This is a genomic window from Klebsiella oxytoca NBRC 105695 (genome assembly GCF_001598695.1).
Taxonomy (GTDB): Bacteria; Pseudomonadota; Gammaproteobacteria; order Enterobacterales; family Enterobacteriaceae; genus Klebsiella; species Klebsiella oxytoca.
On record NZ_BCZK01000008.1, the window covers coordinates 1 to 115,343 of the forward strand.

The window sequence follows — 115,343 nt, forward strand, 5'->3', positions numbered from 1 at the left end:
ATTACGCTTTCCTCTTTCAGAGTCAACCCTGTTTTTCAGGATTTTTTCTCTTCAACCAACCGGCTGTTTGTGTGAAGTGATTCACATCTGCCGTGTCAGTGGGAGCGCATTATAGGGAGCTGCCGGGATATAGCAACCCTAAAAATACAAAAAACTTATCAAGCGCTCATAATTTAAACTTTTCACGACTAACCTTTGCTACGAAAAACCGTAAGAACCCAGGCACCACAAGGCCTGCAGCGCATTTTAGCCAAAAATGAGATTTTGCAAAAAACGGCGTTACCCACTTCAGGTTTTCCCTCTTTTATGGTGCCGTTAGTTCAGATGATGAATTAAGCATCAGCCTTGACCCATGACAAAGCGGCTTGAGGGTGCATATTTCTATAATCAGGACCGTTTCTTCTTATTGGTATAAACCTATGGCTTATCAACTCAACATTAACTGGCCCGAGTTTTTAGAAAAGTACTGGCAAAAGCAGCCGGTGGTATTAAAGAAGGCTTTCGCGAATTTCGTCGATCCGATTACCCCGGATGAACTGGCCGGGCTGGCCATGGAACCGGAAGTCGATAGTCGACTGGTGAGCCTTAAGAATGGTCAATGGCAGGCCAGCAACGGGCCGTTTGAACATTTTGATGGCCTGGGCGAAACCGGCTGGTCGCTATTGGCTCAGGCGGTAAACCACTGGCACATGCCCGCCGCTGAGCTGGTGCGCCCTTTCCGCGTACTGCCGGACTGGCGTTTAGACGACCTGATGATCTCCTTTTCCGTTCCGGGCGGCGGCGTGGGCCCGCACATCGACCAGTACGATGTCTTTATTATTCAGGGCATGGGTAGCCGCCGCTGGCGCGTGGGCGATAAGCTGCCGATGCGTCAGTTCTGCCCGCATCCCGCGCTGCTGCACGTCGACCCGTTCCCGCCGATTATTGATGAGGATCTGGAGCCCGGCGATATTCTGTACATTCCGCCGGGATTCCCGCACGACGGAATCACTCACGAAACGGCGCTGAACTACTCCGTTGGCTTCCGCGGGCCAAACGGCCGCGATTTGATCAGCAGCTTTGCCGATTACGCGCTGGAAAACGATCTCGGCGGCGAGCACTACAGCGATCCGGATTTAACCTGCCGTGAACATCCGGGCCGGGTTGAAGAGTATGAACTGGAACGTCTGCGCGGCATGATGATCGAGATGATTAGCCAGCCGGAAGATTTCCGCCAGTGGTTTGGACGTTTTGCTACCACGCCGCGCCACGAGCTGGATATTGCGCCAGCTGAACCGCCTTATGCAGAAGAAGAGATTGTCGACGCACTGGAGGGAGGCGAAATGCTGACTCGCCTGAGCGGCCTGCGGGTACTGCACATCGGCGATAGCTTCTTTGTGAATAGTGAACAGCTTGAGCCAACCGAACCTGCGGCACTGGACGCGCTTTGCCGCTATACCCTGCTGGGTAAAGATGAGTTAGGTGAGGCCGCACTGCGCAATCCGGCCTTTATCGCCGAGCTGACCCGTTTGATTAACCAGGGCTATTGGTTCTTCGACGAATAGCCCTTCATCATCTGTTCATATAAAGAAGGCGCGAATAGCGCCTTCTTCTTTTATATCACTACGACGTTATTTTCCGAGCAGCGTCTCATACTGCGCCTGGAACTGCGGCGCGTTCCATGAACCATCAAACAGGGTGTAAGTAATATATCCTTTGTTGAGCCAGCCCGAGTCATTATCCCCTTCCGCCGGTTTTATCGCTTCCGGATTCATCGTCTGTTTTGCAGTGCCGTCCGCCAGCAGTTCATAACCAATCTGCGGCGCGGGGAACTGTTCATTCTCAATATAATGAACGCCCTTAATTTCAGCCGACGGCAGCGGCGGATAGTTAATGCTCAAACCGGACCCTTGCGGCAAAATCGGGCTTCCCGGTTTATGCGCGGCGTTAAGTTTATCAACCAGCGAGACAACGTAATCCACCGAGTCAGGCCAGTACTTATGCGTGCTCGGCCATTTGTTCTTCATCTCTTCTTCCGTGAATCGGTAGCCAATACTGGCGGCAATCGCCGGGAAGCCATAGCGAATGGCGCGGGCTGCAGCGCTAACGGTACCGGAGTTAACCTGCGCCATACCGGTATTGGGGCCGTCGTTAACGCCCGAGATCACCAGATCCGGCGGCGCGTCTTTCAGCACGCCCCACAGGCCGAAATCCAGCGCGTCGGCGGGCGTTCCCGGGAAGCAGTAGCGTTTGTCAGCGGCTTTTTTGACATCAAAGACCTTACCCGTCTTAAAGGTGATTGCCGACCCGATCCCGCTCTGATTCGTTGCCGGCGCCACCATCCAGACGTCATATCCTTTGGCCGCCAATTTTTCCTGCAGCGATGTGGTTCCCACAGACTGGCAGCCATCGTCGTTAACCAACAGTATTTTCAGCGGTTTTTCAGCAGCCTGTACGCCAGCGGCAGATAACGCCAGAATGGCGGCAGTCAGAATTTTCGTTCTCATCATCACTCCTTGTTAGGTAGCAGAGGTATTTATCAGGCGCAAAAAAAAACCTAAGACTCCTGCCGCACGCCAAATTGGCGGACAGGAGTCTTAGGTTTTGCCTGTGGTCAGTAACAATCCCAGAGTGAAGCGAAAATAACGCCAGTGCGCGGCAGAGTCCAGAGCGGACATCATTATTTTGTGACGGAGATCAATCCCCAATAATTATTTAAGTCAAAAACTGCCAATTATTCTGAAAATTAAACTTAAGATACATCTCAACCAGCAAAATTACCTTCATGAAGACGATCACATTTATTGACAATAACAATAAATAGAGGGTGTCTTTTTGCATAATTAGTGCTAACGTCGCCACTGTTGGATTGTTACTGTCAAGAACAGGCGAAACCTACGTCATAGAGTTCGAGCGAACATAGCTTTATTTATGCTTCGCGTCGAATATCTGACGTAGGTTTTTTTTTGCTTATAAAAAGACCATTCAGGTGGAGCGTTATATGAAGAAGTGGCTTATAGCATTAATGATAGCGGCAGGTGCGGCAACCTGCTCGGCAGCGGAAGTTAAAAACGACGATGGCGTGAATATCTATTTCGCTCGTCACGGCAAAACGCTGCTGAATACGTTTGACCGCGTACAGGGTTGGGCTGACTCCCCGCTTACTGAAGACGGCATTCGCGTCGCACGTTATCTCGGCGAGGGACTAAAAGGCATTCCATTTGATAGCTTCTATTCCAGCGATGCCGGACGTCAGCGTGAAACCATGCAGGTGATACTTAAGCAAGCCGGAGTAAGTGATTACAAACTTACTGAGCTAAGCGGCCTGCGGGAAGCCTTCTTCGGCGGTTTTGAAGGCGGCTATAACAAAGATATGGCCGACGCCGGCGCCAAACAGCTGGGGCTTAAAGATGGCGCTGCGCTGTTCAGCCAAATGAAAGCGGGCACCCTGGCCGTTGATACCAACCAGAATGCGCTGGCTGCAGCCGATCCCAAAGGCATGGCGGAAAACTATCAGCAGGTAAAAACCCGCACCCAGGCAGCGCTGCATACCATCGTTGAAAACGCGCAGGCCCGGGGCGATAAAAACGTGCTGGCGATTTCATCCGGTACCGCAATGCAGATCATGATTTCCGACTTAACGGACGATAACGCGAAAAACAAACCGCTTGCCAATGCCGCGGTGGTTAAAATTGTTTATAAAGACGGCAAATATACCGTTCCTGAAATCGGCACTATGAAATATGTCGAAGCCGGAAAACAGGCTCTCGATAAAAAATAATACCCACGCTTAATTATTTATTACGGCAGACTTCAGGCGAAAACACCTCGCCTGGATCGCTGCGTCCCTACTCTGGGGTTTATTATGAAAATCAATACTACAACAGTCGCCATTATGCTGCTGGCTATTCCCGCCAGCGCCTGGTCAGCTTCGACCACTAACAGCCTGAAGGAGCGCGATTATATCGATACCGTGCTCGACGATCCGTTATTCAGCCAGTCTCATCTGAATTTATCCTTTAAAAACTACTGGAAATATCTTAAGGAAGAAGAGACCGAGCCGAAGAAAGTCCATAATGCCTGGGGTCAGGGCGTCGCCGTCGATTATCAGTCCGGCTATTTTGCCGATATTATTGGCTTTGATGCCACATACTACGGGGCGGTAAAGCTCGGCGCCAGCGATTACTTTAACTCCCGCGGCGTACTCTATAACAACGGCAGCGGAAATAACAAAAGCAACGCTGAAGGCTTTTCCAAATTTGGTCAACGCAATATCAAGCTGCAGTATCGCCTGGCGGACACTCATCTGAACGCCCGCTGGGGCTGGCAGACGATGAAAAACTTTGGCGTCATCTCCAACTCGACCCGCCTCTCTCCGACCACCTACCTGGGCTGGACCGGCGCGGTGAACTACGGTCCCTTCACGCTGCGCGGCGCGTACATCGAAAGCGCGATGGATCGTAACTCGCCGGATAAGAAACGCTTCCAGACCAACAGCGGACAGTACATTAACCATATCGCCAGCGGCGATATTCTGTGGCAAAGCGAGCACCTGAACATGCAGTACGGCTATGGTGAAAGCGACAACTATCTGCGCCGCCATATTCTGTTTACCAATATTAAGCCGATAAAAGCGCTGAACATCGGTACTCAGGTCTACGCCACTCACGCGCTGGACGAGTATAAAGCGATGCCGGCAAATAAGCGTGACTTTGACGATGATGCCTGGCACATCGCCATGGATGTGAAGTGGCAGGCGGACAACTGGAGCACCAAGTGGGGTCTGGGCTATACCGATGCGAATAAGGCCAATGAAGTGGGCTTCTACCCGCGCCATATGAGTAAAAACTCGCGCGGGACCTTTATCTCAATGGCTTACGCCGGCAACGACTATATGCGCGACGGTGAACTGGTTCTCTCTAATATGTCGGACTATAACCTGACGCCGGAGCTGGCTATCGGTCTCGCCGGCAACATCGCCCAGTTTAACTACCGCGGCAACCACGTCCGTACCGGGGAAATTAACGCCTTCAGCCGCTGGGTGCCGACGCACCCGAGACTGAAAAATCTCACCGTCTGGGCGATGTTCGGGCCGGGCTGGTCCTATAAGATGAATGGCAAAACGCCGGTGCTTACCGACGGCCATTACAGCCGGGCCAACTCGCTCTCTTCGGAAGTGATTATCGAATATAAATTTAATCTGTTCTGATACGCCCGCCCCGCCGGTCATGGCGGGGCAACCCTCCCCGGCTACTTCTTCACCTCATTAAGCTCATCGTTATAGCTTTCCCGCGTCACGCAGACGCACAGGATGGTAATTAGCGCCATGCAGGCGAGAAACAGCGAGATGGGCCACGATGCGCCACCGGACCACACCAGCAGTAAGGTACCGATCATCGGCGTTAAGCCGCCGACGATATTCGCCAACTGGAAGCCGAGCGACACGCCGGTGTAGCGCACGCTGGTGTCAAAAAGCTCCGAAAAGAAGGCGGGCTGGACGCTGAACATCATGCCCAGCCCCACGGAATAGCAGAAGGTGGTGGCGAACATAAACATCTTCACCGAGCCGGAGTCGATCATCCAGAACAGCGGGAAGGCAAAGATCAGCGTGATCGCGGCGCCGGCCAGATAGACCGGTCGGCGGCCAATTTTATCGGACAGCCAGCCGAAGAAAGGAAAGGTAAAAATGCCGACAAAACTGGCCAGCAGCAGCCCGTTCAGCGCCGTTTCGCGAGTAAAGCTGAGTTCCCGGGTCACGTAGGACATAAAGAACGCCACCGTCAGCCAGCCCAGAACAATCTCCCCCATGCGCATACCCATCGCCAGGAATACCGCTTTACGGTGATGTTTGAGCACGGTGAGAACAGGAAACTTCTGCTCGGCCGCTTTCGGCGCGTTCTGCTGCTGCTTCTGATTCTCCTGAAACACCGGCGTCTCCTCGATCCTTGAGCGGATAAACATCCCGACAAACAGCAGCGCGATGCTTAACAGGAAAGGCACGCGCCAGCCCCAGGACATCAGGTCATCCTCCGGCAGCATCACCACCAGCGCAAAAACGCCGGTGGCGATAAACAGGCCAAGCACGTTGCCCAACTGAACAAAAGTGCCGAAAAAGCCCCGGCGATGGCGCGGCGCATACTCGGTGATCAACGTCGTCGCCCCGCCCCATTCGCCGCCGATGGCAAAGCCCTGGCAGAGGCGCAAAAAGATAAGTATCAACGGCGCTGCGTTGCCTATGGTGTCGTAGCTGGGGATTAACCCTATGAAAAACGTCGAAATCCCCATAATCATCAGCGACAGAACCAGCGATTTCTTGCGGCCGATCTTATCGCCATAGTGACCAAATACGATGGCACCGATGGGCCGGCTAACGAAGGTAATCGACAGCGTCAGGAAGGATACCAGCAGCGCCATCAGCGGCGAGAGGTTAGGAAAAAACAGCGACGGAAACACCAGCGCGGCGGCGGTGCCGTAGATAAAAAAGTCATAGAACTCAATCGTTGTGCCAGAAAGACCGGAGCCCAGCACGGTGAGCAGCTTTCTTCTTTCATGGGTTTGTTGCGATGTTTGTTCATTTTTTGCAGGGGCAATGGCGGGCGAGGTAAGCAGGGTCATCATTAAATCCTCTGTCCTGAATCATTATTGTTTAGTCGGGCAGCGCCTGGCTAACATCGTTGGCGAGGGAAAATCACCAACAAGCTAACTCGAATTAGCTAATTATAACAAGATACAGAAATTCACAACGTAAATGCTAAAAGAGTGTGACCAGGATCGGTTAAATTTTAACACTCCTGTCAATCACCCCAGACAAAATGCTCAAACGGAAAAATAAATAATTCAATAATTTCAATTCATTAAATATCAAACCTGAATTTACCGTCCTCGCTGCGCTTCCCGCCCGCCTTTCTGCACGCCTTTAAACCGCCTCAGCAAACTTTCCTCGTCACTTCACCCCACCTTTTAAAATAATGTTTTTAAAATTAATTAGTTAAAAATTTCACATTGATAGCCATCACAAATCCCCGGCAAAGGGTTTGTCCCTGTCTTTTTTTTATCCTAATTTGCTAATTCGAGTTAGCCATAGAAATCAGTCTGCCTGAAGCGGCTGATGCGGCGCTAATCCCTGCGCAGAACGATCAACGATAACTAAGCGACCTACCCCCTACAGGAGAAATTCACATGTTGAATTTAACGTTACCCGCCGAAGCCGGGCTTATTACCCCGCAGCCAGGCGAAGTCTTGATGGTCACCAATGCGGATCTCCGCGAACCGGCTAACGTCACCTGCTGGCCCACGCAGAAGCTGTTTGAACAGCGTCTGGAAACGGCGCTGGAAACATTAGGCTACCGCCTGCGCCGCGCCCATCCGGTCAACGAACGCCGCGGCCACGGGTTTATCAGCAGCCAGAAAGAGGGTAGCGAGCTGTTCGCCGGGATCGATCCGGATGCGCCGATTATTGTCCTGCTTACCGCCTGGCAATACTCCCATCACCTTGCGCCTTCGCTGGTACATCATCGCGGCCCTATTTTGCTGCTCGCCAATTTTGACGGCACCTGGCCGGGCCTCGTCGGCATGCTCTGTATGGCAGGCTGCCTCACCAGCCTGGAGCGCAACTACTCGCGGCTGTGGTCGGAAACCTTCGCCGACGAGGCGTTTATTCGCGGCCTGGACACCTGGCTGCGCGACGGCCATCTCAGCCATAAGCTCGGCTATCTGCATCCGGTTGCGCCCAGCGCGCCGCTGCTGGCCAGCGAAGCCGGACAGATTGGCGTGAAGGTTGGGCAGTCGATCCTCAAACACAAGGCCATTGTCGGCCTGTTCGATACCTTCTGTATGGGGATGATCAACGGCGTGTTCCCGCAAAAAGCGATGATCGACGTAGGGATGCCGGTGGAGTCGCTGTCGCAATCGGCGCTGCTGGTTGAAATGAACAAAGTGCCGACCGACCTGCGCGAAGCCTGTCTCGACTGGTATGAGACCCGCGGCATGCGCTTCCGGTTCGGCGCCGACGGGACGAAGGATCTGACCCGGGAGCAGGTGCTGGAACAGTGCGCGATGATGATCGCCATGGCGCGCTTCGTGAAGCGCTTCGGCCTGACGGCGGTGGGCGTGCAGTATCAGCAGGGGCTCAAAGACAGCTGCGCCGCCTCGGATTTTGCCGAAGGCGCCATCGGCAACGCGGAACGTTTCCCGATCCCTGATGAGAACGGCGAGATCGTCTGTCCGGACGCGCCGATCCCCTGCATCAACGAGGTGGATATGGGCAGCGCCATCCCACAGGTGATGCTGGCGAAGCTGCTCGGCGCACTGGGCATGGCGAGCGAAACCACCCTTCACGATATCCGCTGGGGTAGCGAATACAACGGCACGTTCTACTGGGATCTGGAGATCTCCGGCGCGGTGCCGTTCGCCCATCTGAAGGGCGGGATAGCCGGGGCCACCGGCTATCGCCAGCCGGCGATGTTCTTCCCCTACGGCGGCTCGACCATTGCCGGTCAGGGCAAAGCCGGACGCTTTATCTGGGCACGAGCGCATTACGAAGGTACCCAGGTGATCCTGCATATCGGCACCGGCACCGCCGTCGAACTGCCGCATGACGAATTCGAACGCCGCCGCCGGGCAACCAACTACGAGTGGCCATTACTCAACGCCGTTCTCGACGGGGTTTCGCGCGACGATTTAATGGCGGGCCACCAGAGCAACCATCTCAGTCTGGCTTATGTAGAAGAGGAGGTATTATCCGAAGTGCTGAACGCCTTTATTGCCCAGGCGCTGACGCAAAATATGAAAGTCTTTATCGCAGGCGATGCGCATTTATTAATGAAATAACAACTGATTCGCTTATGTAATTTTTACGTTGTTAGCGATCCTGGCAAACATCCGCTTCATTCGTCTCTTTATCGCCCATAAAGAGCGGATTAACGCGCATCTGTCCGGGCGGGCCCTCCGCCTGCCCGGATAAGAGAGGATTATATGTATCAGCAGCAACATATTGAATTTATTATCCAGAAGGCAAAGAAACGGCTCGATCAGCAGGAGGCCCCCGGCTGCACCAAAGCGGGATGGCTAATGATCACCGCATTATTAATTGAGTCATGGGATATTTATTCCATGGCGTTTATTTTATTCGCCCTGAAAGATATTTATGAGCCCAGCAGCTGGCTGCTTGGTTTTACCGCCGCCGGCACCCAGCTTGGCGCGGTGGTCGGCGCGCTGCTCGGCGGCTGGCTGACCGATAAGCTCGGACGGCGTAAAATTTTCCTCTGGTCGATGATCCTGTTCGCGATCTTCGCCGTTCTTCAGGGCCTGGCGCCCAATATGTACTGGCTGGCGATTATTCGCTGCCTCGCCGGGATCCCGGTGGGCGCGGACGTGGCTAACGGCTTTACCTACATCATGGAGGTGATGCCGAAGGGCAAGCGCGAAGTGATGGCTAACCGCTGGCAGTTTATGTTCGCGCTGGGGATTATCGCCGCCATTCTGCTGGTCACCACGCTGGTGACGCTTGATGTTCACCCGGATATGATCTGGCGCATCGTGCTGGCGGTCCCGGCGATCCCGGCCTGCCTGCTGCTGTTTATGCGTCGGGAGCTGCCGGAGACGCCGGCGTGGTTCGTCGAACGCGGCCGCTTTATCGAAGCGAAACAAGCCTCCCGTGACTATTACGGCGAACAGGATGGCCGTCTGCTGGACGACATTCTGCCCAACGAAAACGTCACCATCGCCGACCCGACGCTCAAAGAGACGCTGCACGATCTGTTCCGTCGTCCCTTTACCCGCCGCACCACCCTGTTCGGCTGGTTCTCCTGCGCCGTACAGTCGTTTGAAAACTACGCCTTCTCCTTCTTCCTGCCGCTGATCCTCGTCACCATCGGGATTTCCGGGCAGATCCAGAATAACCTCGCCCTGCTGGCGGTGAACTGTATCGCCGCGCTCTCGGCGTTTGTCGGCCCGCTGCTGTTGCCGAAGCTCGGGCATAAGGGGCTGAGCAAATACGGCTTCCTGCTGGTCACCATCGGCATCTCAATTTCGGCGTGGGGCGTCTACAGCAGCAGCTTTGGTTTTATCATTTTCGGCGCGGCGCTGATGCTGTGGGGCCATTACTGGGATTCCGAAAGCGGCATGACGGTGATCTCGCTGGTGGCAAAACCGCGCTATCGCGGCGTGGCCTCCGGCATCGGCTATACCATCGTCAAGGTCACCGCCTTCGTCACCACCCTGGTCTTCCCGGCCCTGTTTGAAGCGGTCGGCGTACCGGTCGCCTCAATGATTATCGCGATCGCGCCGTTCTGCGCCTTCCTCGCCTCGATCTTCCTGCTGCCGGAAGTCTTCGGTCATGCGGTGGGCGACGAGAACGATCGAGAACATGATGCCAGCCCGGCAATCGCCCTGGAGGGGCATGAATCCCCGGCCTCCAAACATTAACCGCCCGGGCCGCAGGGGCGGCCCCCGCTGAACCCATAAAGGAAGGAATCAGATGAACAGCACAAAAATGCCCGTGATTGAAAATATCGAACTGATGACCGCCCGCGTTCCGCTGCCGGAAGGCCCGTGGGGAGATCAAATTCACCACGTCACCGATATCGAAGTGGCGATAGTTGACGTCTACGGTTCTAACGGCCACGTCGGCACCGGCTTTAGCCACACTTCCGGCTGGTGCGGGAAAACCATCTCTGCGTTGATTGCCGAGATTATCCCTGACGTTATTGGCCAGCCGCTCTCCCCGCGCGGCCTGTGGCATCGCTCGTATAAACACGTACACGACGTCGGCGGCGCGGGCGTCACCACCCATGCCCTGGCGGCGCTGGATATTGCCTACTGGGATCTGTTAGGTAAAACCCTCAACGCGCCGATTATCGACATTCTTGGCCGCGTGCGCGATCGCGTTCCGCTGTACGGCAGCGGCATCAACCTACATCTGTCCATTGAGGAAGTGATCGACCAGGTCAAGCGCTGGAAAAGCACCGGCTATCTGGCGGCGAAAGTGAAAGTGGGCAAACCGACGCTGGAAGAGGACGTGGAGCGGCTGCGTAAGATTCAGGAGGCGGTGCCGGGCTTCCCGCTGGCGGTGGACGCCAACCAGGGCTGGAACTTCCCGCAGGCGCTGCGCGCGTTCAAGCTGTTCGAACCGCTTAACCTGCTGTGGATTGAGGAGCCGCTGCCCTCCGACGATATCGCCGGCCACCTGCGGCTGCGCGAGCGCAGCGCCACGCCCATCGCGCTGGGAGAAAACGTCTATAACTTAAATCAGTTTACGCAGTACATCGAGAGCGGCAGCGCGGATTACATCCAGGCGGATCTCGGCCGCGTCGGCGGGATCACCGGCTATCTGGATATCGCCGCCGTCGCCCGCGCGCACAACCTGCCGATGACGCCGCATTTTGTCATGGAGCTCAGCGCCAGCCTGCTGGCTACGGTGCCGAATATCTCATACGCCGAGATGACCGACGGCGGGCGCTGGAAAGATCTGCGCATCATCGCCGAAGCGGGCGAAGAGGTGGACGGCTACTACGTACCGAGCGAACGGCCGGGCCACGGCATTATTCTCGATCGTGATTACCTCGCAACCCACAAAATCTAACCACGCAGTGAGGGGAAAGGACAATGGAAGACACGTTATTCTCGGTTAAAGACAAGGTCATCATTGTGACCGGCGGCCTTGGACAGCTGGGGGCGCAGTACGTGAAGACGTTACACGAACGCGGCGCGAAAGTGGCGGCGCTGGCCACCCGCGTCGATGCCGCGCGCGTCGACCGCGTGCTGGGGGCGATTAAGGACTCCGACCGCCTGCTGTGCGCGGAAGTGAATATTACCGATAAAGCCAGCATTAACCGGGTGCTGGACAGCATTGAAGCGAAGTGGGGCGTGCCGGATGGCCTGGTCAACAACGCGGGCGTCGACACCCAGCCCAGCGCGCCGCCGGAAGTCTCCGGGCCGTTTGAGGAGTTCCCGGAAGAGGTGTTCCGCGAGGTGGTGGAAGTGAACCTGGTCGGCACCTTCCTGATGACCCAGCAGGTCGGCAAACGCATGAAGCAGGCCGGCAAAGGCGGCTCGATCATCAACGTCGGTTCGATCTACGGCGTGGTCTCTCCGGTGCAGGATATCTACAGCTACAAAAAAGAGGACACCGGCATTCCGTTCGTCAAACCGGTGGCCTATTCGGCGGCAAAGTCCGGGCTGTATAACTTTACCCGCTACTGCGCCACCTACTGGGGGCGCGACGGCATTCGCGTCAATACCCTGACCCTCTCCGGCGTCGAGCGCAGCGATCAGGACCCGCGCTTTCAGAAAAACTACACCCACCGTATTCCCATCGGGCGGATGGCGAAAGCCCACGAGTACAACGGCGCGGTGGTGTTTTTGCTCTCCGACGCCTCGGTCTATATGACCGGTTCCAACGTGGTGGTGGATGGAGGCTGGACCGCATGGTAAGCGATAAATGGCAGCGTTTTCGCGGCATTATCTCCGCGGTGGTGACGCCGATGCACGCCGATGAGTCGGTGAACTACGCGGCGCTGGACGCGCTCGCCCGCGCCCAGCTGGCGCGCGGGGTTGAAGGCTTTTACTGCTGCGGCTCCTCCGGGGAGGGACCGTTGCTGCGTTTCGATGAGCGCAGGCAGGTGCTGGCGACGCTGGTGCAGTCGGCGGGCGGTCAGGTGCCGGTGATCGCCCACGTCGGGACGCCACGCACCCGGGACGCCGTCGAGCTGGCGAAGCACGCCGAGCAGGACGGCGCCAGCGCGGTGTCGCTGGTGCCGCCCTACTACTACAAATATAGCCGCGAGGAGATTATCGCCTACTACCGTCGGGTGCTGGACGCCATTTCGATTCCGGTGATTTTGTATAATATTCCGCAGTTTACCGGCGTCGAGCTGGATGCCCAGAGCGCCGACGCGCTGCTCGGCGAAGAGCAGGTTCTGGGGGTGAAGCATACTTCGCATAACCTCTATTCGCTGGAACGCATGATCGCCCGCTACCCGGAGAAAGTCTTTTTTAACGGTTTCGATGAGATCTTCCTTTCCAGCCTCGCGGCGGGCGCGACGGCCACGGTTGGCACCACGGTTAACCTGCAGCCGGAGCTGTTTCTCGCCCTGCGCAGCGCTTTCCAGCAGGGCGACATCGCCCGGGCGCAGCGCCTGCAGCAGCAGATCAACGAGGTGGTGGAGCAGCTGGTCGCGCGCGGCGTGTTCCAGTCGGCGAAATATCTTGCCGCGAAAGAGACCGTCGATACCGGCCCCACCCGCGAGCCGTTTGTGGCGCTGACTGCGGCGCAGAAAGGCGAGCTGGATGACCTCTATCTGCGCTTACGGAGGTATATCGCCGATGCCGGACAATGACGCGTTCTGTCCCCAGGTCCGTCTGAACGATAGCGTTGTATGCCAGCAGGTCGCGCAGTTTTTACAGGAGACGGAAAGCGATGCGCGAACCCGGGGGCTGGCGGTGGCGGTTGTCGGGCCGGAGGGCGAGCTCATCGCCTTTGGCGCGCACGCTCGCTGCCCGCCGCTACCGCGCCAGCTGGCGCAGCGCAAGGCCTGGAGCGCCCTGCGCTTTCGCCGTCCGACGGCAACGCTGGCGCAAGAGGTCAGCTCCGGTACCCTGCAGCTGGCGGTATTTAACGACCCGCAGCTGCTGGCGATGCCGGGCGGCGAGCCGGTGATCGTCGACGGGCTGGCCATTGGCGGCGTCGGGATCAGCGGCCTGCCGCCAGAGCTGGACGCCGGGCTGGCGGCGCGGTTTGTTCAGCGATTGACTTGATGAGGGATCGTTAAGGGTTCCCGGATTGCGGCGCCCGCGCCTTATCCGGGCTACCTGCGCGCGCAGGATGCGGTATTTGTAGCCCCGGCCAGCATAGCGCAGCCGGGGATTGACGTGTTCACACAAGCCGTGTCATTTACTGGCTCCGCTGCTTCTCCACCGACAGCGGACGATGAATCAGGGTCATCGGCACGGTGATCTTCACATCGGCATTTTCCCCCTGCAGCTTCTGCTGCATCAGATGAAACGCGTGCTGCGCCCAGGCGTCCTCATCCTGGCGCATCGACCACACCGCGTTCGGCAGAAATCCCAGCATCTGGTGTTCATCGAAGGTGCCGATGGGAATATCCGACGGAATAAAGCCGTAGGTTTCCCGCAGCGCGCTCAGCGTCCCTTCCAGAATGGGCAGGGAGGAGGCGATAAACGCCTTCGGCGGCTCGCGGTGCTGACGGAGAAAATCGAGCATCAGCTGTTTGCCCTCTTCCTGACGGTTATGGCTGGCGGACAATATCCACTCCTTGCCGGCGGGCAGCTCGCTCAGGTAGCCCTGCAGACGACGCTGGATCGACGGCTGCTGGGTATCCCCGGCGATAAAAAAAATCGGCGAGACGTCCACCGCCTGGGTCATCGCCTGCACCAGCTTTTTGCTGCCATTGTAGTTATCGCTCACCACCAGCGACACGTCGCTCTCGCCAAAATCGCGGTCGAGCAGCACCAGCGGCCGCTTGCGCGCTACCTTCTGGTGATGCAGCTGCGTTTCCCGGGTAGAGGGCACCACGAAGAGCCCGTCAACGTTGCGCGCCAGCAGTCCTTCAACCAGACTGTTTTCATGCTCGCTGTCGCTGTAAGTGCAGGCAATCATTAGCTGATACCCCGCCTGACGGCAGCAGGCTTCGAGCTTTTCCGCCAGGGTGGAGAAAAACAGGTTGGATAAACGCGGGATCACCAGCCCTAAGGTCTCGGTTTTATTGAGCTTCAGGCTGCGGGCGATATGGTTAACGACCAGCCCGTTCTCGGCGATGTAATCATTAATACGCTGCTGCGTTTTGGCGCTGATGCGATACTGCTCAGCTTTGCCACCCAGCACCAGGCGCACGGTGGTAATCGAAATTTCCAGCGCCCTGGCGACTTGCTCAACGGTTTTGGCCATAAACTCATTTTCCATAACGAACAGAACGGCTTAATCATAAACTAATTCGAGTTAGCAATACATTAGCCGCGCTGTTATTTTGAACAAGGCGTCAGTTTTCTGCCGCCTCTGCCGCTCTCGATCGCGATCCTGCTACGCTGGCGATCGTTAAGATCCTTCTCCGCCCTCTCTGTCGACGTGTGTGCCGGGAGAGATTCTGGCCGTGCTATTTCACTTTACCGGTTTAACCTCGGTCACCCAGGTGGGGAGATCCCATGTCCCGCCGAGGCGAAGATAGCGGCACATCCCGGTGGTCGCTTCACGGCTTTTGCGGAACGTTGTGCCATCCCAGAGCCAGCTTGCCGTCCCCCAGCAATCGCCGAGCCCTCGCCCTTTCTGGCTCATAAAAATCTCGCCGTCACCATACTCAGAACCGGAGACCGTGATAAGCGTCGGATTGCCCTCAAGTTTGCTATCCACAACCCAATAGCCATATCCCTCGTTATAGGCCGCCCGCCAGCACAAGGCCGAAATCAGAGAATGGGCGTGATCCAGCGGCGTCAGGCTAATGGTTTCAGGCTTCTCGCCCTCCTCAGGCTGGAGGCGATCGCACCAATCATCGTTCTTTAGCGTGGCCAGAAGCTTCGGCTTGAGCACCGCCAGCTCAGGCGCGGTTAACGCTCTCTCCTGCGCTTTCTCAGGCATGACCCGGTGAATAACCGGGGCGGGAATCGCTGCCCGGACGCTATTTTCCGGCCTGTCGCCTTTTTTGGTCAATGCCCCTGGCGTGCCGATTCGCCCCTGAACATCGTCCATTTTCAGCAGTACCGCGTAAGCGCCTTCGCCGGAAAGCACGAACGGCGCCTCCGCGCCTGTAAATTCGACCTTCCCGCTGCCTTTGATAGCGTTAACGATCGCCCGGGCCTGTTTCTCCGACAGCGGCCAGCTCTCTTTTACGGGCTTCACATCGCCTGCCGGCTGGCCGTTGATCCACAGCGTCAGTTTGCCCGGCAGAACGTCGCCGTCGGTCACCTCCGCCAGCATCAGCTCTCCCGAGACGGCAGTGCCCGCTCCGGCCTGGCGGGTCAGCAGCACCGAACCTCCGCTTCCTTCTTCAGCGCTGTATCCCGCCGCCCGGCAGGTCAGCGTGTATCACACACCACTTCCCAGTCTTTGTGGCTGAATGAAACGCCTGTTTCCGCCAGCGCAGGGAGACTAAGTATGGCCAGTGCCAGCACGCCTCTCCTGCGTTCCTTTTTCATAACTTATCTCCTTAATCGGTCATCCGCGTAGTCTGAGTAATCCTCCTCGCAGAGAGAAGCGTTTTCCCCTGCCGCGACATTTTTTCAGACAACGACATGGATGCCGCACCGCTTTACGCTTCGCTGGACATATTCCCGCCCGTTCAGCCCGGCTGAAAATAGCGGGCAGCGAGTCTGATTACCTCATTCAACATCATTTCTGAGATCACAAAATAACATCCGCCGTGATGTTAAATCATCTTGTGATATTCCGCGCGGCTGCGACCGGCTAACTCTTTTTACGCTCTCACTTCATCTTTGCGATTCATAGGTGAATTCCGCTCTGATTATTCAGGGGGTTCTTTTATGCATCGATTCATCTTCTCTGTGACGTCATCAACAACATGAAGCTATTCAGAATATTCAGCGTATTGCCGTCGTTATTTTTTGCCGCCGCGTGCGTTGCCGGGTTATCCCACGTAGATAATTGTGAAGTGGGCTGCCCGACCGGTGGAAGCGACCAGACGCTGGTTCGCGAAGCCTATACGCTCAACAACAACAGCCACCGCAAATTCGCCAATTGGGTGGCGTATAAAATCACCAAAGCCAGCCTGGCCAGCGGGCGTTCGCGCAGCTGGAAGCGCGATCCGGATTTACCCGCTGCGGATACTCTCGCCCCCGCGGCATACAAAGGGGCCAGCGCAGCATTGGCGGTCGATCGCGGGCATCAGGCGCCGCTCGCCGGGCTGGGCGCCAGCGCAGACTGGCAGGCGTTAAACTATCTTTCCAATATCACCCCGCAGGCCTCCGCCCTGAATCAGGGGGCGTGGGCGCGGCTGGAGGATAAGGAGCGCGCCCTCGCCGAGCGCAGCGACGTGGCGGCGGTGTGGTCCGTTACCGGGCCGCTGTTCGAACGGCATATCGCCACCCTGCCCGCCGCGCCCGAGGTGGAGCTTCCCAGCGGCTACTGGAAGATTATTTTTATCGGCTCCAGTCCGGATAAGGGCGAATACGCGGCGTTTTTGCTGGATCAGGCGACGCCCAAAAGCGCCAGTTTTTGTGATTATCAAGTGACGGTGGAGGAGATTGAGCGGCGGACTCATCCGGCGCTCTCGTTCTGGTCCGCCCTGCCGGCAGGTATCGCTCGCCGCCTGAAGTCCCGGAAGGGTACGCTGGCAAAAGAGATGGGGTGCCCGTAATTGGGCACGGGCATCCTGTTGCGTGCATTATCTCGCTTTTATTTTTTGAATCTGCTTTACGGTTATTTCAGCAATATCAGGAAAGTCATTTTCCACAGGCGCTAATTAATAGCATCATGCATTCTGTTAATTCTTAATTTGCGGTTAAAGGCGTTTATTATGTCCGATTAAAGTCTGGACTTTATTTTTATTACTGGTTAGGTTTACAGGTGTTATTTAGCGCGGTGCGAATGTGTTGGCGCACACCCGCACCGCTGATCACAATTACTATTTACCAGGAATAGCAACCATGACTAATGCTGATTGTATTGTAGATTCGTTTGATCCAGAAGTGTCGCCGAAAAATAAGCGTCAGTTGACGGTGAGTTATGTGAGACGTTTGCCAGATCGTCGTCTTGTTCCGGCGCTGATCATGAAGGGCGAGTGGCTGGCGGCGGCAGGGTTTTCGACCGGCACCCGGGTGGAGGTGCGGGTGATGGAGGGCTGTATTGTGCTGACGGCGGTTGAGCCGGAACCGGAGCTGGAAGCCGCGATGCGTAGTGTGGAGAAGCTGTCGGCCAGGAAGCAGAAGCAGGTCAGAGAGTTTATCGGGGTGATTGGGGGACGGGGTTGAGGGGGCAGGATTGCGGTGACAGACAGGATTTTAATGCCATGCTCTATATCGCCACTCCGGACCTGTACTCATCCATCAAATCCGTACAACGTTCCTTTTAGATAACGGATAAATACCTGTTAATACGACTGAATGAGGAAACCATCATGGAGACTTACCGATTACATCGCGGCAGGCTTATCGACCATATCCAGCTTGTGGTAAATGATTTCGAGGCCAGCAAAGCGTTTTATACAGCCGTGCTGGCGGTCCTTGAGATCCCTGTCGTGAATACCTACGATGATTATTTTTGGGCTGATGAGCTTGTTGTTTCATCCATTAATAGCCCCGGTTCCACAGGTAAGCCGACAGGACGGCATCACCTGGCTTTCCAGGCCAGGGATCGTGAGACGGTGGATGCTTTTTACCAAGCGGCGCTGGCACACGGCGGCAGTGATAACGGCGCCCCCGGTGAGCGAACTTATCACCCGGGGTACTACGCGGCCTTTGTACTCGATCCCGATGGTAACAATATCGAAGCGGTTTACCATGGCGAGGGGGAACGCAGTGCGGCATCGGTGGAGATTGGCTTCAGTCTTTAAGTATAACGGCCTCCGGGCAGGGGCCGTATTGGGCGGTTGGCATTAAGTCAGACCAGGAATTAGCCATATCGAAGCCCTCATAATAATGAGGGCTACATAAAATAAATTCAGTGTTGTAAATTCATTGCGTATTCATTTTATAAAGGAATAACGATGGGAGCTATTAACGAGATAGATATTGCAAAGCTGGTTTTGCTACCCGCGATTTTATATGTGGCTAAAAAGATCATCGACTGGGCGGGAAAAGTGATGTCCAGCCCGCAAACGAAGCGAAAAATTCGCTTTGAAAAGGTACCTATTGAAACCAAAATAGAGGTGCTGAATAAAATCGCTGAGATAGCGAACGCTGACATACCCGACACCAAACTCTCGAGGACGCATCAGACCGTACAAATAAAGTTTTTGTATGAGCAGATCGGGATTACCCTCCCTGTCTGGCACGCCCATCAGTTGATCGCGTTTATCGCTGATAAAAATATCGGCTCATATGATGTACGATTAATAAGTTTCCTTAAAAACCCATCCTTATATCGTTGTGAAGAAAATCATTTTTCTGTAGATGCTAAAAAAATTAAAACTTTTCACCTCGTTAGCGGGGGTTTCTGGCTATTTTCAATAGTTATTTTCGCTTGCGCCTGGTGGACGACAATACAATCGTTACTGGCCAGCGGGGGCGTAAATTCAGCTATCGCATTTTCACTGTTTTACTTTATTTCCGCTATTGTGGTCACTGGCTTTATCTTGAGCCAGGTTGGAGAAACCTGGCAAAGCGCCAGATTCGCCAGGCTGTTTGAAAGGTGGTGTGAGGATGAAGCGCGGGTGGATAGTGGGGAGAGTGCTGTGCTAGCCGCATCGGGGCCAGAAGAACAGATGCCTCAACAGGAGCTTTTCAAATGATGAAATGCAGATACAAAAAAGTATTTTAGTGGTCTGATTGGGGGATTTGGTGCGAAGGCCGGACTCGAATTTCACACCCAATAGACTGATATAAATGTAGTTTATAAGCAGGAATAATTATTTATACCCGCACTTGTACCCACAAGTTAAAATCCGTATAAAAAATAGACATCGCGAGTGGGTATAAAGCCATACCAGTAGAACACCGATATGGCTATCAAAGCAAGATTCAAGCAGGAAGGAAAGTTTTCTTCAGAGGCACTAAAAGTTTGGTCTCGATATCGACTTGCTCGTAGTTCTCAATAAGCGCACGGACGAGATCGTCTAGCGTCCAGAGCGTCAGAGGTATCGTCGAACGATCAGCTTCATATCGAGCATCTTTTGTAAAACCACCGGTACTGACATAAAGCCCGCGGTCATCTTTATGGCGACCACCGATAAAGCTGCGTATCTGTTGGCTTCCCATCTGTTCCCTGCGATGCTTTACCTCAACGATAATACGCGGATTTTCAAAACCGAATCCATCAGGTGAAGCAATGATATCTTTACCCCGATCGGCTCCTGCAGGTGAAACCTGCGTTTTATAGCCCATACTGCGTAAAACTCCGGCAACCAGATTTTGCATCTCATCCCAATCAAGAGAGTTGATGCGGTCTTTGATACCCTCAAACGCCAGCATTTCCATATCGCGCAGCGGATCAGAAACGACCTCATCTTCATCTATCACAATTGGATTCTGAGTAATTACATCTGCAGTGGGTTTCTTATCCTGTAAAAGCTCTTCTAGCGCATATTCTGGAAGCTGGAAAACTGTCAGCGTAGAACCCAATGTGTTTTTGGTAGCAACAGACAGTCTATCGCGGTCGATTTCTTGAGTATTCCATTTAACCTGCCGAGCGATTCCCATCCCCTCATCCACCCATTCAGGATGATATTGGAAGTCTGAAGTGACTTTGCCTAGCAAATAAGTACGGTTGGCTGGCGAATAGGTAATAACCCAATCACCCTTTTGGATCTCATTCACAAAACGCCAGACCTGCGATGCACCAGAACGCGCAGTTCCCAGCTTTGTTAAGGGATCCGCCTCTTGGTATAAAGCGAGTAACTGGGCTCGGGACAGGCCGGGTTTGACTAATGGAGCTAGCTGAGACCAACCGATGCCTACAATTTGCTTATCGCGAAAATCGTCATAGAGCTTGCCGCCGTCACCACGGATCATCCACATTCTGTTGCCCATAACCGTCCCTTCATGAGGAAAAGAAATTAAGCTGGATCATAAGCTTGTTCGCCGCATGCGTCAAAACCATCAACAACGACGGCCCAGCATTCCCGGATTGTGCTTGCGATAATGTGCCCAGTTAAAAATACAGCTTCAATTTGCATGATATTTCGTCCATATAAGTAAAAGCACCAACCAGCATCGGCAGGTGCTTTTTGGAATGAGTAAATAAGTAAGGAAAGCTGCAGTGTGAATCAGGAAGGCTGTTCCCAATGTTCACCGTGCCGCGCTAATACGATTTCTTTTCAATAAACCAGTTGCCTGTCGCGCCCGCAGAATATCGACTGCCCGCAGATATGGGGACTGTTCTTGCCAGTCGAATCCCCTGCGATCAATACGAACCAGCCCGTACTTTTCCACCAGAAAATTAGCGGCATCGGCCAAAGATATACCGGCATCGATATGTTCCTGAATTACCTTTTCATCACTGAATGGTGTGTCGTTGAGTGTTAGGCCATAATGTTGTTCCAGCAGGCGTGCAAGCAGCATTTGCCAGCCTGCCACGGGTGGCAGACATAGCGTCGCCGCCTGCGGATTTGTTGCAGGTAGAGTTTTCATATTTGCTCTTGTGAAAGTAGTTAACGATGGGTGGAGTAAACGGCGATGTATACGTAGCCGCAACTGCCAAGGGTATCGGCTTCGCAGGTGAAACCATTGTGGTACAGGGTGACACAGTGGGCATGGCGAGGATTCATTTCACCAGTAGTCAGCATCGATTCCATCTGGCTGATAAAATGCGGGAATGCCACATCCAGCTTAAAACATTCTGCTTCGCTGAACTTACCAGTGATACTGGCCCGGTCAGCCAGATAGTGCAGCCGGTTTCCCTCCTGTACCAGACGAGCGCCAAAGCAAGGTGTCACATTACGATTCAGTCCCCATTTTAGAAATGAATCGTTCTCTGAGTCAGTAGATTTCATTGAAGTGCCCTCATATCCAGCCTCGCTCAGCAAACGACACAATGCCATCTGATCCGATAACCAGATGATCAAGCGTGTTCACATCAACCAGTGCCAGCGCTTCTTTAAGCCTGCCCGTAATGTTGCGATCGCATTGGCTGGGCTCCGGATCGCCGGAGGGATGGTTGTGTGCGAGGACGACAGCTGCGGCATTGGAGCGAAGCGCTGACTTCACTACCTCACGGGGATGAACCTGGACATGGTTAATCGAACCGGCAAATAGCGTTTCACCCTCCAGTAAACGATGCTGGTTATCGAGATAGAGCACCATAAACACTTCCCGTTCTTGTCCTGCCAGCTGTAACCGAAGCCAGTCACGGGCAGCAGTACTTGAGGTAAAGGCTATTCCAGGCTGGCGCAGATATTTATCTAGCAGATTGGTAGCACGTCGGATGGTCCGTTGGGCATAGGGTGTTAATCCGGATGTCGCGGTAAGCAGGTAATCATGTTGAGCCATAACCGTCAGCGGAAAAAGTTCAGGCTGTGATGATACCGGGGATAATGCGATATTCATGTTCGGTATTCCTCAGTCGATAAGATGCATAATGGCGCTGCATTCCGGATGGTTTAGCGCGTAGTCACGTAAGTAATAATAGTGCTCAGTCATCGCGTCACACTCGGTGCAACAAGCGTGGTGGCTGTATGCCATCAGACAGGCAACCATCCCTGCAGCTTCACTGGTAAGCTGTGCGCCATTGCCGTTCATGCTGTTGAACAATGTCCACTTCTCATCGTGATCTGACTCGGGAGCCATAAAAGCGCCGCCGTTGCTGAGTGTCGAAAAGCGCCAGATACCACCTTGGTAATCGGCACACAGCCGATCCATAAAGGCGAAAATGCGAGGTTCAAGGGTTATCCATTGTGGGATGGAGCCAAAGTGCTGCGGCCAGAAACCAATTCGTAACTCGTCAGGGACGACTGAGGCAGTAATTGCTGCCTGCTCAGCGAACTGAAGGTTTTGTGTATTCATTAAACTATCTCCTTATGCCGGAACTGTTGTTTAACGCCCGAAAAAATCGAGCATGTTTTCGGCCATTACCCACAGGGCGCGATTGAGCTTCACATCGCCATCAATACCGGTAACAGCACGGGTGCGGCTGCTTTTCCCCTGAGCGGTTCGCCCTGACAATCCACCTTTCATCAGGTTCTCCTGCACGCGCTGGTATACGGTCCACAGGTCATCGCTGTAGTCCTCCCGGCGACGTGGGGTCAGCAACTGCGATACCGTGACCGGCTGGTGTTCCTCACCAAAGCGATACTTCAGTGCGGCATTTGCCAGTGCGTGACGGGCTGGTTCTGGCAGTGCCAGTGACTGCATTGCATCGCGCTTCTCCTCAACCCGGTCAAACACACCGAGCACTTCGTAAGCCCCTTCAATCACCTTCTCGACGACATTGCCTTTATGCGGTACCCGCACCTCTCCGAATGACTGACCGCAGACCAGGCCGTTGGTACAGACGCCACGAAACAGCCCCGGCAGCATCTGGTAGCTTGATGAGCCGTCATGGCTGTTAAGCAGAATGATTTCCGGTACCTGATGGCCGGTCAGTTGCCCGGAACGACGCAGGCGCAGCATGTGTTTGGTGTGCTCCCGCTTGCTCTGGTCGCGAACCTTCGTCTGGCAGGCGAAGAACGGCTCAAAACCTTCACGCTGCAGGCTTTCGAGGATGGTGATGGTCGGGATGTAGGTGTACCTGTCTGAACAAGATTCATGCTTGTCAGTCCCGAACACGCTGGGCACATGACTCATCAGCTCTTCGTGGGTAAGAGGCCGGTCACGGCGTATCTGGTTTATACGGCCAAAGCGGCTGGCTAATCGCATGGGTAACTCCTTATCTGATAAAGAAATAAAAACAAAAAAGGCCATGTTCCCGAAGGAGCATGGCCTGTTGCTATCTGGTGTTGGTGCGTAGCGGGCTGGATAGTTCTGAAATATGAATAATTAATCGCTGTAGTGTGTGGTCCGGCACTCACTGAGGTCTGACAGTTCTTTCTGCGTATTTATTCGTCCCGGACTGAAGCTGCCTACTTTTTTGTCACTGACGTAAAGATCAAAGCTCGCGGCCTGCCCCAGGGCGTCAATAAATGACACCCAGGCATTGTCACCGTTTCGCCAGCCGAGGAATGACGGTAACGGATACTGACTGTTATCCATGACGACTGTTATTTCCGTCCCGTCGTCATGAGAACTTACTGATGTTCCATCAGGCAGGGTGAGATTAACGCCGTGTTGCAGAATATTCTGCGCATCCGGATTGCCAGTACAGTTCAGATTAAACACCACCTTCTCCGGGCTGGTAATGATATATTCGGTCACGCCCATCCCAAAACCACTCGTCCACATATTGGGAATAGCCTGTGCTGTTGATACAGAAGCCAGCATAGCTAATGTAAATATTACGTAAGGCAGTCGCATAATGTTGTCCTCAAATCATGTAATAAAGTAATGAAAAAAGAGTTGGATTATTTTATTTGTTTATAGCGAAACGCTTCTTTCCCGGCATAAATCCCGACGAGGTCGTCATAACGAGGGTCCTTTTTATTCGGGCGAAACGTTACTTTCATATCCGGACTGCACATATCCTTCATGGTGAGATTGAATTCTTTACCTGGCGTAATGGTATACCCTGTTGCTACATCGTCTTTACTGGGAGTGATCCACCCCCAAAGGCCCCCCGGACAATCTCTGGAAGGTTTCGAGCGAACAACAATAAACCATCCCATTGAATCCACTTCCGTCGCTGTACACAGTTTTCTGACCTGGCGGTGGGCATCACACCAGAATATATTCCCACTCTTATTATTCACTGCTGCAGGCAGGAACCCGCTATAAGGACGTGCTGCGTGAACATTACCTGCGATAAGTAAGGGGAACAATATGACTGGCAGTAAAGACAATAATTTCAATTTTTTCATTAGATTAACCTTACATTTAATTATGGAGACAATCTCTAATCAGTTTGTCCGGATTGCCCCCAACTTTCTGAGGGAGAAAATGAATTCAGCGACTGCTGAATAAAACGGAAATGAGGTAAGGCAGAGATAAAATGCTTATCCTCCGACAGCTGATGGAGAAACTCACTGCGAATAAATGTTTCCCGCGATGGCTTTACCAGATGAATCTCATCCAACCGGAAGACACGTAATTGCCTGTTATGTTCAGCGACAAGGTACCAGTAACCGTCAAGAGCGATTAGCCGGTAAGGTGCGATGGCCTCATGACGCTCCCCTTCAGTCAGAACGGTGATGCGCTGACATCCCGAAATAGCTCTGACCAGCCTGTAGAAGGAGAGCTTTCCTGCCGGGGGATGAGGTCTGTCCTGATGCCATACCAGACAGGGTCGATCATCACAGTCCAGCAGGCTGCTGACCAGTCGCCGGTCAAAGCCCGGGAAAACCCCGGCCAGCCCTGTGCGGTGAGCAAAGGTCAGAATATCTATTTCCTGCCGCGTACTGTGAATATCCGAGCGCAGACTGCACTGCCCCTGGTAGTAATCCAGGTCGAGATACATCAGACGTTCCCGAAAGTCACGACGCAGCGTGCGCTCTGACACCCCAAATTCAGTTGCCAGTTTGCGAATAAACAGAGTTTCACCGGAAACCAGGCGGCTGATAATCAACGACAACCTGACGGCAAGCCGGTCATGTCGCCGCTCCTGAAGCGTCATGAAAGATTTCTCCTGAGAAGTTAACTCTCTGAATTAATACTGTTTACTTTAAAGGAAGGAGTGGACAGGGTATGGACAACATCGGAACTATTTTTTATGAGCAGTCCAGCCTTGTGGGCGCTCGTCTGACAGATAATGATGCTTCGCATGATTTAATTGATGATAAAACACAGTGGAAAGGACGTGTCCACAATCAACAAATCATTAACAACCAGTTCATCATTCGCAGAGAAAATCGCGATATCAGAAGAATATCCAGTCCCAGACGGCCCGTGCGACCGACACCACCGCATCACGCACGCTACGAATCACCGTTTTCAGTGGTGCAAACAGGAACGAAGATGATTCTGCGGTATCGAAAACCCGGCTCACAGCGTCACCGAAACTGTCACGGGCCTGCGACTTTACCGGCTCTGTGCAGAGTCTCCCGTGCAGTTGTGTCACCACCGGGCTGGTGGCGCGGTCAGGCAGACAGCGCATCATGGCTGCCACCATCTCCTCAATGCCCCATCCAGTGCTGGCGGACACCACACAGACCGGATGATGCGGTTTAAACATCGCCATAATCGCAGCCTGCTTCGCTTTAAGATTTCCCTGTTGGTGCGGTGAAGGTTTGCTGGTGAGGGTATCCCATTCATGGCAGGGTTCGATTTTGTCGGCCTGGTTAATCACAAACAGTACCTTTTGTCTGTAAGGTTGCATCACACCGTGCCAGAACTGTTCGTCCACGGTTAGTGCCCGATCATCGGCCTTAATGACCCATAGCACCAGGTCCAACTCCGGCAGGATTCGACGGTACAGGGCACGGTATTCTTGATCCCACCGCTCGTTTTCACCTACCCCCGGTAAATCGACAATCACCAGACTGTGACGACCGCTGCGCAATCGGAAGCGCAGTACGTCGCGAGTACAGGCGTTCACGTCACTCACCGGGGACACCTCGCCCCGGAAAAGTTCGTTGCAGAGAGAGGATTTACCAGCACCACTTTTGCCCATGATGCCAATCACCGGCTCGTAATGGGTCAGGTTCTGGATACGTTCAAGAATAAGCTGGCGAAGCGTGTGCGGAAGCGACGCGAGCGGTTGTTCAAGGGCTTGAAGGCCGTCAGATTTATTCATACAGTAGTCTCAGCGTGAAGAATTAAAAACCCCGCGTTCCAGTCAGGAAGGCGGGGATTCACTGAGATAATATCTGTCTGAAATTAATTGGAATTTTGATTAACACGTAAAGGACTTTGTTAGGTCTAGGGCTGAACGAAGTCCGCACAGTGCCAAAAGCGGAACACGCTAATGCTGGTGTACAGATGCTGACTCATTTCCTCCTCCACTTTCATACCGTTATACTGTGAAAAAAAGGAGGTAGGTGTGAAACTGAAAATGCAGGATTTGAGGCTGTTTAATCTCGTGTTTGAGAGCGATCCTGGCTGGATACTGGATTTCTCTAACCGCACCTTGTCTGCTTTTTTTGATGAAGAACTAAACATTGATATTGATGATGAACGTTATCAGGAAGAGGGGACGTCAAAGGCCAAACGAGTTAGATGCTTGCTGAAACAGGCTGATCGTGAGACCGCTCTGCGAGTTCTTGGCGCTCTCTGGCAGTATAAAACAGAATCCATGCCTGAACAGGCTGAACAAAGCCGTAATGACTATATTGCACTGATTTCCCGCTTAGAAAATGCTGACACCGATGAAGCCAAAGGCGAAAAGCCTGTCCAGGCATGGCATTGTGTTGACTGGCCTTCACTTATCGCTGAAATGAACGAGATGAAATCTCTGCCGCCACATCCACGTGGTTTTCGGTTTGAAGCCTGGCTTGCTGAACTGTTCTGTATCTTTAAGCTCGCTCCCCGTTCGTCTTTCCGAAATACAGGCGAACAAATTGATGGAAGTTTCCGACTGAATGATGAGTTTTACCTGATGGAGGCAAAGTGGCATCAGAAAAGAACGTCGGCTGCCGATCTCCATGTATTTGAAGGAAAGCTCACTACCAAGGCAACCTGGACACGCGGCGTTTTTATCAGTTGGATGGGGTTTACGCCTGAAGGTCTGACGGCTTTTGGTAAAGGGAAGCGGGTTATCTGTGTCAGTGGTTATGATCTTTACCACTCACTGAGTCATGGGATCCCTTTGCCCGACCTTCTGGACGCTAAAACCCGGCACGCCGCTGAAACGGGAGAGCCCTATGCTGAGTTAGACCGACTATATGTACTCAAGAACAAACAGTTCGGAACGCTGAAATAACGGGTTGGGAAGCTGTGACCTGCTCCCCGTTGTTTCACACAGAATGCTGTTAGTAATGTCCGCATATCGCTCTTAGCGGACCTTCAGCTCAGTTACCTAGTCCGCTTCGTGCCAGAAGCTGACATAGCTGACATCATAATGAACTAATCAACGAGGAGCTGGCCCTCTCTTTGCCGATGGTACAAAATGGGAAAGAGTTAATTCTGATTCCGGAAGCTTTTCACTGTAAAATTAGCTCGTTCTTATGACGTTGAGACGTAAAATATATGGAGACCATTATGGCATTTATACGTAATCCGCAAACAGTTATTTCAGTGAAAAATATTGAATCAGTAAATGAAAAGGAGTTTAATGAGCTGGTGACAGAATTATCAGTGCAGGGATTTACACATAGCTCGGAGGTTTCTGAATATATTGTCAAAAATAACCTTGGTGCAAAATATAAAAATATATCTGGTGTTCTTCAGATGAAGAAACGTGGTGATGAATGGTCATTTGAGGGAGGTTTCCCTCCTGATATTTATGCTCGGTTATGCCAAAAACTAAAGCTTAAAAATAAAGGATCACAAGCTCGCCCGGGAGAATTTACTCCCTATAAAAACGTCAAGTAGTCTGTTATGGATGATGCATTGATGAGTAAGCCACAACTGAGAAGTATTTGCCGTCAGCACTGACGGCCTTTCCGGCAGTAGTCGGAGGGGACTGAACGCCCTCTGAGTGCTAGGAGCGGACATACCGAGCGACAGAATGAATCAATTAATAGGATTCAGGTTACAGTAAGGAATACATCGAACATTAATACCATTAAGTTTCTTCTTAGTGATTTTGTTCCACTGTATAATTTAGCCTGATCCCTATTAATTATTTTTGAGAGTATCAACTGGAAAGCTTGTTCTACTTTATTTTTCGCCACATCATTTCTGTTAAATGAGGATGCAAATATGTTGTTTTATCTTTTGTGATCTTTATTGATGTATTGCATTTTTTTAATAAAACTCCATGCAGATGGGTTTTACTTTTAAATTCATCCCAGAATTCTTTTTTTCATTTTGGATGTAACTGACCTCTTCGGAATTAACAGAAAGAACCAAAAACTATTAAATGCAACCATCCTAACAATATAATTATTAGGGTTAAGGTTTAAACCACCAATTGATGTGCTTCTTAATAGATATGGTTCTAAAGGCTCTTCAGGTTTACCAGTTTCCACATCAATCCTGTTTGCAGAAGTTACTATTAGAAGAGAAAGGATTACACCATCTACTTTTTTATTACCAGTAATTATGAATGGTATGTGTTTTTCTAAAGTGGTTCTGGCATCATAACCGCCATTTGATGCTCTTGCTGAATTATATGATATCTTTAGAAGTTCACGTAATAATAAATCATAATCATAATCATATTCAAATGTTATTTCATCTCCTGGTTTTAAAGGGGTGAGCATCTGGTTTTTAAAACAAGTTACGAAATATGCATCTAGTTGAGACAGTATTCCATTATTACACTCGGCACATACATCCCCAATAACTGGATCGCCTTTAAAATGGTAGTCACTTTTATCAGTCATCGCTAAAAGTTAAATATCAAAACTTTTAATTATCGCTGAAGGGAATATATGTTCTTTAGTTAAGTTTATTGTGCTTTTACAATAAGCACAATTTTTTTTGCTTTCCAAATTCATCACCCAATGAATATTTATTCTTATCAATTTTCGAATCGTAATAAAAACATTTAGTTTAGTCAATATCTATTTATTGGTACTGAAGCCTTAGATGTTATTTGATAGCGATAACAAACTGCTTGAAAAGTTACGTGCAGATGATAACCAGTAGGTAAGGCCTCAACATCAACCTTAAGGTACACAAGAAGTTCACCAAAAGAATGGGGCGTAAATCCGGGCGATCTCAGTACGCCGTTTCCGCTTTTCGCTCTTAACAGACCGACGGCTCCGTGACAGGAGCGGAAATCGTTAATTCAACGTAAATTCATTATTGAGGAAGGTCACCAGAACATTAGGAAATTTCTCAAGTCCAGTTCTAAACCGAAGTGTCAGGCAATCATATACACAAAACATGGCGATAAAAAACTTATCCTCAGGGCTAAATGCTGGTTTTTTTGTGGGCTGTATCCAAAAGAGTACAAAACAACTTGAAAAAATTATAAAGTATTATGTAATAACATTCATTATGCTTCCCCCCTTTTCAAATAGAAAGGGAAAGTTTTTTGTTAAGATTTATCAAACACAGCAAGGATGTAATATGTACAATGAAGAAACAAAAGATTTTGCGAAGAAGCAAGAGCAAAAACTGATTGAGGCGCTGGGACACAGCCGTGAGCATACTGATGCCAGCACTGAAGTCCGAAGCAGAGATGATTACCAGCGAGACTATGCACGAATTCTTTACTCATCCTCATTCCGACGGCTTCAGGGGAAAATGCAACTTTTTGAAGTTGATCCTGAAAAATTTAACCGAAACCGCTTAACCCACAGCCTTGAGGTCGCTCAGATTGCACGCAGTATTGCATCGGATCTTGAACTGCAATATCCCGTGGTTGTTGAGCTGGCAGCCCTAGCCCATGATATTGGGAACCCTCCATTCGGGCACTCAGGCGAAAAAATGCTTAACAGTTTATCCGCTAAAATCGGCGGATATGAAGGAAACGCCCAGGCGCTTCGTATCTTGAGAAAACTCGAGAAAAAATATGCCGGCTGTGCAGGCTTAGATCTCACCTACCGCAGCTTACTGTCTGTCATCAAATATCCAAATACGAAATCCACTTCAAATAAATTCATTTATGATGATGACTATGCCTTCTATCAGCGGTTGCTGGAAGATAAGCAACTAGATATGAAGGCAGGTGAAAAAACCATTGATGCGCAGATCATGGATCTGGCCGATGAAATTGCATATGCAGCGCATGACCTGGAAGATGCATTGAGCAGAAACATGGTGACTATCGAAGATATTGAATATGAATTTCTTAAGTCACCAGACTACAACGTGGCTTTAGAACACTTCAGTGAGATTGTCAGCACGTCTAAGAAAACTGCATCTGAGGCAAAATTACTGAAGTCGTCAGAGGAATTTGCCATAATTTTTCGTAAAGAGCTGACGTCCAACATCGTTAACCGTCTGGTCATGGATATTGGCGTTGTTGAAAGTGACAATTGTTACGAAGAGCTGGGGTACAAAACGTTACAGAAACTTGCTGAAGGCCTTAAAAAACTGCTCTTCAAAGTCATTATGCGTAAAAGGAACATACTGACTTACGAGTTTAAAGGAAATAAGATCATCAGTGATTTATATGAGTTTTATAATGCCGGTGACAACTATAAGTTTCTGTCACCTGAGCTTAAGTCTTCGTTATCTGGTACAGATCCGTCTCAGCTCGAAACTAAAAAAGCGCGGGCTGTGGTTGATTACATTTCAGGCATGATGGACACATTCGCCATCAAGGAATGGGAAACTCATTGTAAGAAATAAAACTCCACTCTATACGCGTGTAAGCCTGCCTGCATAAATCTGTTACACCTCAAATGCAGCGAACTGTCATAACTCCGTTTTAATGACCTGCTGGAACAGTAGCTTTGCTGCCTCGGCAGGCTTTTCAATACGTTTAGTAACAGCTTATGTATTAACGCACTCTGATTTTCGACTTTACAGCCTCTAAGCACGAAACCTATGCTCTTACTGTATGGCAGAGCTTAAAGAATAGTGCATTAAGTCAAAAGAGCCGGTCTGCCGGGGCAGCTTAAGAGGATCAGCAAGGATGCAAGTGATGACTGCTGTGTGCCAAGAACGGACGTTGCTGGGAACTTTAACCTGTAGCCGGCAAGTGATATTAAAAAGAAAAACAGAATAGTGGTGCCGGAATCGAGAATCGAACCAAGGACACCAGTATTTTAAATATTCGTGCCAGATTAATGTTTGATATAGCTGTTACTATTTACCAGCTGAGCTAGTGTGGTCCCGGCCAGAGCAAATCAATTCGCATTTTCTGCTCTTGTACATTTACCTTTCTTAAAGTCTGTAAGTAAAGGATTTCGATGACTAGTCAATCAGTTTATATAAATACTGTGTTTAGGTTTTGGGCATTATCTACGATAAGTTTCTAAGGATATTGGCCCCCACTAAGGGGCCATCAACCGCTGGCTAGCGATTAGTCAATGCGTGTCAGCTCGTAATGACCTACTGTTTTACGGCTTGTGAAGTAGTTCCCATTTAGCACTTCTTTACCATTAAGGTTTAGCTTGAGAATAGCTGTGCCTCTGTAAGAATCTTGTGCAACAAAACCTGCCTTATGCTTGGGGGTTGTTAAAAAAACGTAGTAGAGTGCTGGTCGCCCCGTTTCGGTATCCTTTTTAGGCTTAGCCACTAACGTCTGAGAATCGGAGTCGTCAGCTTCGACATCCATTCCAATTCTAAGAAAATCCTGCCTTATAGTTGCTTGTGCGTGGGATGTACCTTTTTTATCTTCCCATTCCCAATGAATAACCATATCCCAGGTTCCGTTCAAATCAGGGAAGAGTAGATCATTTAGCTTAGGGAACCATTGCCATAACTTTCGCCATCCAAAGAAAAAAATTGATATCAAAATAGTGTTAAGAAGAAACGAACCTCCAGATGCAACAGATAGAGCTGTCACGAAAGTTGTGTTTTCATCATATACGCCCCATAAAATCAGACAGCAGGCAGTCGCATAGATAACGGCGATTATTGAGATTATTTTCCCTATTGGGAGAAGGTTTATCATTGCAACTCCTCATAATAAACTTCCTTACCAGCCTCAAATATAGAAAGACGATCCCCTTCGCTTACAATCCCTGTAAGTTTAATCTCGTCAATGCAAGAGCCATAAAGGGCAGCAACAAAACGTCCACCAACGAGTCTTGACCTGTCAAAACTGATGTTCTCTATGATTGGTGGTGAGAAATATTGTGCGGTATAAGTAACACTTCCTGCTTCATCTAAGATGTGAAAGCCATCGTGGTATTCGCTATTTTTATTGGAAATTTTTGATAATAACTCCAATGTGGAATCATTCTGTATGGGCTCTATATTACGAAGACTTGTGATGGGAAGACTATCAGGGTTATTACATATAATAACCCCTATACCAGAAAAATAAACACGATTGGATTTATTCCAAATATCATATAGTAATTTATATAAGTTCTCTTTTGTCATCGCTCATTTCTTTCTGTTTTTAGCTATTAGCTACCAAAAATCAAACAGTAATATCAATAAAGACGATTATCCAATAATTTTCTTGGCAATGGAAGATTTGATGAACAAGGACAAAGATTTGTAGCAACAATGGTATGAGGTTTGACATCATGCCTAAGAGTTCGATGCAGTTTTAGCTGACCACAACAAAGGAAAATGTTCGCTTTTCGCTCAAGGCTGCCCGTCTACTATGTGCTGTAAGCAGACATCTTTGAAATCTGCACTCCATTAATACACATCCTCATTTATGCGCTGCCCCCTTCAGCTCACACCATTCCATTACTAATGGTGAGCAATTCACGACCTTCCGGGTCACGATGGTGAGTACAACGAAAACCTATCTTTTTACGCCACATCTAAATAACTGATCCTAATACCGCTACACTTTAGCCAGTCCATGTTTTCCACCGGGGAATGGGCTGACAGTATCCATAAAGTGACGAACCTTTTTCAACAGTTGCCGCATTGAGCGGCACTGGTGATTTCGGGTTATTGTCTCATGAAGTGCCTGCCACAACCGTTCGACATGATTGACCCACGGCGAGTAAACCGGCTGATAAATCACCCTGAACTTTGGGTTTGCTTTCAGCCAGCGCAACGTTTCACGGCTTTTGTGGATGATGTAGTTATCGACAATGAGTGTGATCGTTTTTGCCCGCCGGTACGTCGCCTTCAGATGGTTTAACAGACTGATAAATAATGATGAACATTTACTATTCCCACCAACATAGCTCACTTTTCCCGTACCACTGTGCAGTGCACCGGCAAGATAGTACTTTTCGTTCTGGCCCGGCGTGACAACGCGCTTTTGCTGCCCGCGTAACTGCCAGTCAGCACCGATTTTGGGATTGAGGTGGATATCCACTTCATCTTCGTAAAACACAGGGTGTTCTGCGCTACAGCTGGTTAACGCCACATTAATCGCTGCCATTTTATCTTCCTTATTCGGGTCCCGGATACGCAGTGTTGGTGCTGCTCTGCGCCATACCAGTCCGGCAACAGGTAACCATCGCCGGATAGTTGAAGCATGTAGCGGACAACCGGTGACATCACGGATTTTTATCGCCAGCAGTTCGATACTCCAGCGGGAACGCTGATAACCAAAATCGCCGGGAGAATGCTTAACAAGCTCACGCAGCAATGCGCAAATATGTTCGAACGGCCAGCGCCTCCTACGTCCTGACGGTAATGACTTCAGGCCTTCAGCACCAGACAGCGTGAACCAGTTAATCCAGCGACCAACCGATGAGCGGGCACAGCAGAGCGTTCTGGCAACATGCCTGACGGTGTCACCACGATGTAGCATCAGCATGGCTGTGAGTCGCCGGGCGCGGTTTTTGTCCTTTGTTTTATGGAGCGTTTTCTGCATCAGGCGTCGTTCAGTTCTGGGAATTGGTGCTATGATCGGCATTGCTCAGTCCGGTTGGTGATTTGGGATATTCAGCGATTGATCAGATCGCATAAACCGGACTGAGTTCCTCCTGAGTGATCTACTATTCCGAGCAGTTATTTAGATCGCACCAACTGCCTTTATGCGCTGGTGCGTATCAGATATCAAGACTTATGCCCTGGAACCCCGGTTCATGTCAGACAGAGCGTCGACAGTGCCGCATAATATATTCTTTGTGACTTTGCTGACTTTCATCCGCACTTGGTAAATAACCCAAAATGAGGATAAGGTTGCCACGGGATAAATGAAAACGCGTGGCATGGCAGGAACAAGAATCAACGTTACTTTTTGCCCTGGTAGACCACTGTGATGTTGTCTGGTTTTCTTAACGTCGGTGCCATAGCTGGGTCAATCAGATACACAGGCACTATCACGGCATTTTTCCCACTAACCAGGATTGGCACCCAGCAGTGAACACGTGGGTCTCTTGTCGTCTCCGGAATACCACTTGTACCGTATGACATAAGATCAACCACATTGATAAAAAGCGCCTTACCAATATCAAAGAAAAACTCGTTAAAAACCACATCTTTTGTCAGCAAAATTACAGCGTCACCTGCCGCCAGTTTTACTGGCGATGAAGAGTGTTCAGAGGTTTCTACATCAGTAAAAATAATCCTTTCGGTATAGATAAAACAAGCATAGCGGGCATCCTGTTCTGACCTTTCCAGGAGCGACTGACAGAACTCTTTGATATGTCGATTTTCGACCCTCCCAACTGCATTATCTCGACGGAGGTGTCGCTTATGTTCGCGAACATGCACCTTGCCATTGACGCTGTCAAAGTCATACCCTTTTCCAACCTGAAGCTTACTCTCCCAGATCTCCATACAATACTTTTCAGCAGCTACAACATTTCTTCGGCGAGGCAAATCCTGCTGGTAGACACCAGACAGTAGCCGGGCCTTAAGCTCGTCCGCAAGCTGATAATAGCGATTAATATCTTTTAGTACCGGAACGGTGGCATCCAGCAATGTGGAAATAACCTGCGATCGTGAGATCTTCTGTTTTTTGCTGTATTCATCCACAACACGCAGAGTCTCAGAATTGGTTACATTGAAAGTGATTCGTTCTGACATGCCAATCACCTATTAAGCATTTTAGAAAAAGTGCATAACAATTAACCTTAAACACCTTTATTATCAACAAGTTTATTCTATTTCTATTTCTCTTTAGTTATCAATTCATAGTAACATGCTCTCACGTAAAAATGCTGAATATGTTGCGGCCAGAACAGTCTGGATACCAGGAACGAACATTTGGGTTTTTAGTATAATTAATGTCTTCATGTTTTAAGAACTTCCTCTTCATATCCCCTCCCGCTGTGATCCGCTTAACCCATCTGTATATCTCCTGTCCCCACAGTACTGCTCAGTAAACAGAAATACTGTGACTTTCCTGCATAAAAATTACATATCACCTTCTTCCTTTGTACACACACTACAGAGGATAAAATCATGGACTTTCCCTGGCCCTGGAACCGCAAATACACGATGAACTGGTTCCTGCTGTCGTTACTGAACCACCATCTTGATCAGCTACTGGAACGTTACTCCCGCCTTCAGCCCCTCAGACTCGATTTGTTCTATCAGAATGACACGTGGCGGTATAACCATCACGGATGGTACGAGACAGAAAGGGAGGTACGCCAGTTAACAGAACATCTGATGTTAGAGAGCAACATCGTGGGTCACTTCTGGGTGCTGGAGTGTACTTCCCGACACAAATGCCATGCCCATATCGTGATGTATCTTGATGGTCACCATAACCAGGCCACCTTTCCGGTAGCTGAACAGGCGGGGACTGCTTGGCAGAAGATTACACAGGGTGAGGGGTACCACAATCGCTGTGATCGTAAGAAATGCTACGAAGCCGATATCACCCGCCCCGTCAATTACGATGATGCTGCAGCCATCGACAACCTGCGCTACATCATCAGCTATCTCGCCAAGGAGAAATCAAAACACGGGCAGACTTACTACGGGGCCAGCGAGGTTCCATCAGCGAGTGGACTGGGCAGACCGCGAGTGCTTCGATAAAACGACGCACTTTTTTACGTCAATTCCGGTTGTTATGCCGGAAAGGGCTACAGTGATTCATCACCCGATTCCGGTACTCATTTAGCTACCGGAGAATCCAACAATGACCACTAAACCTTCCCTGCTCGAAGATCGGTTCGTCAATATGGCTTTCATTACCAGCCTCACCGGGTTAACTGATAAATGGTTCTACAAACTCATCAAAGACGGTGCTTTCCCGGCTCCCACCAAGTTTGGTCGCAGCTCCCGCTGGCGACAGAGTGAAGTAGAAGCTTGGCTGCAGGCCCGTATCGATGCATCACGCTCACAGCGCTAAGTCCTTCTCCCGTCGTAAACACAATTCATAACCGTCATACCTAATCCGTTCCTAACGGAGGCTTACGGCTGCACTCAATTCACTTATCAAGGAATATCAGAAATGATCTATTCAATTTTACTCAACCATTATCAGACCTGGCTGGAAGATTTTACCCGCATCAGTCTGTCCCACGGTTTATGCCAGCAGCACATAACGCAATGGCACCGACTGGCGATAACCACCAGCCCAACATTGGACGGAAGCGTAATAGAAATCGTCATTCCACAGCGCCTGCTACCGATCACTCGTACCGCTCGACTGGAATCCTGTACTGTCGACCCCGGCCTAACTAAAAACACAGACTATACCCTTCTACCCGGCGTGCTGCTCAGCGAGTGTTACCGGCTGGGGAAGAGCCGATTGGCAGATCAGTTACAAATGTTATTCCGGCTTCATGTACAGCCCGGTATGCGACAGACGCTGACCCTACTGTGCTGGTGTGAGCTTGCAACAGGAAAGGATATGAGGGAATGGTATGCGCTGCATCTGCCGCTACCTGAAATGCTGAGGCAATGGCTTACGATAAAACAACGGGCATACCGGGGTCTGAAGACGCTGACGGAGGATTACATTCGTGCCACCCGGCCACTATGAGAATCGAATACCTGTCCGTAACAGCGATCCGGTATCGACCAGCATGCGCGATGTTCCTGAGCATACGACCAGGATTGAGCAGAAAAATACGCTCTTACTCTATGGGTGTAACAAAGTACCTGATCGTCAATTCACCGGGCCACAGCGAGAAATCGATTTCTGAGTCTGACAGTTTTATTACGTCAGCATTCCGTAGTGTGATAACCACATCGCGATCCCCTTTTAACCCCTTTTAATCCATCCAACCGCAAGGCGCAGGCTTCCCCTTTTCGGGACGACTTGTGCCTGCCCTCAGGAGTCTTAAGATGTTTGCCAAACTCTTCCTCGCACACAACGGTATACGGTACTGTCTGGCCTGCCATACCGGTAAATGCAGTACAAGACATAACATCCCAGTGGAGGTAGCAGCATGCGCATGCTGAAATGTTACCTTGGCAATAATCGTGACGGGCACGTTGTCACTGCTAAAGACGCTATGCAGTCACCGGGTAGGATATGGACCTGTACTTCCTGCGGCTGTCAGTTGATACTTCATGCGGGTTCATCTGGTGAGGCCCCTTGGTTTGAACATGACCAGCGAACAGTGACGACAAACGTTCTGATGCAATGTGCCCATCTCGACCCTGAAGTTAAAGCCGAAGCCCGATGCCAAAAATTACGCAGTATCATCGGCGGACTGGATGCACCTGTAACGGTGCCATCCTGGTACTGCGTATGGTGTGGCAGTCATTATCAGGGGCGGAAGCACTGCGGCCGATGCCACTCGGGGATTTACAGTATTGAAGAGACCAGCTGGCAGAGAAATTACTGCTGTCCCCCCCCGGATAAGCCCTGTGGGTAGACGAACAGACTGACGAGGCGGGTATCGGACTGACCACTGGATGCGAGGTGTGATGAGATGCGTACGGTGTTGTGGGGACATTGTAAACAACAACAGTGCGCGTTCACGTTACCTGCACTGGCTAAAGGCGATACGGCTTCGCAATGGCACACGCGGATATCCGACTGAGGTACGCCTTTATCCGTGACAACATCTGTTGCTGGCCTGTTAGTCTGCTCTGTCGGCTGCAGGATGTTCATCCGAGTAGCTTCAGCAGCCGTATTCCCCTCAGTATCAGGCAGATCTGAGGCTAACAGGACAAATTAAACAGTTCTGGCTGATGTCCGGTTGCGCTTTTGGCTATCGCAAGCTCCATCTCGACCTGCGAGATATTGGGTAACAGGCGGGATTAATCGGGTCTGTCGGCTAATGAATCGTGCTGGGATAAAGAAAACGCTCTACCGAACGTGGGAGGAGGCCCGCAGTGATATTTGAAATGTTTTATAACATTTAGCACCGGCATTGTTCGAGTGATCAGATGCCACCAGCTGAATATAAAAAGCCATATTATCAACGTCTCAGAAGTGTCTAAATTAGACGTGCCGATTCAGAGCCTATTAACAAAAACAACTATGACATTAAGATATAAGTCCTCTTCTTTCGAACCTTACCCTCTCACAAATTGCCTTTTCTCATGGCATCCGGCCCCTTCCCCCATTACAATCATCGTTTGTTTTTTTGCGAGCTGCATAGCAGTCTTCAGAGGGTAGATATGACGATGAAAAACGACAAGGCATGGATTGGAGACCTGCTAGGCGGGCCGCTGATGAGCAGGGAAAGTCGAATCATCGCTGAGCTCATGCTTACCGCTCCCGATGAACAGACCTGGCAAGAGCAGATCGTGGGTCATAACATTCTCCAAGCTTCCTCTGCCAATACTGCAAAGCGCTATGCCACAACGATAAAAGTACGCCTGAATACGCTTGATAAAGCCGCGTGGTCACTTATTGCGGAAGGGAGCGAGCGCGAGCGTCAGCAATTGCTATTTGTCGCTCTGGTACTCCATTCACCGGTTGTTAAAGACTTCCTGGCTGAAGTGGTAAACGATCTGCGCCGACAATTTAAAGAAAAGCTCCCTATGGATAGCTGGGATGAGTTCGTGACCAGCCATCTTCGTCAGCAGCCCGTACTCACTAGTTACTCAGATTCATCCATCAAAAAAATGGGTAACAACCTGGTTAAAGCACTGGCTGAAGCGGGTTATCTGGATACGCCACGCCGACGTAATCTCCAGTCAGTCTTTCTTTTACCAGAAACTCAGGCGACCTTGCAGCGCCTCGGGCAACAGGAATTGGTTTCTATTCTGGAGGGGCAACGGTGATCGATCCCGTGCTTGAATACCGCCTGTCACAGGTTCAGAGCCGCATTAGCGAAGAGCGCTTTCTCAAAAACAACGGCTCAGGTAATGAGATTGGGTTCTGGATTTTTGATTATCCTGCTCAGAATGAGCTGCAGGTACGTGAACACCTGAAGTATCTTTTCCGTAATCTGGAAAAGGACCACAAGTTCGCGCACCTCAACATCTTTCAGATCATTATCGACATGCTCACCGAACGTGGGCTATTTGAGCGCGTCTGTCAGCAGGAAGTGAAAGTTGGTACCGAAGCGCTGAAAAAACAACTCGTTGGCTTGTTGAATCAGAAAAAGATCGCGGATTACATAGCAAAAAAAGTCGATCTTCAGAATCAAGAATTTGTCATCCTGACAGGCATGGGTAATGCCTGGCCGCTGGTTCGTGGCCATGAGCTGATGAGCGCCTTGCAGGACGTGATGGGTTTTACCCCTCTGTTGATGTTTTATCCAGGAACCTATAGCGGACACGATCTCTCCCCATTGGCGGGCATTGATTCCCGAAATTATTATCGCGCCTTCAGGCTGGTACCCGAAAGCGGGCCTGCGGCGACATTGAATCCTCGTTAAAGAGCACAGCAATGAATATTGAACAGATCTTTGAGAAACGTCTGGACCGAAATATTAATGGCGTTGTGAAAGCCGAACAGACGGACGATGCCAGTGCCTGGATTGAGCTTGATGAATACGTCATCACCCGGGAACTGGAAGGACATCTTCGCCATTTCTTCGAATCTTATGTTCCGGCAACCGGTCCGGAGCGCATACGCATGGAAAACAAAATTGGCGTATGGGTTTCAGGGTTCTTTGGCTCAGGTAAATCACACTTTATCAAGATTCTGTCGTATCTATTGTCTAACCGCAAAGTCAGCCATAACGGTACAGAACGTAATGCATACTCCTTCTTTGAAGACAAAATCAAAGATGCCCTGTTCCTCGCTGATATCAACAAAGCGGTCCATCATCCGACGGAAGTGATTCTGTTCAATATTGATTCTCGTGCTAACGTCGATGACAAAGAAGACGCCATCCTTAAAGTCTTCCTGAAGGTGTTTAACGAACGGGTTGGCTACTGCGCTGATTTTCCGCACATCGCCCATCTGGAGCGTGAGCTGGCTAAACGCGGCCAATACGACGCGTTTAAGACCGCATTTTCCACTATCACTGGTTCAAGCTGGGAAAAAGAGCGCGATTCTTACTATTTCATCAGCGATGAAATGGCAGAAGCCCTAAGTCAGGCCACAGGTCAAAGCGTTGACGCCTCGCGTCAATGGGTGGAACAGCTGGATAAGAACTTCCCATTAGATATCAATAATTTTTGCCAGTGGGTCAAAGAATGGCTGGATGAAAACGGCAAAAACATCCTCTTCATGGTGGATGAGGTCGGTCAGTTCATCGGTAAAAATACGCAGATGATGTTGAAGCTACAGACTATCACTGAAAACCTCGGTGTTATCTGTGGTGGACGCGCATGGGTTATTGTTACCTCCCAGGCGGATATTAATGCGGCCATCGGTGGGATGAGCAGCCGGGATGGACAAGATTTCTCTAAAATCCAGGGCCGCTTCTCTACCCGCCTGCAGCTTTCAAGCTCCAATACATCCGAAGTGATTCAAAAACGTTTGCTGGTTAAAACCGATGCAGCAAAACCGGCGCTGGCTAAAGTCTGGCAGGAAAAAGGCGATATTCTACGTAACCAGCTGGCATTTGACCCTACGACAGCCGCTTCTTTACGCTCTTACTCCAGCGAAAAGGAGTTTGTTGATAATTACCCGTTTGTCCCGTGGCACTACCAGATTCTGCAAAAGGTCTTTGAATCTATCCGTACTAAAGGTGCCGCCGGTAAACAGCTAGCGATGGGCGAGCGTTCGCAGTTGGAAGCCTTCCAGACAGCGGCACAGCAAATCGCTCCGCAAGGTCTGGATTCTCTGGTTCCGTTCTGGCGTTTTTATGCCGCGATTGAGAGCTTCCTGGAACCGGCCGTCAGCCGCACCATTACCCAGGCCTGCCAGAATGGCATTCTTGATGAGTTCGATGGTAACTTGCTGAAAACGCTGTTCCTGATCCGCTATGTCGATTTGCTGAAAAGCACGCCCGATAACCTGGTCACCCTTTCTATCGATAAAATCGATGCTGATAAAGTCGAGCTGCGCCATCGTGTTGAAAAAAGCCTGAATACACTCGAACGCTTAATGTTGATCGCACGCGTTGAAGATAAATACGTGTTCTTAACTAACGAAGAAAAAGAGATCGAGAACGAGATCCGCAACGTTGAAGTCGATTTCTCCGCGATCAACAAAAAACTGGCGTCGATCATCTTTGATGACATTCTGAAAAACCGCAAATATCGCTACCCAGCGAACAAGCAGGACTTCGATATCAGCCGTTTCCTGAACGGGCACCCGTTAGACGGCGCAATGCTTAATGATCTGGTGGTAAAAATTCTTACCCCCAAAGATCCGACCTATGATTTTTATGACAACGATGCTGCGTGTCGCCCTTACACCTCAGAGGGCGATGGCTGCATTTTAATTCGTTTACCTGCCGATGCCCGTACCTGGACCGACATTGATTTGGTCGTCCAGACTGAAAAATTCCTCAGAGACAATGCAGGGCAACGGCCGGAGCAGGCCAGCCTGCTTTCAGAAAAAGCCCGCGAGAACAGTGTTCGCGAGAAAATGCTCCGTGTGCAGCTGGAATCCCTCCTTGCCGAAGCGGACATCTGGGCGATTGGCGAGCGCTTACCGAAGAAATCCTCAACGCCGTCCAGCATTGTGGATGAAGCCTGCCGCTACGTGATTGAAAATACCTTCGGCAAGTTGAAAAACTTGCGTACGTTCAATGGTGACATCTCCCGCGAGATCCATGCACTACTTACGGTGGAGAATGATACAGAACTGGATCTGGGCGAACTGGAAGAATCCAATCCCGAGGCGATGCGTGAAGTGGAAACCTGGGTCAGCATGAACATTGAGTTCAATAAACCGGTCTATTTACGCGATCTTCTGAACCACTTTGCCCGTCGTCCTTATGGATGGCCGGAAGAAGAAGTGAAGCTGCTGGTAGCCCGTCTGGCGCGCAAAGGCAAATTCAGCTTTAGCCAGCAAAATAACAACATCGAGCGTAAGCAGGTTTGGGAGCTGTTCAATAACAGCCGTCGCCACAGCGAGCTACGTCTGCACAAAATTCGTCGTCACGACGAATCACAAATTCGCAAAGCCGCCCAAACCATGGCGGAGATTGCCCAACAACCGTTTAGCGAACGTGAAGAACCCGCACTGGTCGAACATATCCGTCAGGTCTTCGACGACTGGAAGCAAGAGCTGAATGTCTTCAGAGCGAAGGCTGAAGGTGGCAACAATCCAGGCAAAAATGAGATTGAGTCAGGTCTGCGCCTGCTGAATTCCATTCTTAGCGAAAAAGAAGAGTTTGCTCTGATTGAGAAGGTCACCACCCAGGCAAACGAATTGCTGGATTTCAGCGAAGATCGCGAAGATTTGGTCGATTTCTACCGCAAGCAGTTCTCCACCTGGCAAAAGCTGGGGGCTGCGCTGAACGGAAGCTTTAAATCCAACCGCAGCGCACTGGAAAAAGACGCCGTGGCGGTAAAAGCGTTAGGTGAGCTGGAAAACATCTGGCAGATGCCGGAGCCTTACAAGCATCTCAATCGCATCACGCCGCTGATTGAACAGGTTCAGAACGTTAACCATCAGTTAGTTGAACAGCACCGCCAGCACGCCCTGGAACGTATTGACGCCCGCATCGAAGAGAGTCGTCAACGCTTGCAGGAAGCGCATGCCACATCGGAGCTGCAAAACAGCGTTCTGCTGCCGATGCAAAAAGCCAGAAAGCGCGCTGAGGTCAGCCATTCGATTCCGGAAATTCTGGCGGAACAGCAAGAGACGAAAGCGCTGCAAACGGATGCTGAGAAGAAGATTAACCAGTGGATTGACGAGCTGCATAAAAAGCAGGAAGCCCAGCTACGAGCAGCGAATGAAGCTACACGCGCTGCAGAATCACAGCAGACCTATGTTGTGGTAGAAAAACCCGTTATCCAACCGGTACCGAAAAAAACACATCTGGTGAATGTCGCCAGCGAGATGCGCAAAGCCACCGGTGGTGAAGTGCTGGAAACCGCCGAGCAGGTAGAAAAAGCGCTGGATACGCTTCGTGCTGCCCTGCTGGCAGCCATTGAGGCAGGTGACCGGATCCGTCTTCAGTAACCCCATTTCAGGGCAGCGCTCTGCTGCCCTTTGCAGGATTTTCTATGAATACCAATAACATCAAAAAATACGCTCCACAGGCCCGTAACCAGTTCCGCGATGCTGTTATCCAGAAGCTAACCACGCTGGGGGTTTCCGTCGATAAAAAAGGCACTCTGCAAATTGCTGATGCCGAGATCGTCGGCGAGACCGTGCGCTATGGTCAGTTCGACTACCCCAAATCCACCCTCACCCGCCGCGATCGTCTGGTTAAACGCGCACAGGAACAGGGCTTTGACGTGCTGGTTGAACATTGTGCCTATACCTGGTTCAACCGCCTGTGCGCCATTCGTTATATGGAAATCCAGGGTTACCTTGACCACGGTTTCCGCATGCTCTCACATCCGGATAACCCGACCGGTTTTGAAGTATTGGACCATGTGCCGGAAGTGGCAGAAGCCCTGCTGTCGGAGAAAAAGGCACAGCTGGTCGAAATGAAGCTGTCCGGTAACAAGGACGAAACGCTATACCGTGAACTACTGCTAGCACAGTGCCACGCCCTGCACCGCGCGATGCCGTTCCTGTTTGAAGCAGTCGATGATGAAGCTGAACTGCTGCTGCCGGATAACCTGACCCGTACTGACTCTATTCTACGCGGTCTGGTAGACGGCATTCCGCCTGAAGACTGGGAAGACGTTGAAGTTATCGGCTGGCTGTATCAGTTCTATATCTCTGAGAAAAAAGATGCCGTTATCGGCAAGGTGGTAAAGAGCGAAGATATTCCTGCCGCCACCCAGTTGTTCACCCCAAATTGGATAGTGCAGTATTTGGTGCAGAACTCCGTCGGTCGCCAGTGGTTGCAGACCTACCCGGATTCGCCGCTGAAAGGCAAAATGGACTATTACATTGAGCCAGCCGAACAGACGCCAGAAGTGCAGGCGCAACTGGCAGCCATTACGCCTGCCAGCATTGAACCGGAAAGCATCAAGGTTCTCGACCCGGCCTGCGGCTCCGGCCATATTCTGATTGAAGCCTATAACGTGCTGAAAAATATCTATGAAGAGCGCGGCTATCGCGCCCGCGATATTCCACAGCTGATTCTGGAAAATAATATTTTTGGTCTCGATATCGACGACCGCGCTGCACAGCTTTCCGGTTTTGCATTATTAATGATGGCGCGTCAGGATGACCGCCGGATATTTACCCGTGATGTGCGTCTGAATATTGTCTCCCTGCAGGAGAGCCTGCATCTGGATATTGCTAAGCTGTGGCAGCAGCTGAACTTCCACCAGCAGAATCAGACCGGCAGCATGGGAGATATGTTTGCCGAAAATACAGCATTAGCGCATACCGACAGTACAGAATATCAGCTGCTGATGCGCACGCTGAAGCGCTTTGTGAACGCCAAAACACTGGGCTCGCTGATTGAGGTGCCACAGGAAGAAGAGGCGGCACTGAAGGCGTTTTTCAATGCGCTATATCGCCTTGAGCAGAAAGGCGATTTCCAGCAGAAGGCTGCGGCGAAAGCGTTTATTCCGTATATTCAGCAGGCATGGATCCTGGCGCAACGGTATGATGCGGTGGTGGCAAATCCGCCGTATATGGGTAACGGTGGGATGAATAGTGATTTGAAAACCTTTGCTAAGACTTACTTCCCTGATAGTAAATCAGATCTCTTTGCGATGTTTATGGAGCAGGCATTTTCTTTACTTAAAAACAATGGATATAATGCGCAAGTAAACATGCAGTCATGGATGTTCTTATCAAGCTATGAAAAATTAAGAGAGAAATTTCTTAAATCAAAAACATTCCATACCATGGCTCACCTTGGAGCAAAAGCATTCAGTCAAATATCCGGAGAAGTTGTTCAAATAACAGCGTGGGTGGCACTGAATGAACATTTAGATATGTTTAAACCTACTTTTTTTAGAATTATTGAAGGTTCTGAATCAGAAAAACAAAAAGCTCTAATAGAAAAAAAAGATGGTATTATTTTAAAGAATCAAAATAATTTCATGAAAATACCTGGTGCCCCCTTTGTGTATTGGAATGTAGATAAAATAAGCAAGTATTTTGAAAATACAAAAACTATTGGTGACTTATGTGATGCACGTAAAGGAATGGGAACGGGAGATAATGCTTCATTTGTGAGAGCCTGGCATGAAGTCTCACTAGAAGATATCGGATTTAATTTTGAGAATCGAGAAAATGCTTCGGCGTCTAATATTAGGTGGTTCCCGTACAATAATGGTGGGCGCTACAGAAAATGGTATGGTAACAATGAGGATGTTGTTAACTGGTATCAAGATGGAGTTGAAGTCAAAGCAACAGCCACTATAAAAAATAATGGTGGTCATTGGTCAAGATATCTTGTTAGCTTAGATCGTTTTTTCTGCCAAGGCTTAACTTGGTCTGATATTTCATCAGGTAATTTTGGTGCTCGTTATTTTGACAAAGGATATCTCTTTTCAAGTGTTGGCATGTGCGTTTTTTCTGAAAAATATAGCATATACAATCTACTAGGAATACTTAACAGTTCTGTAACTCAAGAGATATTAGATAGTATCAGCCCCTCACTACATTATGGTGTTGGAGAAATCAAAAAGATCCCATTGAAATTAATTAATAATGAATTAGATATCAAAGAGTTGGTTCGGATTTATGCGGAAGACTGGGGTTCAGTTGAGACCTCATATGAATTTTCAACGCTACCGATTATTGCTAACAAATCAGAAACAAAATCAATCAAAAATAATTATGCGAGCTTAATGGCAATCCAAGAGGAATCTATTAAGAAAGCACTTTCATTAGAAAAAAACAACAACATTCAATGTTTAGAAGCATATAACATAAACAAAAATGACTATCAGGACATTAGCGAAAGAGATCTAACATTATTTATTAACCCGTATTATAAGTTTAGTAATATCAAAGATGATAATTTAATTAAAAAAGCTCAGCAATCAGAGACATCACAAAGTTTATTGTCCTACTCCATCGGCTGCATGATGGGTCGCTACTCCCTCGATCGCGGAGGCCTAGTCTACGCCCATGAAGGCAACAAAGGATTTGCCGAACTTGTCGCTGAAAGCGCATACAAAACCTTCCCTGCGGACAATGACGGCATCCTGCCGCTGATGGATGATGAGTGGTTTGATGATGACGTAACCTCTCGCGTCAAAGAGTTTGTCCGCACCGTCTGGGGCGAAGAACATTTGCAGGAAAACCTCGAATTTATCGCCGAAAGTCTCTGTTTATACGCGATCAAGCCGAAAAAAGGCGAATCTGCACTGGATACCATCCGTCGCTATCTTTCCAACCAATTCTGGAAAGATCATATGAAGATGTATAAAAAGCGCCCGATCTACTGGCTGTTCAGCTCCGGTAAAGAGAAAGCGTTTGAGTGTCTGGTCTATCTGCATCGCTACAACGACGCGACGCTGGCGAGAATGCGTACCGAATATGTGGTGCCGCTGCTGGCGCGCTATCAGGCCAATATCGATCGCTTGAACGAACAGGTCGATGCTGCCTCCGGCGGCGAAGCCACCCGTCTGAAGCGCGATCGCGACAATCTGAGCAAGAAATTCAACGAACTGCGCAGCTTCGACGATCGCTTACGCCACTATGCTGATATGAGAATCAGTATTGATCTCGACGACGGCGTTAAGGTTAACTACGGTAAGTTTGGCGATCTGCTGGCGGATGTGAAAGCCATTACCGGCAATGCGCCTGAGGTGATTTAGTCAAATAACTTACCTTCCCACACCACCGGGCTTCAGCCTGGTGGTGATCTCAATACGGGAAACCTGCCTTATTCAGGCAACCGTCACCTCCAGTTCATGATAAAATGCGGCTTTGTGTCAGAACGCGGAACACGGTTTCCTGGCGTTAAGACATCTTCGAATTTACAGAACCAACATGGGATTGTGACCTTGCAAAATCAGGAATTTATTGCCGGCCTTAAAGCAAAATTCGCCGAATATCGCATCGTTTTCTGGCACGATCCCGATAAGCGTTTCCTCGAAGAGCTGGGTAACCTCGAACTGGAGAACGTCACGCTGCTCGATATGACCGATCAGTCACAGCTGGCGGTGAAAAAGCGCATTGAAATTGATGAGCCTGAACATCAATTTTTGCTGTGGTTCCCCCACGACGTGCCCCCGCGTGAACTCGACTGGCTGTTGGATATTCGTCTTTATAGTACGGAGTTCCACGCCGATTTCGCTGCCATCACATTGAATATACTAGGTATTCCGCTGCTTGGCTTACGTGAACATATTCAGCGTCGCAAGGCATTCTTTAGCAACAGTAAACGCCTAGCGGCGTTAAAAGGTCTGGTGACAGAGCAAGAAAACGAAGCCTCTCTTGATAAGAAGATGGTTGCAGTCATCGCTGGCGTAAAAACAGCAAAAACGGAAGAGATTCTGTTCAGCCTGATTACCCAATACGTTAATCAGCAGAAAGATGACGACAGCGAGCTGGAAAACACGCTGGCGATGCTGAAACGCCACGATCTTGAAGGTGTGCTGTGGGACATTCTGAATCAGGAAATGGGCTATCAAGCCGAACATCCTTCGCTGGAAAACCTGATCCTCAAGCTGTTCTGTACCGATCTCTCCGCGCAGGCTGATCCGCAGAAACGCGAATGGCTGGAAAAAAACGTGCTGACCACGCCGTCAGGCAGAGCATCCGCGCTGGCCTTTATGGTCACCTGGCGTGCCGACCGTCGCTACAAAGACGCTTATGATTATTGCGCACAGCAGATGCAGGATGCGCTGCGACCAGAAGACCAGTACCGTCTCAGCTCGCCGTATAATCTGCACGAGTGCGAAACCACGCTGAGCATTGAACAGACCGTTATTCATGCGCTAGTGACGCAACTTCTGGAAGAGAGCACCACGCTTGACCGTGAAGCCTTCAAAAAGCTTCTGTCCGAACGCCAGAGCAAATACTGGTGCCAGACGCGTCAGGAATACTACGCCATCTATGACGCGCTTCGTCAGGCTGAGCGGCTGCTGAATCTGCGTAATCGTCATATTGACGGTTTCCACTATCAGGACAGCGCAGCGTTCTGGAAAGCGTACTGCGAAGAGCTGTTCCGCTTTGACCAGGCCTACCGCTTATTTAACGAATACGCGCTGTTGGTTCACAGCAAAGGCGCAATGATCCTGAAAAGCCTGGATGACTATATCGAAGCGCTGTATTCCAACTGGTACCTGGCAGAATTAAGTCGGAGCTGGAATAAGGTTCTGGAAGCCGAAAACCGTATGCAGGAGTGGCGTATTGCGGGCGTTCCACGGCAGCAGAACTTCTATAATGAGGTGGTTAAGCCACAGTTTAACAATCCACAAATCAAGCGCGTATTCGTGATTATTTCCGATGCGCTGCGTTATGAAGTGGCTGAAGAGCTGGGCAACCAGATCAATACCGAAAAACGCTTTACTGCCGAACTGCGATCCCAGTTGGGCGTGTTACCCAGCTATACCCAGCTGGGTATGGCTGCATTATTACCTCATGACGAGATATGCTACCAACCGGGTAATGGCGATATCGTTTATGCGGACGGGCTGTCTACCTCCGGTACGCTTAATCGCGATACAATTCTGAAGAAATATAAAGGGATGGCAGTAAAATCCGACGATCTTCTGAAATGGAAAAATCAGCAAGGACGGGATCTTATTCGCGATTACGAAGTCGTCTATATCTGGCATAACACCATTGATGCCATGGGCGACAGCGCATCTACGGAAGAGAAGACCTTCGAAGCGTGCCGCAACGCGGTGGTTGAACTGAAGGATTTAGTGACTCGCGTGATAAACCGTCTCCACGGTACACGCATTATCGTCACGGCGGACCACGGTTTCCTGTTCCAGCAGCAGCCCCTTTCCGGGCAAGATAAAACCACGCTGCAGATCAAGCCAGACAATACGATTAAAAACCACAAGCGCTTTATTATCGGCCACCAGCTTCCTGCCGATGATTTTTGCTGGAAAGGAAAAGTGGCGGATACCGCAGGCGTCAGCGATAGCAGCGAGTTCCTGATTCCGAAAGGGATCCAGCGTTTCCATTTCTCAGGTGGAGCGCGGTTTGTCCACGGTGGCGCCATGCTTCAGGAAGTCTGTGTTCCCGTATTGCAGGTGAAAGCGCTGCAGAAAACCGCTGCAGAAAAGCAACCTCAGCGTCGTCCGGTAGACATCGTGAACTACCATCCGCTGATCAAACTCGTCAATAACATTGATAAAGTCAGCCTGCTGCAAACCCATCCGGTAGGTGAGTTATACGAACCGCGCACCCTGAATATCTTCATCGTCGACAACGCCAATAATGTGGTATCCGGTAAAGAGCGAATCTGCTTTGACAGCGATAACAACACAATGGAAAAACGCGTGCGTGACGTTACGCTGAAGCTGATTGGCGCGAATTTCAATCGCCGTAATGAGTACTGGCTGATACTGGAAGATGCACAAACGGAAACGGGTTACCAGAAGTATCCTGTGATTATCGATCTGGCATTTCAGGATGATTTCTTTTAAGTGAGGCGATATGCAAACCCATCATGACTTACCCGTTCCAGCCGTCTCCGAAGGGGAACTCGTCGCAGAAGGTTACGATCTGGACGCCTTACTGAATCAGCATTTTCGCGGTCGGGTAGTGCGTAAAGATCTGACCAAGCAGCTCAAGGAAGGGGCTAACGTCCCGGTCTATGTGCTGGAGTATCTGCTCGGTATGTACTGCGCTTCCGACGATGACCAGATCGTCGAGCAAGGGTTGCAGAACGTTAAGCGCATTCTGGCTGATAACTACGTCCGCCCTGATGAAGCGGAGAAGGTGAAATCGCTCATTCGTGAGCGAGGATCCTACAAGATCATTGATAAAGTATCGGTAAAGCTCAATCAGAAGAAAGACGTTTACGAAGCCCAGCTCTCCAACCTCGGCATTAAAGATGCATTGGTTCCACCGCAGATGGTCAAGGACAACGAGAAGCTGTTGACCGGTGGCATCTGGTGCATGATCACCGTGAACTACTTCTTTGAGGAAGGACAGAAGACGTCCCCTTTCTCTCTGATGACGCTTAAACCTATCCAGATGCCCAATATGGACATGGAAGAGGTATTTACCGCACGTACGCACTTCAACCTCGACCAGTGGATTGATGTCCTGCTACGTTCCGTGGGTATGGAACCTGCTAACATTGAGCAGCGAACTAAATGGCACCTGATCACCCGCATGATCCCTTTCGTGGAAAATAACTATAACGTCTGCGAACTGGGCCCACGCGGTACCGGTAAAAGCCACGTCTATAAAGAGTGTTCGCCAAACTCACTGCTAGTTTCCGGCGGACAAACCACGGTAGCAAACCTGTTTTACAACATGGCCAGCCGCCAGATTGGCCTGGTCGGTATGTGGGATGTGGTCGCGTTTGATGAAGTGGCAGGGATCACTTTCAAAGACAAAGACGGCGTGCAAATCATGAAGGATTACATGGCGTCTGGCTCGTTTTCCCGTGGCAGAGATTCGATTGAAGGCAAAGCATCGATGGTGTTCGTCGGCAACATCAATCAGAGCGTTGAGACGTTAGTCAAAACCAGCCATCTGTTAGCCCCCTTCCCTGCCGCGATGATCGACACGGCGTTTTTCGACCGCTTCCATGCCTATATACCCGGCTGGGAAATCCCGAAAATGCGCCCTGAATTCTTTACCAACCGCTACGGCCTTATCACAGATTATCTCGCCGAATACATGCGGGAAATGCGCAAACGCAGCTTCTCCGATGCGATTGATAAGTTCTATAAGCTGGGTAATAACCTCAACCAGCGAGATGTTATCGCGGTAAGGCGCACGGTTTCTGGTCTATTGAAACTTCTTCATCCCAATGGTTCTTACAGTAAAGAAGATGTCCGTGTTTGCCTGACCTACGCCATGGAAGCCCGTCGTCGAGTCAAAGAACAGCTTAAAAAGCTGGGCGGTCTGGAGTTCTTCGATGTGAATTTCAGCTACATCGATAACGAGACGCTGGAAGAATTCTTCGTCAGCGTGCCAGAACAGGGCGGCAGCGAATTAATTCCTGCTGGCATGCCAAAGCCAGGCGTAGTGCATTTAGTGACGCAAGCGGAAAGTGGCATGACGGGTCTGTATCGCTTTGAAACTCAGATGACCGCAGGCAATGGTAAGCATAGCGTTTCCGGTCTGGGATCAAGTACCTCGGCTAAGGAAGCTATCCGGGTTGGATTTGACTATTTCAAAGGCAACCTCAGCCGCGTTAGCGCAACAGCAAAATTTTCTGAACATGAGTACCACCTGCACGTAGTCGAATTGCATAATACTGGACCAAGTACCGCGACCAGTCTGGCGGCACTTATTGCCCTTTGTTCCGTTTTACTGGCGAAACCCGTTCAGGAACAAATGGTCGTCTTAGGTAGCATGACGCTCGGTGGAGTAATCAACCCTGTTCAGGATCTGGCGGCTAGCTTACAACTTGCTTTCGATAGCGGCGCGAAAAAGGTCCTTCTGCCGATGTCTTCTGCGGTAGATATTCCGACTGTACCAGCCGAGTTGTTTACCAAATTCCAGGTCAGTTTTTACTCTGAACCTGTAGATGCGGTGTATAAGGCGCTGGGAGTAAACTGAATATATCGAGGAGTAGCTCACACTCCTCGATAAAATAAACGATAAAATTCCCTCACTTGTTATGATGAGAGTCCTTAATATTGCCTACTCCAAATGGAATGATGTACGATTGTAGAACAATGAAACTTATCGCTAATGGATTAAACAAAGCATTTTTTAGGTCTATACTTCCCCCGGCAGAAACTGAAATTGACGGCGTTGTTGCCGCCATTGCCTATGGCGATGATAAAACGCCTCTGCTCGAGCATTGTCTCAAAAACCATCACCGGTTAGATATCTGGATGCGGTATGACCATACTGTTCCTGTTGCTCCTTCATTTTTATCTAAACTGCTTTTCCATACCAGGAATAATATCTTTTGTAAGCTGGTACCCGACTGTCTTCACAGTAAAGTCATCTGGTGGAAAGGTTATGGTGCATACATTGGTTCAGCAAACCTAACCGATCGCGCGTGGAATACCAACATTGAAGCGGGTGTCTTCTTTAGTGAAAGCGACTTGTACAACTCGGATTTAATCTCACAATTAGACGAGTTTTTCGATAATTTAGCATCTCTTGATTGTTGTATTAGCCTGAGCCAAGAAATCATTGATGAACAAAAAAAGTTACAAAAATTAAAAATAGAGGAAGATAAAAAAGAACAAGAGCTTATCAAAAAACGCCTTGTACCAGAATGGGGCGGAGTCAGTAATTATGACAAGCTGAAGGAGAATGATAAAAGAAAAGACAGCTTCCATAAAGAATGGGAGAGTACACTTTCCATAATACGAAATATAACCTTCCAGATAAGTGACTTCAGACCACACTGGGTCTCAGAGAACACACCTCTTTTCTGGCAAACCGACCAGTTTTTACACGCATATTATTACAACCAGGTTCATCAAAGTGATAATACTTATCCTTTTGAGGATTATCATCAGATAAACAGTAAAGATCCTCAAGCTGCACTAATGAATATGTTGTCATGGTGGAAGAATCTCTCTTTCCCCCCATCTCATGAAGATACCAACCTGGGAATTTACGCTCCTTATATTCGTGAGCACTTATCAAAAAGCAAAATTAGTTCATTGACTGAGGATAATCTCAATAACATATTCTTCTATACGCATGCAACGATGGACCATGTGATAAAAATGAGTACTGAAACCTTTGGCCTGTCTGCCCAAAATTCCATAAACAGGGAAGAACGTGCCATTTTATTCACCAAATGGATCATGGGCCAGACTAATCAAAAAGGTATGACTATTGCTGAATTACTCAACTATGTCCTCTACGGTGGAAAACCTTCATTAATGTGGGAAAGGATATACCAGGCAGGAAAGGATGAAGAGTACAAATTCCAGCATTACGGTATTAACTCTATTGCTGAAGTGGTCGGTTGGGCAAGGCCAGAAGATACTCCGCCCAGAAATGGCAGAACTAATAAAGCATTGCGGGCCTTGGGTTATCCAGTTCACGTGAATATTTGAACATATCGTCTCCTACTCCGTTAAATATGATTCTCAATAAATGAAGGAGTTCAAAGGCATGCTCAGTTCACTAGAACACGCTTGCCGGTGTGCAGTGGTCAACTTAACTTGGCCACCGCTTTATATTTTTTCCAGTATTGGTTTTCCGATTCGTTTGGCGGTAACCCACCGTTATTTTAATGCGGTCTGAGCGCACTGTAATATCCGACGATATAGTCCGTTATTGCATGGGCTGCGTCGCTGAAGCTTATATAATCAGTTACGGGTAACACCTCTTTTCAGGTGGCCAAAACCAGTGTGCTATTATAAAAACACCGATGGAACGCTACTTTGAACCTACTGAAAAAACACCACACTCCGATACCGTTCACGCAACCTACTGCCATCTTATTTTTCATATAGCATAACTGCTCCATACCTATGATTAATAAGTGACAGGGGCAGGAACTCTTTTAAATAATGCATCGAATCAAATGAATTTATGCCTTGACTAAAGAATGTGTAATCGGAAAATTTAGTTTTCCTAATATTTATTTTGCCAAAGTGATCCGTATGAGGCAGCCATTTATAGCTAGCGAAAAAATCATATACCTCTTGAAGTGATTCACTCATCTCTACTATTTTAGTGAATACTCTTTTGGGAAGGATAATGATATCTGTATCAGATTGCACACCTGTAAACCCATCTAAGATAACCACTCCCTTAACGTTCCATTCACTCAAATCTTTAATACTACAACATCCCATTCGCAAGATGTGTTTTTTATGTTTATTTGCAGCGTTAACTTTTTTCTGAGCCTGCTCTACTTTTTCCATGCATACTTTTTGTCGATTAAAAATTTCATTTGGATCACTAGGCTGCAACATCCACCGAAGTTCACAAATCAATATTGTTTTGGAGCTTTCATCCAAAAGAATCAGATCAATTTCACCACCTTCTTTTTTGGGAAGCATTAAATTTGTTAGAGGTGTAAATTTACCATTAATTTTACTGAGAATATTTTTGGTCATTTCAACTTCAAATAAATGACTTATTTTATTGAATCCTTTTTCATCAATTCTACTATGAAGAGTCAACGCATTTCGGTCAAAGTTTGATGTAATTACGAGGTAATTAGGTATGACATACTCATTTCCTACGTCAATAAGAGGTTGCAAAGCCGGATCTGGGGATTTGACATTTTTTCCATAGGTCAGGAATTCGGTAATTTTTTCAATTGTCTCATTTGATAGACCTGAATATTTTGAGATATTCTCCTTGAACAGGGATTTCTTTATTCTTAATACTCTTTGCTCTAACCCTCCCCCTTTTATTTCATGAATCCTGCTATTAAACAGTACAGCAACAGTATGATGAATACATATGCAAATTAAAGAACGAAAATACGCTCTAAACTCCGATAGGGAAAAACAAGAGAATATCCATCTCTCATCAACCGGAACGTAAAACGGGGCTATTTGGCTGTCCAAGTAGCACATGAGTTTTTGGCTGTGAGGATAATTTATCAACTCACCTTCGAAATGAGCATCTGACATTATTTCTTGAATTAAGCCATCATCAAAATCAAGAAACATTAGTTCATATAAGACTTGAAATGCTGATTTTCCTACAAGGGATGGTTCAAAAGATAAGTGGTGGTGGAGAATGGAGTACTCCAAATCAATTTTATTATAACTGAAGTGTATCTCGTCATTTTGCTGCATAGCATTTGTTAATTTTTTATGAAGTGATATAAATAGGGTGCAAATATGGCTATAATCACAAGATGCTCTGTAAACCTTTAATAATTGAGTGTAAACCTCTGGGGAAATAATCTCATCATAAACACATATATGACTATCAAAACACTGTTTATCTATTTCAGACAGCATATGCTTTATAGCAATTTTATTATTCTCAAATAACTCATTTATCCAGAGCAAGTGACTCGAGGTTGCTTTACCAAATCCTTTTTTATATAAGTCATTCATTGCGAAAAAGAGCGTATCTTCCGAGACGGTAAGTGCTCGCCAAATTGCCAATCCTTTTATATCGGTTGTAAGATCAAGTGATTTGTAGAATAAATCAACTTCATTCTCAATTTGCTGAATGCTTTTCATATACTATCCTTATTATCTGATTGCTCTGGATAAAATAACCTATATTTCAGTGTAAGTAAATGCAGGGTGTTGTACGAGCAGTGAACTAAATAGCTGCATCTAATAAATATCAGGATGTTTATGAATACCGCTTCACCTTTCCTTGGCAACAAACATGGGTTAACGACAGTGGAGCGGCATTATGCACAGCTATTTAGATTCAAGTACTAAACCACATATGCCATCCAAGTTTTTTATAGACACTGTAGCATTGAGTTCTTTTATATTGTCAGAGAACACCTTCATTATCGAATCCTTAAATAAATTATTACTACCTTAAGTGGATAATAATAAGCCCCCCTCTTCTATTCAAAAAATTAATTCTTTTCAATTATTTTTTTGCATAGTCAAACGGGCTAACCCCCTTCTCCCTATTAGCATCCAGATAATCAGCCCACCACTGCAGCATCAACCTGCGCTCCCCCAGATGTTCCGCTTTATGGATGTAGGCAGCCCTAACAGAGCTACGCTCCTGATGGCTCATCTGCCGCTCTACCGCATCCCTCGACCATAGACCCGATTCAATCAATGAGCTACAGGCCATCGTCCTGAATCCATGCCCACAGACCTCCGTTTTCGTGTCATAACCCATCACTCTCAGCGCCTTATTCACCGTGTTCTCACTCATCGGCTTACGCGGATCGTGATCGCCCACAAAAATCAGTTCTCGATTCCCATTCATGCTTTTTATCTTTTCCAAAATGGCGAGAGCCTGCCGCGACAAAGGTACAAGATGAGGAGTCCGCATCTTTGAACCACGCTGAGAATGCTTGACTCCTTCCAGTGGCTCACGCTCGCCCGGAATCGTCCACATAGCCGTTTCAAAATCTACTTCTGACCAGCGGGCAAAACGCAGCTCGCTTGAACGGATAAAAACCAACAAAGTGAGTTCAACAGCCAATCGGGTTAACGGCCTGCCGGAGTAATGATCAATGCGATGAAGTAATTCAGGAATGCGATTAAGTTCTAACGCAGCGCGATGTTGCCGCTTTGCTGTAGCAACCGCTCCAGCGATCTCCTGCGCGGGGTTGTAGTCGATTAAGCCGCTCTGAACGGCAAAGCGCATAATCGCGGTAGTCCGCTGCTGTAAACGGGCGGCGACTTCAAGTCGCCCGGATGACTCGACAGCTTTAATGGGTACAAGAAGATCCCGAGTCTTAAGTTCCGCAATGTTCCGCTTACCGATAGCAGCAAAGAGATTATCTTCGAGGCTTTTCAATACACGAGCGCTATGTGATGCAGACCACTTCTGATTGCTGGCGTGCCAGTCTCTGGCAACCACTTCAAACGTTATCGCCTCTTGCTCCTGCTCTACCTTAACGGCTTTCTTGTTCTCACTGGGATCGACGCCATTAGCTATTAGCTTACGGGCTTCATCCCGGCGACCCCTGGCATCGGCCAGCGAGACTTCAGGGTATTTCCCCAGCGCCAGCATCTTCTCCTTACCGCCAAAACGATAACGAAGCCGCCAGTATTTGGAGCCGTTAGGGTGAACCAGCAAAACCATGCCTTCACCGTCAGTTAGTTTGTAGGCTTTTGCTTCAGGCTTTGCCGAACGAACCTTCACATCACTCAGAGCCATGATAAGTATCCTTTCAAGGTTTCTGTGTGGGTACAAACATTATCGAACCGGGATATACCCGCAGTTGTACCCGCATCAGTAAGTTGATGTAGATTGAATCAGGTTGACTTAGGTTGAGTGAAAAAGCGAGGAAAGCCTTGCGGATACTGGATTTCAGGCACAAAAAAAGACGTCCGTTGACGTCTATTGATGTTCCGATGGTGCCGAAGGCCGGACTCGAACCGGCACGTATTTCTACGGTTGATTTTGAATCAACTGCGTCTACCGATTTCGCCACTCCGGCACGGAAAGGATACGGAAAACGTTCTGGATTATACCTGTCATACGCTGCCATGCAAGCAACGTTGCATTCACCTGCCACCAAGTGATGAATTTTTCATCGGCTCAGTGGGTTAGCCTCTTCAGGGCACATTTTTCCCTCCTCTATACCCCTCCTTCCCCCCTCCTTCTGCCAAGCGTCCCCTCGCCCCATGCTCTACACTTCCTTCTTAACTACGCCAAACCCAAGGAAACTGTCATGAGCACTATTAAAAGTTACGCCGCCAAAGAAGCGGGCGCCGATCTGTCGCTGTGGGAGTACGATGCCGGCGACCTTAAGCCGGAAGATGTCGAAGTGCAGGTGGAGTACTGCGGGATCTGCCACTCCGACCTGTCGATGATCGACAACGAATGGGGCATGTCGAGCTATCCGCTGGTGGCCGGTCACGAGGTGATTGGCCGGGTGGCGGCGCTGGGCAGCGCGGCGCAGGATAAAGGGCTGAAGGTTGGTCAGAAGGTCGGCATTGGCTGGACAGCGCGCAGCTGCGGCCACTGCGACGCCTGTATCAGCGGCAACCACGTGAACTGTCTGGAAGGCTCGGTGCCCACCATCATCAACCGCGGCGGCTTCGCCGATAAGCTGCGCGCCGACTGGCAATGGGTGATCCCGCTGCCGGAAAACGTCGATCTTGAATCCGCCGGGCCGATGCTCTGCGGCGGCATCACGGTCTTCAAACCGCTGCTGATGCATCACGTCACGGCGAACAGCCGCGTCGGCGTCATCGGCATTGGCGGCCTCGGCCATATCGCCATCAAGCTGCTGCACGCGATGGGCGCGGAAGTCACCGCCTTTAGCTCTAACCCGGCGAAAGAGCAGGAAGTACTGGCAATGGGCGCCGATCGCGTGGTGAACAGCCGCGATCCCGAAGCCTTAAAGGCGCTGGCCGGCCAGTTCGACCTGATTATCAACACCGTCGCCGTCGACCTCGACTGGCAGCCGTACTTTGAAGCGCTGGCGTACGGCGGCAACTTCCACACCGTCGGTGCGGTAATGAAGCCGTTCCCGGTCCCCGCTTTTACCCTGATTGGCGGCGACCGCAGCATCTCCGGCTCGGCCACCGGCAACCCGTCCGAGCTGCGCAAGCTGATGAAATTTGCCGGACGCAGCAAAGTCGCGCCAACCACCGAGCTGTTCCCGATGTCGCAGATCAACGAGGCGCTGAAGCACGTTCGCGAGGGCAAGGCCCGCTACCGCGTGGTGCTGAAAGCCGACTTCTGATCGTTCCTCATCATGCTTCAGGCCGCAGCCGCGCGGCCTGAACGCCACTGGCCGGGGTGATGCCGGGCGGCCCGTCTGCCCGGCGCTTGTTTCCCTGGTCATTAAACCGTCATCTCCCCGCCATACGTTTGCAGTCAATCCTTCTCACAATCCGGGCTTCTACAAACGCCTGAATGAGACGTCCGCCACCATGAGAAAAACCTGGCTTCCCTGGCTGATACTGTCGCCTTCCCTGCTGTTTTTATTACTGTTTACCTGGTTTCCCCTCGGGCGATCGATTTATGACAGCCTGTTCGATACCCGCATGGTCAGCGACGGCGGCCAGTATGTCGGGCTGGAGAACTTTAGTCGTCTGTTCGCCGACAACGTCTTCTGGCAGTCGCTGGTGAATAACCTGCTTTATATCCTGCTGACGGTGGTACCGGGCGTGACCCTCGCCCTGCTGCTGGCGGTCGCCCTGACCGAGAATCACCGCGTCAACCGCTGGCTGCGCACCGCGTTCTTCTTCCCGATGATTATCCCGATGGTCAGCGCCGCCGCGCTGTGGCTGTTTATCTTTATGCCGGGCCTTGGCCTGCTCGACCACTATCTGGCGAAGCTGTTCGGCCCGATGAACAACAACTGGCTGGGGCGCAGCAATAGCGCGCTGCTGGCGCTGGCGCTGATTGGCGTGTGGAAGTTCGCCGGTTATTACATGCTGTTTTTCCTCGCCGGGCTGCAAAGCATTCCGGCCTCCACGCGCGAAGCGGCGATCATGGAAGGCGCCACCCGCACGCAGATATTCTTTAAGGTCACGCTGCCGCTGCTGCGCCCGACCCTGAGCTTTGTGATAACCACGGCGCTGATCTACTCCATCACCCAGATCGACCACGTGGCGGTGATGACCCGCGGCGGGCCGGATAACGCCACGACAGTACTGCTCTACTACATCCAGAACCTCGCCTGGGACACCCATGATTTAGGTAAAGCTTCCGCCGCCACCTTCCTGACGCTGGCCGGGCTGTTTGCCTTCTCGCTGATTAACCTCAAACTGCTGGAGAAAGGAGCGCACTATGAGCGCTGAAATCTCGCCGCTGGCGCTGCGATCGCACAGCGCATCGCGCCCGCTCTGGCTGCGCCTGCGCCGCTCGCAGCCCTTTACGCTCACGGTATTAATGTGCTGCCTGGCGCTGCTGTGGATGAGCCCGTTTTTATGGATGCTGGCGACCTCGTTTAGCGCCACGACCTTCGGCGAGGATATGGCCTCCCTGCTGCCCCGTATGCCGCTGACGCTGGATAACTTTCGCGATGCCTGGGCCAGCGCCGACTGGCTGAGCCTCTACGCCAATACCCTTATCTTCACCTTCGGCACCTTCTTCGTGCAGCTGTTGACCATCACCACCGCCGGCTACGTCTTCGCCTGCCACGAGTTTCGCGGCAAGAAGACGCTGTTCCTGATGTTCCTCGTCCAGCTGATGATCATGCCGGTGGTGATGATGGTGCCGAACATGCTGACCCTGAAAACCTTCGGCCTGCTCAACACCCTCACCGGGGTGATGATGCCCTACTTCACCTCGGCGTTCGGCGTGTTCCTGATGCGTCAGGCGTTTCTGGCCATACCCAAAGAGCTGGAAGAGGCGGCGCTGATGGAGGGCTGTCGCTGGTGGCAGGTGCTGTTCCGCGTGCTGCTGCCGATGTCCTGGCCGTCGGTGCTGGCCTTCGCCACCGTCAGCATTACCTACCACTGGAACGAGTATCTGTGGCCGCTGATGATGCTGAACGACCCGGACAAACAGGTGCTGACCGTGGGGCTGGTCTCGTTCGCCATGGGCGCCGAATCCGGCGGTCAGTGGGGCATCATCGGCGCCGGCACGCTGATGGTCTGCCTGCCGCTGATGCTGGCGTTTATCCTCTTCCAGAAACAGTTCCTGCGAAGCTTCGGCTTCTCCGGGATCAAATAAGGAGCTCTTCATGCTGTTAGCGCAAATTTCCGATACCCATTTCCGCAGCCGCGGCCAGAAGCTGTACGGCTTTATTGACGTCAACGCCGCCAATGCCGACGTCGTCTCCCAGTTGAACGCCCTGCAGGAGCGTCCGGACGCGGTGGTGGTGAGCGGCGATATCGTCAACTGCGGCCGCCCGGAAGAGTATGAGGTCGCCCGCCAGATCCTCGGCAGCCTGAACTATCCGCTGTATCTCATTCCCGGCAACCACGACGATAAAGCGCTGTTTCTGGAGTACCTGCATCCGCTGTGCCCGCAGCTCGGCCGCGACGCGCAAAACATGCACTACGCGGTAGACAATTTTGCCACTCGCCTGCTGTTTATCGACTCCAGCCGGGCGGGTACGTCGAAAGGCTGGCTGACCGAGGAAACCATCAAGTGGCTGGAAGCCCAGCTGTTTGATGGTGGCGATAAACCGGCGACGGTATTTATGCATCATCCGCCGCTGCCGCTGGGCAACGCGCAGATGGACCCTATCGCCTGCGAAAACGGCCATCGTCTGCTGGCGCTGGTTGAGCGTTTCCCGTCGCTGACGCGCATTTTCTGCGGCCATAACCACAGCCTGACCATGACCCAGTATCGCCAGGCCATCATCTCCACCATCCCGGGAACCGTCCACCAGGTACCCTACTTTTATGAAGATACCCGACCGTACTACGACCTCTCTCCGGCGTCGTGCCTGATGCATCGCCAGGTCGACGAGCAGTGGGTGAGCTATCAGCATCCTCTGACCCACTACGCCGGCCCCTGGATGTACGACGAAAATATCAGCTGCCCAACGGAAGATTGCTAAACGCCATGCTTAGTCTGCAAAACATCAGTAAACAGTTTGACGGTAAACCGGCCCTCAGCGCCCTGTCGCTGGATATCCGCGAAGGGGAATTCGTGGTGCTGGTGGGCCCGTCCGGCTGTGGTAAAAGCACCCTGCTGCGCCTGCTCGCCGGGCTGGAGCCGGTCAGCGAGGGGGAGATCTGGCTGCACGATGAGAACATCACCGACATGTCGCCCAGAGCGCGTAATTTCGCGATGATCTTCCAGAACTATGCGCTGTTTCCGCACCTGTCGGTGCGCGACAACATCACCTTCGGCATGAAGGTGCGCAAAGAGGAGAAGGCCAGCTGGCAGCCCCGGGTGGATAAAGTCGCGCAGATGCTGCAGCTGGATACCCTGCTCGATCGCAAACCGGCGAAGCTCTCCGGCGGCCAGCGGCAGCGGGTGGCGATGGCGCGGGCGATTGTGCGCAATCCGCGCCTGTTCCTGATGGATGAGCCGCTCTCCAACCTCGACGCCCGCCTGCGTAGCGAAGTGCGCGACAGCATTATGGACCTCCACCAGCAGCTCAGAACCAGCACCGTCTACGTCACCCATGACCAGACGGAAGCGATGTCGATGGCCGACCGCATCGTGGTGATGAACGGCGGCCACGTACAGCAGGTCGGGCGACCGGAGTATCTGTACGCCAACCCGGCCAACCTGTTTGTCGCCGGGTTTATCGGATCTCCGGCGATGAATCTGCTCTCGCTGCCCTGCGCTGATGGTGAGGTATTACTGGGTGAGCTGCGCTATCCGCTGCCGCCGCGCTACCGTGAAGAATCCCGAGTGTGGTTAGGCATTCGCCCGGAACATATCAGCGACCGCGTGGAGGAGAGCCATCTGCGCCTGCCCGCCACCGTGCTGCAACGAGAACTGATGGGAGCCGATTATTTGCTCCACGTCAGCACCCCCGCCGGCACCTTACGCTTTAGCCGTCGCCATCGCGGCGCGGTGCCGGAGAAAGGCGATTCGCTGATCCTCGGCTTTTCACCTGCCGATGTGCATCTTTTTCATGCTGAGAAACAGCATAATTTACTGATGGAGACAGACCATGTTTAAACCTCTCACCGCTCTCGCGGTTGGGCTCAGCCTTGCCCTGAGCGGCGCGGCGCTGGCGAAAGAGAAGATCGACTTCATGTTTCCGGCGCCGGTGGACGGCAAGCTGACCATGGAGATGACCCGCGTCATTAAGCAATTCAACGAGTCGCAGCAGGATGTCGAAGTGCGCGGGATCTTTACCGGCAACTACGACACCACCAAGATCAAAGCCGAATCAGCACAGAAAGCCGGGCAGCCGCCCGCGCTGGTGATTATGTCCGCCAACTTCACCACCGATCTGGCGCTGAAAGATGAGATCCTGCCGATGGACGAACTGTTCCAGTATGGCGATCAAAAAGCGGGGGAATTTCTGGTGAAGGCGTTCTGGCCCGCCATGCATAAAAACGCCCAGGTGATGGGCACCACCTATGCGATCCCGTTCCATAACTCGACGCCGATCCTCTACTACAACAAAACGATGTTCGATCGGGCCGGGATCAAACAGCCACCGCAAACCTGGGCCGAGCTGCTGGCGGACGCCAGAAAGCTGACCGACGAAAGCAAAGGCCAGTGGGGGATCATGCTGCCGTCGACCAACGATGATTACGGCGGCTGGATCTTCTCGGCGCTGGTGCGCGCCAACGGCGGAAAATACTTTAACGAGGACTATCCGGGCGAAGTCTATTACAACACGCCAACCACCATCGGCGCCCTGCGCTTCTGGCAGAACCTGGTCTATAAAGACAAAGTGATGCCTTCCGGGGTGTTAAATTCGAAACAGATCGGCGCCAGCTTCTTCTCCGGCAAAGTCGGAATGGCGATGCTGAGCACCGGCGCGCTGGGCTTTATGCGCGAGAACAGCAAAGATTTTGAGCTGGGCGTGGCGATGCTGCCGGCTAAAGAGCAGCGGGCGGTACCGATCGGCGGCGCCAGCCTGGTCAGCTTCAAGGGCATCAACGACGCGCAGAAAAAAGCGGCGTATCAGTTCCTGACGTATCTGGTGAGCCCGCAGGTCAACGGCGCCTGGAGTCGCTTTACCGGTTACTTCTCCCCGCGTAAGGCCGCCTACGATACGCCGGAAATGAAGGCGTATCTGCAGCAGGATCCGCGCGCGGCTATCGCCCTCGAACAGCTGAAGTATGCCCATCCATGGTACTCCACCTGGGAGACCGTTGCCGTGCGTAAGGCGATGGAAAATCAGCTGGCCGCGGTGGTCAATGATGCCAATGTTACCCCGGAAGCCGCGGTGCAGGCGGCGCAGAAGGAAGCCGATGCGTTGATGAAGCCCTACGTCGATAAAACCGCGCTGGCGGAAGTGAAGTAGCCCTTTCCCTCGCTATCCCCGCCGATAGCTGAGGTATCTTCTGTCATACCGTACGGAAGCAGTGTACCCCCTCCCCCTGTTTCAAGGGGGAGGGGATCGTTCGATACGGCTCATTAGCCCGGTCCGTACAGACCGCTGAGTACCGCTCCAGCATCGCAGATACCGCTCAGCGTTACACTTTATTCGCCTGCGATTCAGCCACTATTCGCCGGGCCCTGGCGGCCTGCCCTTCTTCACTGGTGTCCAGCTTATCCCGCAGATAGTGCTCGATTTGTTCAAGACTACGGTGGCGAGTTTCCGGTACGCATTTAATGACGAATATCGCGCCAAATACGCCAATACCAGCGAAGATAAAAAAGGTGCCTGAAAGCCCTAACCACGCCAGCAGTATCGGGAAGAACAGGGAGATCAGGAAGTTGGCAATCCACATTGAAAATACCGCCCCCCCCATAAAAATACCGCGCAGACGGGTTGGGAAAATTTCCGACATAAGCAGCCAGGTCACCGGTGACAGCGCCCCCTGCTGAAAGCTCAGAAACAGTAACATCCCTGCCAGAACCATATAGGCACGCAGCGCATCAGGCTGGCCGTTAACCGTCTCCGGTAACAGATAGCTGACCGCACCGATAAAGACCAGGCAGGCGGTGCAGCCGAACTGACCAATCATGGTCATCGGGCGACGGCCAATTTTGCCAAGCATCCAGATGCCAACGAATGTCATCAATACTGAGACTACGCCGTTGGCGATAGTGGCAAACAGTGCGGCATTATCAGTCATACCAACCGAGGTCAGTACCGTGGGGGCATAGTACATAATGGTATTTACACCGGTAAGCTGTTGAATAACCGCTATACCAATACCGATCATAAACAGCTTGAACAACCACGGGGTCATAATCTCGCTGAACCGGGGCTTACCGAGATTGCGCTGTTCATCCAGCGTTTCGGTGATTTCCAGCAGCTCCCACTCAACATCATCTTTATGCCGGGTGCGCTCAAGCACGCGACGAGCTTCCGCCAGGCGCCCTTTCATCGCGTACCAGCGCGGTGAATCCGGCATAAACATCATGCCAAACCAGAGCAGCACGGCGGGTAGCGTCGCCACCGCCAGCATCCAGCGCCAGGTGCTTTCCCCGCCCCAGACTTCATGGAACGTGGCATTAGAAATATAGGCCAGCAGTTGACCGGATACGATCATCAGTTCCTGCAAAGTAACCAGCTGTCCGCGCTTATTCGCGGGAGCTATCTCGGCAATATAGACCGGAACGGTAGCCGCCGCCCCGCCGACCGCGACGCCGAGAATAAGACGAAAGAAAATCATCCAGTTAACGTCCGGCGCCATAGAGGTACCTATCGCGCCGATGGCAAAAAGCACCGCCAGCCACAGAATAATTTTCTTTCTGCCCGCCGCATTCGCCAGATTGCCAGATAGCAGTGCGCCAAAGGCGGCGCCGAACAGCAACGAGCTGGTGACCAGACCGGTGGTAAAGGGAGTGAGATGAAGCTCGGTGCCCATAAAGAGTAAGGCACCGGAAATCACCCCGGTATCATAGCCAAAAAGTAAACCGCCAAGCGTCGCGATCAGGGCGACAACTTTTACAAAGGGCGTTGTCGGGGTATTGCTATTCGGTCCCGACGCTTTATTGAGTGTAAGATATTGTTCCTTAGACATAATAGACTCCAGTAACCCGCCTTGTTTGAGGGAAGATTTGCTCTAGTCTGAATGCAGAGGCCGAGGCCTCACCGACGTGTTGTTTTCGTTCTACGTCTTGAGCTACTGCTGAGTGATGGGGCAAAAAAAGCAGGCCATACAGCGTATGGCCTGAAAATGAAACAACGATTAGATTCCTGCCGTCTCGCGGATGTATTTACGCGCTTTTACGGCGTATTCGAATGGGTTGGCCAGCGCCGGATCCTGCTCGGCCTCAACCACCATCCAGCCTTTATAGCCATGCTCGTCCAGCAGTTTAAACACTGGACGGAAATCAATGACGCCGTCGCCCGGCACGGTGAAGGTCCCCTTCTTCACGCCGTCCAGGAAGGAGAGTCCTTCGCGGCGCACCTGCTCGATCACCGGCGGACGTACGTCTTTCAGGTGAACATGGTTAATGCGCGGCAGATATTTTTTCAGAATCGCCAGCATCGGCTCTTCGCCGCCTTCGGAATACCAGGCGTGTCCGGTGTCGTAGAGCAGGAAGACCTTGTCATCCACCAGCGACATAAACTTGTCGATCTCTGCCGTCGTCTGAATACCGGTCCCCATATGGTGGTGCAGACAGACCTGCATGCCCTTTTCCGCCGCCAGACGACCGAGGGTGTTATAGCCTTCCGCCACCCGCTGCCACTCTTCTTCGCTAAAGCACGGTTTCTCATTCTCCAGGATAGGCTTTTCCAGCCCCTGAATACTGCCGCTCTGCTCCGAGCAGCCGATCACTTTCGCGCCCATAGCATGCAGGAAATTCATGTGGTTAACGAATTCATCAATGGTTTTTTCCCGCTGGCCGTTAGCAAAAAAGGTGCTGAACCAGGCGTTGCAAATCTGAATGCCGCGGATATCCAGCATCGGCTTGAGAACCGCCGGATCGCGTGGATATTTGCTGCCGACTTCGCTGCCGGTAAAACCCGCCAGCGCCATTTCGCTGACGATTTGCTGAAAAGTATTCTCGCTGCCCAGCTCCGGCATATCGTCGTTAGTCCAGCCAATCGGGGCGATAGCCAGTTTTACGTTATCTTTGTTCATAGTAGGGGGCTCCTGCCGCTGCGCCTACCGGCGCAGCAATTCACGTTCGATGAGTTCACGGGTTTCCACTGCCTGGTATTTCATTTTTTCCGGGTAGCCGAACAGCGAGGTGGCCACGATAGGCTCACCGCCGACCTTGAAGGTCTGCTCGGCAAATTTCATATCGCGCAGGGTGCGGAACAGCGCGTCGAAATCAACATCCCCTTCCCCGACGCCCACGTGCTGGTGAACGACGGCATCTACGCCCGGTGGGTTAACGATATAGCGGCAGTGTTTTGTATGGTTGCGGGTATCCGCGATCAGCACATGGGAGAGATCGCTTCCCGCATAGCGCAGCATCTTCTCAACGTCACCCACCCCTTTGTCATAGAAGAAGGTGTGCGGGACGCTGTAAACGTACTTAACGTTATCGCTGCGGAACGACTTCACGATATCGACGGTTTCGTTGTTCTCTTCGCAGAAGTCCCACGGATGCGCCTGAATTTCAACGCGGATGCCTTCGCGCTCAAAAATCGGCAGCAGCTCTTCCATGGAGCGATAGAACATCTCATCGCAAATCTCCGGCTGGTTAGGATCGCCGGAGAACTCGGTGTTGATCACCTGTACACCCATTTCAACCGCGATTTCGATCAGCCGTTTCCAGTTTTTTACTGCTGCCTGACGGCGCAGCTCATCCGGACCGGACCAGCGGTAGACGCAGATAAACGAAGAGAGCTCTACGCCGGTATCGCGCAGCGCCTGCTTGTACTCAGCCATAATTTCCCGGCTGGCGCGCGGGTGCTTGTAGAACGGGTTGATCTGCGGGTGCGGCGATTGCTCAATGTACTTGTAGCCCCACTCCGCCACCTGATGGACCATTCGGGTGACCCCGAGGTCTTTAATGACATCAACGTCAAAAGCAATTTTCATCGTCGTTACCTGTGCAAAGAAGTTCCGTCAGCAAAGCGGGATTAGCGTTTGTAGAAATCAGGGCACTCAGGCAGCGTCACCTCAACCGGCTCGCTGGTGCCCTGGGCTTTGATACAGGCATCGGCTGCAACGGATGCCGCGTAGCCATCCCATGCCGATGGGCCGTGCAGCTGGCCGGCCTGAACATCATTGATAAAGGCCTGCAGCTCAACGTCATACGCTTTGATGAAGCGATCCTTCCAGTCGGTCAGGATAGCGGTCGACAGGTTAGCGGCTTTGCGCATCTGCACAGCCGACGGCTCAGGCAGGCGGGCAATACCGGTTTCCCCCACCACTTCACACTGGATGTCATAGCCGTACTGACAGTTCACAAAGACTTCCACGTCGATCAGCGTGCCTTTTTTCGTTTCAAACGACACGATCTGCGGGTCTTTCAGGCGCGCATGGGTGTGGGAAGTGGAGCGCGGAAAGCGCACCTGCACGGAAACATAGTCGTCATTCAGCAGCCAGCGCAGTACATCCAGCTCGTGAATCAGGGTGTTGGTGATCGCCATGTTGGTGATGTAATCCTCACCTACCGACTGGTTGCGGTGCGCGCAGCGCAGCATCAGCGGCGCGCCGATATCGCCGTCATCGATCACTTTTTTCAGCGCCAGATAGCCTTCGTCATAAGGACGCATAAATCCGACCTGCACCAGGCGGCGACCGGCTTTCATTTCCGCATCAACGATGCGGCGGCAGCCTTCCGCGCTCATCGCCAGCGGCTTCTCGCAGAACACCGGCTTCCCGGCGGCGATGGCGGCCAGCGTGTACTCTTCGTGGGTGGGGTCCCATGAGGTAACCAGAATGGCATCCACATCGCTGGCCTTAATCACGTCATGACCGTCGGCGTACACTTCGGCATGCACGCCCGGCAGCGCAACCGCGGCGCGCGCGTTCTCTTCGTTGATATCCGAAACCGCCACTACCGTGGCTCCCTGCAGTACCTGAGTGCAACGACGGATATGTTCTTTACCGATAGCGCCGGCACCGATGACACCTAATTTGAGTGACATAGTTGGTTTTCTCCCGAGATTTGTAGGGTTCAGGGTTTGTGTTCTGTTTTAGTAATCCCGCGCCTGAGCGCGTTTTTCATTGATCATTTGCGCAACCTTACGGATCCGCTCGGAGAGCGCAGACTGCGCGACGCCGACGTTCCACCAGCTGCCATATTTGTGCACCATGGTTTTCGGCAGCACTTTAATGTCTATCAGGGTGCTGACGGTTTCGCGGCGCGCGGCGTCCAGCGCGTGGCGTAGTTCTTCTAGCGTCGTGACGCGCCAGGTTTTGCAGCCGTAGCCGGCAGCGACGGTGGCGAAATCTACCGGTACCAGGCCGCCCTGTAGATGGCCCGACTCGGCGCAGCGGAAGCGGAACTCGGTGCCGAAGCTGTCCATACCGTGTTCCATCTGCAGGTTGTTGATACAGCCGTTGGCCATGTTGTCGAGCAGTACGATGTTGATCTTCGCGCGCTCCTGCAGGGAGGTCACCAGCTCGGAGTGCAGCATCATGAATGAGCCGTCGCCCACCAGCGAATAGACCTCGCTTTGCGGTTGGGCTAACTTCACGCCCAGCGCGGCGCTGACTTCATACCCCATGCAGGAGTAGCCGTATTCAACGTGATAGGTGTTGGTGGCCCGGTTGCGCCAGACGCGCTGCAGATCTCCCGGCAGGCTCCCCGCCGCCGCCACAATCACCGCATCCGCCGGCAGCGTTTCGTTGAGTACGCCAAGGACGCTGCTTTGCGTCAGGGTGGAGTCGGTTATCTGGCGAAATTCGCGATACACCGATTCCCGATCCAGATGGTCGTCGATTTCCGGGACGAAAGCGGTTTCCTGCCATACCGCCTGGTAAACGCGCTGGGTCTCTTTCAGCTGGCGGCTCTGCACGCTTTCAATCTGCTCGCCCCAGCCTGCTTGCCAGGATTCGCCGGACAGGGCGTCATCGAGGGCGGTGAGGGCTTCGCGGGCATCCGCCAGCATCGGAATCCCATCCAGCTTCCAGGCATCGAAGTTGCTGACGTTAATATTGAGGAAGCGCACGCCCGGGTGCTGGAAAATCCATTTTGACGAGGTGGTGAAATCGCTGAAACGCGTGCCGAGACCGATGACTAAGTCCGCCTCTTTCGCCAGCAGGTTCGCTGCCAGGCAGCCGGTTTCGCCGACGCCGCCCACGTTATACGGATGCGAAGAGACAACGCTGCCTTTACCCGCCTGGGTTTCGGCAAACGGTACGCCGTAGCGTTCGGCAAAATGGGTCAACGCTTCGCCGGCGCCGGAGTATTTCACCCCGCCGCCGCAGACGATCAGCGGCTTACGGCTGGCTTTAATCGCCGCCACCGCATCCGCCAGCTGTGCGACGCTGGCCGGACGGCGGTCAAGGCGGTGTACCCGACGGGTAAAGAAGGACTGCGGATAATCCCAGGCTTCGCCCTGGACATCCTGCGGCAGACAGAGCGTGACCGCACCGGTTTCCGCCGGGTCGGTCAACACACGCATGGCGTTGATGCAGGCGCTCATCAGCTGTTCCGGACGGGTGATGCGATCCCAGTATTTACTCACCGCGCGAAACGCGTCATTAGTGGTAATGCTGAGATCGTGGCTCTGCTCAATTTGCTGTAATACCGGGTCAGGCTGGCGGGTCGCAAACACATCTCCCGGCAGCAGCAGCAGAGGGATGCGGTTGGCGGTCGCGGTGGCGGCAGCGGTAATCATGTTTGCCGCGCCGGGGCCAATGGAGGAGGTGCAGGCAATAATCTGACGACGCAGGGACTGTCTGGCAAAACCGGTGGCGGCATGCGCCATCCCTTGCTCGTTACGCCCCTGATAGACCCGCATTTCACCGCTATCTTGTTCAAGAGCCTGGCCCATTCCCAGCACGTTGCCGTGGCCAAAGATAGCAAAGATGCCTTTAACGAACTTATGCTCTTCGCCATCGACTTCCAGGTACTGGTTATCCAGGAACTTCACCAGCGCCTGCGCCATTGTCAGTCTCAGTTTGCCCATGTTGCCCAATCCTTATTGTTCAGTATTTGCGTGTAGGTCAGCGTTTTACCCCGCCCAGCGTGACAAGCGATGGGCCAGGAAAATCGTTAACGCCACTGGAATACTTCTGGATTATAGGCAAACATTTTTTTCATTAAATAGAAATACAGAAGAAATATTTCATTTTGCGAGAGGGATCAAACTCTCTATGCATTTCACCCGTTTCATTCACATCCTGTATCCGGGATAACACGCAATTTACGCGGTACTGCTCTTAATATCCCCTTAAAAATCATAGGTAAAGAGTGATAGTAAATGGCCGGTAGTTCAGCTTTACCTCGGCGCGCAGGATCTGAGGCAGAATGGGGCTCGGCGCGGCAGAGTGGTATATCCCTCACATTTTTGGTTTTTTAATTTCGATCTAGTTTGCAAATGAAATATTTATTTCTCAAACTAGGGATAACCAATAACCCTCAGGCTGTTTTCGGAGACGCTGTCGGCATCCCGACTCTTCCGTACAGCAGAAATGCAAAAGGAAACCCTAGCTATGAATGCAGCAGTAAAGCGACTCGACGTCATCTGTATTGGCCGGGTGGCAGTCGATCTCTATGCCCAGCAGATTGGCGCGAGGCTGGAAGATGTTGCCAGTTTTTCTAAGTACCTGGGTGGCTCTTCCGGCAACGTCGCCTTCGGCACCGCTATACAGGGATTAAAATCGGCGATGCTTGCCCGCGTGGGCGATGAGCACAATGGTCGTTTTTTACGCGAAACGCTCAGCCGCGCCGGCGTCGATACCGAATATCTGATCACCGATAAGCAGCGCCTGACGGCGTTAGTGATGCTGGGGATTAAAGATCAGGAGACATTTCCGCTCATTTTTTACCGCGATAACTGCGCCGATATGGCCCTTTCGCCAGAAGACATTAAGGAAGAGTACATCGCCTCCTCCCGGGCGCTGGCGGTAACCGGTACCCACCTTTCGCACGCCAACACGCGTGAAGCGGTGCTGAAGGCGCTGGAGTACGCGCGCCGTCACGGCCTGCGTACGGCGCTGGATATCGACTATCGTCCGGTGCTTTGGGGGTTAACCTCTTTAGGCGACGGCGAAACGCGTTTCATTGAGTCCGGTCAGGTGACCAGCCAGCTGCAGGAAGTCCTGCATCTGTTCGATTTAGTGGTGGGGACTGAAGAGGAGTTTCATATTGCCGGCGGCAGTACCGATACTCTGACCGCGCTGAAAAACGTGCGTAACGCCACGAAAGCGACGCTGGTTTGCAAACGCGGTCCGATGGGCTGCGTGGTGCTGGAAGGCGACATTCCCGACAGCTGGGATAGCGTGCCGCTGCAGCAGGGCGTGCGCGTAGACGTGCTTAACGTCCTCGGCGCTGGCGATGCCTTTATGTCCGGCCTGCTGCGCGGCTGGCTTAACGACGAAGGCTGGGAGCAGGCCTGTCGCTACGCTAACGCCTGCGGCGCGCTGGTGGTTTCACGTCACGGCTGCGCGCCCGCGATGCCAACCAAAGCCGAACTTGACGACTATCTGTCGCGAGCAGAATCTGTCCCGCGTCCGGATATCGACGCTCGCCTCAACCATCTCCATCGCGTCACAAGCCGCCGCCAGGCGTGGCCGGAGCTGTGCATTTTCGCCTTTGACCACCGTAAGCAGCTGGCAGACCTGGCGCTGGAAACCGGGCGTGATGAATCCTGTATTCCGCAGCTGAAGCTGCTGCTGCTGGCGGCCGCGGAAGCCGCCGCAGACGAAGCCGGTCTTGACGGCCGCAGCGGCATTCTCGCCGATGGCACCTACGGCCAGCGCTCGCTCAATGCCATCACCGGCAAGGGCTGGTGGATTGGCCGGCCGATTGAAATGCCAAGCTCGCGCCCGCTGCGCCTGGAACATGGCAACATCGGTTCCCAGCTTATCGACTGGCCGCTGGAGCACGTCGTGAAATGCCTGGTCTTCTACCACCCGGCCGACCCGGCCGAGCTGCGCGCCGAACAGGATGCGCTGCTGCTGGAGGTCTGGCAGGCGTGCAACAAGTCCGGGCATGAGCTGCTGCTGGAAATTATTCTGCCGGAAAACGGCCCGGATAAAGATGAACGCCACTACCACGACATGCTGGAGCACTTCTATCAGCTGGGCATCCAGCCGGACTGGTGGAAGCTGCCGCCGCTGTCGAGCGCGGAATGGGAAAGGATTGGCAAACTGATCGCGCGCGAAGATAGCTGGTGCCGCGGGATCTTAATCCTCGGCCTGGACGCCCCTTCGGACCGTCTGCGCGCCGGTTTTGCCGAAGCGGCGAAGCATCCGATGATCAAAGGTTTTGCCGTAGGACGCACCATTTTTGGCCAGCCTTCACGGCGCTGGATGCAGGGAGAGCTCAGCGACGAGGCGCTGATTAACGAAGTGAAACGCAACTACCTCACGCTCATCGGCTACTGGCGAGAAGCCCGCGGCTGATACTAACCAGGCCCGCATCCTTTCCCCAAGATGCGGGCTTTTTTCTGGATCTTCGTGAAATGAATCGCGTATTTCATCGTAGTAAATGAAAAATTCGCTTCATTTGATACACTGGAAATTATATTCCTTTCATTTTCTCAGAGCGCAATCTATGGCCAATAATCCGACCCAACTTACCATCTTGCAGGATGAAATCAGGCGTCGCTACGATACGTTAAGCAAACGCCTGAAACAGGTAGCCCGCTATATTCTCGATAACAGCAATAGCGTGGCTTTCGATACCGTGGCCTCTATCGCGCAACAAGCTGACGTCCCCCCTTCCACGCTGATCCGCTTCGCTAACGCCTTTGGTTTTAGCGGTTTCAACGAAATGAAGCAGATGTTCAAGCAGCACCTGATGGAAGAGACTGCTAACTATACCGAGCGCGCGCGTCTGTTCCGCCAGACCACCACGGATGACGCAACCCCGCCGGAAACGCCGACCGAAATCCTGAATATGTTCACTATGGTTAATACTCAGGCGCTGCAGCAGCTGGCGATGCAGACCTCCGGCGAGGATCTGCAGCGTGCGGTCGCGCTGTTGGCGGAAGCGGAAAATATCTACGTTATCGGCCTGCGCCGCTCTTTTAGCGTCGCCTCCTATCTGACCTACGCCCTGCGCCATCTGGACCGTAAAGCGTTCCTGATTGACGGTCTGGGCGGCATGTTTACCGAACAGCTCAGCCTGGTCGGGCCGAAAGATGTCGTCGTGGCGGTGAGCTTCTCTCCGTATGCGCGGGAAGTGGTTGAACTGGTGGAGCTCGGCGCGCAGCGTAAAGCACGTCAGATAGCGATTACCGACAGCCAGGTCAGCCCGCTGGCGGCCTTCAGCGACGTCTGCTTTGTCGTGCGCGAGGCGCAGGTTGATGGTTTCCGCTCGCAGGTGGCCTCCCTGTGTCTGGCTCAGACGCTGGCGGTCTCGCTGGCGCTGAACAGCAGCAAGGATGCAGAAACGAAGCAGCTGGCTTAAATTTTTCATTATTCCCGGATTGCGACGTAAACGTCTTATCCGGGCGACTTGTCCGCAGACGACGGTAAACCCGTAGCCCGGCTAAGCGCAGCGCGAGCCGGGGATGTGGCAGAATTGCGACGACGATCTTATTCGGGCTACAGGATCAAAAAGGCCGGCTAGCATAGCTAACCGGCCTTTTTGTCATCAACGGTTGTTAATCGTGGCGGGGATAATCAGGGCTGTTGATCCACGCGTGATCCTCTTCCCAGGTAAACATCCATTTGCGATCCGGACCGGCCATCACGTTCAGATAATAGCTGTCATACCCGGCAATCGCCGCTACCGGATGGTAGCCGCGCGGTACCATGACCACATCGTGGTTGTAGGGAGCCATACAGGCATCAAGGCTACGGTCATCGGTATAGACGCGCTGGAAGGCAAAACCCTGCGGCGGATCGAAACGGTGGTAGTAGGTCTCTTCCAGCTGAGTTTCCTGACCCGGCAGCGCCGTGTCGTGCTTGTGCGACGGCCATGAGCTGGTCGCTCCTTCGTCAGTGTAAACCTCTACCACCAGCAGGCAGTCCGCCTGCGCGCTATCCGGCAGAATATTGTGCACCAGCCGCTGGTTACGCCCTTTACCGCGATGCTCTACGCCCACGTCCTGCGGGGAGATAACTCGAGCCGGTAAAGTTCCTTTACCCGGGGCGCTGCATACCGCCAGCTCAAGGTCAGAATCTGCCGTCACTTCGACTTTATCCTGCGGCGGCACGTAAACTGACCAGGGCGGGGTCCGCTCAAACGGCGACATACGCTGGCCCAGATTCGGAAAATCGGCCTGCGAGGTTTTTACCGAAGCCAGCCCGGCGACCAGCACCAGGCACAGCTCGCGATCGCCGCTTTCCAGGGTAACGGTTTGCCCTTTCTTTAACATCCAGACATCAAAACCAATGTACTTCCACCCCGCGCTCTGCGGGGTGATGTGCTGAATCTGCCCTTCTTTTTTTGCTTTAGCCAGTAAAGACATGGCGCTCTCCTTCGCCGATTAGCCTAACGTCGGCATGCTGAATTCAGATACGGTTTGCTGACCCTGCGGCCAGCGGACGGTGGCGGTTTTCATACGCGTATAGAAACGCACGCCATCCGGCCCATGCACGTTCAGTGCGCCAAATACGGAGCGTTTCCAGCCGCCAAAGCTATGGAAGGCCATTGGAACGGGTACCGGTACGTTGACCCCAACCATTCCGGCCTGGACATCATGTACAAACTCACGCGCGGTGTGGCCGTTGCTGGTAAAGACGGCGCTGCCGTTGCCGAACTCATGGCTGTTTACCAGCTCCAGCGCGCTGTGGTAGTCCGCCACGCGGACAATACCCAGTACCGGGCCAAAAATCTCTTCGCGCCAGATAGTCATTTCCGGCGTCACGTTGTCGAACAGCGTTCCGCCAACGTAGTAACCCTCTTCGAAACCGGCAACTCGCAGCTTACGCCCGTCAACTACCAGCGTCGCCCCTTCGCTGACGCCTTTATCAATATACCCCAGCACTTTTTTCTGATGCGCCTCAGAGACGACGGGGCCCATTTCGTTCTCTTCTTTTCCGCGCATACAGCCCGGGCCGACCTTCAGGGACTCCACCAGCGGCTTGAGGCGCGCAATGAGTTTATCCGCCGTTTCATCGCCCACGGCGACGACCACCGGCAGCGCCATGCAGCGCTCGCCCGCAGAGCCGAACGCGCCGCCCATAATCGCATTCACGGTGGCATCAAGATCGGCATCCGGCATCACAATCGCGTGGTTTTTCGCCGCGCCAAATGCCTGAACGCGCTTACCATAAGCGCTGGCGGTTTTATAAATATGCTCCGCCACGCCGGAAGATCCCACAAAGCTTACCGCCGCAATACGCGGATCCTTGTACAGCTGCTCAGCATCTTCATTGCTGCAGTGCACCACGTTAAAGACGCCGTCCGGCAGCCCCGCTTCTTTCAGCAACTCCGCCAGGCGCACCGCAGCGCCAGGGGCCAGCGCTGGCGGCTTAAGGACAAAGCTGTTGCCGCAGGCCAGCGCCAGCGGGAACATCCACATCGGAACCATCGCCGGGAAGTTGAACGGCGTAATGCCCGCCACTACGCCCAGCGGCTGCATCAGAGAATAGCTATCGACGCCGGTGCCGACATCCGATGAGAACTCGCCTTTGATCAGGTGCGGAATCCCGCAGGCAAACTCAACGACTTCCATGCCGCGCGTCAGCTCGCCCATCGCATCGGAAAAGACTTTACCGTGTTCGCTGACGATAATCCCCGCCAGCTCTTCAGCGTGCTGTTCAAGTAACATTTTAAAATTAAACAGCACGCGGGCCCGGCGCAGCGGCGTGGTACGCGACCAGCCATCAAAAGCATCATGCGCCACCTGAATCGCATCGGAGACTTCCTGCGCGGTCGATAACGTGACTTCGCGGACCACTTTGCCCGTCGCGGGGTCGAAAACCGGCATTGTATTGTTGCTGCCGCTGGTAACGGTCTTCCCGCCAATAAAGTTTCCTGTGATAGTCATGCTCTCGCCTCATATGTATGGGGTATCGGGGGCCAACGCAGTACGGCCCATTACTGGATCTGCTGTGTTGTACCGTAGTAAAATGAAATTAATATTTCAATATTCATCATTAATGAAATTGTATTTTGGTGATGATGGTCGCATTTTCTTGTAAGGAAACGCTGTCTTACAGGCAAAACCCCCATAAAAAGAGAACAGGCGTAGCGCCTTCTGGAACCCGCCGCAATGAAAGAAGCCAAGAAAAATATTTTGCGAGTCGGCTCAAAAATTCGCCATTTCATGCATTGCTAATTTTGGAATAAATGTTTTGACTATGGGGTAATCGAACGAAGCCGAACTATCTATTTCAGGAGAGTCAAAATGGCTATTGCAGCACAGCGTTTCTGTATCAACCGCAAGATTGCCCCTTCCCTCAGCATTGAGGCCTTCTTCCGGCTGGTGAACAGCCTCGGGCTAAACAAAGTCGAGCTACGTAACGACCTCCCCAGCGGAAAAGTGACCGACGACCTGAGCCACCAGCAGGTTCGTGAACTGGCTGACCGCTACCATATTGAGATCCTCACTATCAACGCGGTTTATCCTTTCAACTGCCGCACCGCAGAGGTTCGCAGCTTGACGGAGTCCCTGCTAAAAGAGGCCAAAGCTGTCGGCGCGAAATCGCTGGTGCTGTGCCCGCTGAACGATGGTACCGAGGTTCCGGCGAGCGAAACCCTTAAGGCCCTGCGCGACCTGGCACCGCTATTCGCCTTCTATGGCATTGAGGGACTCGTCGAGCCGCTCGGCTTCCCGCAAAGCTCGCTGCGCTCCTCGGCGCAGGCGCAAACGCTGATTCACGACGCACGGGTGCCGTTTAAGCTGCTGATCGATACCTTTCACCATCATCTTTATCCGCAGGCGGAGCAGGAGTTTAGCCAGGTGGATGTCGGCGAAATCGGCCTGGTGCATCTTTCCGGCGTAGAAGATACCCGCCCGCGCGAAACCCTGACCGACAACGAACGCATTATGCTGACCGAAAAAGACCAGCTGCAAAGCTGCGAGCAGGTCAAAAACCTGGAGGCCCGCGGCTATCAGGGCGTATATGCGTTCGAGCCCTTCTCACCGGAGCTGGCAAACTGGAGCGAAGACGATATCCGCCGCGAAATCGAGCAGAGTATCGCGTTAGTTCAGCGCCACTGCGCCTGAAGGGAATAAGCGAAGGCGTGCGCGATCTCCCCACTTTTGCTATCAGGTTGCCTATACTCGCAGCAGGATAAATGGAGAAATCGCTCATGAGCTCACCGCTGCTGATTGCACGCACGCTGGAAAAACAGCTGCATTTATTGCCCGCTATGGCGAACCGCCACGGCTTAATTACCGGCGCCACGGGGACCGGTAAAACCGTCACGCTGCAAAAGCTGGCGGAATCTTTCTCGGAAATCGGCGTTCCGGTATTTATGGCCGATGTGAAAGGCGACCTTACCGGTATCGCTGAGGCGGGCCAAAGTTCGGAAAAACTGCAGGCGCGGCTGGAAAAAATCGGCGCAACGGACTGGCAGCCGCATGCTAATCCGGTAGTGCTATGGGATATCTTTGGCGAGAAAGGCCACCCGGTCCGCGCCACGGTTTCCGATCTCGGGCCGCTGCTGCTGGCTCGCCTGCTCAACCTCAATGAGGTTCAGTCCGGGGTATTGAATATCATCTTCCGGATCGCCGACGACCGCGGGCTGCTGCTGCTCGACTTTAAAGACCTGCGCGCGATTACCCAACACATTGGCGACAACGCCAAAGCTTTTCAGAACCAGTACGGCAACATCAGCAGCGCCTCCGTCGGGGCGATTCAGCGCGGATTGCTGACCCTGGAGCAGCAGGGTGCAGAGCACTTTTTCGGCGAACCCATGCTCGATATCCAGGACTGGATGCGCGTTGATGCGCAGGGTAAAGGGGTAATTAATGTCCTGAGCGCGGAAAAGCTCTATCAGATGCCGAAGCTGTACGCCGCCAGCCTGCTGTGGATGCTTTCCGAGCTTTACGAACGTCTGCCGGAGGCCGGTGACCAGGAAAAGCCAAAGCTGGTCTTTTTCTTCGATGAGGCGCATCTGCTGTTTAACGATGCGCCCCAGGTGCTGCTGGATAAAATCGAGCAGGTCATCCGCCTGATTCGTTCTAAAGCCGTCGGAGTCTATTTTGTTTCACAAAACCCGGCGGACATTCCCGATGCGGTGCTGGGTCAACTGGGCAATCGGGTGCAGCACGCCCTGCGCGCTTTCACGCCGAAAGACCAAAAAGCGGTAAAAACCGCCGCGCAAACTATGCGCGCGAATCCGGCGTTCAGCACCGAGCAGGCGATCCAGGAGCTGGGCACCGGCGAGGCGCTGATCTCCTTTCTTGATGAGAAAGGCAGCCCCTCGATAGTAGAGCGGGCGATGGTTATCGCGCCCTGCTCGCGCATGGGCCCGGTCACCGATGACGAACGTAACGGACTGCTTAACCACTCGCCGCTGTACGGAAAATATGAAGAAGAGATCGACCGTGAATCGGCGTTTGAAATGCTGCAGCAGGGCGTGCAGGCCACAACTGAGCAGCAGCAATCCCCGCCCGCAAAAGGCCAGCCAAACGGCGATGACGACGGCCTGCTCGGCGGGCTCAAAGATATCCTGTTCGGCACTACCGGGCCGCGCGGCGGCAAACGCGACGGCATTGTGCAAACGGCAGCGAAGAGCGCGGTACGTCAGGTCACCAGGCAGATAGTCAGGGGAATGCTGGGAAGCTTACTTGGCGGACGGAAACGCTAAAAAAAACGCCCCCTTTCTGATTCAGGAAGGGGGCGCGTTACGTCAGGATTTACGCATCATCAGCCAGAGGCTCAGCAAGAAGAAGCTGGCGCTCGGCAACAGCGCGCCGATTATCGGCGGGATGCCGTAGACCAGGGTGAGCGGGCCGAAAATCTGGTCCAGCACGTAGAAGATAAAACCGAAGCTGATCCCGGTCACGACTCTGACGCCCATCGGCACGCTACGCAGCGGGCCAAAGATAAACGACAGCGCCATCAGCATCATCACCGCCACCGACAGCGGCTGGAAGATTTTGCTCCACATATTGAGCTGATAGCGGCCCGGATCCTGACCGCTGGACTTCAGATAGGTAACATAGTTGTGCAGGCCGCTGATTGACAACGCATCCGGATCCAGCGCCACCACGCCAAGCTTATCCGGCGTCAGGTTGGTCTTCCAGGTCCCGCTGACGGTCTGCGTCCCCGTGACCTGTTTCGGATCGGTCAGGTCGGATTCATCCACCTGCGACAGTCGCCAGAGCTTATTTTCGGTATCGAATTTTGCCGAAGCGGCGTAGCGAACGGACTGCAGACGGCGCTGGTCGTTAAACGCGTAGATGCTCACTCCGCCCAGCTCATCGTTACCTTTTACCCGCTCGATATAAACAAAGTTATGGCCGTCTTTCGCCCACAGGCCCTGCTGAGTGGAAAGCAGCGAACCGCCGTACATCTGCTGAGCACGATAGTTGCGCGCCATCTGCTCGCCCTGCGGGGCTACCCACTCGCCCATCGCCATGGTCAGCAGCACCAGCGGAATCGCGGTTTTCATCACCGACAGCGCCACCTGGAGGCGGGTAAAGCCGGAAGCCTGCATCACCACCAGCTCGCTACGCTGCGCCAGCATGCCCAACCCCAGCAGCGCGCCGAGCAGCGCCGCCATCGGGAAGAAGATCTGGATATCTTTCGGCACACTGAGAATCGTGTAGATTCCGGCCCCTAACGCATCATAGTTGCCCTGCCCGGCCTTTTTCAGCTGGTCGACAAACTTGATGATGCCCGACAGGGAAACCAGCATGAACAGGGTCATCATGATGGTATTGAAAATCGTCTTACCGATATAACGGTCAAGTACGCCAAACGCCTGCATCACGCCGCTCCTTTGTTAAAACGGGCACGGAAGCGGCGCATCGGCACCGTATCCCACAGGTTCAACAGCACGGCCAACGCGAAATAGAGCAGGTTTACCGCCCACATCCAGATCATCGGATCCATTTTGCCTTTACCGCCGCTCGATTTAATCGACGTTTGCAGCAGGAAGAACACCAGATAGAGCAGCATCGCCGGCAGCATCGACAGCACGCGACCCTGGCGCGGGTTCACCACGCTGAGCGGCACCACCATTAGCGCCATGATGAATACCGTTGCCACCAGCGTGAAGCGCCAGTGCAGCTCCGCCCGGGCGCGATCGGTATCGGTACGCCACAGGGTGCGCATATCCATCTGCTCGGTATCGTTCGGATCGGAGGCCACCGCCTGATGGCCAACAATCGCCTGATAGTTTTTAAAGTCGGTAATGCGAAAGTCGCGCAGCATCGCGGTGCCTTCAAAGCGGGTGCCCTGATTCATGGTCACCACCTGCGAACCGTCTTTACGCAGCGAGAGCTCGCCGGTATCCGCGACCACCACCGAAGGGCGCGCGTTGCCTCGTGGCCGCAGTTGGGCAAGGAAGACGTCGCTGAAACGGTTGCCGTTTACGTTCTCAATAAACAGCACTGCGCTGCCGTCGCTGGCCTGCTGGAACTGGCCCTGGGCCAGCGCGGCCATGCCGGGGTTTGCTTTCGCTTCCGCCAGCACTTCATCCTGATGACGGGACGACCAGGGCCCCGCCCACATCACGTTGACCGCCGCGATAATGCCCGTAAAGAGCGCAAGGATCATGGCGGCTTTCACCAGCACGGCCTTACTCAGGCCGCAGGCGTGCATCACCGTGATTTCGCTTTCGGTATACAGTTTGCCCAGCGTCATCAGCAGCCCGAGGAATAAACTCAGGGGCAGAATAAGCTGCGCCATTTCAGGTACGCCCAGCCCTAACAGCGAGAGCACCAGATTTGTCGGGATATCGCCATCAACAGCGGCGCCGAGGATCCTGACCAGTTTCTGACAGAAGAAAATGAGTAGCAGGATGAATAGGATCGCCAACTGGCTTTTCAGCGTCTCACGAACCAGATATCTTATGATTATCACTATAAATACGCCCGTAAAAACCCGTTTTATTGCAGGAAAATTGCTTGTTTCATGGCTTAAACGTCATTTATTCTCTTTAGTCGTCGAAAACATCGCTAAGATTAAATGACTCGCTGGTTCTGCGTATCAGGATCTTTTCTGACGAACCAAGGCCGTAATAACGTTAAGATTAACACGAAGTCACCACAACAGCGGACATGAGTTACGAAAGCTTTCAATTCTATCCGTAGCCACCGTCGTTGTCTTTAAGATTCAGGAGCGTAGTGCATGGAGTTCAGTGTAAAAAGCGGTAGCCCGGAGAAGCAGCGGAGCGCCTGTATCGTGGTCGGCGTCTTTGAACCACGTCGTCTCTCCCCCATCGCCGAACAGCTTGATAAAATTAGCGACGGTTATATCAGCGCCCTGCTGCGTCGCGGCGAGCTGGAAGGCAAACCTGGCCAGACTTTATTGCTGCACCATGTGCCGAACATTCTGTCGGAGCGCATTCTGCTTATTGGCTGCGGTAAAGAACGCGAGCTGGACGAGCGTCAGTATAAGCAGGTTATTCAGAAAACCATCAATACGCTGAATGATACTGGTTCAATGGAGGCCGTCTGCTTCCTGACCGAACTGCACGTCAAAGGCCGCAATAACTACTGGAAAGTGCGTCAGGCCGTCGAGACCGCCAAAGAGACGCTATACAGCTTCGACCAGTTAAAAACCAACAAAAGCGAGCCGCGTCGCCCGCTGCGTAAAATGGTCTTCAACGTTCCCACCCGTCGCGAGCTGACCAGCGGCGAACGCGCTATCCAGCACGGTCTGGCGATCGCCGCCGGCATCAAAGCGGCGAAAGATCTGGGCAACATGCCGCCCAACATCTGTAACGCCGCGTATCTGGCCTCCCAGGCGCGCCAGCTGGCCGATACCTATAGTAAGAACGTCATTACCCGCGTTATCGGCGAGCAGCAGATGAAAGAGCTGGGAATGAACTCTTATCTGGCGGTCGGCAACGGCTCGCAGAACGAATCGCTGATGTCGGTTATCGAATACAAAGGTAACCCGGCAGAAGACGCGCGGCCTATCGTGCTGGTGGGTAAAGGCCTGACCTTTGACTCCGGCGGTATCTCCATCAAGCCTTCAGAAGGCATGGACGAGATGAAATACGATATGTGCGGCGCGGCGGCGGTGTACGGCGTGATGCGCATGGTGGCGGAACTTCAGTTGCCGTTGAACGTTGTCGGCGTGCTGGCCGGATGTGAAAACATGCCTGGCGGCCGCGCCTATCGTCCTGGCGACGTGTTGACCACGATGTCCGGGCAAACGGTGGAAGTGCTGAACACCGATGCCGAAGGTCGCCTGGTGCTGTGCGATGTGCTGACTTACGTTGAGCGTTTCGAGCCGGAAACGGTTATCGACGTGGCCACCCTGACCGGCGCCTGCGTGATCGCGCTCGGCCACCACATCACCGGCCTGATGTCGAATCATAATCCGCTGGCCCACGAGCTGATCGGCGCGTCCGAACTGGCGGGCGATCGCGCATGGCGTCTGCCGCTTGCCGACGAGTTCCAGGAACAGCTGGAGTCAAATTTTGCGGATATGGCCAATATCGGCGGCCGTCCTGGCGGAGCGATTACCGCAGGCTGCTTCCTGGCGCGCTTTACCCGTAAATACAACTGGGCGCATCTGGATATTGCCGGCACCGCCTGGCGTTCCGGGAAGGCCAAAGGCGCGACCGGTCGTCCGGTGGCGATGCTGTCGCAGTTCCTGCTCAACCGCGCCGGATTTACCGGCGAAGAGTAATTGCCGTCTGATGCCCGGCGGCGTTACGCTTGCCGGGCCTCTGGAAAGATACCGTTTATAGGCCGGGTCAGCGTAGCGCCGCCCGGCTTAAGCATTTAAAGTCACCACAAGAAGCCCCATATATGAAAAACGCAACGTTCTATCTTCTGGACAATGATACGCAACAGGATGGCCTGAGCGCCGTTGAACAGCTGGTGTGTGACATTGCCGCAGAACGTTGGCGCAGCGGTAAACGCGTGCTCATCGCCTGCGAAGATGAGCAGCAGGCCATTCGTCTGGACGAAGCGCTCTGGGCACGCCCCGCAGAAAGTTTCGTTCCGCATAATCTGGCGGGGGAAGGTCCGCGCGGCGGCGCGCCGGTGGAGATCGCCTGGCCGCAAAAACGCAACAGCAGCCCGCGGGATATTCTGATTAGCCTGCGGCTAAACTTTGCAGATTTTGCCACCGCTTTCACAGAAGTGATAGACTTCGTCCCTTATGAAGACTCTTTGAAACAACTGGCGCGCGAACGCTATAAAGCGTACCGCATGGCTGGTTTCAACCTGAACACGGCAACCTGGAAATAATGGAAAAGACATACAACCCCCAAGATATCGAACAGCCGCTTTACGAGCACTGGGAAAAGCAGGGCTATTTCAAACCCAATGGCGACGAAAGCCAGGAAAGTTTCTGCATCATGATCCCGCCGCCGAACGTCACCGGCAGTTTGCATATGGGTCATGCCTTCCAGCAAACCATCATGGATACCATGATTCGCTACCAGCGCATGCAGGGTAAAAATACCCTGTGGCAGGCCGGTACCGACCACGCGGGTATCGCTACCCAGATGGTGGTTGAGCGTAAGATTGCCGCCGAAGAAGGTAAAACCCGCCACGACTACGGTCGGGACGCCTTTATCGATAAAATCTGGCAGTGGAAAGCGGAATCCGGCGGCACCATTACCCGTCAGATGCGCCGCCTGGGCAACTCCGTGGACTGGGAGCGCGAGCGCTTCACCATGGACGAAGGCCTGTCCAACGCCGTAAAAGAAGTCTTTGTCCGCCTGTACAAAGAAGATCTGATCTATCGCGGCAAGCGTCTGGTCAACTGGGACCCGAAACTGCGTACCGCCATCTCCGATCTGGAAGTGGAAAACCGCGAGTCTAAAGGCTCGATGTGGCATATCCGCTATCCGCTGGCCGACGGCGCGAAAACCGCTGACGGTAAAGATTATCTGGTCGTCGCTACCACCCGTCCGGAAACCGTGCTGGGCGATACCGGCGTGGCCGTTAACCCGGAAGATCCGCGCTATAAAGACCTTATCGGCAAATTCGTCATTCTGCCGCTGGTTGACCGCCGTATTCCGATTGTTGGCGATGAACACGCCGATATGGAAAAGGGCACCGGCTGCGTGAAGATCACCCCGGCGCACGACTTTAACGACTATGAAGTGGGCAAGCGTCATGCGCTGCCGATGATCAACATCCTGACCTTTGATGGCGATATCCGCGAAACCGCGGAAGTTTACGACACCAGAGGCAACGAGTCCGACGTCTACTCAAACGCCATCCCGGCGGAGTTCCAGAAGCTGGAGCGCTTTGCCGCGCGTAAAGCGGTGGTTGCCGCCATCGACGCGCTGGGCCTGCTGGACGAGATTAAACCGCACGATCTGACCGTACCATACGGCGACCGCGGCGGCGTCGTTATCGAACCGATGCTCACCGATCAGTGGTACGTACGTGCCGACGTGCTGGCTAAACCGGCGGTTGAAGCGGTCGAGAACGGCGACATTCAGTTCGTGCCGAAGCAGTACGAAAACATGTACTTCTCCTGGATGCGCGACATTCAGGACTGGTGTATCTCCCGTCAGCTGTGGTGGGGTCACCGCATCCCGGCATGGTACGACAACGACGGCAACGTTTACGTTGGCCGCACCGAAGACGAAGTACGCCAGGAAAATAACCTCGGCGCCGACGTGGCGCTGCGCCAGGACGAAGACGTGCTGGATACCTGGTTCTCCTCCGCGCTGTGGACGTTCTCTACTCTTGGCTGGCCGGAAAACACCGATGCCCTGCGCCAGTTCCATCCGACCAGCGTGATGGTTTCCGGCTTCGACATCATCTTCTTCTGGATTGCCCGCATGATCATGATGACCATGCACTTCATCAAAGATGAAAACGGCAAGCCGCAGGTGCCGTTTAAAACCGTCTATATGACCGGTTTGATCCGCGATGACGAAGGCCAGAAGATGTCCAAATCGAAGGGCAACGTTATCGACCCGCTGGATATGGTTGATGGCATCTCCCTGCCGGAGCTGCTGGAGAAACGTACCGGCAACATGATGCAGCCGCAGCTGGCGGAGAAAATCGCCAAACGCACCGAGAAACAGTTCCCGAACGGCATTGAGCCGCACGGTACCGACGCCCTGCGCTTTACCCTGGCGGCGCTGGCCTCTACCGGCCGCGACATTAACTGGGATATGAAGCGTCTGGAAGGTTACCGTAACTTCTGTAATAAGCTGTGGAACGCCAGCCGCTTTGTGCTGATGAATACCGAAGATCAGGATTGCGGCTTTAACGGCGGCGAAATGACCCTGTCGCTGGCGGACCGCTGGATCCTTGCGGAATTCAACCAGACCATCAAAGCCTACCGCGAAGCGCTGGACGGCTTCCGCTTCGATATCGCCGCAGGCATTCTGTACGAGTTTACCTGGAATCAGTTCTGCGACTGGTATCTGGAGCTGACCAAGCCGGTAATGAACGGCGGTTCCGAGTCTGAGCTGCGCGGCACCCGTCACACGCTGGTGACCGTTCTGGAAGGTCTGCTGCGCCTGGCGCACCCGATTATTCCGTTCATCACCGAGACCATCTGGCAGCGCGTGAAGGTCATTTGCGGTATCACTGCCGATACCATCATGCTGCAGCCGTTCCCGCAGTACGATGCGTCTCAGGTTGACGAAGCGGCGCTGGCCGATACCGAATGGCTGAAGCAGGCGATCGTCGCCGTGCGTAACATCCGTGCGGAAATGAACATCGCCCCTGGTAAGCCGCTTGAGCTGCTGCTGCGCGGCTGCAGCGATGCCGCGATTCGTCGCGTGAACGATAACCGCAGCTTCCTGTTGAACCTGGCGCGTCTGGAAAGCATCACCGTGCTGCCGGCCGATGATAAAGGTCCGGTTTCCGTGACCAAAATTATCGACGGCGCCGAGCTGCTGATCCCGATGGCTGGCCTCATCAATAAAGAAGATGAGCTGGCGCGCCTGGCGAAAGAAGTGAGCAAAATCGAAGGCGAGATTAGCCGTATCGAAAGCAAACTTTCCAACGAAGGCTTTGTGGCCCGCGCGCCGGAAGCGGTGATCGCCAAAGAGCGTGAGAAGCTGGAAGGTTATGCGGAAGCGAAAGCGAAGCTGATTGAGCAGCAGGCGGTTATCGCCGCGCTGTAATTCACTCGCCCCTTATCCATTCGGATAAGGGGCGTTTTCTGTGAAAGATCCTCGCTTGCACTCTCCCCTCCAGCAGTGTTATTAACAACATTATCCGTCATTATTTTGCAATGAGTCTTCACATGAATACGAGCGCAACCCTACCGCTAACCCTGCGCCGCATCACGGCTAATGATAATCCGGCGATAGCCGCTGTTATCCGCCAGGTTTCCGCTGAATATGGCCTGACCGCCGACAAAGGCTATACGGTAGCCGATCCGAATCTGGATGAACTCTATGAGCTATATAGCCAGCCGGGCGCCGCCTATTGGGTAGTTGAGCAAAACGGTCAGGTTGTTGGCGGCGGCGGGGTTGCGCCTCTGACCTGTAGCGAGCCCGATATCTGCGAACTCCAGAAAATGTATTTTATGACCTCCGCGCGCGGCCAGGGGCTGGCGAAAAAGCTGGCGCTGATGGCCCTGGATCACGCCCGCCAGCAGGGATTCAAACGCTGTTATCTGGAAACCACCGCTTTCCTTAAAGAAGCGATCGGTTTATATGAACACCTTGGCTTCGAGCATATTGCTGAGCCGCTGGGCTGCACCGGCCACGTTGACTGCGAAGTCAGGATGCTGAAAGTGCTGTAGCGCCAGCGAAAAGGCGATGCGGATTAATCGAAAAAACGCATGGTTTTCATGCAAAAAGAGCGTTATTCACCGCAAGTGTTCGCTAATACACTCTTCGAGCATTGGATCTTTTAGCCTGCCGCCGCGGCAGGCCTTGCTCAGGATAGAACACAATGAAAAAACTCTCCCTCCTGCTCACCGGCAGCATGATACTTGCCGGCATGGCTTCCAGCGTTAACGCCGGCGAACTCGCTGGCAATACCGAAGGCGCTCAGATCATCCGCGTGGAAAAAACCCGGGGCCGTATCGATGCGCTCAACGATATCGTATATAGCCAGGTAAAAAGCACCGTCGCCGTTCGTCAACTGCATATGTCTTTGCTGGTGCCGCGTAACGGCGATCTGAAACCGGCAATCGTCTATTTCCCCGGCGGCGGTTTCACCAGCGCGGCCTGGAATAAGTTTATCGAGATGCGTATGGCGCTGGCGTCGTCGGGATTCGTCGTCGCGGCAGCGGAATACCGTACGGTTCCCGATATCTTCCCGGCCCCGGTTATCGATGGTAAAGCCGCCGTTCGCTATCTGCGCGAACATGCAGCGGAATACGGTATAGATCCGTCGCGTATTGGCGTGCTGGGGGATTCCGCAGGCGGCTATATGGCGCAGATGCTGGCGCTTACCAATGGCGACAAAACGTTCGATCGTGGCGATAACCTGGCGCAGTCATCGGACGTGCAGGCCGCCGCCACGCTGTACGGAATTTCGAATCTGTTGAATATCGGCGAAGGTTTTCCGCAGGCGATTCAAAAAGTGCACCAGTCACCTGCAGTCACTGAAGCGCTGCTGGTCCACGGTAGCGCCTTTCGCGACTGGCCGGGAGCGACGATTGCCAGTGACCCGCAAAAAGCGCTGGCTGCCAGCCCGATGGGCCATATTCGCGGTAAAAAGCCGCCATTTTTAATTATGCACGGCAGCGCCGACACTCTGGTTTCACCGGTACAAAGTCAACAGCTCTATCGCGCGCTGAAGAAAGAGGGTAACCCGGCCGATTACGTGCTGCTGGAAGGCGCGGAGCACGGCGATGACAGCTGGTATCAGAAGCCGGTTATTGAACGGGTAGTGAACTGGTTTAAAACCACCCTCGGCGCGCCCAAAGCCGCCGCGACAGCAGAAAAAGATAAAAACGCCAATCTGTAATGGATCGTCAGGCCGCTGCGATGAAGCTGCGGCCTGACGCTCAGGCGGGCACGCCGCTGTGAAAGCGAAACTCCGCCTCGGGCGCGTTAATGAGCACCGCTTCCGCCTCGCCAAGCTGGCGTACGCGTTCACTGATATCGTCCCCGGCAATCCTCTGCGCCAAATCCAGATAGTCCTGATAGTGGCGCGCTTCAGAGCGCAGCAGCGACAGATAAAACTTTTGCAGATCGTCATCCAGCCATGGCGCCAGCGCGGCAAAACGCTCGCAGGAGCGGGCTTCAATATAGGCTCCGCAGATGAGTTTATCGATCAACATGACCGGTTCATGCGAACGCACTTCCCGGCGCAGCCCGCGAGCATAGTTACTGGCGGTGATTTTGACGTATGGGATATCGCGGGAAAGCATAATTTCCCTCACCTGCCAGAAGTGATGCAGCTCTTCTTTGATTAGCAGGATCATGCTGTCGAGTAGCTGACGTCCCCAGGGATCGTCGGTCTGCGGCATGGCGCTTTTATTTATCTGCTTATGCAGCGCGACGAAATCCGGTTCCGGCCCCCAGCGGTAGGTAAAGTCCTCGTACGGCTTCAGGCAGGCCAGCAGTTCATCCGCGCCTGCTTTATCCGCGACGTATCGACGCACCAGCAGCATGGCGTTTTGCGCCGCTTTCAGTTCGCACACCATATGGTCGGTCAACAGCAGCGGGAGGTTTTCCGGTTTACGGGCTTCATCAATCCACGCCTGAGGTGTTGGGCAATGCAGAAAGCTTAAAATCGGAGCGAGTATTTGCGGGTAATCCATTGAAGTTCCTTGCTATACGGCGGCATACCGTGCCGCCGTATACCTCTGCTACTTAGTGGCGGACGCCGTCGTCGTCTTCATCAACGAGATCTTCGTCGTCATCGCCTTCTTCCCCGTTAGGATCTTCGTAGTAGGTACCCCAGCCGTCGTACTCGACGTCGTATTTTTCCGCCAGGGTCATCAGCTGCTCAACCTGGGCATCGATCAGCTCGGCATTCAGCGCGGATTCGCTGAGGATATCGCAGCAAATCACGGTATCACCCTCTTCAACTTCCAGCTCTTCTGGCTCAGTCACTTCATAACCCAGCTTGAAGGCCTCGACCGCCACTTTTTCCAGCGTTTCGAAATCATCGGCAGAAAGATGGTGTTCAATGGTGTACAGCGCGTCAGGATCGCTGCCGTCTTCGAGCAGTTCTTCAATAATCAGACGCGTTTCTTCACGCTGTTCTTCCAGTAATTCCGGGTTAGCCATGGCTCGTTCCTCATAATGTGTCGCAGATACTTCTATTGTCACATACCGCCGTGATTGCCTCCACCTTCTGAGAGAAAGATTTATGATGCGGGGTTGCAAATGAATATTCATACATATAAAGTGAATTTTAATTCAACAAATGGCTTGAGCCACGTGAGGGAACCATGTCCGCGTTTTATCAGAAGCATTTTTTAAAGTTGCTCGATTTTACCCCCGCCGAAATCACCGCTCTGCTTGAGCTGGCCGCCAGGCTTAAAGCTGATAAGAAAAACAATATCGAAATTCAGCATCTCGCCGGTAAAAACATCGCGCTCATCTTCGAAAAAGACTCTACCCGCACCCGATGCTCTTTCGAAGTTGCCGCATTTGACCAGGGCGCTCGCGTCACCTATCTCGGACCAAGCGGCAGCCAGATTGGCCACAAAGAGTCGATTAAAGACACCGCTCGCGTATTGGGGCGCATGTATGACGGTATTCAATATCGCGGCCATGGCCAGGAAGTGGTGGAAACCCTTGCCGAGTATGCCGGCGTTCCGGTGTGGAACGGCCTGACCAACGAATTTCACCCCACCCAGCTGCTGGCGGATTTACTGACTATGCAGGAACACCTGCCGGGCAAAGCCTTTAACGAGATGACTCTGGTCTACGCCGGCGACGCGCGGAATAACATGGGTAACTCCATGCTTGAAGCCGCTGCGTTGACCGGGCTGGATCTGCGTCTGGTCGCGCCAACGGCCTGCTGGCCGGAAGAGAAGCTGGTTGCGCAGTGCCGCACGCTGGCGCAGAAAAACGGCGGCAATATTACGCTAACTGAAGATATCGCTGCGGGCGTGAAGGGCGCGGACTTTATCTATACCGACGTCTGGGTATCGATGGGCGAAGCCAAAGAGAAGTGGGCGGAGCGTATCGCGCTGCTGCGCGGGTATCAGGTGAACCGCGAGATGATGGCGCTGACCGGCAATCCGCAGGTGAAATTTCTCCACTGTCTGCCCGCGTTCCACGACGACCAGACCACGCTCGGCAAACAGATGGCGGCGGAGTACGGCCTGCACGGCGGAATGGAAGTGACCGACGAGGTATTTGAATCCGCGGCGAGCATCGTTTTCGATCAGGCGGAAAACCGCATGCATACCATCAAAGCGGTGATGGTTGCGACGCTTTCCCACTGAAATCAAAAACTAAACGTGTAACGCTCGGCGACAATATACTGTTCTCCATAGTGAATAGGCTGATGCTGGCTATCCAGAATCAGCGTTTTCATCAGGAATAACGGTTCGCCGGGCGGTTGCTGCAGCAGCGGTGCGTTGTCAGAATGCGCGCGCACCATCTCTACCGTCGTTTCACCCGCATAGGTAGGCACGATCGCGTATTTATCACGCAATAGCTGATAAAGCGACCCGCTGAGATCTTCCTGCTGTAAAAATCCTAATCGTTTCAGTGAGTAGTAATTATTCTCTAACATTAACGGCGCATCGCCAGCGATCCTGAGGCGTTGGATATAAAGCACGGAATCATCCCTCTCAAGCTCAAGAAGCTGACGCGCATTACGATAGTCCGGCAGAATCTCACGACGAGTCACTACGCTGTGGGTTGGTAGATGGTTAGCATCGCATGCGGCAGTAAAGCTAAGCAGGTGCACAACTTTACGCTCAATTTTAGGCAGACAGACAAAAGTCCCCTTCCCCTGCTTTTTCACCAAATAGCCTTCGGCTACCAGCTCTTTCACTGCGTTGCGCACCGTAATGCGGCTGATATTGTAAAGTTCGCTGAGCTCAATCTCGGTGGGGATTTTCTCTCCTTCAGCGAGTTTCCCGGACGAGATATCGCTGAGGATTTTATCTTTAAGCTGCCTGTATAACGGTACGGAAGTATTCTGTTGCAGTCCAAAATTCGACATAAAAGAGGTACCAGCACGGCCATTGATGCGAAGCAGGATTATAATCGAAGCGCGCCCATCAAACTACGACGGCGCGCATATCCCTTAGACCCAGGCCGAAATCGCAGCAAACACGGCGCTGACTATCCACAGCACCGGAAACAGCGGCGCAATCGCCTTTAACCACTGACCAAATCCAATGCGCGCAATAGATAGCCCGGCCAGCAATACACCACCGGTAGGAGAAACCAGGTTCGTCAGGCCATTGCCAAATTGATAAGCCATTACCATCGCCTCTTTATTGATACCCACTAAATCGCCTAATGGCGCCAGCACGGGCATAGTGAGCGCAGCCTCGCCCGAAGAGGAGGGGACAAAAAAGGTGATGACGTTATGCCCTAATAGCATCAGAGTGGTGAATGCGTACTGCGGCAACCCTTCCAGCATTTCCGACAAGCCAAAGAGCAACGTGTCGATAATTCGTCCGTTCTCCGCCACCACCAAAATACCGCGCGCGAGTCCTATCACTACGGCGGCGTAAACAAACTCTTTACACCCTTCGACAAAGCTGTCGGCCATCCCGCTAATACCCATGCGCCCGACGATCCCAGAAAATAGCCCCAGAGCCAGGAACACGGAGCCGATCTCAACCATGTACCAGCCACGCGTGATTAACCCCCATGAGATGATGGTCAGCGCCAGCACAAAAGCGATGATAATCACTCGATCGGCGATGGAAAAATGGACCGACGTATCCTGTATCGACAAAAACTGCTCACGGTTGCGGCAATCATTCTCATATACCGGCGACTTTTGTGGAGTGCGTTTAACACGATGTGCGTACCACATGGTGTAAGTCATCGCCAGCAATGTGAAGACCAGCCATGCGATGGCACGCAGCCAAAGCTGCGGATTTCCCTGAATACCCGCTACGCCCTGGGCAATGAGTACAGAGAACGGATTGGTCATTGCGCCAACATAGCCAATCTGGGTTCCCAGAAAAAGAATCAGGATCGCGGTCATTGAGTCATAACCCAGCGCGAACATGAGGGATATAAAGATCGCATAAAGAGGGATCACCTCCTCGCTCATACCAAAAGTTGCGCCCCCCAGGCTAAACAAGGTCATTGCGATAGGGATAACCAGAATCCCTTTACCAGCCAGACGTTCAGCCAGCGCCACCAGCCCCCGCTCAATAGCGCCAGTACGTAAAATAACGCCAAAAGCACCACCAACAATGAGTACAAACGCCACTACGTCGGCGGCCTTGATAATTCCCTCCATCGGCGCGGCCAGTACGGCGGCAATACCCTGACGTAAATCGCCCTCGCTGCTGACTTTTTCCAGCAGATGATAAGACCCCGGGATCACTAATGTTTTCGTTTCACCGCCGGGTAAAGTCACTGAGTGATAATCAAAACTGCCGCTGGGAATACACCATGTCAGCAGCGCTACTAATATAATAATGAAGAAAATCAGAGCGTAGCAGTGTGGCATCGCCCACTTTATTTTTGCAATACGCATAATCCGCCTCGGTAAGATGTTTATATTATGTTCGCCGTCATTCGGCATTTTTAGAGTCACAGAAGGTCATGGGTAATACGGCCATCCACCAGGGTCAGTACAACGGTGGAAGTCCGTAACTCATCATTCGGGCAGCTCAACAAATTACGGTCAAAAACCGCGATATCCGCACGTTTCCCCGGCTCAAGGCTACCGGTCATATCTTCCATGCCGTGATGTCGAGCACTATTCAGCGTCCAGGCCGTTAAGAGCTGCTGTCGTGTCATTCCGCGTTCGCGGTACCAGCCATTCACGGGTGAACCATCAGGGAATTGGCGACAGCAGGCGGCATACATCGCGTCAGGAACAGAAGGAATAAACAGGGGCAGATCGGTACCAATAGTGACCGTTACGCCAGCCCCGAATAGTGCGGCATAATCGTAGAATTGCGCTTCGCGCTCTTCTCCATAGCGTTCGCGCATATAGGCTTCGGCTTCGCAGGGGTTAAGGAGCAGAATTTGTGCATAAACTTCGGCAAAGAGGCCGAGCTCAGCCATTCTGGGAATATCGTTTGGATGCGGGCATTCCAGATCGCTCAGAGAATGTCTGATCACACTCTGCGGGTGACGCTGACGGCATTCGGCAAAAATATCTATACAGCGGCGAATTGCGGCATCGCCCTCCGCATTCATACAGCAGTTGAATCCACGAGCATCAGCCAGCAAAACCTGCTGGCGCAGGGCATCATAGTCAACGGGCCTTTCATTGTTCGTGCCGGGACGATCGGCATAGGGGTAAATCATATCGCCGGTATGATCGGCAATAACGCCATCGACCATAAATTTAAAACCATGAAACCGCAGCCATGGCGAATGAAAGCGGCGTCGGGCCTGTTCACCGAAAGCAAGATCGACAGGCGCAGATACGGGCTGAGAAACAATGCTCACCCTCAGCGACAGCGCATCCTCTTTTTCCAGTTCATCCCAGGCATTCATCAACCGCGGCGCATCGTTGAAACAAACGTCTTTTATCGCCGTGATTCCCTGTCCGGCAAGTCGGGTCATAAATGCCCGCATTTCTTTTTTTAACTGTGCGGTATCAGCCAGCATCTCATCCAATAATGCGATTCTCGCCTCCGCGCTGCACTCTTCAGCGGTAAAGCCATAAAGCTCCACGGCGGCACGGTTCATCCAGCAATAGCTTTTGTCATCGTTAATGGCGACAACCGGCCTCTGCGGGAAAGCGTCATCCAGTAACCTGGCATCAGGCACCGCTCCCCAACGGGCAACAGACCAGCCCCAGCCATAGAGGCTTTTCCCCTCAGGGAGAAGATTTTCTGCAGCCTGTAGTAGTTCAAGAGCATGATTACTGTCGCGGGCGGCATGGAGATCGACGCCACGCCGCATGCTCATATAGCCGGTAAAAAACGTGTGATTATCGCAAAATCCCGGACAAATCAGGCGATCGCCAAGTTCGATAAAGCGAGTACTTTCACCTCTCCAGGGTTGAATATCTTCCCCATTCGCTATCATCGCCGCGATAGCGCCATTTTTAATGACGACATATCCGCTAAATAGCTCATTTCTGGCAGCAGTAAAAATAGCATCAGAACGTAAAATCAAATCAGCAGCTTCACTATGCATATTTCTTTCCTCACGGAAAAAGCGCACGAATCCCCGTTTCCGCCCGGCAAGCGGACGGAAATCAGTACGGAAAAATGAGAGAGGGCGTTATAGGTTAGTAGTGAGTCCCGTAGCCAAACGCCCCTTCTTTCAGGCAAATTTGTGCCGAGAAAGCTGCTGCTTTTTGCAGGCTATTGGTAATCGCTTCGCGCTTGTTACCCGTAGGTTGGGCCAGAAAATGGCAAACGAAAGCGGTAATAAAAGCATCACCTGCGCCCATTGTATCGACTGGAGTGACGTAATCGGGCGCCTGCTGATACCAATCCTGCCCGTCAAATAAAATCGCGCCTTCATCCCCACGCGTCGCGCAGACAATGCGACTCCCGCTGGCCTGCGCCTGTTGCACAATTTCACGCGTTTGCGCCAGGCTGTAGTCAGCGCATGAGAAGAATGCGAAGTCGACGTAACGGCACAGCGGCAGCGCCTGCTCCAGTACAAAGTCATCTGAAAAATCGAAAGAGACAGGAATGTTGAGCTTGCGTAACTGAGGTAATTGCGTCTCCATGTAGCTGTAACAACCGCTATGGATCAGATCAAACTCACGCAGGTATTGCTCATGCTGAAAAATAAAATCCATCGAAGTTGTCTTACGAATCCCCCCGGCGTTCGAACCAAGAAATATCCGTTCTCCCTCTTCGATTTTCAGCTGCGCACAGCCGTTCTCCCCGGCCACCTGCAGACAGTGGGGCCACTTGACGCCAACTTTATCCAGCACCTGCATAACGTGCTCCGCAGCGGCATCATTACCAAAAATCCCCAGATAGGCCGCGTTGTGTCCCAACATGGCCGCATAAGCGGCAAAGTTCAACGCATTTCCACCGGGATACATGGTCTGAGTATGGGCGTATTTATCGACGACGTTATCGCCAATTCCAATCACATTCATCATAATTCCCCTTAGTATTCCACCAGCCCCATATAGCGGCGGGTATCCAATGGATGCTGACGAATGTCGGCAAGCGCAGAACGATATTCACACATGATGCTGTAAAACAGCACCGGGTTGAAAAACTCCACGACTGACGGAGGGAGAACCCCGATACCCAGTTCTTTAGCATCAACGACTTCCACTTTCTCTGCGTACTTGGTGAGGAAGACCAAAGCTCGCTCATCCATCGCCCGCGTACGGCCTTCGTTCATTAATAAAATAAACGGCGTCTCTTTATCCGTAACTTCGAAAGGCCCGTGAAAGTACTCACCGGAGTGAATAGGTGCGGCATGTAGCCATTGCATTTCCATTAGTGAGCAGATAGCAAAACCATAAGCATGGCCGTAAGAAGCTCCGCTGGAGAGGATATAGAAGAGTTTTTCATCCTGATATTTTTGGGCAAAACGCTGGCAGCGATCCGCAACCTGCTGACGGCCATGAGCAATGACGCCGTTAATTTGGGCCATTCCCTGTTGGAAATCAGCGTAATTATCGAAACCTTCAACCTGCTGCAGCGTATCAACGCACAGATTGAGGATAATCGCCATCGGATTATCGACCACATTGGTATCGTTACCCCAGGCATAGAGAATGTTGTGGCTGGCGTATTCGATCAGCTGTGCCTGAGCGTTGTGAGTCAGCGTAATAGTATGCGCTTGATGCTGCTGTGCAAGCTTAGCCGCAGCGACGGATTCTGGCGTGTTGCCCCCGTGCGAACAGACGATAACCAGCGAATTTACCCCCAACGTTTTTGGCGTCGCGTAGACAAACTCATTGGCGGTATACATGCCGACATGAAGCGTTGTCGCCTCGCTATCAAGAAAGTATTTAGCCGGATACATATCCACTAATGACCCGCCGCAGGCCACAAGGAACACCTGGCGGATTCCGCCTTTATCTTCTATCTCTTTCGCAACGGCATTAATTATTTCTTTAGTATTCATATAGTAATAACTCCACATCTCACTATTGATTGTTCAAATTAACGGAAACAACATTAATACGTTATATAACGTATTAATGAGATCGCCATCAAAATTTGCACAATGCGCGCGGTATGAGCATTTGGCTGAAGCATCAAATGAGAGGGAATAAGAAGTAAAAATTGGGAATAGCTAGAAAAAACAAAGGCTAACAATGGTCACAAGACGACAATTGCTAGCCTTGGGTAAAAATACGCTCGTCAACTAAACCATCAGCATCTTCACAACCGCTTTGCGCACCTTCGCCGGTGCGCCAACCGCGCATAGCGGCTTATGCACTTCGCCGGGATAGAACACGACAAAGTCGCCTTCGCTGAGAATCACGGTTTTTTCCTGCGCCCCTTCAGCCAGGAAAGCGATGTCTTTATCCGCCAGCCAGTCGGTATCCGGCTCGCCGGCAGGGAGAACGCTAAAGGTCATGCCCTCCTGACCTTTCAATACAATCTGGATGTCCAGGTAGCGGGCGTGATACTCGGCGCGGCGGTCGGCCATCGGCTCGGTAGTATCTTCAGAAATGAGATAAAACAGATTGTTACCGTCAATATCATGTTTACCCAGCGGCGTCGCGTCGGTGACATGGGCTTTCACGTATTCAATAGCTTTGCGCAGAGGCTCCGGCAACCCGCTTTGCAGATGGTGAATATTTCCAACGATCATAGTAACCTCAAATGTAAAACAGCTTTTCATTTTCAGGTTTTATACCCCCCTTCTGACTGCCATACCACCACTTTTTACGGGTTTTTTGCGTTAACGCATGATTACCCAGGCAAACGTTTACCTGTTTGTGGATTAATCGCTTGATCCGAAAAATGAGCTGCGTATAATGCCACCCGTTTTGCCGGGAGGAATTATGGTTCAGTGTGTACGACATCGCGTCTTACCGCGTCTGAAAACAGACGCTGGCCTGCCGTTTTTCCTTTCCGTTGCATCCGTATTCGTAAAGCCCCTTTTTTAAGGGGCTTTTTTTTTGCCCAGGCGTCAGGAGATAAACATGGCTAACCCGCTATTCCAAAAACATATCATTTCCATAAACGATCTCAGCCGCGAAGACCTTGAACTGGTGCTGGCGACCGCTGCAAAACTGAAAGCAAATCCACAGCCGGAGCTGCTCAAGCATAAAGTGATTGCCAGCTGCTTTTTTGAAGCGTCGACCCGCACACGCCTGTCTTTTGAAACCGCCATGCACCGCCTGGGCGCCAGCGTGGTCGGTTTCTCAGACAGCAGCAACACCTCGCTGGGCAAAAAAGGCGAAACCCTGGCCGACACCATCTCGGTCATCAGCACCTACGTCGATGCTATCGTGATGCGCCACCCGCAGGAAGGCGCGGCGCGCCTGGCGACCGAGTTCTCCGGCGGTATTCCGGTACTCAACGCCGGCGATGGCGCTAACCAGCATCCGACGCAGACCCTGCTCGATCTCTTCACCATTCAGGAGACGCAGGGCCGTCTGGAAAATCTTAACGTGGCGATGGTCGGCGACCTGAAGTATGGCCGTACCGTCCACTCCCTGACGCAGGCGCTGGCGAAATTTAACGGCAATCGCTTCTACTTTATCGCGCCGGACGCGCTGGCCATGCCGCAGTACATTCTCGATATGCTCGACGAAAAAGGCATTGCCTGGAGCCTGCATAACGCGATTGAAGAGGTGATGGAAGAGGTGGACATTCTGTATATGACTCGCGTACAGAAAGAGCGTCTCGACCCGTCAGAATATGCCAACGTCAAGGCGCAGTTTGTTCTGCGCGCCGCCGACCTGGAAGGCGCCCGTGAGAATATGAAGGTGCTGCATCCGCTGCCGCGCATTGACGAAATTACCACCGATGTTGATAAAACGCCGCACGCCTGGTACTTCCAGCAGGCGGGCAACGGCATCTTCGCGCGCCAGGCGTTACTGGCGCTGGTACTGAATAGCGATCTGGCACTGTAAGGGGAAATAAAGATGACACACGACAATAAATTACAGGTAGAAGCCATCAAACGTGGCACCGTTATCGACCATATCCCGGCGCAGGTCGGTTTTAAGCTGCTGACGCTGTTCAAACTAACCGAAACGGATCAGCGCATCACCATCGGCCTGAACCTGCCGTCAGGCGAAATGGGCCGTAAGGATTTAATCAAAATTGAGAACACCTTCCTGACCGATGAGCAGGTCAACCAGCTCTCTCTGTATGCGCCTCAGGCCACGGTGAACCGCATTGATGAGTATGAAGTCGTTGGTAAATCACGACCGAATCTGCCGGACCGTATCAATAACGTGCTGGTATGCCCGAACAGCAACTGCATCAGCCACGCCGAGCCGGTATCCTCCAGCTTTGCGGTGAAGAAACGTGAAAACGATATCGCGCTGAAGTGCAAATACTGTGAAAAAGAATTTTCACATCATGTCGTGCTGGCAAACTAAATTTATTAGCGTCATCAGGAGCAGCCCCGAAAAGGGGCCTGTTCCTGAAAGCATCATATACATTAAACGCGCGGCTGCCATTTCAATGTTCGTTTGAAAAGGCATCACTCTGTCTCAGTTTATTATCATTTACGATCGTCTCACCTCATTGCTAAAATGAGTCATTATTTATATTCATCATTAAATATCATCGATATTGCTCCGGTATTTTTCGCTTTATACACTGCATAAACGCTTTCCAATAATTAATCATTGTTCACTGGATGAATTATGCAACTGAAGAAATTATCGATATATACCGCCGCATTATTATTTACCTCCTCGGCGTTGGCTCATGGCTACGTGGCGTTTCCGCCCAGTCGGGCCTATCAATGTAATACAGGCAAAAACAGCGACTGCGGTTCAGTACAGTGGGAGCCGCAAAGCGTTGAGCAAGCGAGCGGTTTTCCTGAAGGCGCAATGCCGCCGGACGGTCAGCTAGCCAGCGCGGGTAAAGCCAACTTCTCGCAGCTTGATAGCCAGAGCCCGACTCGCTGGGCTAAAAGCGCAATAAAGAGCGGGGAAAATAACTTCATCTGGCACCATTCTGCCCCCCATAAAACTACCAACTGGCGTTATTACATAACCAAACAGAACTGGGACCAAAATAAGCCGCTGACGCGCAGCGATTTTGAAAGTAAGCCCTTCTGTCAAATTGACGGTAACGGCATGACGCCGGCTATTGAGGTCACCCACTCATGTAATGTGCCAGAGCGTACCGGTTATCAGGTTATTTATGCAGTCTGGGAAATCGCCGATACGGCAAATAGTTTTTATCAGGCCATTGACGTCGATTTTGGCGGTACCGGCGATGACGCTGAGAACAGTTCCCTCTGGACAACGCAGCTTACCGGTCAGCTGAGCGGAAAAGATCTTCATGCTGGTGATAAAGTCATTGCCCATTTCTTTAATGCCAGCGGAGAGGTTCATTCGCTGCAAACGGAATTGACTATTGCCAGCGAAGCGCAAGGGAAATCCAGCCAATGGTCTTACGATTTGGCGGAAGTCATTAATACCGCACACCATGATAGCCTGCGTGCCGGAGTAAAAGACGGCAGTGGCAACATTAATCCCATCTATGGCGTTAACCAGGTGTATGCGCCGCAAGGCAGCGCGTTGCAAAGCGTCACGCTGAGTTATAGCGATTCGCAAGCGGACGATACCGCAAAAGAATCCCTGAGCCTCAGCAACGTCGCCGCAACCCCCATCGAAAACGGCAAAGCAACGGTGACTTTCAACGCCGCGGCCAAAGGCGAAATGCATCTCATCGCCGTCGTCAGCGATCATGCGGGTGCAGAGAAAGGGAGTCTCCAGCAAACGATAGATAATCGCTCTCTGCCGTTATCGATTCCACTGACCAACGTTCAGGCAGGCCATCATATGCTGCGCTACTCAGCCAGTAATGCGCAGGGCGCCATCATCAGCCAGGGTGTGATCAACCTGATGCTGGAAGAGAAGAGCGAACCAACGCCAGCGCCTGCGGGAAACTACGATTATACCTTCCCGGATAACCTGAAAAGCTATACGGCGGGAACGAAGGTCATGCAGCCTAAAAATGGCAAAGTGTACCAATGTCGTCCGTTCCCCTACAGCGGCTACTGCGTGCAGTGGAGCCAACACGCCAGCCAGTACGAGCCGGGGGTTGGCTCTGACTGGGCGATGGCCTGGACCGAAGTCGCCCAATAATTTCTCCCGGCGGCTCACGCCTTATGCGGATAGCGCCCTGCGTTATCCGCTTTTCTCCTTCGCAAAATGCGGCCTGCTTAATGATAAAGCAGCCAGCACTCTTTATAATGGCCCACGCCAGTCTGATTACATTTAAATATTTCAGGAGAACTCATGTCTAAAACTATCGCGACGGAAAATGCGCCAGCAGCCATCGGCCCGTACGTTCAGGGCGTTGATCTGGGTAACATGATCATCACTTCCGGGCAGATCCCGGTAGACCCGAAAACCGGCAGCGTGCCTGAAGAGGTTGCGGCTCAGGCGCGTCAGTCGCTGGAGAACGTGAAAGCTATCGTCGAAGCCGCGGGCCTGAAAGTGGGCGATATCGTTAAAACCACCGTTTTCGTGAAAGACCTCAACGATTTCGCAACCGTTAACGCTGCGTATGAAGCCTTCTTCACCGAGCACAAGGCCACCTTCCCGGCGCGCTCCTGCGTGGAAGTGGCGCGTCTGCCGAAAGACGTGAAGATTGAGATTGAAGCGATCGCTATTCGTCGCTAATCGTAGACAGTATGAACAAAGGCAGCCCGTGGCTGCCTTTGTTGTTTCTGCTCGTAAAGCGCCTCGCTCACTGCCAGCCGTAGCGACGGCTGTAAAAGCCCTTAACCATTTGGGTCAGGGTCATATAGCCCGCCAGGATAGCAATCAGCCATGGGAAGTAGCTTAACGGCAGCGCCTGAAGCTGTAGATACCCCGCCAGCGGCGAGAACGGCAGCGCTACCCCAACCACCATGACCAGCAGCGTCATCACGATCAGCGGCCAGGCCGCGCGGCTCTGGATAAAGGGGATCCGCCGCGTGCGGATCATATGCACGATCAGCGTCTGTGACAGCAGGCCCACCACAAACCAGCCGGACTGGAACAGGGTCTGATGTTCCGGCGTATTGGCGTGGAACACCCACCACATCAGGCAGAACGTCAGAATATCGAATATCGAACTGATCGGCCCAAAGAAGACCATAAAGCGCCCGAGATCCGCCGGGTTCCAGCGCTGCGGTTTACGGATCTGCTCATCGTCAACGTTATCAAACGGAATGGCGACCTGGGAGACATCGTACAGCAGATTCTGGATCAGCAGATGCAGCGGCAGCATCGGCAGAAACGGCAGGAAGGCGCTGGCCACCAGCACGCTGAACACGTTGCCGAAGTTGGAGCTGGCGGTCATTTTGATGTATTTGAGCATATTAGCGAAGGTCCGGCGGCCTTCAATAACTCCCTCTTCCAGCACCATCAGGCTCTTCTCCAGCAGGATGATATCCGCCGCTTCACGAGCAATGTCCACGGCGCCGTCGACGGAAATACCAATATCCGCCGCGCGCAGCGCCGGGGCGTCGTTAATGCCGTCGCCCATAAATCCCACCACGTGTCCTTCGCGTTTCAGCAGAGTCACGATACGCTCTTTGTGCAACGGCGCCAGGCGCGCAAACAGGGTGGTACGTTTTGCCAGCTCGGCCAGTTCATCATCGCTCAGCGCTTCAACCTGGCTGCCGATGACCACTTCACCCGCATCCAGACCTACTTCGTGGCAGACTTTGGCCGCCACCAGCTCGCTGTCTCCGGTCAGGATTTTGACCGTAATACCGCTGGCCTTCAGCGCTTTCAGCGCCGGGGCTGTGGTCTCTTTAGGCGGATCCAGAAAGGCGATATAGCCTTCAAGGATCAAGTCGGATTCATCCGCGCGCTGGTAGTCGCCTTCGCGGGCGGGCAGATACTTCGTCGCCACCGCCACAACGCGCAATCCCTGACGATTGAGGCTGTCGGTCACCCGACGGATGCGCCGCAGCATGGTGTCGTCCAGCGGTACGATGTCGCCGTTATAGCGCACCTGGGTCGAGACGTTGAGGATCTCCTGCAGCGCCCCTTTGCAGATCAGTTGATGAACGTTGCTCTGCTCCTGCACCACCACCGACATGCGGCGACGCTCAAAATCGAACGGGATCTCATCCACTTTCTGCCAGCGTTCCGCCAGCCCGCGCGCCGACTCCTGTTCAACGCCTTCCAGCACTGCGGTATCGAGCAGATTCTTCAGTCCGGTCTGATAGTGGCTGTTCAGCCAGGCCGTATGCAGCACGCGTTCGCTCACCTTGCCGGAGACATCGGTGTGGTTCTCCAGCACGATTTTATCCTGCGTCAGGGTACCGGTTTTATCGGTGCACAGAATATCCATCGCGCCAAAGTTCTGTATCGCGTCGAGGTGCTTGACGATCACTTTCTGTTTTGACAGCTTCACCGCCCCGCGCGCCAGGGTCGAGGTGACGATCATCGGCAGCATCTCCGGGGTCAGACCCACCGCGACGGAGAGCGCGAACAGCGCCGCCTCCCACCAGTCGCCTTTGGTATAGCCGTTAATCAGCAGCACAACCGGCGTCATCACCAGCATAAAGCGGATCAGCAGCATGCTGACCCGGCTGATCCCTTTCTGAAAGGCGTTCGGCTCGCTTTCCTGCTCGCTGACGCGGCCAGCCAGTTGACCAAACCAGGTACCGCCGCCGGTGGCGAAAACAATCGCCTGCGCCGAACCGCTCACCACGTTGGTGCCCATAAAGCACAGAGTGTCGCACTCCAGCGGGTTCGTCTGCAGCGGGTCGCGGGTATGGGCGACTTTTTCAACCGGCAGCGATTCACCGGTCAACGATGCCTGGGCGACAAACAGATCGCGCGCCTGAATAACGCGCAGGTCTGCGGGGATCATGTCTCCCGCCGATAGCTTAACGATATCCCCCGGCACCAGCTGGTCGATGGGCAGCTCGCACCAGCGGCTTTCACCCTGCTCATTCACCACCCGCAGTACCGTCGCGGTATTGCTGACCATCGCCTTCAGGGCGTCCGCCGCTTTGGTCGAGCGGGCTTCCTGGATAAAGTTCAGCAGCGTGGAGATCCCCACCATCAGGGCGATGACCGCCGCGGCAAACAGATCTTCCGTCGAGTAGGAGACGATACCCAGGACGGTCAACAGCAGGTTGAAGGGGTTGCGATAGCAGCTCCACAGATGCACCCACCAGGGTGACGGCTTCTGCGCCGGGATCTGGTTTTCGCCATACCGGGCGATTTTCTGCGCCACTTCGCCTGCATTGAGCCCTTCCGGATGGCTGGCGAAAGCGCGCCAGATTTCATTATCATCCATTGCCGCGACGTTCAGGCACTGCTTGCCAAGAGAATCGGGGATTGGCGCGCTCGCCATATTGCGGGCATCAGGAAGCGGATCGCGCTGGACTAAACGATGCGGTAAATGGCGGCCAAGCTGGGCGAACAGCTGGCGGGTAAAATTTTTCAACATAAACGGTCCCTCCGCGCTCGCACGAGCGAACGCAGCGCTAACGACAGGCGCAAGTCAACCTTACCTGTCAGGCATGTTATTTTTATGGCAGGGACATCAAAGACATCGCTGCTTTACGCTTCCGGTAAAGCAGCGCTAAGCAGATTTACCGGAAAAAGTGGTAGCTCCATCGAGGATGAGGAGTGGGATCGGGGTCCATAAAATCTCCGGTAAATGAATACAAACGGCGCGAATTATAACGTCACCGATAATCTATTTGTGGCTATTATGGCGATGATACCCCCCGGCAACTAAACCAGACGTAAACCAGACTTTGCTCATTGTGGTTTCGTTGAGTAGCATTAGGCTCACTTTAAGCGGACTACAACGAGAACCCTGCATGCAAAACCGGCTGACCATCAAAGATATCGCGCGCTTAAGCGGCGTCGGGAAATCGACGGTATCGCGCGTGCTTAATAACGAAAGCGGCGTTAGCGAACGTACTCGCCAGCGAGTCGAAGCGGTGATGCAGCAGCACGGTTTTTCACCCTCTCGTTCTGCCAGGGCGATGCGCGGCCAGAGCGACAAAGTGGTGGCGATTATCGTCACGCGTCTGGATTCATTGTCGGAAAACCTTGCCGTCCAGACCATGCTGCCCGCCTTTTACGAGCAGGGCTACGATCCGATTATGATGGAAAGCCAGTTCTCCCCGGCGCTGGTAGAGGAGCATCTCGGCATGCTCGCCCGGCGCAATATCGACGGCGTGGTGCTGTTTGGTTTTACCGGCATCCATGAAGAGATGCTCACCCCGTGGCGGGAGACGCTGGTGCTGCTGGCCCGCGACGCGCCGGGCATCGCCTCCGTGTGCTATGACGATGAAGGGTCGATCAGGATGCTGATGCAGCGCCTGTACGATCGCGGGCATCGCCACATTAGCTTCCTCGGCGTTCCGCACAGCGACGTCACCACCGGGCAGCGCCGCCACCAGGCCTACCTCGATTTCTGCCGTCAAAAGCACCTCTCGCCCCTTGCCGCGCTGCCAGGCCTGGGCATGAAGCAGGGCTACGAAAACGTCGCCTGCCTGCTGTCGGCTGAAACCAGCGCGCTGGTCTGCGCCACCGACACCCTCGCGCTGGGGGCCAGCAAATATCTCCAGCAACAGGGTATCGATCATCTCCAGCTTGCCAGCGTCGGCAGCACGCCGCTGATGAAGTTTCTCCACCCGGAGATCCTGACCGTCGATCCCGGCTACGCCGAGTCCGGACGCCAGGCGGCTAAGCAGCTGATCGAGCAGATCGCAGGCAGTCGGGAGCCTCGTCAAATCGTCATTCCCGCCGTACTGAATTAAGCCTGTCTTAACGATTTATGTGATCTTCGCTGCGTTTCGGGAACGTTCCCATTTTGCAATTCAAACGGAGCGAGTAGGATCCACTGCAAGTTAAATGCAACCTCTCCCCTCGGTCATGAGGCCTCATCATGAGTAAAGTAAATCAGCAGGACATCGATAAACTTATCGAACTGGTGGGCGGACGCGATAATATCGCCACCGTCAGCCACTGTATTACCCGTTTGCGCTTTGTGCTGAATAATCCAGCCATTGCCAAACCGAAAGAAATTGAACAACTACGCATGGTGAAGGGCTGCTTTACCAACGCCGGTCAGTTCCAGGTGGTGATCGGTACCGAGGTTGGCGACTACTATAAAGCGCTACTGGCGACCACCGGCCAGGCCAGCGCGGATAAAGAGCAGGCCAAAAAAGCCGCACGCCAGAATATGAAGTGGCATGAACAGCTCATTTCACATTTCGCGGAGATCTTCTTCCCGCTGCTACCTGCGCTGATCAGCGGCGGCCTGATCTTAGGCTTCCGCAACGTGATCGGCGATCTGCCAATGAGCAACGGCCAGACGCTGGCGCAGATGCATCCGTCGCTGAAAACCCTTTATGACTTCCTGTGGCTAATTGGCGAGGCGATCTTCTTCTACCTGCCGGTGGGTATCTGCTGGTCTGCGGTAAAGAAAATAGGCGGCACGCCGATCCTCGGCATCGTGCTGGGCGTTACGTTAGTTTCTCCGCAGCTGATGAACGCCTACCTGCTGGGTCAGCAGGTGCCGGAGGTATGGAACTTCGGCCTGTTTACGATTGAGAAAGTCGGCTACCAGGCGCAGGTGATTCCGGCCTTGATGGCGGGGCTGGCGCTCGGCTTTATTGAAACGCGGCTGAAACGCATCGTGCCTGACTATCTTTACCTGGTGATCGTGCCGGTCTGTTCGCTGATCCTGGCGGTCTTCCTCGCGCACGCCTTTATCGGACCGGTTGGCCGCATGATTGGCGACGGCGTGGCCTGGGCCGTGCGTCATCTGTTAACCGGCAGCTTTGCGCCGATTGGCGCCGCGCTGTTCGGCTTCCTGTACGCCCCGCTGGTGATCACCGGAGTCCATCAGACCACGCTCGCCATCGATATGCAGATGATTCAAAGCATGGGCGGTACGCCGGTATGGCCGCTGATTGCGTTGTCCAACATCGCTCAGGCGTCGGCAGTGGTGGGGATAATCATCGCCAGCCGTAAACAGAACGAACGCGAAATCTCCGTTCCGGCCGCCATTTCCGCCTATCTCGGCGTGACGGAACCCGCTATGTACGGTATCAATCTGAAATACCGCTTCCCGATGCTTTGCGCGATGGTCGGCTCCGGTCTTGCCGGGCTGCTGTGCGGACTGAACGGTGTGATGGCCAACGGCATCGGCGTCGGTGGCCTGCCGGGCATTCTCTCTATTCAACCCACCTACTGGCAGGTTTACGCACTGGCGATGGCCATTGCCGTGATTGTGCCGATTGTCCTGACGACGGTCGTTTACCAACGCAAATTCCGCCAGGGCACCTTACAGATTGTCTGACATCTTATTTTCGGGGCGCGCTGTCGCCCCCCTCTTTTGTAGCAGGAACGCAATATGAATACCCTTCCCCTCTGGTGGCAAAACGGCGTTATTTATCAAATCTATCCGAAGAGTTTCCAGGATACGACCGGCACCGGTACCGGCGATCTGCGCGGCGTCACCTCCCGCCTCGACTATCTGCAAAAGCTTGGCGTTGACGCTATCTGGCTGACGCCGTTCTATGTCTCGCCGCAGGTGGATAACGGCTACGATGTGGCCAACTATACCGCTATCGACCCTGCCTACGGCACGCTGGACGATTTCGATGAGCTGGTGGCGCAGGCGAAGGCGCGAGGAATTCGTATCGTGCTGGATATGGTGCTGAACCACACTTCGACCGAGCATGCCTGGTTCCGGGAAGCGCTCAGCAAAGAGAGTCCGTATCGCCAGTTCTATATCTGGCGCGACGGCGAGCCGACCACCCCGCCGAACAACTGGCAATCTAAGTTTGGCGGCAACGCCTGGCAGTGGCACGCCGAAAGCGAGCAGTACTATCTGCATCTGTACGCCGTTGAGCAGGCGGATCTGAACTGGGAAAACCCTGCCGTGCGCGCAGAACTGAAAAAAGTCTGCGAATTTTGGGCCGATCGCGGCGTCGACGGCCTGCGCCTCGACGTGATCAATGTTATCTCCAAAGACCAGTCCTTCCCGTCCGATACCGCTGGCGATGGCCGCCGCTTTTATACCGACGGTCCGCGAGCGCACGAATTTTTGCAGGAGATGAGCCGCGATGTCTTCACCCCGCGAAATCTGATGACGGTGGGCGAAATGTCCTCCACCACGCTTGAACATTGCCAAAAATATGCGGCGCTCGACGGCAGCGAACTCTCGATGACCTTTAACTTCCACCATCTGAAGGTGGACTACCCCGGCGGAGAGAAGTGGACGCTGGCGCGACCGGATTTTGTGGCGTTGAAATCGCTGTTCAGGCACTGGCAGCAGGGAATGCACAATCGCGCCTGGAATGCGCTGTTCTGGTGTAACCACGATCAGCCGCGCATCGTCTCCCGTTTCGGTGATGAAGGGGAATACCGCGTCCCGGCGGCGAAAATGCTGGCGATGGTGCTGCACGGCATGCAGGGCACGCCCTATATTTATCAGGGCGAAGAGATTGGCATGACTAATCCGCACTTTACGCGCATCACCGATTATCGCGACGTTGAGAGCCACAACATGTATATCGAACGCGCGGCTCAAGGCCGGGACGCGGATGAACTGTTGGCGATTCTGGCCAGTAAATCGCGCGATAACAGCCGCACGCCCATGCAGTGGAACCGCGGTGAAAACGGCGGATTCACCGCAGGCGAGCCGTGGATTGCGCTGTGCGACAACTATCGCGAGATTAACGCCGAAGCAGCGCTGGCGGACCCGGAATCCGTGTTTTATGCCTATCAGCAGCTGATTGCGCTGCGCAAGAGCACGCCGGTGCTGACCTGGGGCGATTACCAGGACCTGCTGCCGGAACATCCGTCGCTGTGGTGCTACCGCCGTCAGTGGCAGGGACAAACGCTGGTCGTCGTGGCGAACCTGAGCCGCGAGTTCCAGCGCTGGCAGCCGGAAGCCATGAGTGGCGACTGGCGGACGCTCATGAGCAACTACGCGGAAGCGGCGAACCGCCCTGCCGATATGACCCTGCGCCCGTTTGAAGCGGTATGGTGGCTGCAGGAGTAACCCCCTCCCCGGCTTGCGCTACGCTTAGCCGGGCTACCGATTCACAGCCGTCTGCGGGCCGGTAGCCCGGGCAGGCGCGTCAAGCGCCGCCTCCGGGAATACGCTTTAAATACGGTCAGCCGCCGACAGCGTCGCGCTGGCCTCCGGCTGCGCGGACGCCTGCTCTTCTTTCGCCTTCAGGCGATCCCATACCAGGAAGAACGGATAGTAGATCACCAGCGAGATCGCCAGGTTCACCACCTGCAGCACCGCGCCGGAAATATGCCCTCCGGTCGCCAGATAGCCGCTCATAAAAATAGGCGTGGTAAACGGTAGCGCAATCCCCGCCGGCTTCATTACCAGCCCGGTGGCCATCGCGGTATACGAGACAATCACCAGCAGGACCGGCGTCAAAATAAACGGCAGGAAAAAGTACGGGTTCATCACCAGCGGAATGCCGAATACCATCGGCTCGCTGATATTAAACAGCGCCCCCGGCGCGGCGATTTTTCCCAGCTGTTTCATCTGCTGGCTACGGCTGCGCAGCAGCATAAAAATCACCAGCCCCAGCAGCGCACCGGTACCGCCGGGCGCAATCCACAGATCATAAAACTGCTGGGTAATGATATGCGGGATCGGCAGTCCATTCTGAAACGCTTCCAGGTTTTCCGACATATTCGACAGCCAGACCGGGCGAATAAACACCAGCACAATGGTGTCGCCGTGCAGCCCCAGGGTCCACAGGATACCAATCAGGATCACCGAGATAATCATCCCCGGCAGCGAACCGCCGACGTGCGACATGGGAATACCGATAAGGGTGGTAATCATGCTATTGATATCGCCGAACGGCGAAGCTTCAACGATCAGGCGCAGCGCCAGCACCACGGCCAGCACGCAGAAACCGGGGATCAGGGCGAGAAAAGATTTCGCCACCGCGGGCGGTACGCCGTCCGGCATGCGGATCACCAGATTACGGCTGGCCACCAGGCGATAAATCTCTGTAGAGAGCAGCGAAATCACAATCGCCACAAACAGTCCCTGGCTGCCAATCATCCCCACCGGCAGCACGTCTTTGACGATTTGCGCCGCTGAACCGTCTGCCGGCGTAAAGAGCGTCACCTGGGGGATTGTCATCACAAACGCCACCAGCGACATCGCCCCGGCGCTTAGCGGATCCAGGGTGCGATATTTCTCCGCCAGCCGGTAGGCAATGCCGAAGGCGGAGAGCAGCGCCATGATGTCATAGGTCGCTTTGACCGGGTACAGCATCTTATCGCGCCAGGCATCGCCAAACACGCTGGCCATCAGCTCACCGTAACCAGGGATCGGCAGATAAGCGAATATCAGGAAAAACGAACCGATCAGCATAAACGGCATATTAAGGATAATGCCGTCACGTACCGACAGGACATGCTTCTGCCCGCCGATTTTCAGCGCGGCGGGCATGACATAGCGTTCAATAAATGAAGTACGAGACATAGTGGTATCCCCGAAGGCGGAAAAGTTTAGTTAAACTGCGTTAACCAGGGGCGGTTGATGGTTAACACCTCATCAAGCAGCGCCCGGGCATCGGTCACATTCCCGACCAGCGGGTTACTCACCAGCGCCAGCAGCGCGCTATCCCGGCAGCCGTGGACCGCGGCCTCAATCGTCAAGCGCTCGAAGGCTTTCACCTGTTGCGTCAGTCCGTTCATGATCGGCGGCAGCGCGCCAAAGGCCAGCGGTCGTGCGCCCTGCGCGTCAATAATGCTGTTAATTTCCACCACCGCATCATCATCGAAGCCGTGAATCGCGCCGTTGTTGCGGGTGTTGACGACCATCTCCTTGCCAAGATTGTTGTAGATGGCGTTAATCAGCTCCACCGCCACTTCGGAGTAGTACGCACCGCCGCGGAAGCTCAGCTGTTCGGGCTTTTCATCCAGATCGGGCCGGGCATAGATATCAAACAGCTCCTGTTCCACCTTCATCACCTGCTCTGCGCGGGTGCCTTTGGTTTTTGCCGCTTCAATCTCTTCCGCCAGCATCGCCGGCGTCAGCCAGTAATAGCGATGATAGGGACAGGGGATCGCCTTCAGGGCCCGCAGAAACTCCGCCGGCCACGGCAGCGATTGAATATTGTTCATCGAGAGCGATTGACCGTCACACAGCATGTCGATGACCTTGCTGGTCACCTCTTCCCGCCCCTGCATCACCTTGTGTACCCAGACCATATGATTCAGCCCGGCGAAGCTCAGCCGAACCTCCTCTTCTTTTGCGTCCAGCATTCCGGCAATCATATGCTGCATATTGATGGGCACGTTGCACAGGCCGATGATTTTGGCGCTGCTGTAGCGACTCACCGCTTCCGTCACAATCCCGGCCGGATTGGTAAAATTGAGGATAAAGGCATCGGGCGCCAGCGCTTCCACCTTGCGGGCAACCTGTAAAATCACCGGAATAGTGCGCAGCGCTTTGGCAAATCCGCCGACGCCGGTAGTTTCCTGGCCCAGCAGCTGATACTTCAGCCCCAGACGCTCATCCGCCGCCCGCGCCGCCAGCTGACCAACCCGCAGCTGAGTCAGCACAAATTTAGCGCCGCGAATGGCCTCATCCAGGCTGAAATGCACGCTGACCTTAACCTGTTCGAGGCCATGGCGCTTAAACATACGCTGGGTCAGCGCGGCGATAATCGCCACTTTCTCGCGCCCGGCGTCAACATCGACCAGCGCCAGCTCCGTGACCGGAATCTGCTGATGGCGAAGGATGATGCCTTCGATAAGTTCCGGCGTATAGCTGCTGCCGCCGCCGATTACAGCTATTTTCAATGCTTGCATAGTGGCCTCATTTTTGGCGTACAGATCCCCGCGCAAGGCCGCAGTGGCTTTGCGAAATGAACGCGTTGATGGGATAGCGTTAGTGGTTCAGCAGAGCGAGCGCTTTATCCAGTACGGCGGCCCCGCGCATCATGCCGTAATCCGCCATGTCGATCACCGCCACGGCTTTTCCGTGCGGGGCAGCAAGCTCCGTCAACCGGGCCGCTTCATATTTCACCTGCGGCCCCAGCAAAATCACGTCGGCATTGGGCAACTCGCGCTCAAACTCGGCGACGGGTACAGCGTAAATCTCCAGCGCCAGCGCGCGCTGTTGCGCCTCGGCTTTCATTTTGTTAACCAGCATGCTGGTGGACATTCCAGCGGCGCAGCACAGGACAATACGTGGCATAATTCCTCCCCATGGGTTTTGCTTGAGCGAGTGCTAAACAGGCACCATCGACTATAGGGCGAGGTGCGGGTACAGAAGAAGGCTATATGAAAATTTTTTTCACTTACGTGATCGAGGCGTTATTTTTCATCCTTATAATTGCCCATAAAAAGCCGAATCAGCAATAATCCCAGGCATTACGCGTGATTAAGTGGTATAAAAAGCCATCATTATTTGAAAAATATTTTCAATCTGGCGGTGGCAGAGAGAGGCTGAAAGCATGGATATCGTAGGACAGTTACAGGAAGGCATGACTCGCTTAAGCGCTCAGGAATCGAAGGTCGCGGCATTTATTCTGCAGAATTTAAGTTTTACCGCCAGCGCCTCGATTGATGAACTGGCGGCGCGCGCTGGCGTGAGCGCAGCCACGATTACCCGCTTTGCCCGCTCCGTAGGCTGCGAGGATATTCGTGATTTGCGTAAGCAGCTGGCGCAGGCTTGCGAACGGCGCACCGGTTGGCTAAACGAAGAGAGCGCCGCGCTGCCCGCCGCGTGGCGCGACAAATTAAGCCTGATTAGCACAAGTCTGGAACAACAGCTGGTAAGCACCCCCGAATCTACGCTGCAAAAGCTGCGCACGCGTCTGCAAAATGCCCGCGCCGTACACTGTTTCGCCCTTGGCGCACAGGATATTGCGCTGGCCACGCTGCTCCAGCACCAGTTGCTCTCCATCGGGATCGTGATGAATCTCTGCCAGGACAGCGCCCTGATGCGCATGATAGCCAGTACCCTTAGTGACGATCATCTTCTGCTGGTGCTGGCAACCGGCGAGGCCGATGCGATTTTGCAGGGCGCGACCCTGCTGGCCCGGGTACAAGAAGCGACAATTTTCGCCCTCACTCCCGCCGACCATTCATTAAGCAATATGGCCTCCGCGCTGCTGCCCCTGCCCGAGAATGCACAAGCCGCCCGCTACGCCCTGCTGCTGCTGGTCGACCTGCTTAACGACGCGCTGCTCGCCTGACGTTATCCCTATCGGGCCTGAATTTCCTGCGTTCAGGCCCCATTCTTGCTTATTTTATAAGCGGATAAATTTACATTAAGCGCAAGCGCCCATCATTCCTGCTCTCCTCTTTTTACTTTGTTCTGCATCAATAAAATTGCAAACATCTTTGATGCAAAGCACTACATATAGAACTTAAAATGCGCCCCGGCCCCACATATTGTATTAATAGTCTATTATGTCACCACAACCCATCGTACCCGGGCGGTGATGGGATGTGGATAAAAAGGGCCGGGATCGGAGGGAAACGGCGGCAGCTATAGCGCCCCGGGACTTCGGTTAACCTTCCGCCTCTGTGGATAACCTGTTCTATAAAAAGTATGGAGTGATCATGACACCGCATGTGATGAAACGCGATGGCTGTAAAGTGCCGTTCAAGTCAGAGCGCATTAATGAAGCAATTCTACGTGCAGCTAAAGCAGCGGGAGTCGATGACGCAGACTATTGCGCCACCGTCGCAGAAGTCGTTAGCCAGCAAATGCAGGGCCGCACCCAGGTTGATATCAACGAGATCCAGACCGCCGTTGAGAATCAGCTGATGTCCGGCCCTTACAAGCAGCTGGCGCGTGCCTACATTGAATATCGCCACGACCGCGATAGCCAGCGTGAAAAACGCGGTCGTCTGAACCAGGAAATTCGCGGCCTGGTTGAGCAGACCAACTCGGCGTTACTCAACGAGAACGCCAACAAAGACAGTAAAGTTATTCCTACCCAGCGCGATCTGCTGGCGGGTATCGTGGCTAAACACTATGCGCGTCAGCACCTGCTGCCGCATGATGTAGTGATGGCGCACGAGCGCGGCCTGATCCACTATCACGATCTCGACTATTCGCCATTCTTCCCGATGTTCAACTGCATGCTGATCGATCTTAAAGGCATGCTGACGCAGGGTTTTAAAATGGGCAACGCCGAGATTGAGCCGCCGAAGTCCATCTCTACCGCCACCGCGGTAACGGCGCAGATTATCGCGCAGGTCGCCAGCCATATTTATGGCGGCACGACCATCAACCGCATCGATGAAGTGCTGGCGCCGTTTGTTACCGAAAGCTTCAATAAGCACCGTAAAATTGCCGAAGAGTGGCAAATCCCCGACGCCGAAGGTTATGCCCGTTCCCGCACCGAGAAAGAGTGCTACGACGCCTTCCAGTCGCTGGAATATGAAGTGAACACCCTGCATACCGCCAACGGTCAGACGCCGTTCGTCACCTTCGGTTTCGGCCTCGGTACCAGCTGGGAATCGCGTCTGATTCAGCAGTCCATTCTGCGCAATCGCATCGCGGGACTCGGTAAAAATCGCAAAACGGCGGTGTTCCCCAAGCTGGTCTTCGCCATTCGCGACGGCCTGAACCATAAGTTTGGCGACGCGAACTACGACATTAAACAGCTGGCGCTGGAGTGCGCGAGCAAGCGCATGTATCCGGATATCCTCAACTACGATCAGGTCGTGAAGGTGACCGGCTCGTTCAAAACCCCGATGGGCTGCCGCAGCTTCCTCGGCGTGTGGGAAAACGAGGACGGCGAACAGGTGCACGATGGCCGCAACAACCTCGGCGTTATCAGCCTCAACCTGCCGCGTATTGCCCTGGAAGCCCGCGGCGACGAAGCTGTGTTCTGGAAACTTCTGGATGAGCGTCTGCAGCTGGCGCGTAAAGCGCTGATGACCCGCATCGCCCGTCTGGAAGGAGTGAAGGCTCGCGTTGCGCCGATTCTGTATATGGAAGGGGCCTGCGGCGTGCGCCTGAAAGCGGATGACGACGTTTCGGAGATTTTCAAAAACGGCCGCGCGTCGATTTCTCTTGGCTATATCGGTATCCATGAAACCATCAACGCGCTGTTCGGCAATAAGCCAATGTACGATAGCGAAGCGCTGCGTGAAAAAGGCGTCGCCATCGTTCAGCGTCTGCGCGAAGCGGTAGACCAGTGGAAAGACGAGACCGGCTACGGCTTTAGCCTGTACAGCACGCCGAGCGAAAATCTCTGCGACCGCTTCTGCCGTCTGGACACCGCTGAGTTCGGCGTGATCGAA

The 115,343-nt window shown here is 52.9% G+C and carries 96 protein-coding genes, 1 tRNA gene and 3 pseudogenes (1 of these 100 running past the window's edge); 55 read left to right on the forward strand and 45 right to left on the reverse strand.

Going from position 1 to position 115,343, the window contains the following annotated elements; genetic code table 11:
• Nucleotides 1–419 precede the first annotated feature (419 nt).
• Nucleotides 420–1,544, forward strand: a complete 1,125-nt coding sequence (locus KO1_RS14815) for a ribosomal protein uL16 3-hydroxylase (protein ID WP_004117641.1) — start codon at nt 420–422, stop codon at nt 1,542–1,544.
• A gap of 66 nt (nt 1,545–1,610) precedes the next feature.
• Here the strand turns inward: KO1_RS14815 and surE are convergent, their stop codons facing one another.
• Nucleotides 1,611–2,486 carry a 5'/3'-nucleotidase SurE gene (gene surE / locus KO1_RS14820; protein WP_004108710.1) on the reverse strand — a complete coding sequence of 292 codons (876 nt, stop codon included), beginning with the start codon at nt 2,484–2,486 and terminating at the stop codon, nt 1,611–1,613.
• A 494-nt stretch (nt 2,487–2,980) separates the two neighbouring features.
• On the opposite strand from surE, the gene KO1_RS14825 reads away from it, so the two are divergent.
• A complete protein-coding gene (locus KO1_RS14825; protein ID WP_032728842.1) occupies nt 2,981–3,760 on the forward strand; it encodes a histidine phosphatase family protein in 780 nt (259 codons plus the stop codon).
• Nucleotides 3,761–3,844: 84 nt separating this feature from the next.
• On the forward strand, nt 3,845–5,188 hold the full coding sequence (locus KO1_RS14830; RefSeq protein WP_024273672.1) for an OprD family outer membrane porin: 1,344 nt from the start codon (nt 3,845–3,847) through the stop codon (nt 5,186–5,188).
• Between the two features lie 41 nt (nt 5,189–5,229).
• On the opposite strand, the gene KO1_RS14835 is transcribed toward KO1_RS14830, so the two are convergent.
• On the reverse strand, nt 5,230–6,594 hold the full coding sequence (locus KO1_RS14835) for an MFS transporter (protein WP_064406968.1): 1,365 nt from the start codon (nt 6,592–6,594) through the stop codon (nt 5,230–5,232).
• A gap of 564 nt (nt 6,595–7,158) precedes the next feature.
• Here KO1_RS14835 and KO1_RS14840 point away from each other — a divergent pair.
• The 6 genes from KO1_RS14840 (at nt 7,159) to KO1_RS14865 (ending at nt 13,734) form a co-directional block, all read left to right on the forward strand.
• Complete coding sequence (locus KO1_RS14840; RefSeq protein WP_004108719.1) at nt 7,159–8,808, forward strand: signal transduction protein; 1,650 nt, start codon at nt 7,159–7,161, stop codon at nt 8,806–8,808.
• Nucleotides 8,809–8,952: 144 nt separating this feature from the next.
• Nucleotides 8,953–10,404, forward strand: a complete 1,452-nt coding sequence (locus KO1_RS14845; protein ID WP_064356546.1) for an MFS transporter — start codon at nt 8,953–8,955, stop codon at nt 10,402–10,404.
• 52 nt (nt 10,405–10,456) lie between these two features.
• On the forward strand, nt 10,457–11,560 hold the full coding sequence (locus KO1_RS14850) for a mandelate racemase/muconate lactonizing enzyme family protein (RefSeq protein WP_004108723.1): 1,104 nt from the start codon (nt 10,457–10,459) through the stop codon (nt 11,558–11,560).
• Between the two features lie 23 nt (nt 11,561–11,583).
• Nucleotides 11,584–12,411 (forward strand): SDR family oxidoreductase, encoded by an 828-nt coding sequence (locus tag KO1_RS14855; RefSeq protein ID WP_004108725.1) that lies wholly within the window; start codon nt 11,584–11,586, stop codon nt 12,409–12,411.
• A complete protein-coding gene (locus tag KO1_RS14860; protein WP_004108727.1) occupies nt 12,405–13,316 on the forward strand; it encodes a dihydrodipicolinate synthase family protein in 912 nt (303 codons plus the stop codon). Before KO1_RS14855 ends, KO1_RS14860 begins: the two co-directional genes overlap by 7 nt.
• Nucleotides 13,303–13,734, forward strand: coding sequence for a GlcG/HbpS family heme-binding protein (locus tag KO1_RS14865; RefSeq protein WP_047720397.1), 432 nt, complete (start codon nt 13,303–13,305; stop codon nt 13,732–13,734). Before KO1_RS14860 ends, KO1_RS14865 begins: the two co-directional genes overlap by 14 nt.
• 136 nt (nt 13,735–13,870) lie before the next feature.
• Here the strand turns inward: KO1_RS14865 and KO1_RS14870 are convergent, their stop codons facing one another.
• Both KO1_RS14870 and KO1_RS14875 read right to left on the reverse strand, forming a co-directional pair.
• Complete coding sequence (locus KO1_RS14870) at nt 13,871–14,884, reverse strand: LacI family DNA-binding transcriptional regulator (protein WP_004117622.1); 1,014 nt, start codon at nt 14,882–14,884, stop codon at nt 13,871–13,873.
• Nucleotides 14,885–15,094: 210 nt separating this feature from the next.
• A pseudogene (locus tag KO1_RS14875) lies at nt 15,095–16,125 on the reverse strand (DUF1176 domain-containing protein).
• A gap of 383 nt (nt 16,126–16,508) precedes the next feature.
• On the opposite strand from KO1_RS14875, the gene KO1_RS14880 reads away from it, so the two are divergent.
• The 4 genes from KO1_RS14880 to KO1_RS14895 all read left to right on the forward strand — a co-directional run bounded on the left by KO1_RS14880 (nt 16,509) and on the right by KO1_RS14895 (nt 19,394).
• On the forward strand, nt 16,509–17,303 hold the full coding sequence (locus KO1_RS14880; RefSeq protein WP_053064564.1) for a DNA/RNA non-specific endonuclease: 795 nt from the start codon (nt 16,509–16,511) through the stop codon (nt 17,301–17,303).
• Nucleotides 17,304–17,592: 289 nt separating this feature from the next.
• The gene (gene symE, locus KO1_RS14885) at nt 17,593–17,916 is read left to right on the forward strand and encodes an endoribonuclease SymE (RefSeq protein ID WP_049102104.1); all 324 of its coding nucleotides are present in this window, start codon (nt 17,593–17,595) and stop codon (nt 17,914–17,916) included.
• Nucleotides 17,917–18,062: 146 nt separating this feature from the next.
• Nucleotides 18,063–18,497 (forward strand): VOC family protein, encoded by a 435-nt coding sequence (locus tag KO1_RS14890; protein ID WP_032728836.1) that lies wholly within the window; start codon nt 18,063–18,065, stop codon nt 18,495–18,497.
• Between the two features lie 153 nt (nt 18,498–18,650).
• On the forward strand, nt 18,651–19,394 hold the full coding sequence (locus tag KO1_RS14895; RefSeq protein WP_049102101.1) for a hypothetical protein: 744 nt from the start codon (nt 18,651–18,653) through the stop codon (nt 19,392–19,394).
• Nucleotides 19,395–19,623: 229 nt separating this feature from the next.
• On the opposite strand, the gene KO1_RS14900 is transcribed toward KO1_RS14895, so the two are convergent.
• The 10 genes from KO1_RS14900 to KO1_RS14945 all read right to left on the reverse strand — a co-directional run bounded on the left by KO1_RS14900 (nt 19,624) and on the right by KO1_RS14945 (nt 26,419).
• On the reverse strand, nt 19,624–20,613 hold the full coding sequence (locus KO1_RS14900; RefSeq protein ID WP_502305738.1) for a restriction endonuclease: 990 nt from the start codon (nt 20,611–20,613) through the stop codon (nt 19,624–19,626).
• A 276-nt stretch (nt 20,614–20,889) separates the two neighbouring features.
• A complete protein-coding gene (locus KO1_RS14905; protein ID WP_064406970.1) occupies nt 20,890–21,231 on the reverse strand; it encodes a TA system toxin CbtA family protein in 342 nt (113 codons plus the stop codon).
• A gap of 20 nt (nt 21,232–21,251) precedes the next feature.
• Complete coding sequence (locus tag KO1_RS27300; protein WP_073971812.1) at nt 21,252–21,593, reverse strand: type IV toxin-antitoxin system YeeU family antitoxin; 342 nt, start codon at nt 21,591–21,593, stop codon at nt 21,252–21,254.
• Nucleotides 21,594–21,603: 10 nt separating this feature from the next.
• Nucleotides 21,604–22,146 carry a RadC family protein gene (gene radC / locus KO1_RS14915; protein WP_064406972.1) on the reverse strand — a complete coding sequence of 181 codons (543 nt, stop codon included), beginning with the start codon at nt 22,144–22,146 and terminating at the stop codon, nt 21,604–21,606.
• A gap of 12 nt (nt 22,147–22,158) precedes the next feature.
• Nucleotides 22,159–22,602 carry an antirestriction protein gene (locus KO1_RS14920; RefSeq protein WP_064406973.1) on the reverse strand — a complete coding sequence of 148 codons (444 nt, stop codon included), beginning with the start codon at nt 22,600–22,602 and terminating at the stop codon, nt 22,159–22,161.
• A gap of 30 nt (nt 22,603–22,632) precedes the next feature.
• Entirely contained in the window at nt 22,633–23,454 is an 822-nt protein-coding gene (locus KO1_RS14925; protein WP_064406974.1) for a DUF932 domain-containing protein, read from the reverse strand.
• Nucleotides 23,455–23,574: 120 nt separating this feature from the next.
• On the reverse strand, nt 23,575–24,048 hold the full coding sequence (locus KO1_RS14930; RefSeq protein WP_064406975.1) for a YfjT/YkfB family phage-associated protein: 474 nt from the start codon (nt 24,046–24,048) through the stop codon (nt 23,575–23,577).
• Between the two features lie 47 nt (nt 24,049–24,095).
• Entirely contained in the window at nt 24,096–24,548 is a 453-nt protein-coding gene (locus KO1_RS14935) for a hypothetical protein (RefSeq protein ID WP_064406976.1), read from the reverse strand.
• A 35-nt stretch (nt 24,549–24,583) separates the two neighbouring features.
• Nucleotides 24,584–25,300 (reverse strand): helix-turn-helix transcriptional regulator, encoded by a 717-nt coding sequence (locus tag KO1_RS14940; protein WP_064406977.1) that lies wholly within the window; start codon nt 25,298–25,300, stop codon nt 24,584–24,586.
• 243 nt (nt 25,301–25,543) lie between these two features.
• Nucleotides 25,544–26,419 carry a GTPase family protein gene (locus KO1_RS14945; protein ID WP_064406978.1) on the reverse strand — a complete coding sequence of 292 codons (876 nt, stop codon included), beginning with the start codon at nt 26,417–26,419 and terminating at the stop codon, nt 25,544–25,546.
• A 246-nt stretch (nt 26,420–26,665) separates the two neighbouring features.
• Here KO1_RS14945 and KO1_RS14950 point away from each other — a divergent pair, with 246 nt between their 5' ends.
• Nucleotides 26,666–27,544: a restriction endonuclease gene (locus tag KO1_RS14950; protein WP_064406979.1), complete on the forward strand. Its 879-nt coding sequence runs from the start codon at nt 26,666–26,668 to the stop codon at nt 27,542–27,544.
• A 278-nt stretch (nt 27,545–27,822) separates the two neighbouring features.
• Nucleotides 27,823–28,155 carry a hypothetical protein gene (locus tag KO1_RS14955; protein WP_064406980.1) on the forward strand — a complete coding sequence of 111 codons (333 nt, stop codon included), beginning with the start codon at nt 27,823–27,825 and terminating at the stop codon, nt 28,153–28,155.
• A 413-nt stretch (nt 28,156–28,568) separates the two neighbouring features.
• Here KO1_RS14955 and KO1_RS27305 read toward each other — a convergent pair whose 3' ends face one another.
• The gene (locus KO1_RS27305) at nt 28,569–29,111 is read right to left on the reverse strand and encodes a hypothetical protein (RefSeq protein WP_224227103.1); all 543 of its coding nucleotides are present in this window, start codon (nt 29,109–29,111) and stop codon (nt 28,569–28,571) included.
• Nucleotides 29,112–29,802: 691 nt separating this feature from the next.
• On the opposite strand from KO1_RS27305, the gene KO1_RS14960 reads away from it, so the two are divergent.
• Nucleotides 29,803–31,029, forward strand: coding sequence for a deoxyguanosinetriphosphate triphosphohydrolase family protein (locus tag KO1_RS14960; protein ID WP_064406981.1), 1,227 nt, complete (start codon nt 29,803–29,805; stop codon nt 31,027–31,029).
• A gap of 676 nt (nt 31,030–31,705) precedes the next feature.
• Here KO1_RS14960 and KO1_RS14965 read toward each other — a convergent pair.
• From KO1_RS14965 to KO1_RS14980, 4 genes are all read right to left on the reverse strand, one after another.
• Nucleotides 31,706–32,299, reverse strand: coding sequence for a Cap15 family cyclic dinucleotide receptor domain-containing protein (locus KO1_RS14965; protein ID WP_064406982.1), 594 nt, complete (start codon nt 32,297–32,299; stop codon nt 31,706–31,708).
• Nucleotides 32,296–32,733: a diadenylate cyclase gene (locus KO1_RS14970; protein ID WP_064406983.1), complete on the reverse strand. Its 438-nt coding sequence runs from the start codon at nt 32,731–32,733 to the stop codon at nt 32,296–32,298. Before KO1_RS14970 ends, KO1_RS14965 begins: the two co-directional genes overlap by 4 nt.
• 418 nt (nt 32,734–33,151) lie before the next feature.
• Entirely contained in the window at nt 33,152–34,183 is a 1,032-nt protein-coding gene (locus tag KO1_RS14975; RefSeq protein ID WP_064406984.1) for an IS630 family transposase, read from the reverse strand.
• A 320-nt stretch (nt 34,184–34,503) separates the two neighbouring features.
• Entirely contained in the window at nt 34,504–35,301 is a 798-nt protein-coding gene (locus tag KO1_RS14980; protein WP_064406985.1) for a YagM family protein, read from the reverse strand.
• Between the two features lie 378 nt (nt 35,302–35,679).
• On the opposite strand from KO1_RS14980, the gene KO1_RS14985 reads away from it, so the two are divergent.
• The 12 genes and pseudogenes from KO1_RS14985 to KO1_RS15030 all read left to right on the forward strand — a co-directional run bounded on the left by KO1_RS14985 (nt 35,680) and on the right by KO1_RS15030 (nt 53,742).
• A complete protein-coding gene (locus KO1_RS14985) occupies nt 35,680–36,261 on the forward strand; it encodes a YagK/YfjJ domain-containing protein (protein ID WP_064406986.1) in 582 nt (193 codons plus the stop codon).
• Between the two features lie 103 nt (nt 36,262–36,364).
• The gene (locus KO1_RS14990; protein WP_064406987.1) at nt 36,365–36,577 is read left to right on the forward strand and encodes a helix-turn-helix transcriptional regulator; all 213 of its coding nucleotides are present in this window, start codon (nt 36,365–36,367) and stop codon (nt 36,575–36,577) included.
• A 102-nt stretch (nt 36,578–36,679) separates the two neighbouring features.
• On the forward strand, nt 36,680–37,213 hold the full coding sequence (locus KO1_RS14995) for a hypothetical protein (RefSeq protein ID WP_064406988.1): 534 nt from the start codon (nt 36,680–36,682) through the stop codon (nt 37,211–37,213).
• Nucleotides 37,214–37,628: 415 nt separating this feature from the next.
• Complete coding sequence (locus tag KO1_RS27310) at nt 37,629–38,054, forward strand: putative zinc ribbon protein (protein ID WP_227545601.1); 426 nt, start codon at nt 37,629–37,631, stop codon at nt 38,052–38,054.
• Nucleotides 38,055–38,214: 160 nt separating this feature from the next.
• Nucleotides 38,215–38,483: pseudogene (locus KO1_RS28995) on the forward strand (IS3 family transposase); the annotation flags it as partial.
• Between the two features lie 328 nt (nt 38,484–38,811).
• Nucleotides 38,812–39,414, forward strand: coding sequence for a BREX-1 system protein BrxA (gene brxA / locus KO1_RS15000; protein WP_126468339.1), 603 nt, complete (start codon nt 38,812–38,814; stop codon nt 39,412–39,414).
• Nucleotides 39,411–40,013 (forward strand): BREX-1 system protein BrxB, encoded by a 603-nt coding sequence (gene brxB / locus KO1_RS15005; protein ID WP_014837242.1) that lies wholly within the window; start codon nt 39,411–39,413, stop codon nt 40,011–40,013. Before brxA ends, brxB begins: the two co-directional genes overlap by 4 nt.
• Before the next feature lie 11 nt (nt 40,014–40,024).
• Nucleotides 40,025–43,666: a BREX system P-loop protein BrxC gene (gene brxC, locus KO1_RS15010; protein WP_064406990.1), complete on the forward strand. Its 3,642-nt coding sequence runs from the start codon at nt 40,025–40,027 to the stop codon at nt 43,664–43,666.
• A 44-nt stretch (nt 43,667–43,710) separates the two neighbouring features.
• Nucleotides 43,711–47,388, forward strand: coding sequence for a BREX-1 system adenine-specific DNA-methyltransferase PglX (pglX, locus tag KO1_RS15015; protein WP_064406991.1), 3,678 nt, complete (start codon nt 43,711–43,713; stop codon nt 47,386–47,388).
• 189 nt (nt 47,389–47,577) lie between these two features.
• Entirely contained in the window at nt 47,578–50,178 is a 2,601-nt protein-coding gene (gene pglZ / locus KO1_RS15020) for a BREX-1 system phosphatase PglZ type A (RefSeq protein ID WP_064406992.1), read from the forward strand.
• A 10-nt stretch (nt 50,179–50,188) separates the two neighbouring features.
• Nucleotides 50,189–52,273, forward strand: coding sequence for a protease Lon-related BREX system protein BrxL (gene brxL, locus KO1_RS15025; protein ID WP_064406993.1), 2,085 nt, complete (start codon nt 50,189–50,191; stop codon nt 52,271–52,273).
• A 119-nt stretch (nt 52,274–52,392) separates the two neighbouring features.
• Nucleotides 52,393–53,742, forward strand: a complete 1,350-nt coding sequence (locus tag KO1_RS15030) for a phospholipase D-like domain-containing protein (protein ID WP_064406994.1) — start codon at nt 52,393–52,395, stop codon at nt 53,740–53,742.
• Between the two features lie 98 nt (nt 53,743–53,840).
• Here the strand turns inward: KO1_RS15030 and KO1_RS28740 are convergent.
• The 4 genes and pseudogenes from KO1_RS28740 to KO1_RS15045 form a co-directional block, all read right to left on the reverse strand.
• Nucleotides 53,841–54,017: pseudogene (locus tag KO1_RS28740) on the reverse strand (IS3 family transposase); the annotation flags it as partial.
• A gap of 112 nt (nt 54,018–54,129) precedes the next feature.
• On the reverse strand, nt 54,130–55,842 hold the full coding sequence (locus KO1_RS15035) for a hypothetical protein (protein ID WP_064406995.1): 1,713 nt from the start codon (nt 55,840–55,842) through the stop codon (nt 54,130–54,132).
• Nucleotides 55,843–56,212: 370 nt separating this feature from the next.
• Nucleotides 56,213–57,463: a tyrosine-type recombinase/integrase gene (locus KO1_RS15040; protein WP_064406996.1), complete on the reverse strand. Its 1,251-nt coding sequence runs from the start codon at nt 57,461–57,463 to the stop codon at nt 56,213–56,215.
• A gap of 198 nt (nt 57,464–57,661) precedes the next feature.
• Nucleotides 57,662–57,746, reverse strand: a tRNA-Leu gene (locus KO1_RS15045).
• 234 nt (nt 57,747–57,980) lie between these two features.
• Between KO1_RS15045 and ahr the strand changes: the two genes are divergently transcribed.
• The 6 genes from ahr (at nt 57,981) to KO1_RS15075 (ending at nt 64,157) form a co-directional block, all read left to right on the forward strand.
• The gene (gene ahr, locus KO1_RS15050; protein WP_004108819.1) at nt 57,981–59,000 is read left to right on the forward strand and encodes an NADPH-dependent aldehyde reductase Ahr; all 1,020 of its coding nucleotides are present in this window, start codon (nt 57,981–57,983) and stop codon (nt 58,998–59,000) included.
• A 190-nt stretch (nt 59,001–59,190) separates the two neighbouring features.
• On the forward strand, nt 59,191–60,063 hold the full coding sequence (locus tag KO1_RS15055; RefSeq protein ID WP_004108822.1) for a carbohydrate ABC transporter permease: 873 nt from the start codon (nt 59,191–59,193) through the stop codon (nt 60,061–60,063).
• Complete coding sequence (locus KO1_RS15060) at nt 60,053–60,940, forward strand: carbohydrate ABC transporter permease (RefSeq protein ID WP_004108826.1); 888 nt, start codon at nt 60,053–60,055, stop codon at nt 60,938–60,940. Before KO1_RS15055 ends, KO1_RS15060 begins: the two co-directional genes overlap by 11 nt.
• A gap of 10 nt (nt 60,941–60,950) precedes the next feature.
• Nucleotides 60,951–61,775, forward strand: coding sequence for a glycerophosphodiester phosphodiesterase GpdQ (gpdQ, locus tag KO1_RS15065; RefSeq protein WP_047720417.1), 825 nt, complete (start codon nt 60,951–60,953; stop codon nt 61,773–61,775).
• A 5-nt stretch (nt 61,776–61,780) separates the two neighbouring features.
• Nucleotides 61,781–62,854 (forward strand): ABC transporter ATP-binding protein, encoded by a 1,074-nt coding sequence (locus KO1_RS15070; RefSeq protein ID WP_047720418.1) that lies wholly within the window; start codon nt 61,781–61,783, stop codon nt 62,852–62,854.
• Nucleotides 62,847–64,157: an ABC transporter substrate-binding protein gene (locus tag KO1_RS15075; RefSeq protein ID WP_024273640.1), complete on the forward strand. Its 1,311-nt coding sequence runs from the start codon at nt 62,847–62,849 to the stop codon at nt 64,155–64,157. Before KO1_RS15070 ends, KO1_RS15075 begins: the two co-directional genes overlap by 8 nt.
• Nucleotides 64,158–64,329: 172 nt before the next feature.
• Here KO1_RS15075 and KO1_RS15080 read toward each other — a convergent pair whose 3' ends face one another.
• From KO1_RS15080 to iolD, 5 genes are all read right to left on the reverse strand, one after another.
• Nucleotides 64,330–65,829: a sugar porter family MFS transporter gene (locus KO1_RS15080; protein WP_004108837.1), complete on the reverse strand. Its 1,500-nt coding sequence runs from the start codon at nt 65,827–65,829 to the stop codon at nt 64,330–64,332.
• A gap of 168 nt (nt 65,830–65,997) precedes the next feature.
• Nucleotides 65,998–66,897, reverse strand: a complete 900-nt coding sequence (iolE, locus tag KO1_RS15085) for a myo-inosose-2 dehydratase (RefSeq protein ID WP_004108838.1) — start codon at nt 66,895–66,897, stop codon at nt 65,998–66,000.
• Between the two features lie 24 nt (nt 66,898–66,921).
• The gene (locus KO1_RS15090; protein WP_004098146.1) at nt 66,922–67,806 is read right to left on the reverse strand and encodes a sugar phosphate isomerase/epimerase family protein; all 885 of its coding nucleotides are present in this window, start codon (nt 67,804–67,806) and stop codon (nt 66,922–66,924) included.
• 41 nt (nt 67,807–67,847) lie between these two features.
• Complete coding sequence (gene iolG / locus KO1_RS15095; RefSeq protein WP_004108840.1) at nt 67,848–68,861, reverse strand: bifunctional inositol 2-dehydrogenase/D-chiro-inositol 1-dehydrogenase; 1,014 nt, start codon at nt 68,859–68,861, stop codon at nt 67,848–67,850.
• Between the two features lie 48 nt (nt 68,862–68,909).
• Nucleotides 68,910–70,850, reverse strand: coding sequence for a 3D-(3,5/4)-trihydroxycyclohexane-1,2-dione acylhydrolase (decyclizing) (iolD, locus tag KO1_RS15100; protein ID WP_032734447.1), 1,941 nt, complete (start codon nt 70,848–70,850; stop codon nt 68,910–68,912).
• Nucleotides 70,851–71,376: 526 nt separating this feature from the next.
• Here iolD and KO1_RS15105 point away from each other — a divergent pair.
• Together KO1_RS15105 and KO1_RS15110 are read left to right on the forward strand one after the other, a co-directional pair.
• Nucleotides 71,377–73,290: a bifunctional 5-dehydro-2-deoxygluconokinase/5-dehydro-2-deoxyphosphogluconate aldolase gene (locus tag KO1_RS15105; protein WP_004108844.1), complete on the forward strand. Its 1,914-nt coding sequence runs from the start codon at nt 71,377–71,379 to the stop codon at nt 73,288–73,290.
• Nucleotides 73,291–73,441: 151 nt separating this feature from the next.
• Complete coding sequence (locus KO1_RS15110; protein WP_004108846.1) at nt 73,442–74,299, forward strand: MurR/RpiR family transcriptional regulator; 858 nt, start codon at nt 73,442–73,444, stop codon at nt 74,297–74,299.
• A 196-nt stretch (nt 74,300–74,495) separates the two neighbouring features.
• On the opposite strand, the gene iolB is transcribed toward KO1_RS15110, so the two are convergent.
• Both iolB and KO1_RS15120 read right to left on the reverse strand, forming a co-directional pair.
• Nucleotides 74,496–75,305, reverse strand: a complete 810-nt coding sequence (gene iolB, locus KO1_RS15115; protein WP_004108848.1) for a 5-deoxy-glucuronate isomerase — start codon at nt 75,303–75,305, stop codon at nt 74,496–74,498.
• A gap of 18 nt (nt 75,306–75,323) precedes the next feature.
• Nucleotides 75,324–76,829, reverse strand: coding sequence for a CoA-acylating methylmalonate-semialdehyde dehydrogenase (locus KO1_RS15120; RefSeq protein ID WP_004108850.1), 1,506 nt, complete (start codon nt 76,827–76,829; stop codon nt 75,324–75,326).
• A 360-nt stretch (nt 76,830–77,189) separates the two neighbouring features.
• Between KO1_RS15120 and KO1_RS15125 the strand changes: the two genes are divergently transcribed.
• Both KO1_RS15125 and KO1_RS15130 read left to right on the forward strand, forming a co-directional pair.
• Nucleotides 77,190–78,011, forward strand: a complete 822-nt coding sequence (locus KO1_RS15125) for a TIM barrel protein (RefSeq protein WP_024273639.1) — start codon at nt 77,190–77,192, stop codon at nt 78,009–78,011.
• An 86-nt stretch (nt 78,012–78,097) separates the two neighbouring features.
• The gene (locus KO1_RS15130; protein ID WP_024273638.1) at nt 78,098–79,600 is read left to right on the forward strand and encodes a helicase HerA-like C-terminal domain-containing protein; all 1,503 of its coding nucleotides are present in this window, start codon (nt 78,098–78,100) and stop codon (nt 79,598–79,600) included.
• Nucleotides 79,601–79,642: 42 nt separating this feature from the next.
• Here the strand turns inward: KO1_RS15130 and lptG are convergent, their stop codons facing one another.
• Nucleotides 79,643–80,725, reverse strand: coding sequence for an LPS export ABC transporter permease LptG (lptG, locus tag KO1_RS15135; protein ID WP_004108859.1), 1,083 nt, complete (start codon nt 80,723–80,725; stop codon nt 79,643–79,645).
• On the reverse strand, nt 80,725–81,822 hold the full coding sequence (gene lptF, locus KO1_RS15140) for an LPS export ABC transporter permease LptF (protein ID WP_004108862.1): 1,098 nt from the start codon (nt 81,820–81,822) through the stop codon (nt 80,725–80,727). Before lptF ends, lptG begins: the two co-directional genes overlap by 1 nt.
• A 267-nt stretch (nt 81,823–82,089) precedes the next feature.
• Here lptF and pepA point away from each other — a divergent pair, with 267 nt between their 5' ends.
• The 5 genes from pepA (at nt 82,090) to KO1_RS15165 (ending at nt 88,823) form a co-directional block, all read left to right on the forward strand.
• Nucleotides 82,090–83,601 carry a leucyl aminopeptidase gene (gene pepA / locus KO1_RS15145; protein WP_004108865.1) on the forward strand — a complete coding sequence of 504 codons (1,512 nt, stop codon included), beginning with the start codon at nt 82,090–82,092 and terminating at the stop codon, nt 83,599–83,601.
• 122 nt (nt 83,602–83,723) lie between these two features.
• Nucleotides 83,724–84,167 carry a DNA polymerase III subunit chi gene (gene holC, locus KO1_RS15150; RefSeq protein ID WP_004098129.1) on the forward strand — a complete coding sequence of 148 codons (444 nt, stop codon included), beginning with the start codon at nt 83,724–83,726 and terminating at the stop codon, nt 84,165–84,167.
• Nucleotides 84,167–87,022, forward strand: coding sequence for a valine--tRNA ligase (locus KO1_RS15155; protein WP_004117560.1), 2,856 nt, complete (start codon nt 84,167–84,169; stop codon nt 87,020–87,022). Before holC ends, KO1_RS15155 begins: the two co-directional genes overlap by 1 nt.
• 122 nt (nt 87,023–87,144) lie before the next feature.
• Nucleotides 87,145–87,648, forward strand: coding sequence for a GNAT family N-acetyltransferase (locus KO1_RS15160; RefSeq protein ID WP_004108871.1), 504 nt, complete (start codon nt 87,145–87,147; stop codon nt 87,646–87,648).
• A 152-nt stretch (nt 87,649–87,800) separates the two neighbouring features.
• On the forward strand, nt 87,801–88,823 hold the full coding sequence (locus KO1_RS15165) for an alpha/beta hydrolase (protein ID WP_024273636.1): 1,023 nt from the start codon (nt 87,801–87,803) through the stop codon (nt 88,821–88,823).
• 40 nt (nt 88,824–88,863) lie between these two features.
• Here the strand turns inward: KO1_RS15165 and miaE are convergent, their stop codons facing one another.
• Nucleotides 88,864–89,622 (reverse strand): tRNA isopentenyl-2-thiomethyl-A-37 hydroxylase MiaE, encoded by a 759-nt coding sequence (gene miaE, locus KO1_RS15170; RefSeq protein WP_023320228.1) that lies wholly within the window; start codon nt 89,620–89,622, stop codon nt 88,864–88,866.
• A gap of 52 nt (nt 89,623–89,674) precedes the next feature.
• Nucleotides 89,675–90,094 carry a ribonuclease E inhibitor RraB gene (gene rraB / locus KO1_RS15175; RefSeq protein ID WP_004108894.1) on the reverse strand — a complete coding sequence of 140 codons (420 nt, stop codon included), beginning with the start codon at nt 90,092–90,094 and terminating at the stop codon, nt 89,675–89,677.
• Nucleotides 90,095–90,193: 99 nt separating this feature from the next.
• On the opposite strand from rraB, the gene argL reads away from it, so the two are divergent.
• Together argL and argF are read left to right on the forward strand one after the other, a co-directional pair.
• Nucleotides 90,194–90,289: a putative translational regulatory protein ArgL gene (gene argL, locus KO1_RS29000; protein ID WP_370798676.1), complete on the forward strand. Its 96-nt coding sequence runs from the start codon at nt 90,194–90,196 to the stop codon at nt 90,287–90,289.
• Nucleotides 90,259–91,263 (forward strand): ornithine carbamoyltransferase, encoded by a 1,005-nt coding sequence (gene argF, locus KO1_RS15180; RefSeq protein ID WP_004108896.1) that lies wholly within the window; start codon nt 90,259–90,261, stop codon nt 91,261–91,263. Before argL ends, argF begins: the two co-directional genes overlap by 31 nt.
• 2 nt (nt 91,264–91,265) lie before the next feature.
• Here argF and KO1_RS15185 read toward each other — a convergent pair whose 3' ends face one another.
• From KO1_RS15185 to KO1_RS15210, 6 genes are all read right to left on the reverse strand, one after another.
• Nucleotides 91,266–91,991: a GntR family transcriptional regulator gene (locus tag KO1_RS15185; protein ID WP_001727696.1), complete on the reverse strand. Its 726-nt coding sequence runs from the start codon at nt 91,989–91,991 to the stop codon at nt 91,266–91,268.
• 84 nt (nt 91,992–92,075) lie between these two features.
• On the reverse strand, nt 92,076–93,494 hold the full coding sequence (locus tag KO1_RS15190; RefSeq protein WP_024273635.1) for a YfcC family protein: 1,419 nt from the start codon (nt 93,492–93,494) through the stop codon (nt 92,076–92,078).
• Nucleotides 93,495–93,550: 56 nt separating this feature from the next.
• Nucleotides 93,551–95,116, reverse strand: a complete 1,566-nt coding sequence (locus tag KO1_RS15195) for an amidohydrolase (RefSeq protein ID WP_004108904.1) — start codon at nt 95,114–95,116, stop codon at nt 93,551–93,553.
• Nucleotides 95,117–95,210: 94 nt separating this feature from the next.
• A complete protein-coding gene (locus KO1_RS15200) occupies nt 95,211–96,041 on the reverse strand; it encodes a PfkB family carbohydrate kinase (RefSeq protein ID WP_024273634.1) in 831 nt (276 codons plus the stop codon).
• An 11-nt stretch (nt 96,042–96,052) separates the two neighbouring features.
• Nucleotides 96,053–97,027: an SIS domain-containing protein gene (locus KO1_RS15205; RefSeq protein WP_004108909.1), complete on the reverse strand. Its 975-nt coding sequence runs from the start codon at nt 97,025–97,027 to the stop codon at nt 96,053–96,055.
• 243 nt (nt 97,028–97,270) lie between these two features.
• Nucleotides 97,271–97,723, reverse strand: coding sequence for a NanQ anomerase/TabA/YiaL family protein (locus KO1_RS15210; protein ID WP_024273633.1), 453 nt, complete (start codon nt 97,721–97,723; stop codon nt 97,271–97,273).
• A 193-nt stretch (nt 97,724–97,916) separates the two neighbouring features.
• Here KO1_RS15210 and KO1_RS27340 point away from each other — a divergent pair, with 193 nt between their 5' ends.
• The 5 genes from KO1_RS27340 to ridA all read left to right on the forward strand — a co-directional run bounded on the left by KO1_RS27340 (nt 97,917) and on the right by ridA (nt 101,732).
• Nucleotides 97,917–98,021: a pyrBI operon leader peptide gene (locus tag KO1_RS27340; protein ID WP_100214958.1), complete on the forward strand. Its 105-nt coding sequence runs from the start codon at nt 97,917–97,919 to the stop codon at nt 98,019–98,021.
• A gap of 36 nt (nt 98,022–98,057) precedes the next feature.
• Nucleotides 98,058–98,993, forward strand: a complete 936-nt coding sequence (gene pyrB, locus KO1_RS15215) for an aspartate carbamoyltransferase (RefSeq protein WP_004108911.1) — start codon at nt 98,058–98,060, stop codon at nt 98,991–98,993.
• Nucleotides 98,994–99,005: 12 nt separating this feature from the next.
• Nucleotides 99,006–99,467: an aspartate carbamoyltransferase regulatory subunit gene (pyrI, locus tag KO1_RS15220; protein WP_004098115.1), complete on the forward strand. Its 462-nt coding sequence runs from the start codon at nt 99,006–99,008 to the stop codon at nt 99,465–99,467.
• A gap of 270 nt (nt 99,468–99,737) precedes the next feature.
• Entirely contained in the window at nt 99,738–101,192 is a 1,455-nt protein-coding gene (gbpA, locus tag KO1_RS15225; protein WP_024273632.1) for an N-acetylglucosamine-binding protein GbpA, read from the forward strand.
• A 153-nt stretch (nt 101,193–101,345) separates the two neighbouring features.
• Entirely contained in the window at nt 101,346–101,732 is a 387-nt protein-coding gene (gene ridA, locus KO1_RS15230; protein ID WP_004108925.1) for a 2-iminobutanoate/2-iminopropanoate deaminase, read from the forward strand.
• 67 nt (nt 101,733–101,799) lie between these two features.
• On the opposite strand, the gene mgtA is transcribed toward ridA, so the two are convergent.
• The gene (gene mgtA / locus KO1_RS15235; protein WP_023320222.1) at nt 101,800–104,508 is read right to left on the reverse strand and encodes a magnesium-translocating P-type ATPase; all 2,709 of its coding nucleotides are present in this window, start codon (nt 104,506–104,508) and stop codon (nt 101,800–101,802) included.
• A 145-nt stretch (nt 104,509–104,653) separates the two neighbouring features.
• Entirely contained in the window at nt 104,654–104,707 is a 54-nt protein-coding gene (mgtL, locus tag KO1_RS28935) for a mgtA regulatory leader peptide MgtL (protein ID WP_139025212.1), read from the reverse strand.
• A gap of 180 nt (nt 104,708–104,887) precedes the next feature.
• Here mgtL and treR point away from each other — a divergent pair, with 180 nt between their 5' ends.
• From treR to treC, 3 genes are all read left to right on the forward strand, one after another.
• Nucleotides 104,888–105,835, forward strand: coding sequence for a trehalose operon repressor TreR (treR, locus tag KO1_RS15240; protein ID WP_016809082.1), 948 nt, complete (start codon nt 104,888–104,890; stop codon nt 105,833–105,835).
• A 128-nt stretch (nt 105,836–105,963) separates the two neighbouring features.
• Nucleotides 105,964–107,382 carry a PTS trehalose transporter subunit IIBC gene (gene treB, locus KO1_RS15245; protein ID WP_004108948.1) on the forward strand — a complete coding sequence of 473 codons (1,419 nt, stop codon included), beginning with the start codon at nt 105,964–105,966 and terminating at the stop codon, nt 107,380–107,382.
• A gap of 54 nt (nt 107,383–107,436) precedes the next feature.
• Nucleotides 107,437–109,092 carry an alpha,alpha-phosphotrehalase gene (treC, locus tag KO1_RS15250; protein ID WP_023320221.1) on the forward strand — a complete coding sequence of 552 codons (1,656 nt, stop codon included), beginning with the start codon at nt 107,437–107,439 and terminating at the stop codon, nt 109,090–109,092.
• Between the two features lie 105 nt (nt 109,093–109,197).
• Here treC and celB read toward each other — a convergent pair whose 3' ends face one another.
• From celB to KO1_RS15265, 3 genes are all read right to left on the reverse strand, one after another.
• Nucleotides 109,198–110,553, reverse strand: a complete 1,356-nt coding sequence (celB, locus tag KO1_RS15255) for a PTS cellobiose transporter subunit IIC (protein WP_023320220.1) — start codon at nt 110,551–110,553, stop codon at nt 109,198–109,200.
• Between the two features lie 26 nt (nt 110,554–110,579).
• Nucleotides 110,580–111,887, reverse strand: coding sequence for a 6-phospho-beta-glucosidase (locus tag KO1_RS15260; RefSeq protein ID WP_004117522.1), 1,308 nt, complete (start codon nt 111,885–111,887; stop codon nt 110,580–110,582).
• Nucleotides 111,888–111,966: 79 nt separating this feature from the next.
• Entirely contained in the window at nt 111,967–112,275 is a 309-nt protein-coding gene (locus KO1_RS15265; RefSeq protein WP_016809334.1) for a PTS sugar transporter subunit IIB, read from the reverse strand.
• A gap of 259 nt (nt 112,276–112,534) precedes the next feature.
• Here KO1_RS15265 and KO1_RS15270 point away from each other — a divergent pair, with 259 nt between their 5' ends.
• Entirely contained in the window at nt 112,535–113,278 is a 744-nt protein-coding gene (locus KO1_RS15270) for a MurR/RpiR family transcriptional regulator (protein WP_004108963.1), read from the forward strand.
• A 370-nt stretch (nt 113,279–113,648) separates the two neighbouring features.
• Nucleotides 113,649–115,343: the 5' portion of an anaerobic ribonucleoside-triphosphate reductase gene (gene nrdD / locus KO1_RS15275; RefSeq protein WP_004108965.1), read on the forward strand. 444 nt of this gene lie beyond the right edge of the window; only the first 1,695 of its 2,139 coding nucleotides appear in the window; it begins with the start codon at nt 113,649–113,651; its stop codon lies beyond the right edge, outside the window.

Coding starts and splice junctions, on each gene's coding strand:
- KO1_RS14815 (WP_004117641.1), top strand. CDS start 420: ATGGCTTATCAACTCAACATTAACTGGCCCGAGTTTTTAGAAAAGTAC.
- surE (WP_004108710.1), bottom strand. CDS start 2,486: ATGAGAACGAAAATTCTGACTGCCGCCATTCTGGCGTTATCTGCCGCT.
- KO1_RS14825 (WP_032728842.1), top strand. CDS start 2,981: ATGAAGAAGTGGCTTATAGCATTAATGATAGCGGCAGGTGCGGCAACC.
- KO1_RS14830 (WP_024273672.1), top strand. CDS start 3,845: ATGAAAATCAATACTACAACAGTCGCCATTATGCTGCTGGCTATTCCC.
- KO1_RS14835 (WP_064406968.1), bottom strand. CDS start 6,594: ATGACCCTGCTTACCTCGCCCGCCATTGCCCCTGCAAAAAATGAACAA.
- KO1_RS14840 (WP_004108719.1), top strand. CDS start 7,159: ATGTTGAATTTAACGTTACCCGCCGAAGCCGGGCTTATTACCCCGCAG.
- KO1_RS14845 (WP_064356546.1), top strand. CDS start 8,953: ATGTATCAGCAGCAACATATTGAATTTATTATCCAGAAGGCAAAGAAA.
- KO1_RS14850 (WP_004108723.1), top strand. CDS start 10,457: ATGAACAGCACAAAAATGCCCGTGATTGAAAATATCGAACTGATGACC.
- KO1_RS14855 (WP_004108725.1), top strand. CDS start 11,584: ATGGAAGACACGTTATTCTCGGTTAAAGACAAGGTCATCATTGTGACC.
- KO1_RS14860 (WP_004108727.1), top strand. CDS start 12,405: ATGGTAAGCGATAAATGGCAGCGTTTTCGCGGCATTATCTCCGCGGTG.
- KO1_RS14865 (WP_047720397.1), top strand. CDS start 13,303: ATGCCGGACAATGACGCGTTCTGTCCCCAGGTCCGTCTGAACGATAGC.
- KO1_RS14870 (WP_004117622.1), bottom strand. CDS start 14,884: ATGGCCAAAACCGTTGAGCAAGTCGCCAGGGCGCTGGAAATTTCGATT.
- KO1_RS14880 (WP_053064564.1), top strand. CDS start 16,509: ATGAAGCTATTCAGAATATTCAGCGTATTGCCGTCGTTATTTTTTGCC.
- symE (WP_049102104.1), top strand. CDS start 17,593: ATGACTAATGCTGATTGTATTGTAGATTCGTTTGATCCAGAAGTGTCG.
- KO1_RS14890 (WP_032728836.1), top strand. CDS start 18,063: ATGGAGACTTACCGATTACATCGCGGCAGGCTTATCGACCATATCCAG.
- KO1_RS14895 (WP_049102101.1), top strand. CDS start 18,651: ATGGGAGCTATTAACGAGATAGATATTGCAAAGCTGGTTTTGCTACCC.
- KO1_RS14900 (WP_502305738.1), bottom strand. CDS start 20,613: ATGATCCGTGGTGACGGCGGCAAGCTCTATGACGATTTTCGCGATAAG.
- KO1_RS14905 (WP_064406970.1), bottom strand. CDS start 21,231: ATGAAAACTCTACCTGCAACAAATCCGCAGGCGGCGACGCTATGTCTG.
- KO1_RS27300 (WP_073971812.1), bottom strand. CDS start 21,593: ATGAAATCTACTGACTCAGAGAACGATTCATTTCTAAAATGGGGACTG.
- radC (WP_064406972.1), bottom strand. CDS start 22,146: ATGAATATCGCATTATCCCCGGTATCATCACAGCCTGAACTTTTTCCG.
- KO1_RS14920 (WP_064406973.1), bottom strand. CDS start 22,602: ATGAATACACAAAACCTTCAGTTCGCTGAGCAGGCAGCAATTACTGCC.
- KO1_RS14925 (WP_064406974.1), bottom strand. CDS start 23,454: ATGCGATTAGCCAGCCGCTTTGGCCGTATAAACCAGATACGCCGTGAC.
- KO1_RS14930 (WP_064406975.1), bottom strand. CDS start 24,048: ATGCGACTGCCTTACGTAATATTTACATTAGCTATGCTGGCTTCTGTA.
- KO1_RS14935 (WP_064406976.1), bottom strand. CDS start 24,548: ATGAAAAAATTGAAATTATTGTCTTTACTGCCAGTCATATTGTTCCCC.
- KO1_RS14940 (WP_064406977.1), bottom strand. CDS start 25,300: ATGACGCTTCAGGAGCGGCGACATGACCGGCTTGCCGTCAGGTTGTCG.
- KO1_RS14945 (WP_064406978.1), bottom strand. CDS start 26,419: ATGAATAAATCTGACGGCCTTCAAGCCCTTGAACAACCGCTCGCGTCG.
- KO1_RS14955 (WP_064406980.1), top strand. CDS start 27,823: ATGGCATTTATACGTAATCCGCAAACAGTTATTTCAGTGAAAAATATT.
- KO1_RS27305 (WP_224227103.1), bottom strand. CDS start 29,111: ATGACTGATAAAAGTGACTACCATTTTAAAGGCGATCCAGTTATTGGG.
- KO1_RS14960 (WP_064406981.1), top strand. CDS start 29,803: ATGTACAATGAAGAAACAAAAGATTTTGCGAAGAAGCAAGAGCAAAAA.
- KO1_RS14965 (WP_064406982.1), bottom strand. CDS start 32,299: ATGATAAACCTTCTCCCAATAGGGAAAATAATCTCAATAATCGCCGTT.
- KO1_RS14970 (WP_064406983.1), bottom strand. CDS start 32,733: ATGACAAAAGAGAACTTATATAAATTACTATATGATATTTGGAATAAA.
- KO1_RS14975 (WP_064406984.1), bottom strand. CDS start 34,183: ATGCCGATCATAGCACCAATTCCCAGAACTGAACGACGCCTGATGCAG.
- KO1_RS14980 (WP_064406985.1), bottom strand. CDS start 35,301: ATGTCAGAACGAATCACTTTCAATGTAACCAATTCTGAGACTCTGCGT.
- KO1_RS14985 (WP_064406986.1), top strand. CDS start 35,680: ATGGACTTTCCCTGGCCCTGGAACCGCAAATACACGATGAACTGGTTC.
- KO1_RS14990 (WP_064406987.1), top strand. CDS start 36,365: ATGACCACTAAACCTTCCCTGCTCGAAGATCGGTTCGTCAATATGGCT.
- KO1_RS14995 (WP_064406988.1), top strand. CDS start 36,680: ATGATCTATTCAATTTTACTCAACCATTATCAGACCTGGCTGGAAGAT.
- KO1_RS27310 (WP_227545601.1), top strand. CDS start 37,629: ATGCTGAAATGTTACCTTGGCAATAATCGTGACGGGCACGTTGTCACT.
- brxA (WP_126468339.1), top strand. CDS start 38,812: ATGAAAAACGACAAGGCATGGATTGGAGACCTGCTAGGCGGGCCGCTG.
- brxC (WP_064406990.1), top strand. CDS start 40,025: ATGAATATTGAACAGATCTTTGAGAAACGTCTGGACCGAAATATTAAT.
- pglX (WP_064406991.1), top strand. CDS start 43,711: ATGAATACCAATAACATCAAAAAATACGCTCCACAGGCCCGTAACCAG.
- brxL (WP_064406993.1), top strand. CDS start 50,189: ATGCAAACCCATCATGACTTACCCGTTCCAGCCGTCTCCGAAGGGGAA.
- KO1_RS15030 (WP_064406994.1), top strand. CDS start 52,393: ATGAAACTTATCGCTAATGGATTAAACAAAGCATTTTTTAGGTCTATA.
- KO1_RS15035 (WP_064406995.1), bottom strand. CDS start 55,842: ATGAAAAGCATTCAGCAAATTGAGAATGAAGTTGATTTATTCTACAAA.
- KO1_RS15040 (WP_064406996.1), bottom strand. CDS start 57,463: ATGGCTCTGAGTGATGTGAAGGTTCGTTCGGCAAAGCCTGAAGCAAAA.
- ahr (WP_004108819.1), top strand. CDS start 57,981: ATGAGCACTATTAAAAGTTACGCCGCCAAAGAAGCGGGCGCCGATCTG.
- KO1_RS15055 (WP_004108822.1), top strand. CDS start 59,191: ATGAGAAAAACCTGGCTTCCCTGGCTGATACTGTCGCCTTCCCTGCTG.
- KO1_RS15060 (WP_004108826.1), top strand. CDS start 60,053: ATGAGCGCTGAAATCTCGCCGCTGGCGCTGCGATCGCACAGCGCATCG.
- gpdQ (WP_047720417.1), top strand. CDS start 60,951: ATGCTGTTAGCGCAAATTTCCGATACCCATTTCCGCAGCCGCGGCCAG.
- KO1_RS15070 (WP_047720418.1), top strand. CDS start 61,781: ATGCTTAGTCTGCAAAACATCAGTAAACAGTTTGACGGTAAACCGGCC.
- KO1_RS15075 (WP_024273640.1), top strand. CDS start 62,847: ATGTTTAAACCTCTCACCGCTCTCGCGGTTGGGCTCAGCCTTGCCCTG.
- KO1_RS15080 (WP_004108837.1), bottom strand. CDS start 65,829: ATGTCTAAGGAACAATATCTTACACTCAATAAAGCGTCGGGACCGAAT.
- iolE (WP_004108838.1), bottom strand. CDS start 66,897: ATGAACAAAGATAACGTAAAACTGGCTATCGCCCCGATTGGCTGGACT.
- KO1_RS15090 (WP_004098146.1), bottom strand. CDS start 67,806: ATGAAAATTGCTTTTGACGTTGATGTCATTAAAGACCTCGGGGTCACC.
- iolG (WP_004108840.1), bottom strand. CDS start 68,861: ATGTCACTCAAATTAGGTGTCATCGGTGCCGGCGCTATCGGTAAAGAA.
- iolD (WP_032734447.1), bottom strand. CDS start 70,850: ATGGGCAAACTGAGACTGACAATGGCGCAGGCGCTGGTGAAGTTCCTG.
- KO1_RS15105 (WP_004108844.1), top strand. CDS start 71,377: ATGAATGCAGCAGTAAAGCGACTCGACGTCATCTGTATTGGCCGGGTG.
- KO1_RS15110 (WP_004108846.1), top strand. CDS start 73,442: ATGGCCAATAATCCGACCCAACTTACCATCTTGCAGGATGAAATCAGG.
- iolB (WP_004108848.1), bottom strand. CDS start 75,305: ATGTCTTTACTGGCTAAAGCAAAAAAAGAAGGGCAGATTCAGCACATC.
- KO1_RS15120 (WP_004108850.1), bottom strand. CDS start 76,829: ATGACTATCACAGGAAACTTTATTGGCGGGAAGACCGTTACCAGCGGC.
- KO1_RS15125 (WP_024273639.1), top strand. CDS start 77,190: ATGGCTATTGCAGCACAGCGTTTCTGTATCAACCGCAAGATTGCCCCT.
- KO1_RS15130 (WP_024273638.1), top strand. CDS start 78,098: ATGAGCTCACCGCTGCTGATTGCACGCACGCTGGAAAAACAGCTGCAT.
- lptG (WP_004108859.1), bottom strand. CDS start 80,725: ATGCAGGCGTTTGGCGTACTTGACCGTTATATCGGTAAGACGATTTTC.
- pepA (WP_004108865.1), top strand. CDS start 82,090: ATGGAGTTCAGTGTAAAAAGCGGTAGCCCGGAGAAGCAGCGGAGCGCC.
- holC (WP_004098129.1), top strand. CDS start 83,724: ATGAAAAACGCAACGTTCTATCTTCTGGACAATGATACGCAACAGGAT.
- KO1_RS15155 (WP_004117560.1), top strand. CDS start 84,167: ATGGAAAAGACATACAACCCCCAAGATATCGAACAGCCGCTTTACGAG.
- KO1_RS15160 (WP_004108871.1), top strand. CDS start 87,145: ATGAATACGAGCGCAACCCTACCGCTAACCCTGCGCCGCATCACGGCT.
- KO1_RS15165 (WP_024273636.1), top strand. CDS start 87,801: ATGAAAAAACTCTCCCTCCTGCTCACCGGCAGCATGATACTTGCCGGC.
- miaE (WP_023320228.1), bottom strand. CDS start 89,622: ATGGATTACCCGCAAATACTCGCTCCGATTTTAAGCTTTCTGCATTGC.
- rraB (WP_004108894.1), bottom strand. CDS start 90,094: ATGGCTAACCCGGAATTACTGGAAGAACAGCGTGAAGAAACGCGTCTG.
- argL (WP_370798676.1), top strand. CDS start 90,194: ATGAATATTCATACATATAAAGTGAATTTTAATTCAACAAATGGCTTG.
- argF (WP_004108896.1), top strand. CDS start 90,259: ATGTCCGCGTTTTATCAGAAGCATTTTTTAAAGTTGCTCGATTTTACC.
- KO1_RS15185 (WP_001727696.1), bottom strand. CDS start 91,991: ATGTCGAATTTTGGACTGCAACAGAATACTTCCGTACCGTTATACAGG.
- KO1_RS15190 (WP_024273635.1), bottom strand. CDS start 93,494: ATGCGTATTGCAAAAATAAAGTGGGCGATGCCACACTGCTACGCTCTG.
- KO1_RS15195 (WP_004108904.1), bottom strand. CDS start 95,116: ATGCATAGTGAAGCTGCTGATTTGATTTTACGTTCTGATGCTATTTTT.
- KO1_RS15200 (WP_024273634.1), bottom strand. CDS start 96,041: ATGAATGTGATTGGAATTGGCGATAACGTCGTCGATAAATACGCCCAT.
- KO1_RS15205 (WP_004108909.1), bottom strand. CDS start 97,027: ATGAATACTAAAGAAATAATTAATGCCGTTGCGAAAGAGATAGAAGAT.
- KO1_RS15210 (WP_024273633.1), bottom strand. CDS start 97,723: ATGATCGTTGGAAATATTCACCATCTGCAAAGCGGGTTGCCGGAGCCT.
- KO1_RS27340 (WP_100214958.1), top strand. CDS start 97,917: ATGGTTCAGTGTGTACGACATCGCGTCTTACCGCGTCTGAAAACAGAC.
- pyrB (WP_004108911.1), top strand. CDS start 98,058: ATGGCTAACCCGCTATTCCAAAAACATATCATTTCCATAAACGATCTC.
- pyrI (WP_004098115.1), top strand. CDS start 99,006: ATGACACACGACAATAAATTACAGGTAGAAGCCATCAAACGTGGCACC.
- gbpA (WP_024273632.1), top strand. CDS start 99,738: ATGCAACTGAAGAAATTATCGATATATACCGCCGCATTATTATTTACC.
- ridA (WP_004108925.1), top strand. CDS start 101,346: ATGTCTAAAACTATCGCGACGGAAAATGCGCCAGCAGCCATCGGCCCG.
- mgtA (WP_023320222.1), bottom strand. CDS start 104,508: ATGTTGAAAAATTTTACCCGCCAGCTGTTCGCCCAGCTTGGCCGCCAT.
- treR (WP_016809082.1), top strand. CDS start 104,888: ATGCAAAACCGGCTGACCATCAAAGATATCGCGCGCTTAAGCGGCGTC.
- treB (WP_004108948.1), top strand. CDS start 105,964: ATGAGTAAAGTAAATCAGCAGGACATCGATAAACTTATCGAACTGGTG.
- treC (WP_023320221.1), top strand. CDS start 107,437: ATGAATACCCTTCCCCTCTGGTGGCAAAACGGCGTTATTTATCAAATC.
- celB (WP_023320220.1), bottom strand. CDS start 110,553: ATGTCTCGTACTTCATTTATTGAACGCTATGTCATGCCCGCCGCGCTG.
- KO1_RS15260 (WP_004117522.1), bottom strand. CDS start 111,887: ATGCAAGCATTGAAAATAGCTGTAATCGGCGGCGGCAGCAGCTATACG.
- KO1_RS15265 (WP_016809334.1), bottom strand. CDS start 112,275: ATGCCACGTATTGTCCTGTGCTGCGCCGCTGGAATGTCCACCAGCATG.
- KO1_RS15270 (WP_004108963.1), top strand. CDS start 112,535: ATGGATATCGTAGGACAGTTACAGGAAGGCATGACTCGCTTAAGCGCT.